General features: G+C 41.8%; 74 protein-coding genes and 2 pseudogenes. 48 read left to right on the top strand and 28 right to left on the bottom strand.

The features are described 5' to 3' along the window. Window positions 1–182: hypothetical protein (locus tag V7K44_RS24150; RefSeq protein WP_334935139.1), on the top strand; the 182-nt coding region annotated here is incomplete at its 5' end. Window positions 183–757: 575 nt separating this feature from the next. Beyond that, window positions 758–967: pseudogene (locus tag V7K44_RS24145) on the top strand (type II toxin-antitoxin system HicB family antitoxin). A 103-nt stretch (window positions 968–1,070) separates the two neighbouring features. Here V7K44_RS24145 and V7K44_RS24140 read toward each other — a convergent pair. Both V7K44_RS24140 and V7K44_RS24135 read right to left on the bottom strand, forming a co-directional pair. Then, complete coding sequence (locus tag V7K44_RS24140) at window positions 1,071–3,227, bottom strand: polyribonucleotide nucleotidyltransferase (RefSeq protein ID WP_334935137.1); 2,157 nt, start codon at window positions 3,225–3,227, stop codon at window positions 1,071–1,073. A gap of 101 nt (window positions 3,228–3,328) precedes the next feature. Then, window positions 3,329–3,874 (bottom strand): GNAT family N-acetyltransferase, encoded by a 546-nt coding sequence (locus V7K44_RS24135; RefSeq protein WP_334935135.1) that lies wholly within the window; start codon window positions 3,872–3,874, stop codon window positions 3,329–3,331. Window positions 3,875–4,017: 143 nt separating this feature from the next. Here V7K44_RS24135 and V7K44_RS24130 point away from each other — a divergent pair, with 143 nt between their 5' ends. After that, window positions 4,018–7,326 carry a DEAD/DEAH box helicase gene (locus V7K44_RS24130; RefSeq protein WP_334935133.1) on the top strand — a complete coding sequence of 1,103 codons (3,309 nt, stop codon included), beginning with the start codon at window positions 4,018–4,020 and terminating at the stop codon, window positions 7,324–7,326. Window positions 7,327–7,425: 99 nt separating this feature from the next. Further along, the gene (locus V7K44_RS24125; protein WP_334935131.1) at window positions 7,426–8,262 is read left to right on the top strand and encodes an SWIM zinc finger family protein; all 837 of its coding nucleotides are present in this window, start codon (window positions 7,426–7,428) and stop codon (window positions 8,260–8,262) included. Between the two features lie 118 nt (window positions 8,263–8,380). On the opposite strand, the gene V7K44_RS24120 is transcribed toward V7K44_RS24125, so the two are convergent. From V7K44_RS24120 to psbD, 3 genes are all read right to left on the bottom strand, one after another. Then, entirely contained in the window at window positions 8,381–8,566 is a 186-nt protein-coding gene (locus V7K44_RS24120) for a PCP reductase family protein (RefSeq protein WP_334935129.1), read from the bottom strand. Window positions 8,567–8,691: 125 nt separating this feature from the next. Next, on the bottom strand, window positions 8,692–10,083 hold the full coding sequence (psbC, locus tag V7K44_RS24115) for a photosystem II reaction center protein CP43 (RefSeq protein WP_334935126.1): 1,392 nt from the start codon (window positions 10,081–10,083) through the stop codon (window positions 8,692–8,694). Beyond that, the gene (gene psbD / locus V7K44_RS24110) at window positions 10,067–11,122 is read right to left on the bottom strand and encodes a photosystem II D2 protein (photosystem q(a) protein) (RefSeq protein ID WP_012409998.1); all 1,056 of its coding nucleotides are present in this window, start codon (window positions 11,120–11,122) and stop codon (window positions 10,067–10,069) included. The genes psbC and psbD overlap by 17 nt, the downstream gene beginning before the upstream one ends. Before the next feature lie 919 nt (window positions 11,123–12,041). On the opposite strand from psbD, the gene V7K44_RS24105 reads away from it, so the two are divergent. From V7K44_RS24105 to V7K44_RS24090, 4 genes are all read left to right on the top strand, one after another. Beyond that, window positions 12,042–12,611 (top strand): photosystem I assembly protein Ycf4, encoded by a 570-nt coding sequence (locus V7K44_RS24105; protein ID WP_334935124.1) that lies wholly within the window; start codon window positions 12,042–12,044, stop codon window positions 12,609–12,611. 129 nt (window positions 12,612–12,740) lie between these two features. After that, on the top strand, window positions 12,741–13,583 hold the full coding sequence (locus V7K44_RS24100) for a peptidylprolyl isomerase (RefSeq protein ID WP_334935122.1): 843 nt from the start codon (window positions 12,741–12,743) through the stop codon (window positions 13,581–13,583). A gap of 29 nt (window positions 13,584–13,612) precedes the next feature. Beyond that, window positions 13,613–14,758 carry a beta-ketoacyl-ACP synthase gene (locus V7K44_RS24095; protein WP_334935120.1) on the top strand — a complete coding sequence of 382 codons (1,146 nt, stop codon included), beginning with the start codon at window positions 13,613–13,615 and terminating at the stop codon, window positions 14,756–14,758. Window positions 14,759–14,987: 229 nt separating this feature from the next. After that, entirely contained in the window at window positions 14,988–16,277 is a 1,290-nt protein-coding gene (locus tag V7K44_RS24090; RefSeq protein WP_334935118.1) for a Glu/Leu/Phe/Val family dehydrogenase, read from the top strand. Window positions 16,278–16,589: 312 nt separating this feature from the next. Here V7K44_RS24090 and V7K44_RS24085 read toward each other — a convergent pair whose 3' ends face one another. Beyond that, complete coding sequence (locus tag V7K44_RS24085; RefSeq protein ID WP_334935116.1) at window positions 16,590–17,711, bottom strand: Gfo/Idh/MocA family oxidoreductase; 1,122 nt, start codon at window positions 17,709–17,711, stop codon at window positions 16,590–16,592. Window positions 17,712–17,819: 108 nt separating this feature from the next. Continuing rightward, window positions 17,820–18,296 carry a hemerythrin domain-containing protein gene (locus V7K44_RS24080; RefSeq protein WP_334935113.1) on the bottom strand — a complete coding sequence of 159 codons (477 nt, stop codon included), beginning with the start codon at window positions 18,294–18,296 and terminating at the stop codon, window positions 17,820–17,822. Between the two features lie 148 nt (window positions 18,297–18,444). Between V7K44_RS24080 and V7K44_RS24075 the strand changes: the two genes are divergently transcribed. The 8 genes from V7K44_RS24075 to minE all read left to right on the top strand — a co-directional run bounded on the left by V7K44_RS24075 (window position 18,445) and on the right by minE (window position 24,655). Continuing rightward, window positions 18,445–18,582 (top strand): hypothetical protein, encoded by a 138-nt coding sequence (locus tag V7K44_RS24075; RefSeq protein ID WP_334935111.1) that lies wholly within the window; start codon window positions 18,445–18,447, stop codon window positions 18,580–18,582. A gap of 266 nt (window positions 18,583–18,848) precedes the next feature. Next, window positions 18,849–18,998, top strand: coding sequence for a hypothetical protein (locus V7K44_RS24070; protein WP_334935109.1), 150 nt, complete (start codon window positions 18,849–18,851; stop codon window positions 18,996–18,998). Window positions 18,999–19,360: 362 nt separating this feature from the next. Further along, complete coding sequence (locus tag V7K44_RS24065) at window positions 19,361–19,858, top strand: DUF29 domain-containing protein (protein WP_334935107.1); 498 nt, start codon at window positions 19,361–19,363, stop codon at window positions 19,856–19,858. A gap of 40 nt (window positions 19,859–19,898) precedes the next feature. After that, window positions 19,899–20,561, top strand: a complete 663-nt coding sequence (locus V7K44_RS24060) for a hypothetical protein (RefSeq protein WP_334935105.1) — start codon at window positions 19,899–19,901, stop codon at window positions 20,559–20,561. Window positions 20,562–20,719: 158 nt separating this feature from the next. Then, window positions 20,720–22,042, top strand: a complete 1,323-nt coding sequence (locus tag V7K44_RS24055) for a four-carbon acid sugar kinase family protein (RefSeq protein ID WP_334935103.1) — start codon at window positions 20,720–20,722, stop codon at window positions 22,040–22,042. Between the two features lie 260 nt (window positions 22,043–22,302). Continuing rightward, entirely contained in the window at window positions 22,303–23,343 is a 1,041-nt protein-coding gene (gene minC, locus V7K44_RS24050) for a septum site-determining protein MinC (RefSeq protein WP_334935101.1), read from the top strand. Window positions 23,344–23,515: 172 nt separating this feature from the next. After that, window positions 23,516–24,322, top strand: a complete 807-nt coding sequence (gene minD, locus V7K44_RS24045; RefSeq protein WP_012410009.1) for a septum site-determining protein MinD — start codon at window positions 23,516–23,518, stop codon at window positions 24,320–24,322. A 36-nt stretch (window positions 24,323–24,358) separates the two neighbouring features. Further along, a complete protein-coding gene (gene minE / locus V7K44_RS24040; protein ID WP_094350996.1) occupies window positions 24,359–24,655 on the top strand; it encodes a cell division topological specificity factor MinE in 297 nt (98 codons plus the stop codon). A 270-nt stretch (window positions 24,656–24,925) separates the two neighbouring features. On the opposite strand, the gene V7K44_RS24035 is transcribed toward minE, so the two are convergent. After that, window positions 24,926–26,260 carry a hypothetical protein gene (locus V7K44_RS24035; protein WP_334935100.1) on the bottom strand — a complete coding sequence of 445 codons (1,335 nt, stop codon included), beginning with the start codon at window positions 26,258–26,260 and terminating at the stop codon, window positions 24,926–24,928. A 974-nt stretch (window positions 26,261–27,234) separates the two neighbouring features. On the opposite strand from V7K44_RS24035, the gene fmt reads away from it, so the two are divergent. The 4 genes from fmt to V7K44_RS24015 all read left to right on the top strand — a co-directional run bounded on the left by fmt (window position 27,235) and on the right by V7K44_RS24015 (window position 30,564). Then, window positions 27,235–28,236 carry a methionyl-tRNA formyltransferase gene (gene fmt / locus V7K44_RS24030; RefSeq protein WP_334935098.1) on the top strand — a complete coding sequence of 334 codons (1,002 nt, stop codon included), beginning with the start codon at window positions 27,235–27,237 and terminating at the stop codon, window positions 28,234–28,236. A gap of 229 nt (window positions 28,237–28,465) precedes the next feature. Then, window positions 28,466–28,771, top strand: a complete 306-nt coding sequence (locus V7K44_RS24025; protein ID WP_334935096.1) for a hypothetical protein — start codon at window positions 28,466–28,468, stop codon at window positions 28,769–28,771. Between the two features lie 10 nt (window positions 28,772–28,781). Then, window positions 28,782–29,534 (top strand): DMT family transporter, encoded by a 753-nt coding sequence (locus tag V7K44_RS24020; RefSeq protein ID WP_334935094.1) that lies wholly within the window; start codon window positions 28,782–28,784, stop codon window positions 29,532–29,534. Between the two features lie 187 nt (window positions 29,535–29,721). After that, entirely contained in the window at window positions 29,722–30,564 is an 843-nt protein-coding gene (locus V7K44_RS24015) for a fatty acid desaturase family protein (RefSeq protein ID WP_334935092.1), read from the top strand. Window positions 30,565–30,672: 108 nt separating this feature from the next. On the opposite strand, the gene V7K44_RS24010 is transcribed toward V7K44_RS24015, so the two are convergent. Next, window positions 30,673–31,038 carry a DUF6464 family protein gene (locus tag V7K44_RS24010; RefSeq protein WP_334935090.1) on the bottom strand — a complete coding sequence of 122 codons (366 nt, stop codon included), beginning with the start codon at window positions 31,036–31,038 and terminating at the stop codon, window positions 30,673–30,675. Window positions 31,039–31,144: 106 nt separating this feature from the next. Beyond that, window positions 31,145–32,653 (bottom strand): hydroxysqualene dehydroxylase, encoded by a 1,509-nt coding sequence (locus V7K44_RS24005; RefSeq protein WP_334935143.1) that lies wholly within the window; start codon window positions 32,651–32,653, stop codon window positions 31,145–31,147. Window positions 32,654–32,904: 251 nt separating this feature from the next. On the opposite strand from V7K44_RS24005, the gene V7K44_RS24000 reads away from it, so the two are divergent. Further along, complete coding sequence (locus V7K44_RS24000) at window positions 32,905–33,807, top strand: class I SAM-dependent methyltransferase (RefSeq protein WP_334935088.1); 903 nt, start codon at window positions 32,905–32,907, stop codon at window positions 33,805–33,807. A 338-nt stretch (window positions 33,808–34,145) separates the two neighbouring features. Here V7K44_RS24000 and V7K44_RS23995 read toward each other — a convergent pair whose 3' ends face one another. Further along, window positions 34,146–34,916, bottom strand: a complete 771-nt coding sequence (locus tag V7K44_RS23995) for a potassium channel family protein (protein ID WP_334935085.1) — start codon at window positions 34,914–34,916, stop codon at window positions 34,146–34,148. Between the two features lie 418 nt (window positions 34,917–35,334). Here V7K44_RS23995 and modB point away from each other — a divergent pair, with 418 nt between their 5' ends. Beyond that, window positions 35,335–37,131: a molybdate ABC transporter permease subunit gene (gene modB / locus V7K44_RS23990; RefSeq protein WP_334935083.1), complete on the top strand. Its 1,797-nt coding sequence runs from the start codon at window positions 35,335–35,337 to the stop codon at window positions 37,129–37,131. A gap of 120 nt (window positions 37,132–37,251) precedes the next feature. Here modB and V7K44_RS23985 read toward each other — a convergent pair whose 3' ends face one another. Together V7K44_RS23985 and V7K44_RS23980 are read right to left on the bottom strand one after the other, a co-directional pair. After that, window positions 37,252–37,623, bottom strand: a complete 372-nt coding sequence (locus tag V7K44_RS23985; protein ID WP_334935141.1) for a four-helix bundle copper-binding protein — start codon at window positions 37,621–37,623, stop codon at window positions 37,252–37,254. Between the two features lie 516 nt (window positions 37,624–38,139). Beyond that, window positions 38,140–39,309 carry a pyridoxal phosphate-dependent aminotransferase gene (locus V7K44_RS23980; protein ID WP_334935082.1) on the bottom strand — a complete coding sequence of 390 codons (1,170 nt, stop codon included), beginning with the start codon at window positions 39,307–39,309 and terminating at the stop codon, window positions 38,140–38,142. A 180-nt stretch (window positions 39,310–39,489) separates the two neighbouring features. On the opposite strand from V7K44_RS23980, the gene V7K44_RS23975 reads away from it, so the two are divergent. Further along, window positions 39,490–40,089: an MBL fold metallo-hydrolase gene (locus V7K44_RS23975; RefSeq protein WP_334935080.1), complete on the top strand. Its 600-nt coding sequence runs from the start codon at window positions 39,490–39,492 to the stop codon at window positions 40,087–40,089. Between the two features lie 498 nt (window positions 40,090–40,587). Here V7K44_RS23975 and msrB read toward each other — a convergent pair whose 3' ends face one another. The 3 genes from msrB to V7K44_RS23960 all read right to left on the bottom strand — a co-directional run bounded on the left by msrB (window position 40,588) and on the right by V7K44_RS23960 (window position 43,335). Continuing rightward, on the bottom strand, window positions 40,588–41,082 hold the full coding sequence (msrB, locus tag V7K44_RS23970) for a peptide-methionine (R)-S-oxide reductase MsrB (protein ID WP_334935078.1): 495 nt from the start codon (window positions 41,080–41,082) through the stop codon (window positions 40,588–40,590). Between the two features lie 121 nt (window positions 41,083–41,203). Beyond that, the gene (locus V7K44_RS23965; protein ID WP_334935076.1) at window positions 41,204–42,457 is read right to left on the bottom strand and encodes an RNA-guided endonuclease InsQ/TnpB family protein; all 1,254 of its coding nucleotides are present in this window, start codon (window positions 42,455–42,457) and stop codon (window positions 41,204–41,206) included. 347 nt (window positions 42,458–42,804) lie between these two features. Then, complete coding sequence (locus V7K44_RS23960; RefSeq protein WP_334935074.1) at window positions 42,805–43,335, bottom strand: MgtC/SapB family protein; 531 nt, start codon at window positions 43,333–43,335, stop codon at window positions 42,805–42,807. Window positions 43,336–43,735: 400 nt separating this feature from the next. Between V7K44_RS23960 and ssuD the strand changes: the two genes are divergently transcribed. The 5 genes from ssuD to V7K44_RS23935 all read left to right on the top strand — a co-directional run bounded on the left by ssuD (window position 43,736) and on the right by V7K44_RS23935 (window position 49,548). After that, window positions 43,736–44,896, top strand: a complete 1,161-nt coding sequence (gene ssuD, locus V7K44_RS23955) for an FMNH2-dependent alkanesulfonate monooxygenase (RefSeq protein WP_334935072.1) — start codon at window positions 43,736–43,738, stop codon at window positions 44,894–44,896. A 27-nt stretch (window positions 44,897–44,923) separates the two neighbouring features. Next, entirely contained in the window at window positions 44,924–45,562 is a 639-nt protein-coding gene (locus tag V7K44_RS23950) for a beta-class carbonic anhydrase (protein WP_334935070.1), read from the top strand. Then, window positions 45,559–46,125, top strand: a complete 567-nt coding sequence (ssuE, locus tag V7K44_RS23945; protein WP_334935068.1) for an NADPH-dependent FMN reductase — start codon at window positions 45,559–45,561, stop codon at window positions 46,123–46,125. Before V7K44_RS23950 ends, ssuE begins: the two co-directional genes overlap by 4 nt. A gap of 665 nt (window positions 46,126–46,790) precedes the next feature. After that, the gene (locus V7K44_RS23940; protein ID WP_334935066.1) at window positions 46,791–48,104 is read left to right on the top strand and encodes an FAD-binding oxidoreductase; all 1,314 of its coding nucleotides are present in this window, start codon (window positions 46,791–46,793) and stop codon (window positions 48,102–48,104) included. An 88-nt stretch (window positions 48,105–48,192) separates the two neighbouring features. Then, a complete protein-coding gene (locus V7K44_RS23935; protein ID WP_334935063.1) occupies window positions 48,193–49,548 on the top strand; it encodes a (Fe-S)-binding protein in 1,356 nt (451 codons plus the stop codon). Between the two features lie 448 nt (window positions 49,549–49,996). Here the strand turns inward: V7K44_RS23935 and bchM are convergent, their stop codons facing one another. Then, the gene (bchM, locus tag V7K44_RS23930; RefSeq protein WP_334935061.1) at window positions 49,997–50,683 is read right to left on the bottom strand and encodes a magnesium protoporphyrin IX methyltransferase; all 687 of its coding nucleotides are present in this window, start codon (window positions 50,681–50,683) and stop codon (window positions 49,997–49,999) included. Window positions 50,684–50,957: 274 nt separating this feature from the next. On the opposite strand from bchM, the gene V7K44_RS23925 reads away from it, so the two are divergent. Genes V7K44_RS23925 through V7K44_RS23915 form a run of 3 tightly spaced genes read left to right on the top strand, consistent with a single transcriptional unit; the run spans window position 50,958 to window position 51,568 of the window. Then, window positions 50,958–51,080 carry a hypothetical protein gene (locus V7K44_RS23925; protein ID WP_334935059.1) on the top strand — a complete coding sequence of 41 codons (123 nt, stop codon included), beginning with the start codon at window positions 50,958–50,960 and terminating at the stop codon, window positions 51,078–51,080. 21 nt (window positions 51,081–51,101) lie between these two features. Next, entirely contained in the window at window positions 51,102–51,341 is a 240-nt protein-coding gene (locus V7K44_RS23920) for a hypothetical protein (RefSeq protein ID WP_334935057.1), read from the top strand. Then, complete coding sequence (locus tag V7K44_RS23915; RefSeq protein ID WP_334935055.1) at window positions 51,338–51,568, top strand: type II toxin-antitoxin system HicB family antitoxin; 231 nt, start codon at window positions 51,338–51,340, stop codon at window positions 51,566–51,568. The genes V7K44_RS23920 and V7K44_RS23915 overlap by 4 nt, the downstream gene beginning before the upstream one ends. 102 nt (window positions 51,569–51,670) lie before the next feature. Here V7K44_RS23915 and V7K44_RS23910 read toward each other — a convergent pair whose 3' ends face one another. The 3 genes from V7K44_RS23910 to nagA all read right to left on the bottom strand — a co-directional run bounded on the left by V7K44_RS23910 (window position 51,671) and on the right by nagA (window position 56,178). Then, complete coding sequence (locus V7K44_RS23910; protein ID WP_334935053.1) at window positions 51,671–54,076, bottom strand: tetratricopeptide repeat protein; 2,406 nt, start codon at window positions 54,074–54,076, stop codon at window positions 51,671–51,673. A gap of 411 nt (window positions 54,077–54,487) precedes the next feature. Continuing rightward, complete coding sequence (locus V7K44_RS23905) at window positions 54,488–54,895, bottom strand: hypothetical protein (protein ID WP_334935051.1); 408 nt, start codon at window positions 54,893–54,895, stop codon at window positions 54,488–54,490. Between the two features lie 95 nt (window positions 54,896–54,990). Further along, a complete protein-coding gene (gene nagA, locus V7K44_RS23900) occupies window positions 54,991–56,178 on the bottom strand; it encodes an N-acetylglucosamine-6-phosphate deacetylase (protein WP_334935049.1) in 1,188 nt (395 codons plus the stop codon). A gap of 118 nt (window positions 56,179–56,296) precedes the next feature. On the opposite strand from nagA, the gene purE reads away from it, so the two are divergent. Beyond that, complete coding sequence (gene purE / locus V7K44_RS23895; protein ID WP_334935047.1) at window positions 56,297–56,815, top strand: 5-(carboxyamino)imidazole ribonucleotide mutase; 519 nt, start codon at window positions 56,297–56,299, stop codon at window positions 56,813–56,815. A 149-nt stretch (window positions 56,816–56,964) separates the two neighbouring features. Then, window positions 56,965–57,744: a class II glutamine amidotransferase gene (locus V7K44_RS23890; RefSeq protein WP_334935044.1), complete on the top strand. Its 780-nt coding sequence runs from the start codon at window positions 56,965–56,967 to the stop codon at window positions 57,742–57,744. A gap of 193 nt (window positions 57,745–57,937) precedes the next feature. Here the strand turns inward: V7K44_RS23890 and V7K44_RS23885 are convergent, their stop codons facing one another. Next, window positions 57,938–58,474, bottom strand: coding sequence for a hypothetical protein (locus tag V7K44_RS23885; protein WP_334935042.1), 537 nt, complete (start codon window positions 58,472–58,474; stop codon window positions 57,938–57,940). A gap of 153 nt (window positions 58,475–58,627) precedes the next feature. Continuing rightward, window positions 58,628–58,846, bottom strand: a complete 219-nt coding sequence (locus V7K44_RS23880; protein ID WP_334935040.1) for a hypothetical protein — start codon at window positions 58,844–58,846, stop codon at window positions 58,628–58,630. A 401-nt stretch (window positions 58,847–59,247) separates the two neighbouring features. Between V7K44_RS23880 and V7K44_RS23875 the strand changes: the two genes are divergently transcribed. From V7K44_RS23875 to V7K44_RS23860, 4 genes are all read left to right on the top strand, one after another. Then, on the top strand, window positions 59,248–60,444 hold the full coding sequence (locus V7K44_RS23875) for a sulfate ABC transporter substrate-binding protein (RefSeq protein WP_334935038.1): 1,197 nt from the start codon (window positions 59,248–59,250) through the stop codon (window positions 60,442–60,444). A 271-nt stretch (window positions 60,445–60,715) separates the two neighbouring features. Next, entirely contained in the window at window positions 60,716–61,576 is an 861-nt protein-coding gene (gene cysT, locus V7K44_RS23870) for a sulfate ABC transporter permease subunit CysT (RefSeq protein ID WP_334935036.1), read from the top strand. Then, window positions 61,563–62,438, top strand: coding sequence for a sulfate ABC transporter permease subunit CysW (gene cysW, locus V7K44_RS23865; RefSeq protein ID WP_334935033.1), 876 nt, complete (start codon window positions 61,563–61,565; stop codon window positions 62,436–62,438). The genes cysT and cysW overlap by 14 nt, the downstream gene beginning before the upstream one ends. A gap of 150 nt (window positions 62,439–62,588) precedes the next feature. Further along, complete coding sequence (locus V7K44_RS23860; RefSeq protein ID WP_334935031.1) at window positions 62,589–62,855, top strand: NIL domain-containing protein; 267 nt, start codon at window positions 62,589–62,591, stop codon at window positions 62,853–62,855. Between the two features lie 130 nt (window positions 62,856–62,985). Here V7K44_RS23860 and V7K44_RS23855 read toward each other — a convergent pair whose 3' ends face one another. Both V7K44_RS23855 and V7K44_RS23850 read right to left on the bottom strand, forming a co-directional pair. Beyond that, on the bottom strand, window positions 62,986–64,497 hold the full coding sequence (locus tag V7K44_RS23855) for a hypothetical protein (protein WP_334935029.1): 1,512 nt from the start codon (window positions 64,495–64,497) through the stop codon (window positions 62,986–62,988). Between the two features lie 643 nt (window positions 64,498–65,140). Continuing rightward, complete coding sequence (locus V7K44_RS23850; protein WP_334935027.1) at window positions 65,141–65,716, bottom strand: hypothetical protein; 576 nt, start codon at window positions 65,714–65,716, stop codon at window positions 65,141–65,143. A gap of 528 nt (window positions 65,717–66,244) precedes the next feature. On the opposite strand from V7K44_RS23850, the gene V7K44_RS23845 reads away from it, so the two are divergent. Together V7K44_RS23845 and V7K44_RS23840 are read left to right on the top strand one after the other, a co-directional pair. Beyond that, a complete protein-coding gene (locus V7K44_RS23845; protein WP_334935025.1) occupies window positions 66,245–66,898 on the top strand; it encodes an NIL domain-containing protein in 654 nt (217 codons plus the stop codon). Between the two features lie 18 nt (window positions 66,899–66,916). After that, window positions 66,917–67,255 (top strand): NIL domain-containing protein, encoded by a 339-nt coding sequence (locus tag V7K44_RS23840; RefSeq protein ID WP_334935023.1) that lies wholly within the window; start codon window positions 66,917–66,919, stop codon window positions 67,253–67,255. A gap of 6 nt (window positions 67,256–67,261) precedes the next feature. Here the strand turns inward: V7K44_RS23840 and V7K44_RS23835 are convergent, their stop codons facing one another. Next, on the bottom strand, window positions 67,262–67,852 hold the full coding sequence (locus V7K44_RS23835; RefSeq protein ID WP_334935021.1) for a Crp/Fnr family transcriptional regulator: 591 nt from the start codon (window positions 67,850–67,852) through the stop codon (window positions 67,262–67,264). Window positions 67,853–68,200: 348 nt separating this feature from the next. Next, a complete protein-coding gene (gene cysE / locus V7K44_RS23830) occupies window positions 68,201–68,929 on the bottom strand; it encodes a serine O-acetyltransferase (RefSeq protein ID WP_334935018.1) in 729 nt (242 codons plus the stop codon). A gap of 225 nt (window positions 68,930–69,154) precedes the next feature. On the opposite strand from cysE, the gene V7K44_RS23825 reads away from it, so the two are divergent. Together V7K44_RS23825 and cysK are read left to right on the top strand one after the other, a co-directional pair. Beyond that, complete coding sequence (locus V7K44_RS23825; RefSeq protein ID WP_292728799.1) at window positions 69,155–69,625, top strand: RrF2 family transcriptional regulator; 471 nt, start codon at window positions 69,155–69,157, stop codon at window positions 69,623–69,625. 18 nt (window positions 69,626–69,643) lie between these two features. Beyond that, window positions 69,644–70,606 (top strand): cysteine synthase A, encoded by a 963-nt coding sequence (cysK, locus tag V7K44_RS23820; RefSeq protein ID WP_334935016.1) that lies wholly within the window; start codon window positions 69,644–69,646, stop codon window positions 70,604–70,606. An 804-nt stretch (window positions 70,607–71,410) separates the two neighbouring features. Here cysK and V7K44_RS23815 read toward each other — a convergent pair. Continuing rightward, the gene (locus tag V7K44_RS23815) at window positions 71,411–72,121 is read right to left on the bottom strand and encodes a cadmium resistance transporter (protein ID WP_334935014.1); all 711 of its coding nucleotides are present in this window, start codon (window positions 72,119–72,121) and stop codon (window positions 71,411–71,413) included. A 212-nt stretch (window positions 72,122–72,333) separates the two neighbouring features. On the opposite strand from V7K44_RS23815, the gene V7K44_RS23810 reads away from it, so the two are divergent. Next, complete coding sequence (locus tag V7K44_RS23810; protein WP_334935012.1) at window positions 72,334–72,996, top strand: cadmium resistance transporter; 663 nt, start codon at window positions 72,334–72,336, stop codon at window positions 72,994–72,996. A 50-nt stretch (window positions 72,997–73,046) separates the two neighbouring features. On the opposite strand, the gene V7K44_RS23805 is transcribed toward V7K44_RS23810, so the two are convergent. Next, complete coding sequence (locus V7K44_RS23805) at window positions 73,047–73,844, bottom strand: sulfite exporter TauE/SafE family protein (protein WP_334935010.1); 798 nt, start codon at window positions 73,842–73,844, stop codon at window positions 73,047–73,049. A 650-nt stretch (window positions 73,845–74,494) separates the two neighbouring features. Here V7K44_RS23805 and V7K44_RS23800 point away from each other — a divergent pair. The 6 genes and pseudogenes from V7K44_RS23800 to V7K44_RS23775 all read left to right on the top strand — a co-directional run. Beyond that, window positions 74,495–74,637 (top strand): annotated as a pseudogene (locus V7K44_RS23800) (NADH-dependent alcohol dehydrogenase); the annotation flags it as partial. A 181-nt stretch (window positions 74,638–74,818) separates the two neighbouring features. After that, a complete protein-coding gene (locus tag V7K44_RS23795; protein ID WP_334935008.1) occupies window positions 74,819–75,406 on the top strand; it encodes a TetR/AcrR family transcriptional regulator in 588 nt (195 codons plus the stop codon). A 41-nt stretch (window positions 75,407–75,447) separates the two neighbouring features. Beyond that, the gene (locus V7K44_RS23790) at window positions 75,448–75,891 is read left to right on the top strand and encodes an acyl-CoA thioesterase (protein ID WP_334838173.1); all 444 of its coding nucleotides are present in this window, start codon (window positions 75,448–75,450) and stop codon (window positions 75,889–75,891) included. A 1,089-nt stretch (window positions 75,892–76,980) separates the two neighbouring features. Then, window positions 76,981–77,811 (top strand): phytoene/squalene synthase family protein, encoded by an 831-nt coding sequence (locus V7K44_RS23785; RefSeq protein ID WP_334935006.1) that lies wholly within the window; start codon window positions 76,981–76,983, stop codon window positions 77,809–77,811. A gap of 722 nt (window positions 77,812–78,533) precedes the next feature. Next, window positions 78,534–80,129 carry a serine/threonine-protein kinase gene (locus V7K44_RS23780; RefSeq protein WP_334935004.1) on the top strand — a complete coding sequence of 532 codons (1,596 nt, stop codon included), beginning with the start codon at window positions 78,534–78,536 and terminating at the stop codon, window positions 80,127–80,129. Between the two features lie 697 nt (window positions 80,130–80,826). Then, window positions 80,827–81,582: an FHA domain-containing protein gene (locus V7K44_RS23775; protein ID WP_334935002.1), complete on the top strand. Its 756-nt coding sequence runs from the start codon at window positions 80,827–80,829 to the stop codon at window positions 81,580–81,582. Window positions 81,583–82,193: the final 611 nt, after the last annotated feature.

The raw sequence follows: 82,193 nt of genomic DNA, 5'->3' as shown, positions 1-82,193 counted from the left end.
TAAGTCGAGTCAAGCCAATAAAATGCATTTTCACCAACTTAATACATGCGTACTATTCATTAGCGATCGCATTGTGCCAGTTGCGTAAGTCCTGTGATTTAGATAAGGAAATGCGAGATTTTGCTCAACAGAAGTTGGCAGAATTACAAAAGTATGGAACAAAATCCTCGTTTTCACCCTAATAAGCTGCCCTTGCTTTAATTTGCACAAATAGGCGGGCAAGATGCCATTGGTGTCAAGTTAAGGCAGAAGCCCAAATGTCAAAGGTATGTTCATTGAATTCGGGGTGTCGTTTATTGAATTCGGGCAGTCGTTTATTGAATTCGGGCAGTCGTTTATTGAATTCGGGTAGCCGTTTATTATTTTTGTTCAATTTTAATTTGAGGAGGATAAAATCTAAACACAAAAAGACTTTTCATCCAGTCCCCAGCGATGCACTGCGCCGCCCTGAGCGTAGTCGAAGGGAGCTTGCCGTTTGCGCAGCGTCTCGTAGAGAAGTGTCCCTAGCTATACTAGTTCACCCCAGTGATTTCATCTTAACTTGACACCTATGACAAGATGCCCACCCCACAAGAGATTTATTTTTTGAAGGATGCAAATTAAAATATTTTTAGCTTATTAAACCTCTCAAAGGTAATTTTGCAGGCTACTATCGCTATTGCATTGGTGAGTATCACGTTATTTACCGAATTGATGATGAAACCAATTAGCTTATTGTCACCACTATTGCTCATCGCCGAGACGTGTATGAATAAATATGAAATATACAATCGTTATTCAGTGGTCTGATGAAGATGAGTGTTTTGTTGTGAGTCTTCCTGAATGGGGATTTTGTCATAATCACGGAGATACTTAGAAAGAAGCTTTCAAAAATGCTCAAGAAGTTTTAGAAATGCTGATTGAATCATCTTTGGCAGACGGTCAACCTCTACCAGAGCAAAAAACACTAGAAAAGTCTTTAAAATAATTTCGTAATTCGTAATTTGTCAAATTAGAGAAGCATACGGCGATGCCTTCACAGTAGGCATCGCGGATTTTAGATTTAATCTAATCTAAAATCCCAAATCGAGTTACCGATTCACCGCCGCAGCTTCTCGTGCTGCTGTTGCTTGATCTGGGTGGATACCCAAGCGGGTGAGATTAATCCGACCTTTGTTATCAATTTCGCGCACTTTGATAATCACTTCATCGCCCACCGCTACTTCATCCTCAACTTTGCCAACGCGGTAGTCAGCTAGTTGAGATATGTGAATCATGCCTTCTTTTCCAGGCAAGAATTCCACAAATGCACCTATCGGTATAATCCGAGTAATGCGTCCGGCATAGACATCCCCTTCGTGCAACTTGCGGGTCATGCCTTGGATGATATTTCTGGCTCTTTTGGCCTTGTTCTCATCCACAGCGGAAATTGTCACGGTGCCATCATCTTCGATGTCAATTTTTGCACCAGTTTCCTCTGTGATTCCCTTAATAGTCTTGCCTCCAGGCCCGATAACCAAACCAATCATGTCTGAATCAATCTTGATTGTTAACAGACGTGGAGCATAAGGTGAGGTTTCTGTCCGTGGTGTGTCAATGCAGGCAAGCATTTTCTCCAGAATGTGCAACCGGGCTGCTTTGGCTTGGTGGACGGCTTGGGCTATAACCTCCAAAGACAAACCGGAGATTTTCATATCCATCTGCAAGGCGGTAATCCCGGTATCCGTCCCGGCAACTTTGAAGTCCATGTCGCCTAAAAAGTCTTCAATGCCTTGGATGTCAGTTAGAACTCGTACTTCGTCCCCTTCCTTAATCAGACCCATTGCCGCGCCACTGACGGGTTTGAGAATTGGTACACCAGCATCCATGAGGGCGAGGGTGGAACCGCAGACTGAACCCATTGAGGTGGAACCGTTGGAGGAAAGTACTTCCGATACGATGCGAATCACGTAGGGAAATTGTTCTTTGGACGGTAACACAGGTATTATCGCTCGCTCTGCTAATGCCCCGTGACCAATTTCACGCCTTCCTGGGGCCCGCATTGGCTTGGTTTCACCGACTGAGAAGGGCGGGAAGTTGTAATGATGCAGATAACGCTTGTGCTGATCTAGCTGCATATCATCGTTGAGGTTTTGAGCATCCCCAGGTGTACCCAGAGTACAAGTGGATAATACCTGAGTTAGTTCCCGGTTAAATAAACCGCTGCCGTGGACTCGCTTTGGTAAGACATCAACTAAACAAGAAACCGGACGCACTTGATCGAGTTTACGACCATCAACGCGGACGTTATCTTCGATGATTTGTCGCCGCATGAAGTGTTTGGTAATATCTTTAAAAGTGTTACCAAGTGCCTTCTTATTTGCAGTTGCGGCAACTCGAATTGGGTCTTCTTCTGACAGTTCGGTAATCGTCGCGGCAATTTCATCCTTGACGACATCTAAAGCTGCATCGCGTTCGGGTTTGGTCAAACTAAATTGAGACAGGATTTTCTTAATCTGACCGTTGGCGCGATCGCGGATATAATTTTCTAGCGTTTGGTCTACTTCTGGTGGTGCTTCTTGCACTATTACTAGACCCAATTCTGCAATTAAATCTTGCTGCGCTTTGATTAAGTCCCGCACTGCTTCATAACCAAAGTCAATCGCCTCGAGAATATCTCGCTCTGGCAACTGATTGGCTCCCGCTTCCACCATGATTACGCCATGTGGTGAACCTGCTACTATCAGATCCAAATCTCCCGCTTCGGTTTCTGCATAAGTGGGGTTAATAATGAAATCATCTCCCACTAAACCAACCCGCACTGCTGCCATTGGCCCATTAAAAGGAATCTGGGCAATCAGCGTAGCGATGGAAGCGCCTGTAACTGCTAACACATCGGGTGGAACTAACTCGTCCATCGACAGCGTTAAGGCAATAATTTGCAAGTCATCCCGCAACCATGAGGGGAACAAAGGACGCATGGGACGGTCTATAAGACGGCTGGTGAGAATTGTTTTTTCTGGTGGACGACCTTCGCGCCGCATGATCCCGCCGGGAATCCTACCAGCGGCATATAGCCTTTCTTCGTAATCTACTGTAAGGGGAAGAAAATCAATGCCTTCTCTGGCTTGCGATCGCGTAGCCGTCACTAAAACGGATGTATCCCCTGATTCTATCAAAACCGACCCACCTGCCTGGGGAGCTAGTAGGCCTACTTTCAGTCGAATATCCCTTCCATCGAAGGATATTGACTTATCAACTTCTGCCATTCAGTTTTTTTTCCTTCTCTTTCGCTATTCTCTTTCTGTGGCAATCCTAACATTTATGCCCTATGGCTGACTTCTAGTACATACAAAGATAGACAAGTAGTTTAACGCAAAGTGTGATACAAGATTAGCGCGTCTACCACCTGTCCATTCTCTAGCTTTGCCGCGCCTGGAATTCGCCCAATAATCTCAAATCCTAACGACTGCCAAAGTGTAATTGAAGGTATATTAGTCTCAAAGACCAAATTAAACATTACTGCTTCGTAGCCCAGATTTGCTGCTATCGAAAGCATAGCCTCTCCCATCAACCGTCCTATACCCTGACCGCGAAAGCCTAGTTGTACAATAAAACCAGCGTTGCAAATATGGCTACACCGACCGGGAAAGTTTGGCTTTAAATAAAACGCCCCTAATATTTCTTTTGGCTTGTGTGTAGGATCTACAACAGATGTCCTGACAACAAAGGCATCTTTGCTTAACCAGTAAGCTGAAAATTCTGTAGGAGATAGAGGTTGCTTTTGGGGATAGGTTTCACCTTCAATAATTACAACATTGAGTAACGATCTGACAACCTCCTGTTCTTGAGGATGCATATAATCCAGTTCCACTAACATCCCATTTTTTAAGACTTTAATTAGGGGAAAATTCATTATTAACAATGTTTATGTGGAATATGTACTTAAACATTTATTGTATGAAAAAGTTTGCGAATAAATCTTACTGAGAAAATGCGAAAAGTAGAATATTTGTGGTTTCAATTCTAGAGTTTTGGGAAAATCTGAGTAGTTAGCAAATGGCGATTTTACACTGTAATTGGTTACTAAAAAATCAAAATGGTTGTTTATTTATTTGGGGGGAAACTTGGCGATCGCCACGAGTTAATTTCGAGTCTAATGGATCTGGAAATATCCCAGTACATCCATTGGCAATGACATCAGTTGAGTTGAGTGAGTGGTTGCGTTCCCAGAATATGGCGATTACCAACTTTATCCAGAAACCTCAAGTTGCGTTCGCCCCTGGCGTTGGCGGAGCCATCGCAACTACTGGGCGAACGCGCAAAGCCGCCAGTGCCACTGAAATCAGTTTGCCAACGCACTCTCAAATCATTGCCCTACCAACTTATATTCCAGAAAGCAGTGATGAAGGAACAACAGCGATTTTCCCTGTACATTCTGCCAGCTTGGGCGAAAATACAAACTCCCCGCAATATTTACAACCGTGGCGAGTTGAGGGTTTTTGTCTCAACCCCAGTGAAGCAGTAAAATTTCTCGCTGCTGTTCCCTTAAATGCTGCTAAAGGGGAAGATGCCTTTTTAGGTGGAGATTTACGCTTTTGGTCGCAAGTTGCCCGTTGGAGTTTAGATTTAATCTCACGATGTAAGTTTTTACCAACAATTGACCGAGAATTAGATGGTGCATTTGCTGCCAAATGGCAAGTACTCGTAGATAGTGCAATAGATGGAACCCGCCTAGAAAAATTTTCTGCAACCATGCCGTTGGTTTGTCGCACTTATCAAGAGGGACTGGGGACTGGGGACTGGAGACTGGGGACTGGAGAAGAGTTTTCCCAATCCCTATTTTATGTAGACTTTCCCACAGAAGCTCAAGAATTACTTTTGGGATTTCTCAACAGTACGATAGATGCCCAAGTGCGAGAAATGATGGGTTCTCAACCTCCAATGGAAGCTAAAGCGATGTCTACGACGGGCAACGCCTACCCATCTTTACCAATTGCGGTACGACAATGGTTGCAAGGCTTAACTAGTACATCTGATTCAGTTAATGCAGATGCCATTGAAGTCGAACGATTAGAAGCGGCACTAAAGGCTTGGACTATGCCGCTACAATACCAATTAACTCTTAAAAGTCTATTTCGTACCTGTTTTCAACTGCGTTCTCCAGAGTCTGGCGAAACAGATTGGACATTGGCATATTTTCTACAAGCAGCTGACGATCCTGAGTTTTTGGTGGATGCGGCAACTATTTGGAACAATCCAGTTGAACGATTAGTTTATGAAAATCGGACAATTGATCAACCACAAGAAACATTTTTGCGAGGTTTGGGGGTAGCTTCCCGCTTATATCCAACAATAGTAGCCAGTTTTGAAAGCGAATATCCCCAATCTTCTCGCCTTACCCCCATCCAAGCTTATGAGTTTATCAAAGCTGTAGCTTGGAGGTTGGAAGACAGTGGCTTGGGAGTAATTTTGCCTCCTAGTTTAGCGAACCGCGAAGGATGGGCGAACCGTTTGGGTTTGAAAATTACAGCCGAAACCCCGAAGAAAAAGCAGGGACGTTTAGGATTGCAAAGTCTGCTGAATTTCCAATGGCAATTGGCAATTGGCGGACAGACTATTTCCAAAGCCGAGTTTGATAAACTTGTGGCTTTAAATAGTCCGCTAGTAGAAATTAACGGTGAGTGGGTAGAATTGCGGCCCCAAGATATCAAGACAGCCCAAACATTTTTTACCACTCGCAAAGACCAAATGGCCCTATCCTTGGAAGATGCCTTGCGTTTCAGTACAGGCGATACCCAGGTAATTGAAAAGTTACCAGTGGTTAGCTTTGATGCATCTGGCGCATTGCAAGAGTTGATTGGGGCATTAAATAATAATCAGGCGATCGCACCTTTACCAACACCAACAGGCTTTAAAGGGCAGCTGCGACCTTATCAAGAACGTGGTGCTGCTTGGCTGTCCTTCTTGGAACGTTGGGGCTTGGGTGCGTGTCTCGCAGACGACATGGGACTCGGTAAAACTATTCAGTTCATTGCTTTTTTACTACACTTAAAAGAACAGGATGTACTAGAAAATCCAACACTGCTAGTTTGTCCAACTTCGGTTTTAGGCAACTGGGAAAGGGAAGTCAATAAATTTGCGCCAAGCCTGAAAATTTTGCAATATCACGGTGACAAACGCCCAAAAGGGAAAGCGTTTTTAGAAGCCGTAAAAAAACACGATTTAATCGTTACCAGCTACTCACTGCTTCATCGAGATATCAAGTCATTGCAAAGTGTCTCTTGGCAGATAATTGTTTTAGATGAAGCCCAGAATGTGAAAAATCCAGAGGCGAAGCAGTCAAAAGCTGTGCGGCAATTAGAAGCGACATTTCGCATTGCATTAACGGGGACACCAGTAGAAAATAGATTACAAGAATTATGGTCTATTTTGGATTTTCTCAATCCTGGGTATTTAGGCAATAAGCAATTTTTCCAGCGTCGGTTTGCCATGCCAATTGAAAAGTATGGGGATACCGCTTCTTTGACTCAATTACGTTCATTAGTGCAACCATTTATACTGCGGCGATTGAAAAGCGATCGCGACATCATTCAAGATTTACCAGATAAGCAAGAAATGACCGTATTTTGCGGTTTAACTGGTGAACAAGCTGCACTTTATCAACAAGTTGTAGAACAATCTTTAGTAGAGATAGAATCTGCTGAAGGTTTGCAACGTCGGGGGATGATTTTGGCTTTACTAATCAAACTCAAACAAATCTGCAATCACCCAGCCCAATATTTGAAAGAAGCGACATTAGAGCAACATAATTCAGCTAAACTTCTGCGGTTAGAAGAAATGTTAGAAGAAGTTTTAGCAGAAAGTGATAGAGCTTTAATCTTCACACAATTTGCTGAGTGGGGTAAGTTACTTAAACCCTATTTAGAAAAAAAGCTAGGGCGAGAAATATTCTTTTTATATGGCAGCACCAGTAAAAAACACAGGGAGGAAATGATCGACCGTTTCCAACACGATCCTCAAGGGCCACCGATTATGATTCTTTCTCTAAAAGCAGGTGGAGTAGGACTAAATTTAACACGAGCGAATCATGTATTCCACTTTGATAGATGGTGGAATCCAGCCGTAGAAAATCAAGCCACAGATAGAGTATTTCGGATTGGTCAAACCCGGAATGTGCAAGTACATAAATTTGTCTGCACAGGCACTTTAGAAGAAAAAATTCATGACATGATTGAAAGTAAGAAACAACTAGCTGAACAAGTTGTAGGTGCTGGTGAAGAATGGTTAACTGAAATGGATACAGACCAACTTCGCAACTTATTACTACTCGATCGCAGTGCAGTAATTGACGATGATGCAGAATAAATTCGTAGTCAGGACTTTAGTCCTTAATTTTAGCGCTAAAGCGCTCACTACGAACCTCATAAAAATAATGAGACATACTACTAAGTTTTTAAATTGATTATGACTAATTACACATTACAAGCAAGTCGAGAATGGTGGTCACAACAATGGCTAGATTTGCTAGATTCCTATCGCTTTAAAAAGCGTTTAGAACGTGCGAGAAATTATGCTCGTCAAGGAAACGTTTTGAGTATCGAATTTAAAGGTGCAAAAGTATTGGCTAGGGTGCAAGGTAGTGAAGTAGAACCTTATAAAGTTTCCCTTTCCCTTGAACCTTTTACCGATGAACAGTGGGGTTATGTAATTGAAACCATGTCCCAAAGAGCAATTTTTGCTGCCAAGCTACTAGCAGGAGAAATGCCACAAAATATAGAAGAAGTCTTCACAGCTAATGGTCTTTCAATATTTCCATTTACCCTTGCTGATGTCCAGAGTAAATGCTCTTGTCCTGATAAAGCAAATCCCTGTAAACACATTGGTGCGATATACTATCAGTTAGGCGATCGCTTCAGTGAAGACCCCTTTGTACTATTTCAATTACGCGGACGTTCCAAAGAGCAAATTATCAGCGATTTGCGTAAATTACGTAGTACCAATAAGGAACCCAATACTACAGAAACGCCTGATGTTCAACAGTCAATTCCTAATAATAAATACTCTGTAAAAATTGACTCTTTCTGGCAATACAATGAGCCACTAGAGTCATCCTTGGTAGTGATTGTGCCCTCCAACAGCGAGACGATATTAGATGTATTGGGAGCGGTTCCTCTAGCAAAAGAAGAGGAAAATTCAGTAAATTCAACTTCGAGTGATGTGATAATGAAGTATTTGAATACCGTTTACAGAGATGTGAGCCAGAAGGCTGTTTTAGCAGCGATGAATGTAGGAGAAAGTTGATAATAATTCGTAATTCGTAATGATGAATGAAATTGACTAGAATATTCTCGCCTGAAAACTCTATCCCTTTATGGGTAGAGTATTTACCAATTCTGAATTCTGAATTCTGCCTCCTGATTTATTGTCCAAACTCAAGCCTAGCCTCTTCTACCAAATCAGCAGTCACAACATCTTGTCCTGCTTCACGAGCTAGCTGTTCAATTCTGGCTTTAGCTTGAGAGCGGACAAAAAAGGGAATATTTTGTAACTTTTCCTTAGCTTCGGATGTCCATCGCAAAGCATCAATAAAATTGGTATCATTCATAGATTAGTTACCTTGGCAAATCGCTCACTTTTATTAATAGATTACTAATTTTCCTATAAAAAAAGCCCTTGCTTTTATGCAAGAGCCTTTAAATTAATAGTCCGTGATGAAATAAACTTTACAACCTAATCTAGGTCGTCCATAAACATCACTGGCTCAGTATCGCGGTTAATTCCTTTCTCAAAACCACCAGCAGCAGCCCGTGCGCGACCAGCGTGCCACAAGTGACCAACTAGGAAGAAGAATCCTAGTACGAAGTGAGAAGTCGACAACCAAGCGCGAGGAGATACGTAGTTGAAAGAGTTAATTTCAGTAGCCACACCACCCACGGAGTTCAAAGAACCCAGAGGAGCGTGTGTCATGTATTCAGCAGCGCGACGAGCTTGCCAAGGCTGAATATCATTCTTGATTTTTTCCAAGTCAAGACCATTGGGACCACGTAGAGGCTCCAACCAAGGGCCACGGAAATCCCAGAAACGCATGGTTTCACCACCAAAGATGATTTCACCAGTTGGAGAGCGCATCAGGTATTTACCTAGACCTGTGGGGCCTTGGGCAGAACCGACGTTAGCACCCAAGCGTTGGTCACGAATCAAGAAGGTCAAAGCCTGAGCTTGAGAAGCTTCTGGCCCGGTAGGACCGTAAAATTCGCTGGGGTAAACGGTGTTGTTAAACCAAACATAGATGGAAGCAATGAAGCCCATCAACGACAGAGCGCCCAAGCTGTAGGAGAGGTAAGCCTCACCAGACCAGATGGATGCACGACGTGACCAAGCAAAAGGCTTGGTAAGAATGTGGAAAATACCGCCAGAAATTAAGATAAAGGCAATCCAGATGTGACCACCTACCACATCTTCTAAATTATCGACGCTAACAATCCAGCCTTCGCCACCAAAGGGAGACTTGATTACATAACCGAAGATAACGGCTGGGTTCAATGTCGGATTGGTAATAATCCGAACATCACCACCGCCTGGTGCCCAGGTGTCATACAACCCACCAAAGAACATTGCCTTTGCTACCAACAGCAATGCACCGAATCCCAAAATAATCAGGTGGAACCCGATGATGTTGGTCATCTTGTTCTTGTCTTTCCAATCGTAACCAAAGAAAGAAGAGTATTCTTCTAAGGTTTCTGGCCCACGGACGGCATGATAGATACCGCCAAAGCCAAGGACGGCTGAAGAAATTAGGTGGAGTACACCGACCACAAAGTAGGGGAAGGTATCGATGACTTCACCACCAGCACCAACACCCCAACCCTGACTGGCGAGGTGAGGTAACAGGATCAAGCCCTGTTCATACATGGGCTTTTCAGGAATGAAGTGAGCGACTTCAAACAAAGTCATCGCTCCAGCCCAGAATACAATCAAACCAGCGTGCGCAACGTGAGCGCCCAGCAGTTTACCAGATAGGTTAATTAAACGTGCGTTACCAGACCACCAAGCAAATCCAGTGGATTCTTGGTCGCGTCCAGCACCGCCTAAGATATTTGGTCTATTAGAGAGCGTTACCACGTGGTAATACCTCCTCAGGGAATACAAATTGTTCGTGGGGTTGATCTTGAGGAGCCATCCAAGCGCGGATACCCTCGTTCAGCAAAATGTTTTTGGTATAGAAGGTTTCAAACTCTGGGTCTTCCGCCGCCCGCAATTCTTGGGAGACGAAATCATAAGCCCGCAGGTTGAGTGCTAAACCGACGATGCCGACGGCGCTCATCCACAAGCCTGTGACTGGCACGAACAACATAAAGAAGTGCAACCAGCGCTTGTTAGAGAAAGCAATCCCGAAAATCTGTGACCAGAAACGGTTTGCCGTCACCATTGAGTAGGTTTCTTCCGACTGGGTAGGATTGAAGGCGCGGAAGGTGTTAGCACCATCACCATCTTCAAACAAGGTATTCTCAACTGTGGCACCATGAATGGCGCACAATAAAGCACCACCCAATACACCCGCAACACCCATCATGTGGAAGGGGTTGAGTGTCCAGTTATGGAACCCTTGCAGGAATAGTAGGAATCGGAAAATTGCCGCCACCCCAAAGCTGGGTGCAAAGAACCAGCTAGATTGTCCCAAGGGGTACATCAGAAATACGCTGACGAATACCGCAATGGGAGCTGAGAAGGCGAGGGCGTTATAAGGACGGATTCCTACTAGACGCGCAATTTCAAATTGCCGCAACATGAAGCCAATCAAACCGAAGGCTCCGTGTAGGGCCACAAATGGCCACAAGCCACCCAGTTGGAACCAACGGGTGAGGTCGCCTTGGGCTTCTGGACCCCACAACAGCAATAGGGAATGTCCCATGCTGTCGGCGGGGGTGGATACTGCTACTGTCAGGAAGTTAGCACCTTCTAAGTAGGAGGAGGCTAATCCGTGGGTGTACCAAGAGGTGACGAAGGTGGTGCCGGTCAGCCAACCGCCTAGTGCTAGGAAGGCGCAGGGAAATAATAGTATCCCTGACCAACCTACGAATACGAAGCGATCGCGCTTAAGCCAGTCGTCTAGAACGTCAAACCACCCTCTACTGGGGGCGCGTCCAACTGCGATGGTCATCGGACTAAAATCCTCTTTTTTTACTAAAATTGCAACGTTTCTAAGGCATTACGGAAAGCCAATGTCACCGACTGCCATGAGGAATTAACGTTTTTTTTGACAATCTCAACTGCTTTTAAGTAACTGAGATTCTGAGAGCTTACTGACTAGTTAAGTCATTATTTCTCAGGGTTATGACATTACACGTACCATCGGCTAGTAATCTAGCTTGTGGTAACTTAATGATTCTTAACTTATCACACTACTCAGGGTTTTTGCCTGATACACAGAAGCAAATTAGGCATGAAACACGAACCTTATAAATAATATGAATATCAGAAATTTTACAATTTGACACAACTTTTCTCAGAAATCTGAAAAAATTTAATGTAGATAGACGTAGGTAGGTAACTCATTTCAAGAGGTCAAAAAGAGGCAGGGAGAGGATAGTAGGGACTAAGAGGGTCAGAAGGGCAGGGAGAAAGAATTTTGACCGGCCATTGAGTGAAAAAATAGTACAACATTCCCTAAAAAATTATATCGGTAGCAGGAACATGGAAGGGCGCAGTTGAGTTTTTGTCAACGATGTTTGGTAAAATGCGGATAGTGACTTCGCCAGCACGGTCGTTGATACACCTCTGGAAAACCTATGTGAAACGTTAGACAAGGAGAAAGGAAGTTGGCACATCTTGACTAAATACAAATAGCCTAAGTGGTTTGTCCCGTAGTACAAGGAAGCCAGCATTATGCGGGACAGTAAAATTTGTAGGGTGCAAAGTGAAAAATTTATAGTCTGCGGAAGGGTTCCCGTGGACTTAAAACATAGCTCTGGGTGCCTCCTAAGCAATAGCCGGATTGGCACAAGAACCCACCACTCAATGCTTTTGCATTCAGTGTGCGAGTATGTGACAGCGAGTATCTCACGGGCAATGGTAGTTCAATGACGACATCAACAACGATTAACAAAGGCGATCGCCTCCTGCACCAAAATGTTCTCGGTTCTCGTCGGTTCAGTAACTACTGGTGGGCAACTATCGTTACCTTGGGAGCAAGCGGCTTTTTATTGGCTGGTATATCTAGTTATTTAAAAGTTAATTTACTCATAGTTTCCGATCCAACCCAACTGGTATTCGTTCCTCAAGGATTGGTAATGGGGTTATATGGTACTGCTGGCTTGCTATTAGCCACATACCTGTGGCTAGTGATTTTATTGGATGTTGGAGGCGGTTACAACGAATTTAATCAGGAAACTGGCACAATCAAAATCTTCCGCTGGGGGTTTCCTGGTAAAAACCGCCGAATTCAGATTGATAGCCGCATAGAAGATGTCCAATCTGTACTAATAGACGTAAAAGAAGGTCTTAACCCCCGTCGCGCCCTCTATCTACGCATTAAGGGACGGCGAGATATACCCTTAACACGGGTTGGACAACCCTTATCTTTAACAGAGTTGGAAACAGAAGGCGCAAAGTTAGCCCGCTTTTTGGGAGTGTCGCTAGAAGGACTTTAAGGGAATGGGGTAGAGGTTACAGGGTACAAAGTACAGATTAATTCCCTATCACCTTTTAGCTGTCACCTCTCCCCTAATCTCAATGCACCTCAAAACGATAAGATACTCTGGTTAAATCGGTAACAGGCAATGCGGTTAAAAATTTCACAATTTTTGCTTTCTCTTGTGATTATCAGTGCCTTGATGTTGGCAGGATGTTCAACACAGCAAGTCGCTTCTAATACGTCTTCTCCAAACTCGACTGCTACCTCGACCACAAACGAGGCAAGCACCAAGACAACTAGTGAAGCAACTTCTGTATCTCAAACTAGTAGTGAGAGTGTTCCTGGACTGGCAGATTTACCGCGCCTCGAAGGCAAGGCTACTGTGGTAATGACGGTTAAAGGTTCGCCGATTACTATTGAAGTAGACGGTACTGATGCCCCAATTACAGCTGGCAACTTCGTAGATTTAGTGCAAAAGGGTGTTTACGATGGTTTAGCTTTCCATCGAGTTGTACGCGAACCCCAACCGTTTGTAGTTCAAGGGGGCGATCCCAAAAGCAAAGACCCGAAAGTTCCAGCAGATCAACTAGGAACTGGTAGCTATATTGACCCAAAAACGGGAAATGCTCGCTATATACCTTTAGAAGTTAAGCCAAAAGGTTCGGATACTCCGATTTACAATAAACCATTTGATGCTACTGCTCAAGCTGTCGTATTGCCCCATAAACAGGGTGCAGTAGCGATGGCGCGATCGCAATCACCAGACTCTGCTTCTGCCCAGTTTTACTTTGCTTTGGCGGATCTAGCATTTTTGGATGGTAACTACGCCGTATTTGGCAATGTCACTCAAGGCTTTGATGTCGTAAACAAAATTCAGCAAGGCGATCGCATTGACTCCGCTAAAGTTACTCAAGGTGCTGAAAACCTGAAAACACCAGGAAGGAAAGTAGAGGAAGAGGGCAGGGAGCAGGGAGCAGGGGGAGAATAACTACTAATTTCTAACTCCTAACTTCTAAATTGGTAAAGGTTGTTGTTACTGGTATTGGTTTAGTTTCCGCTTTGGGTGGAAGCTTGGAGGATAGCTGGAGAAATTTAATCGCAGGTAAATCTGGAATTCGGTTACATCAACCATTTCCAGAACTTACACCACTTCCTCTAGGTTTGATTGCTCAACAACCATCTGAGTTGACAATGTTAACTCGGATGGTTGTTGCTTCTGCTTTACAAGATTCTGGGTTAGTTGCACCTTTAGCTGATTGTGCTGTAGTTATTGGATCGAGTCGCTCTTATCAAGCGTCTTGGGAGAAGTTGACACGGCAAATTTATAGTGACGCGAAAAATTTTCCCGTGTCCTCTTTGGGAAATTGGCTAGATACATTACCTCATATAAATGCGATCGCAGCTGCAAGGCAAATAGGTGCATCAGGAATGGTTTTGGCACCGATGGCAGCTTGTGCGACTGGAATTTGGTCTATTGCCCAAGCAGCTATGCTTATCCAAACTGGGCAATGTCAACAGGCGATCGCTGGTGCAGTAGAAGCACCAATTACACCCTTAACTTTAGCTGGCTTTCAGCAGATGGGTGCTTTGGCGAAAACTGGGGCTTATCCCTTTGATTTGCACCGGGAAGGCTTAGTGTTGGGCGAAGGCGCAGCTGTGTTTGTCTTGGAATCAGCAGAGTTGGCAAAACAGCGTCAAGCAAAAGTGTATGGTGAAATTCTTGGTTTTGGTTTAACTAACGACGCATATCATGGTAATTCGCCAGAACCTGAAGGCAAAAGTGCGATCGCTGCCATCAAACAATGTTTAGAACGTAGTTGTCTCTTACCAACCGATATCGATTACATTCATGCTCATGGCACAGCTACCCAGCTAAATGACCAGATGGAGAGCATGGTAATCCAGCGTTTGTTTCCCCAAGGCTTGGCAGTTAGTTCCACCAAGGGAAGCACAGGTCATACATTAGGAGCATCTGGAGCTTTAGGTGTAGCTTTTTCTCTGATGGCATTAAGGCATCAAATATTACCGCCTTGTGTGGGATTGCAGCAACCAGAGTTTGATTTGGATTTAGTTACGGCAGCACGTCTCAGTAGAATTCGCCAGGTATTATGTTTAAGTTTTGGCTTTGGTGGGCAGAATGCTGCGATCGCTTTAGCAAGGTAAAAATTTGTGGGTTTAACTATCTGACCAACATAATATATTAATTTTTATTAAGGCACACACAGCTGCGCGTCTTTAGGAAAGGTGATTTTTGAATAATTTTCACATATCAGAATATAAAATATAAAACTGTAACAAAAACTACAAAAAACTTGTTTTTCTAAAAAAAAAGGATAAGCTTAAGTACAGATGAGATCCGGTTCGCAAAGATACCGTGATTAGGAGAAAATTTATGATTTCAAAATCCTCGTTGCTGTCAGAACCTGCTTCTCCAGCGCATATATGCCCCTTTGACCAAGCCTGTAGTTACTTAGAAGCGGCAGCTAAAGAATTAAATTTAAATCAGGGTTTGCTAGAAATTCTCAGCCATCCGCGTAAGGTTGTCACGGTTTCCATTCCTGTGAAACTAGATGATGGGGAAATACAAGTTCTCGCTGGACACCGGGTGCAGCACTCTGATGTCTTAGGACCATACAAGGGTGGAATTCGTTTCCATCCGGCTGTGACATTGCGCGAAGTATCCGCTCTAGCAATGTTGATGACCTGGAAATGCGCCTTGTTAGGTATTCCTTACGGTGGTGGAAAGGGTGGCATTGCTATAGATCCCAAACGCTACAGTGTTGGCGAATTAGAGCGAATCAGCCGCCGTTATATCAGCGAGTTGATTAAAGATATTGGGCCTTCCGTAGATATTCCTGCGCCAGATATGGGTACTTCTGCCCGTGAAATGGCTTGGATGATGGACACTTACTCTGTGAATGTCGGTCATGCTGTACCAGGAGTTGTAACTGGGAAACCCCTTTCTATTGGTGGTTCTCTGGGACGAGAAATGGCAACCGGACGTGGCACGATGATTATTGTCCGTGAGGCGTTAGCAGATCGAGGTAAATCCTTGGCTGGAGTGCAAGTAGCTATTCAGGGTTTCGGTAATGTTGGCTGTGCCGCAGCGGAATTACTATATGAAGCAGGCGCGAAAATTATTGCTGTTTCAACTGGTGCTGGGGGAATATTCTCCGAAGTTGGTCTTGATATTCCCAAGTTAAAAGTCTACGCCGCTGAAAATCGCAAGAGTATTGTGGGTTTCCCGCAATCTGTACCAATTAGCAATGCAGATTTATTAACTCTACCCTGCGATGTCTTAATACCAGCGGCTTTGGAGAACCAAATCACTGAAGAAAATGTGAATCAGGTACAGGCGCAGATTGTTGCAGAGGCAGCTAACGGCCCGGTTACTCTTGAGGCTAACTTGGCGTTAGAGGCGCGGGGTGTGACAGTGCTACCGGACATCTTGGCAAATGCTGGCGGTGTAGTAGTCAGTTATTTAGAGTGGGTGCAGGGTCTTTCTTACGTATTTTGGGATGAGGAGCGCGTCAACCGCGAAATGGAGCATTTGATGGTGCAAGCGTACCGTAAGGTGATTCATCAATCGGAGGTGCGCCAAATTTCTTTAAGGTTAGCAGCTTACACGCTGGGGGTAGGTAGAGTGGCTCAGGCACTGACTGACAGGGGTCTTTATCCTTAATATTTGGGCATAGACAGCAATTTTTAATTGAATAGATAAGATATAAGGGCACAATATTGTTTTGTGCCCTTATATTTTATAAATAGCCAGTGTTTCTGTTAAGCGATCGCTACAACATAACTCAATACGGTTCAGTTAAAGCTAAAACTCTTTGTCAAAGTCAACTTTTTTAACGTAGACGCTTCTCTACGAGACGCTACGCGAACGGCTTCCCGCAGGAGTACCGCAGAGGCGCAGAGGAAACAGAGAGAAGAGAAAAATGCTTAACCCAAGCGTATTGCAACATAACTAGTGGTCTGTCTCATTAAATCCTTACGACTGCCCAGAAGGTGCGGCAGCATGAATCAAGTCTGGCTTCTCGTCACTAGGAGGACGCTCAATAGTTTGATCCGATGTGGGACGTTGATGGCGATCGCGAGTTTCTATCTGCACAGGTTGACCAGTTTCAATTGACTGATAAAGTGCTTGAATGATACTAACATCAATCAATCCTTCCGTTCCAGATGGCTCTGGGTCTTTATCTTGCAGAATACAATCAGAGAAGTAGGTAAATTCAGCCGCTAGTTGATCGCGATCCTTAAAAGTCCGCTCTTGGGTTTCACCATTAATTGTTAAGTAATGCTTGATTTCTCCCTGCCAAGAATATGCAGGTTCTACTCGCAAATCGCCTTGAGTACCTACAACCTGATAGGTTGAAACACCTGCCCCTCCAAAGCTACAGGTAAATGTTGCTAATCGCTCATTGGGGAAACGTAAGATAATACTAGTCATTTCTTCCACTTCGCTGAAGCGTTGTTCTCCCTTATTGGCAGCTACAGCAAATACTTCAATTGGTTCATCTTGAAATAGATAACGTGCAGCATTAAGGCAGTAGATGCCAATATCATAGAGCGTGCCGCCACCTGTAACATCTCGTAAACGAATATTGCCTTCTTCTACTTGCTGAGTAAAAACCGAGTTGAAAATTCGTGGTTCACCAATTTGCTTTGAACGCAAAATTTCAACTGCTTGTAAATTAGCTTCTTCTAAATGTAAGCGGTAGGCAATCATCAGCTTCACATTATTGTCATTGGCAGCTTTAATCATTGCCTCACACTCTTCTTCTGTTACTGCCATTGGCTTTTCACATAACACATGAATTGCCTGATTAGCAGCCCGCACAGTGAAGTCACAATGCAAGTGATTGGGCAACGCAATATAAACTGCGTCAACCTCGCCGCTTGCCAGACAGTCCTCATACTCCTCGTAAGAGTAAGTATGATTAATACCGTACTTTTTGCTCAGTTCTTCGCTTTTTTTGGGGTCATCTGAAACCAGTGCGACTAATTCCGAGTTTTCAGCGTGGACAAAGGAAGGTAAGGCAGCTTGTTGGGCAAACCAACCTAAACCAACAACGGCGTAACGAATTTTGTTCTTACCATTTGTAGTAGTCATTTTTCTACTCTTTGGGAATATTTTGCTAATTTTAATGCCCTAATTACGTGTAAAATATGGGGAACTATTTATGCTTATGCAAACAAACATTTAGAACCAAGTACATTACTACATTGCTAATGCAGCTTCTACATTTGACACCAACTTAGCTTTAGTTTCTTGAAACTCCTGTCCCAATCCAGTTAGTTCCCGATCGCTCATACATTCGCGCACAGCATTAAAAATTTCGCTTTCTTCTTCTACATGATTCTCAAGTATTTCCTTCAATTCGCTCATTTTTTCTTGAAACTCAGCTTGAGTAGGCTTAAGAGCTTTAATTTCTTCTAAAATAACTGAAACTTCTTCATGTTCTTCTTCAGCTTTTTCAACATATTGTTCAGTTTCTTCGTATTCTCGCAAAGCTGGGTACAAGACTAATTCTTCAGTTCTTGCGTGTAAGATCAATTCTATATAGATTTGATTGAATTGCTCAACCAACTTTGCACCTTTAGCTTTTTCTGCTTCTGCAAAAAGTTTTTCAACTTGGTGATGCTCTGCTGCAATTAATGAAAGAATATCTGTTGATTTGGCTTTAGTTTTAGCCATTTTTACCTCAGTAATAATCGATTTATCGGACTGATATTTGGAGGTTAATGAATGGGAACTCGTATATTCTCAATGACTTGGGAAATGAAAACCTCATTCTTTGAGTAAGCTTTAATTTAGACTTAAGGAATATTTTCGGTATTGCACCTTGACTGAAATTCATAACCTCAGCATGATGGATGCTGAGTATGTGGCGTTAGCAGGTCAAAGCTACAACCCAAACCTCGAACATCGGCTAAAGATTCCCACACAGTACACTGCTAAATTGCTTTTGCACCTTAGCTAGAGTTGATATATTTTTGCTGAAACACCAAAGCTGACGCTGATAAGTGATTCGTAAAGAAAATCTTAAGGATACTCAACTCGTTACAAGTCTGAGTTTCAGCGAATAAGTGCTTTATTAACTTAAATTCCTAAAACCCTTACAAGACAAGTACTTTACTTAAATTACAAATTAGCTCTGAAACCTTTAGTGGTATGGGTATTGAACACAACTAAGTTCTGCTTGTATTTGATGTTACAACAGAAATGACAATTAGTTACTTAGTATTTATGACAACTAACCTTCAGGAACAGGGATTATTGTTTCTGCGTCAAGCGCTTGATAACTCCACAGCCGATTTTCGCCCTGGACAGTGGGAAGCTATTGAAGAGTTACTCAAAGTGCGATCGCGCTTACTCGTTGTTCAACGCACTGGTTAGGGTAATAAGTCTATTTATAACCAACAACTCAACTTTCCTTATTATGATGGTGTAACAGGAGGGTAGTTTTATTTTGGTAAAGGTAAAAATATTGAGCTAGAGTCAACCGATTTTGGATTTTGGATTTTGGATTTTGGATTTGTTTCACCCACAAGGGATGAAGCATGAATCAAAAAAATCTAAAAGACGCTCTCTAGGAAACGCTGCGCGTAGCTTGCAACTCTTACAGAGTACGCGGACTCGCTAACGCTCCGCTATCGGCAATCTAAAATCTAAAATTGGCACAGTCAAAGATTACAACCAATTTGGGGTAGAAGCTTAATTGAGATAAATTAAAAAAATACTAGGAATTCGGCTAGTGTATGGTGGAACCAATAATCCAATCAGTAACTCAAACCTTATACGACCAAGATTATTACCTGTGGCTGAGGACAACCATCAATCAACTTCGCACTGGACAGTTTTCTGCTGTTGATTTGGAGAATTTGTTAGAAGAGTTAGAAACTATGGGTAGAAGGGAGAAGCGAACAATTGAAAGTTTATTAATTAAGCTTCTTCAACATCAACTAAAACTCAAGTGTTGGGATAAAGAACGAGAACGTAATCAAGGACATTGGAAAGGAGAAATCAGAACTTTTCGCAGAGAGATTAAAAAAGCTCTTAAAGATAGTCCTAGCTTAAAACCTTACATTTTAGAAATATTTGATGAATGTTATCAAGACGCAAGGAAAGAAGCAAGCGATCGCTCTCAACTTGCCATTGACATATTTCCTCTTATACCCATTGGCTCTTTAGAACAAATCTTAGATGAAAACTGGTTTCCTGAATATAACCACAATCATCATGGTAAACCCGATTAAAATGAATACGCAACTTGGGTTTCCATAGGAGTATGCAGACGTGCAGCCGGACTTAATAGGCTTGGAAATTAGTAAGGGTGAACTAAGACGTTTGACTGGGTTCGATCCAGAAGACGTTTTTCGACCCTCGGTTTTGCGAGATGGCAAAAAGCGATTAGGGTTTTTTCTCAGTGAAATGCTGGTAACGCTGGCGCTAACGCCAATAATTGTGGGCTTTGTTTACGCGTTTATTATTCTGCCAACAATTGGTTCTTCAGTTCGACTAGGAATTCTTTTACTAATTTTAGTGCCAATGCCGATATTAGTGGGGCGATGGCTGTGGCGACAATTAACCTGTCCTGAAGGACTGACAATACTTTTAGATGAAGTTGATAAATATCATGACCTAGTTGCTGCTATAGATATTAATGACCAATTAGCAGCATCAGGAAACTTAGAAAGCAGTATCCATGACCGAGATAAAGTAACCTCTGCCTTGCAACTGATTCGAGAAGATTTAGTCCGCGCTTTGAAAACGGAACGAATTTTGCGAGATAATAAAAAATTGCTTGCTAATAACCAAGAGTTATTTGTGAATAATTTAGCCAGTCTGCGAGCTTTAGAAGTTAGTAGTCAAGCAGGCGAATATGCTCAACTGCTAAATCAATCATTGCAAATTGCGATCGATGTGCAAGCAGAAATTAGAAAATTGCAGAAAGGCTAAGAGAATGTTTGTAAAAGTGGCTACACGAGACTTTACCTGCCTCCACAGGTTAGGAAATCCTTGATTTTGATAGTCCACCTCCGTGAATTAAGCTTTGTGTAATAGTGACTTCTACTCGCCCAATACCTTCCCAGAAAACAATCGCCCCGTTGACTTAAATGAGCAACAAACCCAAAATAATTGTCCTGGATGATGACCCTACAGGTTCTCAAACAGTCCACAGCTGCTTGCTGCTAATGCACTGGGATGTGGAGACTTTACGCCGTGGGTTGCAGGATGATTCGCCGATTTTCTTTGTGCTGACTAATACTAGATCGCTAACGCCAGAGTCAGCTGCATCTGTCATTAAAGAAGTTTGCCAGAACCTGAAAATCGCTTTGAAGGCTGAAGGAATTGATGATTTTCTAATTGTCAGCCGTTCTGATTCTACTTTGCGGGGACATTATCCGATTGAAACAGATGCGATCGCACAAGAACTTGGCCCCTTTGATGCTCATTTTCTCGTACCAGCATTTTTTGAAGGCGGACGCATCACCCGCGACAGCGTGCATTACTTGATGATTGATGGTGTAACCACCCCAGTCCATGAAACCGAATTTGCCCGTGATTCCGTCTTCAGCTACCATCACAGTTACTTACCCAAGTACGTCGAAGAAAAGACTCAAGGACGAATTAGTGCCGAAGTTGTAGAAAGGTTTCTCCTCGCCGATATTCGCACTGGTAGCTTGGAACAATTGTTACAACTTCATGGTAATCAGTGCGCTGTCGTCGATGCTGAAACTCAAGCCGATCTCAACCGCTTTGCAGTAGATATATTAGCAGCCGCCAGTCAAGGGAAACGCTTTCTCTTTCGCAGTGCAGCAAGTATTTTAACGGCTTTAGCTGCTTTACCACCCCAACCCATTGCCGCCGAAAACATGGGGCAGTATGTGCGCCAAGGCAAACCAGGTGCAGTGATTGTTGGTTCCCATGTGAAAAAGACTACCCAGCAATTAGAGGCGCTGTTGCAACTAGAAGGAACTGTGGGCATCGAAGTGAATGTGGCACGATTACTTGATGATGCAAATCAATCTGCGACATTACTAACTGAAATTCAAGAAAGTACACGGGCGGCACACGAAGCTGGCAAAACACCAGTGGTTTATACTAGCCGTCAGGAACTAAATTTTAAAGATGTCAAGACACGATTGGAGTTTGGGGAAAAAGTTTCAAGTTTATTAATGGATATTGTGCGCGGTTTACCATCTGATATAGGATTCTTAATCAGCAAGGGTGGCATTACTTCAAACGATGTCTTGAGTACTGGACTAGCTTTAACTTCAGCCCGTTTACTCGGTCAAATTTTAGCTGGTTGTTCAATGGTGTTAACGTCATCCGATCATCCCCAGTTTCCTGATTTGCCTGTGGTGCTGTTTCCAGGTAATGTCGGCGATGCTGATGCCTTGGGGACAGTTTATCAGAGGTTGACCGTGCCAATTTGAGATTTTAGACTTCGGCTCCTTTCGACTTCGCTACCTCGGCTTCGCTCGGCACAAGTCAAGGCAAGTCGCTCAGTCGAACGATTTTAGATTAAAGAGTCTTTTGGTTAATGTCGGACTAATATCCCGCTAGGCCAACACCCCTTGTGGTCACTGAGCCGGTCGTTGTGTGAGTGACACAAATCCAAAATCCAAGTTGCGCTGTCAGCGCACCAAAGGTGCGACCCAAAATTGAAAATCTGTTGTCTTTTGGCTAGTACTGCATGACTTCTGATTCTGCGATTCCCAATCTAAAGTCAAATTCTGCACTTCCTAATGCAGAATCAAACTCTATCCTTTCTGAGGTAGAGGCAAATCCTACTGTTTCTGATGTAGAGTCAGATTCTATCCTCCCGGATGCTGAGTTAAAATCTGTCCTCCTTTATTTAAAATCAAATACTGTTCTTGGGGATGCAGAGTCAAATCCTGCTGACCCAGATGTAGAGTCAAATACTGATGCCGGATCTGATTTTATCCTGACTGACTTAAATCCCGATGAGTTAGCATTACCAGGGCATCGTGTAAATGACAATAGTCAAGTCCAGTTAAAAAGTAAGGAGGGACGACTGTTATTAATTTTGCCCTCAGAATCTCAAGTATCTGCCTCAGAACTTACTTGGTCTGATATTTGGCAACAAATCAGGCAACGTCTGAGTGCAGGCGATCGCTTTCGGGTATCTAATACACCTGTGCATTTAATGGCACAAGACCGTTTGGTAGATACCAGACAACTCCAAGAACTCGCCGAAGCTTTGAGTGAAGTCCAACTCCGACTGATATCTGTCTCGACGAGTCGGCGGCAAACTGCGATCGCTGCTGTAACTTCAGGGTATTCAGTAGAACAATTACAGCCCGTAACTTCCCTGAGTACCGAGCCAACTGCTACAGCCCTACCCCAAGAAGATGCCCTCTATTTAGAAATGACAGTCCGCTCTGGAGTAGAAATTCGTCATCCTGGGACAGTAATTCTCTTGGGAGATTTAAATCCAGGTGGTATTGTAATTGCAGATGGAGATATTATTATCTGGGGTCGTTTGCGTGGAATTGCTCATGCTGGGGCTGGAGGCAATAGTGAGTGTCTGATTATGGCCTTGCAAATGGAACCAACTCAACTGCGGATTGCAGATGCTGTAGCTAGAGCACCAGAAAAACCGCCAATGCAGTTTTCTCCAGAGGTGGCACATATTACGCCCCAAGGAATTCGTATCGCTAGGGCGACTGATTTTTCCAGAAACCAATTCACCAAGAGCAATCAAGAACCATAAATATTTACTTAAAGAATGAAGTATATAAGTAAAGATGAAATAAAACAAATATTCATGCCTCACCCTCATCAGGGAGAACAGATATTTCTTCATACTTGATACGATACTTCATACTTTATACTGCAATTTACTGTTTTATATTTCCTGAACCCTCATTGACCGCATTTCTATCATGACTCGCATTATTGTGATTACCTCCGGTAAAGGAGGAGTGGGTAAAACCACAGTTTCAGCAAATTTGGGTATGGCTTTAGCCAAAATGGGGCGTCAAGTTGCTTTGGTTGATGCGGATTTTGGTCTGAGAAATTTGGATTTGCTCTTAGGGCTGGAAAACCGCATTGTTTATACTGCGGTAGAAGTTCTAGCCAGAGAGTGCCGGTTAGAACAAGCCTTGGTGAAAGATAAGCGCCAACCCAATCTCGTACTCCTGCCGGCAGCCCAAAATCGCTCCAAAGATGCAGTCACACCCGAACAGATGAAGTTATTGGTGAATGCACTAGCACAAAAATATCAGTATGTGATTATTGATAGTCCTGCCGGTATTGAAAATGGATTTAAAAATGCGATCGGCCCGGCCAAAGAAGCGCTAGTTGTCAGTACACCAGAAATTTCTTCAGTTCGCGATGCCGATCGGGTAGTAGGGTTACTAGAAGCACAAGGTATCAAGCGTGTTCATTTAATAATTAACCGCATCAGACCCGCAATGGTGCAGGCAAATGATATGATGTCAGTGCAAGATGTTCAGGAACTTCTCGCCATTCCCCTGATCGGGGTAATCCCTGACGACGAGCGTGTTATTGTATCTACCAATCGTGGCGAACCCTTAGTGTTAGCAGAAAATCCTTCTTTAGCTGCCACAGCCTTTGAGAACATTGCTCGTAGATTAGAGGGGGAAAGTGTCGAATTTCTGGAGATCGACTCGTCCCAAGACAGCATCTTCGCCCGCCTACGAAGGTTGTTGTGGACAAAGATTGTTTAACTTACCTTTCCAGTCTCCGCGCCAGACCTATTCGTAATGATTGAACTTCTAGAAAAACTTTTTTTTCGCGGCCCTGATAGCAGTCGAACTCAAGTTAAACGTCGCCTGCAATTGGTGATTGCTCACGATCGCGCTGACTTAGATCCTCAAACGTTGGAAAAAATGCGGAAGGAAATCCTAGATGTAGTCTGTCGCTATGTAGAAATTGAGACAGAGGGCTTGGAGTTCTCCTTAGAAAGCAACCAACGAACCACAGCTTTAATCGCCAACTTGCCCATCCGCCGGGTGAAGGGTGCCATACCTGAGTGGGAAAGAGGTGATAAGCCTCTGTAGCTTTAATTTTAAGTATTTATATTTATGATGTAGTCAAATTATTCGTTCGTAGTCTGGACTTTAGTCCTGGCTTTAAGGACTAAAGTCCTCACTACAAACTACTTTTTATAGATGGTTTGGCAGATATTATATTGCTGATTTAAAATATGAATTTGTCTCACCAAAACAGGAAAAATTGAAGATATCCAACCTCTGCCATTCTCCGAAAACAGGGATAAAAAAATCCCGTTGTCAGTAGTGACAACGGGAGTATATAGGGTTTTTTATAATCTATCGGTAGGCAACTTGTGGCCCTGCCCAAATTTCAGTCACCTTTTTACCAAAAGTAATCGGCCGATCGTTGTCTGTTGTAGTGATAGTCTTGCCATCATTAGCAACTTGCATTAATGGCCAGTTTTCCTCGCCCAATTCCCCCGCACGGAATAACACACGATCTGGTTGGCTTTTACTCCAGCCTAACAATACGGCAATTTTTTCATGTTCTTCCTCACTCACAGGAGCGACTGTGTTAGCGTGATTTTTTTGCCGATCCCAAATCACTGCACTATCTGTAGAATCACCTGTGTTAAATATACCTTCAAACTTGCGTGCTAAGAAGCGATCGCCTTTTTCTGACCAGCTAACTGGAACTAATACCCCAATCTTTCCACTCGGATCAGTTTCTTCTTCTGAAGACTCCCCCTTTACAGCCTTTACCTTTAATAAAGGATCGCTAACTGGAGTCGTTGAAGCCATCACCCACAATTTCTTAGTGTGCATATCTTGGACAAACATGACGCTGGTGACACGGCTGTTGTACATTTGGGGTTTTACTTCCAGTTGCACCCGGCTATAAACAGCATATTTACCATCTGGAGAAATCACGGGTACGCTGCGATAGTGACGCACTCCAGAACCACCATTAGCAGCAACCGCTTCTTGAGTTGCTGTAATCCATTTCCAAGGAATCGGATGAGGACTACCGATGGGATCTATTTGTTCAGCTTGGGACTCATTAGCTGTTTCCACAACAGGTATTTCCGTCGTTGTGGTTGATTGAGATTCTTTAATAGCTGGTGCTACCTGAGTTGCTGTCAATGATTCTGTAAAAGACTTTTCTCTAGAGAGATAATTTTCTTGTCCCCTCAAAGACTTGACATTAGCAGCTTTAAGTTTGCGTACTAAATTAAGTTGACTAACAGGAACATCTGTTGATGGTGCTAGTTCAACTGCTGCCAAAGAATCGGGAACAGTTACATCACTTAAATCTAAATCGCTGCTTGAGAGATAATTATCTACTTCAGTTGAAGACTCAATTTTATTTTCTGGTAATACTTGCGGTTCCTGAGTAGTACTTTGTGTTGGCACAGAGTCAAATTCTTCTGTTATCGATTCGATTTGATCTGTTTTTAATGTTTCAGCTATCTCAGGTTCCCCAACTAAAGCTATTTCCTTTGATACAGAGTCAGATTCTCCAGGCATCGAAGTTAGTTTATGTACTTCGGATCTTACTGGGATTGAGTGAGCCGATGCTCCTAATAAAGGTGCAATTAGGATCGCAACGACAACATAATTGAGAAATGGTTGGGTGCGGAACCATCCTGACAGCAAAAGGGGTTTAAGCATTTGTAGACTCTCTAGAGGGGGCAATTGCTATGTAAGAAGCAATACATCAACAGCAATGGGGCAGGTGGTAGTTATATGTATAACAAGAAACTAAAACTAATGACGAAATAATATCTTCAAAGTTTGCAGAGGGTTACAAAAATTAAGTATCATTGTCTACACCTTTTCTTAATTAGGTACGGAATATTTTTTTGCAAAAATATGCGAGTATAGTAAATATGCTGAGAAGTCAGTAATTACTACACGATATATAATGTTCCTATACCCAAACACACCAAAAATAAGTCTTGGTTAAGGAATATTTAGGATATAGTTTGGGGAATGACGCTGGCGAACAAGAGTTAATAACTCAGCTATCGGGGATCGTACTAGCAATCGCTAGTACACAGCAAATAAGCTACGTTACACACTAAATATAACAGCGCAAACCCTCATGATAGTAAACGTGAGGCGTTAATTAAAAACCTGGGAAAGCGGACGCATAATACATCATACTCAGAAGATATTGCTATCAGCAACCCAAAGTTATAAATTGCTATCTAAACTACAGAAGTAGTTAGAAGACGCAATAGTTTTTCGGAAATTTAACTACATTTAAAGTTAATTTCGGGAAGACAATCGGGAACACAACAAAATTCACTCGGTAGATGCTCTAGCGACTCGCAAAGAAAAACCACTAAGTGATTAGTTTCACTAGAGGCAAATGCGGCTAATACTAGCTTTTACCCTTGTCAACTTAACTATTAAGTTAATCAAGCAGCCTTTGGTTTCATGAATACGAAAACATTGTACCACCAAACAGCCAATATTATTTACAGCTAACAACTGTATTTTGCAACTGCGTCCCGAATACAAGAACCTGCTAGATGCTGGTTTAGTGAATTCTGTTTCAACATACAACTTAAATGTTGTCAGTTATGAAGGGCGCACTTACGATTAACTAATGACTCACGACTAAAAACTACTAATTATTAATGAAAATTGTATTTTTTGGTACACCTCAATTTGCTGTACCCACCTTGGAAAAATTATTGAATCATTCAGAATTTGAGGTGCTAGCGGTTGTTACCCAACCAGATAAACGCCGAGAACGCGGAAATAAACTTACGCCTTCACCCATAAAAGCGATCGCTACTGCTCACAACTTACCAGTATGGCAACCCGAACGGGTGAAAAAAGACACTGAAACTTTAACCAAACTCAAACAATTAGATGCAGATGTGTTTGTTGTTGTCGCTTATGGACAGATTTTATCGGCAAAAATCTTAAAGATGCCGAAGTTAGCTTGCATTAATGTGCATGGCTCGATTTTACCCAAATATCGCGGTGCAGCGCCGATTCAGTGGTGTTTGTATAACGGAGAGAAGGAAACGGGGATCACCACCATGTTGATGGATGTGGGGATGGATACCGGCGCAATGCTCCAAATAGCCACTACACCGATTGGATTACTGGATAATGCCCAAGATTTAGCTGAGAGACTAGCAGAGATCGGTGGGGATTTGTTGGTGGAAACTCTGTTGAAGTTGGAACGTAAAGAAATTCAACCAATACCCCAAGATAATTTAGCAGCTACTTATGCGCCTCTAATTCAAAAACCAGATTATGGTTTGGATTGGTCAAAAAGTGCGATCCAGTTACACAATCAAATTAGAGGCTTTTACCCGAACTGCACGGCTACCTTTCGTGACAACTTGTTTAAAATCACCGCTTCTATTCCTCTTGGTTCTGTAAGCGATCGCAATCTACCACCAGAATTACAAGAATTAATCCAGAAATTGCCTGATTTGTCAAATGCTTCAGATAAACCGGGAGTTGTAGTGGGCATTGCCAAAGGAATTGGTGCGATCGTCCAAACTGGGGAAGGTTTGTTGCTGTTGCGAGAGATTCAGCTAGCTGGTAAACGTCCCCAGTCGGGATGGGATTTTGTGAATGGTAGCCGCTTAACAGTGGGAGAAGTTTTTGGTGCGGGTTAGGAAACGTTATATGTAGGGTGTGTTAGGCGTAAGCCGTAACGCACCTGACTCCAAAACTTTTGGTGCGTTCCGCTGAGGCTAACACACCCTTGTATTTCAAAAATCAAATATGATTCCTATATATTACCTTCATCTGAAAGGATGGGGGTATTTTTTGATGTAGAATCCAACATTAATAATACCAAATATTGAGTTCTCAATACATAAGTTCTATTAGTAAAAGTAGTTGATGAAAAAAATCACAGAAATTAACAGACAAACTGTGGGTGTTATATTAGTCATTTTTACAACACTAATTTTCGGAAGTATTCCTGCGGTAGTCAAAGAGGCAATCACTATCTTTTCGCCAGCCACGCAATTTGCAATTCGTTTTGCGATCGCGGCAATAATTCTTACTCCGTTTATTCGTAATTTGAATGTAAGGCATCATGTAAAAATAAGTTGTGCAAATTTAATTTTAAATAAGCTGTTAGTCTTGATTCTCAATCAAAAGTGTTCAACTTATTTTTGCGTGAGTCCTAAGCTTAGTACGTGACGGAGCAATCATGGGACTGTTACTTTTCGGTATCTTTGCTCCTGCAACGATTGGATTAGAGACTATCTCAGCAAACCAAGCTTCATTTATCTTCAGTCTCAATATGGTCTTTGTAAACCTGTTTGAGATCCTGTTTCGCAAGCGCTTATCTATCAGAACTGCACTAGCAGCAATGCTTGCTTTCGTCGGAATTGGGGTTATGTCTTGGGAGAGTGGGACACCGATGATTGGCGACCTTTGGGTGTTGAGTTCTGCCCTCAGCGATGCCGCTTACATAATTGTGCTTGAGGTGTTTTCGCCACAGTACTCACCTATGCCATTCGTTACAATCCAGCTTTGGGTTGTAGCAGCACTAGGCATATTGTGGGCTATTCCCGAACTAACTGAGCAACTTGAAGCAATCAAAACAAGTTTTCCTGTACTGATTTATCTTGGTGTAGTTGGCACTGCCATAGTTATTTTGTTACAGACAGTAGCACAACGCTGGATATCAGCCCAGAAAGCTGCACTATTGTTTGCCTTAGAGCCTGTATTTGGAGCAATTTTTGCATTTTTGCTACTTGGCGAAACTTTTTCACCTCGCAGTTTCATTGGCGCAACAATGGTGTTAGTCGGAATATTTCTGAGTTTGATCCGTCCCAAAATTGACGAAAGTGATTCAGAATTCTCACCAACAAGCACGGCTTCGGATAGTACAGCAAAAAGTGGCGAGGTTTTGGAAGCAGTGCTGAGTCCTAATAAAGAAGTGGAATCACTTGGTTGAGTAATGTTGAACCGAATAGGACTAATTTAAGGTGAAATCGTTGATTTAAACCAGTAGTAATTTTGATTACTATCCTTATTTTTACAGCAGTTTACTTGGGCTTACACAAAGTAGTATAATCGTTTCTTAATCGCCCTTGTCTTAGCCCCCAGCAGGTTAGTAGTTTGATTTGTTAAAGAACGCACAGATGTATCAAAGTAAACCAATTGACTTTATTGAACGAAACGATAGCAAAGCTTTTCTAGCTTTACTGAGAGACTGGATTGCAATTTTTGCGCTCGTTGCTTTTAGCATTTGGATGAATAACATATTTGTGTATTTAATTTCAGTATGGGCGATCGGCATTTTCCAATTTGCTATCGGAGAGGGATTAGTACATGAAGCAACACACAATAATTTATTTGAGAGAAAAATCTGGAATGAAAAGTTAGAGTTTCTCTATGCTTTTCCTGTATTTAGAACAGTATCTGCTTATCGTAAGCACCACTTTCCCCATCATAATTATTTTGGGAGCAATAAAGATTATATACCTGAATATTATGAAATGTTGGGCTTATACAAACCCAATAAAAATGTGTTATTTATCTTATTTATCAAACCTCTAATGGGATTTGCTGGCTATCTTTTCTTGGAAGACGCCTACCTTCACATGAAAGAGTTGGACTGGCGTCCGTTCAAAAGCGGCTTTAAGATATTTCTGTTTTGGTTCGTTGTCGTTCTCGGCTTCTTTTTATCAGGACATCTCAACATCTTACTGCTGTACTGGTTTGTCCCCCTAGTATGGTGTTATTCATGTTATTCATGTTGGTCTGAGGTACATGAACACTTTAATACAGTATCCGGTACGAGATCAAACGTTAACTTGATAATTAATCTTTTAACTCATAATACTGGGTATCACTATCTTCACCATCTTTACCCTACTATTCCCTGGTACAAACTACCAGAGTCACATAAGGTTTTGTGTGCCGAAAGTTCAGACATTTCATACGGCTTATTAGATATTTACAGGCAATTATCACGTAGTTAAGTGGATGCCTAAGTCAGAAAGTCAGCCTCCTGACTCGGCTATAAAACCGTGCTTGAATCTTTTTTTTCACACGGCTCTTTAATAACGTGAAAAACTACCTTTTAACTCCTAACTTGTAACTTCTAACTTTTCATAAAAGCGGCAAGATTCGCAAGGTCCCTCTGGGTTGACTGCACAGCGAATGAGTTCTGAATGAGCATTGTAGCAGCAGGTGGCATCACCGATTACCCAACGTCCACCTACCAAACTTTTCTCAGATGGTCGTTTGGCAGACTGGACGTAAATAGCAATGTTGTGTAAATGGTAGCGCCCTGCTCTGAGTTGGTATCTATGGCGGCGTTCTAAAACCGCGTAGGTTTTACCCTCAAAATCGAGATAATTTCCGGGTTGAGGTGTCCAATCAAGTTGCACTTTACCGAGTGATTCACGCGGATGTGTCAGAATCACCTCAGTTTGTAAAGAGTCTAGCTCCATAAGCTTATGTGATTTGATTTACATTAGAAGGATCGTATAGCATAGCTTTCTTTAGCTTACCGAATTTAGATTACAATTATTGATTCACTCTTCGCCTCCCTACGGATTAAGGCAACCAAAAGTTAGGTAAGATAGATTTGCCCAAGTCACGTAGAGTTTGGTTGAGCGATCGCGCCACTTGGATATGCAGTTCATCCTCTTCTACTGCTAAAATCTCAGATGGCTGACCTTCTCCCAAATAAGACACCACCAAATTCGCCGCCTCTAAACCAGTAACATAAGCCTTTTCCTGCGACCAGGAACCATGAGGGTTCACAATCCAATCCCCACTCATAAACACATTATCAAAACTTGTCTTAGCGGGTAACATATAACGATAGCTACCTGGTGCAAAGTGAGTTACCGCTTGAGGTAGCCGAATTACACTACTATCAATAATCTTTGCTTCCCGAAAGGCTGGTACACAAGTTGCTAAATAACCCTGAACTATTGCTAAAATCTCCTCATCACTCAAACCTAGAAACTGATTAGCGTGATAGAAATCAGCTTCAATTACTGTTCCCGGTTCATCCCGATATTCATCATGTAAAGCATTCAAATCAAAAAACGTCCAACCTGTACTTGCGTCGAATCCAAAACAAGCATTAGAAGGACGAGGAATATCAATTTTACGGTCAAACCATAGTCGCGTGGCTAAAACATCAATTGCTCCTAGATTGCTCAAATTACGGAATTCTTCACGGCTTTGTAAACTAGGGCTAGTTGAGACAATTTTCTTCATCCCCGTGACTCCAACCGCAAAAATCACGGCATCTGCTTCAATTACTTCATCACCACAAACCACACCCTTGACTTGATTACTATCAACAATTAAGTCTGTAACCCGACGCTTCGGCAACACTCGCGCACCAGCTTTTTCAATACGTTCCACCCAAGGACGAAATATCTTTTCTCCGACAGTTCCCCGACACCAAACCACATCAAAATCGGGTTGATGAGCCAGAATAAAAAAGTAAAGCATCCCTAAAGTTGCGGCGGCTGAACATTGTTCGCCAGGGGCAAATAAGCCCACTAATAACATCGGTTCAAAAGCTTCGCGGTAAAGTCGCGCAGAAACGTTAAAGTCTTTGAACAATTCACGGGCAGTTACAAAATCATAGCGCCGCCAAGCTGCATCAGAATTGTCAAAATCAACAACCGCATAAAGTAAAGGCAGGGCGCTAAGACGGTCAATTAGTGGCAGTCGCTTAAACTGAGTGTAGAGAAAAGTTCCTAGTGGCGAGGGGAGTCGCGGTAAATCTTGAAAAATTGGTGATTCAACTTCCAAACCTGCTGGCGAATATTGCGAAGAACGAGTCCAAGTAGTAAAAGGATTAATTTCTAATTCATTGATTAGGGAAAAAATATTTTTGTAAGGATACCAGAACCCATGAATGCCAGCTTCAACAGATTTTCCGGCAGATGTTTGCCAACCTGCCACCAATCCCCCAGGATAGGGGCCTGCTTCGAGAAGTGTCACATCATAACCTTGTTTTGCCAAATGATAGGTTGCTCCTAAACCAGCCCAACCAGCACCTACAACTACCACACGTTTTTGTTGTAACCCTCCTACCATCGCAGCCTCCAATTGTTGCAGTCCATCAACTAATGTATACGAACTTGTGTTTTGATCGAGCAAAGGTTGTCATTATAGCGGTTTTCACTTGGATGCAATAGGCGCTTTGCTCGCACATTCCATCGAATTTAAAATAGTTATAGACTTTAAAAAAGGCTTAGGGAAAGCGGTTCAGTAAAAATCACTTGCGGTTAATGCTGAGTTAAGAGTATAACAGAAAACAGACTTCACTATTGATGAGGATAATCATAATGTCTCAATTAGCAAATGTAAAATCCAGTCTAAATGACTTTGAATTACGAGATGGAATTTATTTTCCTAGCGACTATGAACAATTAACTAATACTCAACATAAAAAAACATGGGACGCAATTGGTAAAACATACTATGGTTCCCAAAAAATTGAAAAAATTGCAGCGACATCACCCATTAAACAAGATTACACTCTGCTAACTGGTACGCCTGGAGGTACTTGGAACAAATTTCCGTTGAATAAATCTGTCGGTTCTATTCTAGAAATTGGTTCTGGTTATGGCCGCGCACCTTTACATCTCTCGAAAGCGAAAAATCTGAAATGCGAGAAATATTATGGCATTGATATTTCTGAACCTTTGTTGCGGCGGCTAATCAAAGTTAAACAAGAATACAATTTTTTCCCAGAAGCGGAATTTAACTTGATTTGCACTTCTGCTGAAACATTGCCTTTAGAAGATAACTCTATAGATTTGGTAATTTCTAACTGCGTTTTTATGCATATCCCAGATGCCCAATTAAGAAATTTATTGGCTGATATCTCTCGTGTGTTAAAACCTGGTGGAATTTTTGTTTTTAATCATTCCTTTCACAATAAGTCTTGTCCTTCTCATATCATCCATAATTTTATCAGAAGGCTGAACCCATTTGTAAGAAATCCAGTTTATCTCAAGCAATATTCTTCTGCTGAAATAAATGAAATGTTAGCGACTGCTGGCATCCAAACTAAGTGCCCACAATATATTGTGGAACCAACAGCAGAATATGCAATTTTGCCGGAAACTATCAAAGGGATTCCCGTACCGTTTGCTAATGCTATCAACAGAAGTCTCAAGCCATCAGATAATTTAAAAGAAACTTTGGCTTACGGTTTTAGTGCCTACAGTACTCAACTGGACTGATTAAGAAACTAACTGCTTCTCACAATGAACTGAATACAAATAATCTACAAAAGCACAACAATCTTGTGCTTTTACTTTTACAATAAATGCCTATGAACTCCAATCATATTATGTCCGCTTGATTGCTTATTAAATCCGAAGAACCCCACCCCGCCAAAGCTATGCTTTGTCTCCCCTCTCCGCTTGCGGGGAGGGTTTGGGGGTGGGGTGTAATGACTGTGGTTAGCATAACTAATTATACGGATATAATATCATTATCAGTAAATGGTATGACTTATAGTTACGGAAGATTCAAGGTTGCCCAACGTAGATAACATTTGCCAAAACTTGTATTTTTGTTAACTCGCGCACAAGACGTTGAGCTTGATGTTTATAAAGTGGTATTGGGTATGAGATTGTCGATGTTGCTCAGATAAAGCCAGTTCGTATGCCACATCAATGTAAACTAGCGTGTCTCCTAGCTGCACTTCTGCCTCTGGATTCCAGCCAAACAATTCTTTAAGTGGGTTAGATGAAACAGGTGTATGACTCAAAATGCGGCGAGTTGTAAGATTGAGTCTATGTACTGGCTTGCCATTACACCAACTATCCTTCGCTTGTACCTTGTGCTTTATCACTTGCAACAGTTGCCCTTCTAAGGTGAAATATCCAATAGCTTCAGAGCCAAGGGCTGTTAGAGCGAAGGCATGGGCTGAAAGATGAGTGGGTTCAAAGGCAACAAAATTGCCGAGATTTTCCCACAAGAGTTTATTGAAATTTTGTTTGTCTGAACGTACAATCAAGCGAACGTGCGGATTAAGACGCCGTGCTGCAAAGGCAGCTTCTATATTTATCCGCTCATTTCTGGTTACTAAAAGTATTGAACGACACTGACATATACCTGCCCGCTCTAAAACACTTGGCTGGCGGCAGTCTCCGACGATCAACTTTTCTAGTAAGTTAGGTACTTCTGGGACTTCCCAATGTTCGGGTGGCACATCCTCAATGGCGCTAACTTTAACATCGTATTCCTTGAGGATTGCAACGCAATGTTGCCCTAAAGTTTTGAGTCCGCATACTAAGAAAAGGTCTTGGGGTTTTTTTTGATTGCTGGTAGGAGGGGGATGCACTTTCTGTTGACGCTAGCATTAGATACTGCTAACAGGATGTGTTTGCGAGGATTTTTACATTTTGGTAAGAGAACTCTAAGAAATAAATTATCCAATCTTGTGGGGTGGGCATCTTGCCCGCCATATAAACTGGGCGGGCAAGATGCCCACCCCACAAGAGTTAATTGGATATTTTTTATTTGGAAGTGCCTAATTTCAAATAATTTTAACAGTTGGTTTCAAGATAAGTATCAAATGATAACAAACCGTATCGAATTCTCATACTTGATACTCAACTGAACGCGATTTTTGTTGAAAGCTTGACTAGTTTTTAGGATTTCCTAATTGATTGTGATGTAATTTACCAACTTTTACCGACATATTCAAGCTAAAGTTGGTAAATTAGGGGTTAGTTGAGCTAATTCTTCCCTATGCAACTATGCCATTGGATTTATCGCCTCTTTGGATATCACTTAAAACTTCATTGCTTGCCACATTTATTACCTTCTTTTTGGGTATAGCTGCTGCCTACTGGATGCTGGGATATCGTGGCAAAGCTAAGTCGTTGATTGAGGGTATCTTTATTGCGCCTCTAATTTTACCGCCTACAGTTGTCGGTTTCTTGTTACTGCTATTTTTTGGCAAAAATGGCCCTGTAGGGAAAATTATGGAGTCTTTTGACTTCACCATCGTCTTTACTTGGTATGGTGCTGCGATCGCAGCCACAGTAGTTTCTTTCCCTTTAATGTATAAAACTGCATTGGGAGCCTTTGAACAAATAGATGGCAACTTGCTGCGAGTCGCTAGAACCCTTGGTGCAACCGAAGCTACAATCTTTTGGCGCATCAGTTTACCCTTAGCACTACCCGGCATTGTCGCCGCCACAATGCTCGCTTTTGCCCGTGCTTTGGGAGAATTCGGGGCAACGTTAATGCTGGCTGGTAATATTCCTGGACAAACGCAGACAATCCCAATGGCGATTTATTTTGCGGTGGAAGCGGGAGCAATGAATGAGGCTTGGTTTTGGGCGATCGCAATTATGGCAATTTCTCTATCTGGAATAATTGGGGTTAACTTCTGGCAAGAATTGAGGGAAAGAAAAAGAGCAGGGGGAGCAGGGGAGGCAGGGGGAGAAAATCTTTATACTCCGCAATTTAGCTTTGAATCTGGTGGATTGTTTGTCAATTTTGAAAAAATCCTTCCTAGCTTTGATTTAAAAGTTGCTTTCACTACTGATGAACAACCTTTAGGATTGTTGGGGGGTTCTGGGGCAGGTAAGAGCATGATTTTGCGCTGCCTTGCGGGGATAGAAACGCCAACAAGAGGACGTATAGTTTTAAATGGCAGAGTTCTGTTTGACTCAGAACAAGGAATTAATTTACCCAGCCGCGATCGCCGCATTGGTTTTTTAGTGCAAAATTACGCCCTTTTTCCGCATTTGAGTGTGGCGCAAAATATAGCTTTCGGTTTGCCCAAAAAGCTATCTGCTGGAAGTATTCGGGTACAGGTAGAGGAGCAACTTATAGCGATGCAGTTGCAGGGATTAGGCGATCGCTATCCGCACCAACTTTCTGGGGGACAACAACAACGGGTAGCCTTAGCAAGAGCATTGGCAAGTCAACCGGAAGCATTACTTTTAGATGAGCCGTTTTCCGCACTTGATACACATCTGCGTAGCCAATTAGAGCAGCAAATGACAGAAACTCTTGCTGAGTACCAAGGTGTGACTCTATTTGTCACCCATAATATGGAAGAAGCTTATCGGATTTGTCCAAATCTATTGGTGTTGGAGCATGGTAGAGCCGTTCATTATGGTAGCAAATACGAGATTTTCCAGCATCCTGCTACCGTTAGTGTCGCCCAACTTACTGGATGTAAAAACTTCTCCCGTGCTGTTCTCCAGTCATCACAACAGGTAGAGGCGACTGATTGGGGTTGTACTCTGCAAGTAATTGAGCCAGTCAAGAGCGAATTATCTCACGTTGGCATTCGTGCCCATCAGTTCATTTTTACCAACGACTCATCACAGGAAAACACTTTTCCCTGCTGGGTAGTACGAACAAGTGAAACACCTCATCGGATGACGTTGTTTCTCAAACTACATTCGGCTGGCAAGAACTCTCAAGATTACCATCTGCAAGCTGAAGTCTTCAAAGAAAAATGGGCGACGATGAAAGACAAACCTTTTCCTTGGTATGTGCGTTTAGATCCTCTGCGGTTGATTCTGATGGAGTGAGCGCAGGATGTATGGGACGTGGGAAATTCTTCAAAAGAATATTACTTCAAGCGCCCAGACCCCAAAGAGTCTGAGCGCTTGAATATTAGGTTGCAGAGAAACTTCTGCTAGTTAGGGAAATTAAGCAGGCATCATGTGCATACTTCTGCAAGACTCTGCACAGTTGCGGCAAGCGGCAGCACATTCCATCATTTTCGCGTCATCGCTCATCATCTCACACGCCATTGCAGTGCGATCGCACATTTCGGCGCAAAGCATACAAGTGCGTTCCATGAACTCAGAACCGCTCATCATTATATTCATGCACATCATGCACATTTCGGAGCAATCGCGCATCATGCTCATCATGCTCATCATGTTCTTATCCATGTGCTGACCACTTTTGCTCATGCAATGAGTCATGGTTTCCATGCACATTTTATGACAGTCCATACAAACATCCATGCAAGTCTGCATTTCTGGAGTCATGGTTTCAGTCATCATCATCATCATCATCGGAAGTATCTCCTGATTTTTTGATGCATAAATAGTGTCCTTTTAAGGACTACTCATCACATTAGCCCTATCTTTTTAAAGAGTCAATGGGGTTTTTAATCTAGAATTTTTAAGCCTACTATCCCGATATAATTACCGGGAATTTGAACGAATCCTACACTATTTCTGTGTTGTTTTTTTGTGAAATACTATACATTAAGGCTTCTAAACCCTCACTTCGGAGTGGGGTTTTATTTGACAAGTCAACTTTACATCGGGGATCAAAAGTTAGAGTTAAATTTAACTCGAAAATAATGTTATATTTTTTAACAAATGAATGCTTAAATCAAGCATTTGTAAAATTATATTAATCTAGGTTTCATTAATTTATATTAATTTGAAGATATATGGTCTGATAAATTCGTAATTCATCATGAAATTTAAACCGCACCTCAAACAAAAATACCTCACAAAAAAGTAGTTTTAACAACTTACATAAGAGAGGAAAATAAATTATGATGTCGGTTATAGATTTTATTCTAATTTGAGTAAGCGATCGCTCGCTGCTTGTAATGTCTCAGGTCTTTTGCTAAAGCAAAATCTGATCAATGAATGTCCTTTTTCTGGTTGGCTGAAAAAGCTGGAACCGGGAACTACAGCGACACCAATATTTTTAATTAGATGGTAAGTAAATTCAACATCTGTTTTATAGCCAAATTTGGAAATATCTGCAAGCACATAATACGCTCCTTTGGGAACAAAATAGGGAATTCCAACTTGGTCTAGAATTTGTAAAATGCTGTTTCGCTTCTGGTGATAAAGTTTGGCTAGTTCTTCATAATAGGATGGTGGTAGTTGCATGGCGGCAACTCCGGCTCGTTGCAATGGTGCAGGTGCGCCAACAGTGAGAAAATCATGGACTTTGCGAATCGCCCCTGTCAATTCGGGGTTTGCTAAAATGTAGCCGACTCGCCATCCGGTAACGCTATAAGTTTTGGATAAACCGTTAATAGTAACGGTGCGTTCTTCCATTCCGGGAAGGGTAGCTAGGGCAATATGTTGAGTGCCGTCATAGAGAATATGTTCATAGATTTCATCAGTGAACGCTAACACATCCCATTTTTGACAAAGTTCAGCAATTAGGGTGAGTTCTTCACGGGTGAAGACTTTACCTGTGGGATTGTGGGGTGTGTTGATAATAATCGCTTTGGTATTGGTATTGAAAGCTTGACGCAACTGTGATTCATCAAATGTCCAATGAGGAGGATGCAGTGTCACATAACGGGGTATAGCACCAGCTAAAATCGCATCGGGGCCGTAATTTTCGTAATATGGCTCAAATACAATTACTTCGTCACCCGGATTGACTGACGCCAGCATCACAGATGCCATTGCTTCTGTGGAACCACAGGTAACGGTGATTTGGGTTTCGGGATTGATATCTAAGCCGAGATACCAACGGACTTTGTTAGCGATCGCATGACGAAATAAGCGATCGCCCCAAGTAATGGCATACTGATTAACATCTGTTTCTATTGCCTGATATGCTGCCTGTTTCAACTCCAAGGGACAAGGAAAATCAGGGAAACCCTGCGCCAAATTCACCGCATCGTGTTGCAGTGCTACCCGCGTCATTTCTCGAATCACCGACTCTGTAAACTGTTCTGCCTTTGCTGATATTTTTTGCCGCTTAATCTCACTCACCCCTATACCTCCGTATTGCCGTTAACCGAGAATTTCTGCAAACCCGATAAAATGCATAATGCTGATAGATTTATCGTAGTATACTCAAATTTCCGATCCAGAGGGAATGCAACCTCATAATCTATATACTTAATTATTGAGATTAATAGTCAATTATTGAAGTAGTGATCCAGAATCATCATGAAATCTTTGCACCGTCCCGATCTTTATAGCTGGTCTAATTTCAATCCGGCAAGAAATATTGATTTCAATGGGATTGCCTGGATTCGCCCAGATGGCAACATCTTGATTGACCCAGTAGCCCTATCAAACCATGATTGGAATCATCTGAAATCCCTCGGTGGTGTGGTTTGGATTGTGCTGACGAATTCTGAGCATATCAGGGCAAGTAAAGAAATTGCCGATCAAACTTATGCTAAGATAGCTGGCCCCATAGCAGAAAAAGGCACTTTTCCTATACCTTGCGATCGCTGGCTATCTGATGGTGAAGAATTTGTCCCAGGACTGGAGGTGATTGAACTCAATGGTTCTAAAACTCCCGGTGAGTTGGCTTTGTTACTGGAAGAGACAACTTTAATTACAGGGGATTTAGTCCGGGCACGTAAAGCAGGTAGCTTGACAATTTTACCAGATGACAAACTGCTGAATCGAGAGGAGGCTGTTGCTTCTGTTCGCAGGTTGGCTCAACTGAGTCGGGTAGAAGCAGTGCTGGTGGGGGATGGTTGGCCAGTCTTTCGGGATGGACGCGATCGCTTAAAGGATCTGGTAGCGACGCTGTAAATAATTAGGGTAGCACAGCTAGCTATGCTACCCTACAGGCGATTGTAGTTTAAATAGATATAAAAGGCTGTCAGAAGAAAATCAAACAACACCGTATCATGGTAGTTAGTAGCATTTATGTCTGAATAGTTTTGCCATAAAAGAATATCAGGTAAGTAATATCCTGATTTCCTGACGGCAGAATGCGAAGGCTTTTAACGATCAACCTAGTTGGAGAACGCTGATGTCTAAGGAAAGAAAAAGTAATAAAGAAGCTAAAAAACCTAAAAAAGATCCTAAAGACAAAAAGGAGAAAAAAGAGCCAAACAAATAGGGTAATTTAGGTTATCTTTAGCGAAGACCAAGAGTTGCACTTTCCTAAATTGACAATATTTCGTCCAGTAGGATTGAGTAGGACAAGTTATTGTCAAAACTTTGTTCACCCTTGGTCAAGCTCCAAAATCTGATGATTTAAGTTGTGTATGCGATGTCACGAGGGTCTACGCCTACCCAACTTAATTAAGCAGGAGTAAACTTCAGCGAAACACCGTTCATGCAGTAGCGCTTGCCAGTAGGTGCAGGGCCGTCATCAAAAACATGACCCAGATGACCACCACAGCGACTACAATGCACTTCAGTTCTGGTCATAAACAACGACTTATCTACAGTAAAGGCGATCGCACCTTCAATTGGATTAAAGAAGCTAGGCCAACCAGTACCACTATTAAATTTGGTATTAGATGTAAACAGTGGTAGTTCACAGGCGGCACAATAATAAGTACCTTTGTCGTATTCCTTATCCAGTGGGCTGGTGTAAGGGCGTTCAGTCCCATGTTTACGCAATACATTAAACTGTTCTGGCGTTAAAATCGTGCGCCATTCTGACTCTGGTTTGGTAACTTCAAATCCACTTTGAGAAGTTGTCATTGCTTGTGACCCCCAATTGATATACCTTGATAACAATGCTGTGCCGACTATGACTGCACCAGCCTGTAAAAAATAGCGTTTGTCCATATATCTATTATTTTCTATTTTCCGGTTCCCTGGCCAATCAACTCCAGTACGGGATTCCCTACCCTACATGAATGACTATAATCAGCGATCGCTCTGAATTAGCCCTGATAAACTGAGTGAACTACCCCAACTTACCGAGTACGGTTGAAGTTGGGGCTTCTGTAATCAAGGGGGAGTGCCTAAACTTAGACTTTCGCCCAAGAATAGGATTTACCTCCCCTCCTACAGCAGAGACGGCTGAACCTTCCGCCTTTATCATTCTGATGCCTTCGGCTCTAATATTTGCTGCTGCGTTTCCATCGCGGTCATGATGAGTTTTGCAATGAGGACAAGTCCATTCACGGACATCCAACGGCATCTCACCGATTTGATAGAAACAATTAGAGCAGAGTTTTGAACTGGGGAACCATCTATCAATTTCAACTAACTTTGCACCCTTGCGTTCTAGCTTGTAGGCTAAAAAGTTAGTGAATGTTCCCCAACCAGCATCAGATATTGCCTTCGCCAATTTATGATTACGAATCATGCCTCTGACATGAAGATTTTCTATTATGACAGCTTGGCTATCGCTGACCAACTTGTAACTAAGTTTATGTAGAAAATCTTGCCTTGAATTACTAACTCGCTCGTATACTTTGGCGACAACTTTTCTATAACTATTTCTTGATTTGCTCCCTTTAACTTTACGTGCTAATTTTTTCTGTTTACGTTTTAGATTTTTCTCGTGTTTGGCAAGATGCTTAGGATTATCGTACTTGGAAACCTTTTCACCATCGGTAACAACTGCGAAGTGTTTTAGCCCCAAATCAATACCATATATTTTACCTTCTGAAATAACCGGATTTTCTCCAACTCCAGTCGGAGACGCTACGCGAACAATTTCGGTCAGGATGGACGCAAGATATTTCCCCGAAGGCGTTTTACTCACAGTAACAGTCTTGATTTTCCCCTCAATCGCTCTATGTATTTTGGCTTTGATTACCCCAATATTACCGGGGAGTTTGACATTGCCATCTACAACTTTGACATTTTGAGGATACTGAATTGACTGTTTACCATGTTTGGATTTGAACTTAGGAAATCCAGCACGTTTCTCAAAAAAGTTTTTGTAGGCTGTAGTTAAATTCAGTGTCGTAGCCTGTAAAACTTGGCTATAACAATTAGCTAACCACACAGTCTCTTCTGCCTTTTTGAGTATAGGAAGAAATGCGTTGAGTGCAACACGGCTAAGTCCCTTGCCCGAAGATTTATAAGTTTCAATCGACTTATTTAGAGCGTAATTCCACCACCATCTAGCACACCCAAAAGTTTGCGCTAGTTGTATTTCTTGCTCAAGTGACGGATATAAACGGACTTGTACAACCTTATGTAACACTCAACATTACCTCCTTGATGTATTTACTTTATCATGAATATATATTGTGGTAAAGTAACTAAATAAAATAATTGGTGACTCCGACGCTCGCGGACTCGCTAACGCTCCGCTATCAAACACCCCACTTTCTTATCAACCTGTGGTTGATATTAGTCGGAGGTATTTTCGTCGTCACCCGGCTATCCATCCCCACCATGTAGACGGATGGGGAATTCCGCCGAATTAGTTAAAATTAGCTAAGAAACAACAAATTATTTTTTAGCCAAATACTAGGTGGGAATCCGATCTATTTCACCTGATTTTTGGACAATAGCAAGTATATTTTTCAATTGGAGCCTCAACTACGGTCAATCATCATCTTCATCAGAGGTGGTTAAATCCCGAGTAGTCCCGTGTTTACCCTGACTTGTCATAAATACAAATGCGCGATTGAGCCGCTTTACCCCACTGAGGGTAATCAGAGTTAGTAAGCCTCCCAATAATCCCATTTGCCACAAACCACAACCAATCGCAGCCCCCAAACCGGCCGCAGTCCAGACACAGGCAGCTGTAGTTAAACCTTTTACTTTTGGTGTTCCAGATTTTCGAGGAGATTCTTGTAAAATCAATCCAGCTCCGAGAAATCCAACCCCGGTGGCTACACCTTGAATTGTGCGACTCAGTGCATTGGTAGCAGCATAGGGACTCTCGCCCTCAGCCTGCAAAGGAATCATCACGAATAGTGCTGCCCCCATACTCACGAGCATGAATGTTCTCATCCCTGCTGGCCTTCCTCCTTGTTGACGGTTAAATCCAATCAAGCAACCAACCAGGAGCGCCAAAGATAATCTAAACGCTATATGTGGCCAATCGTTGGCAGCAATAAACATCGGCCCCATTGCCTTATTTCTCCTAGAGATAGAACAGAATTTTGCACCTATTGGCAGTGAGATGGATGACTACCCACTTTTGTAGCTGAAAACTTAAGCACAGCAAATCAATAGGTTTTTAGTACATTAAGGTTAATTTAACAAAGGGTTATAAATAAGTAAATAAGTATACACAAAGCCACCATTACTGGATTCTTCCTAGAGACAGAGAGGGGGTAGGGGGAGAATAACTATGCTAATGCCCAATCCCCAACTGATTGACACGGCTTAATATACATGGGTTTGATAGAGATACCGGAGTTTTTTGGAAAACTTCTTGCTCGGTTCAGTAGAATATGTGATACTCTAAAAACTACAAATAAAGCACGGTATTTCTATCGAATTGCCGGAGTTTAAAAGAACAGGATTCATGCAGCTACTATGGTTCATCCCAACTCATGGCGACGGACGTTACCTTGCAACTGCTACAGGCGGACGGGCAGTAAGCTTTCCTTATCTGCGGCAGATTGCCCAAGCGGTGGATGACCTTGGTTATACAGGGGCATTGCTGCCTACAGGCCGCTCTTGCGAAGATGCTTGGATTGTAGCGTCAACGTTGGTATCACTGACGCGACAGATGCGTTTTTTGGTGGCAATTCGTCCCGGCTTGGTATCACCTGGGGTAGCAGCGCGGATGGCGGCGACTTTTGATCGCCTCTCTGGAGGACGTTTGCTGATAAATGTCGTGACCGGTGGCGATCCCGTGGAGTTAGCCGGAGATGGCTTGCATTTGGATCACGATCGGCGCTATGAATTAACAGATGAATTTTTGACAGTATGGCGAGCGATCGCTAGTGGTGAACAAGCTAATTTCCAAGGCGATTACTTTAACATTCAGGATGGGAAACTATTGTTTCCAGCTGTTCAGAAGCCGTATCCGCCCTTGTGGTTTGGCGGTTCCTCTCCTGTTGCTCAAAAAATTGCTGCTAAACATGTAGATGTTTATCTAACTTGGGGCGAACCACCGGCGCAAGTAGCCGAGAAGATTGCAGCAGTTCGGAGACTTGCTTTATCAGAAGGCCGGACTTTGCGGTTTGGGATTCGCCTACATGTGATTGTGCGCGAAACCGAGAGTGAAGCGTGGGATGCAGCGAATCAATTGATTAAGTATGTAGATGATGAGGCGATCGCTAAAGCTCAAAAAGCTTATGCGCGGATGGATTCAGTTGGACAACAGCGAATGACTCAACTCCACCACGGTAATCGTGAGGCATTAGAAATCAGCCCGAACCTGTGGGCAGGAGTCGGTTTGGTGCGGGGTGGTGCGGGAACAGCCTTAGTCGGCGATCCCCAAACTGTAGCTGCCAGGATATTAGAATATGCAGATTTAGGTATTGAGTCCTTTATCCTCTCTGGCTATCCCCACCTAGAGGAAGCTTATCGAGTTGCAGAACTTTTATTTCCCCATTTGCCCTTAGATAATTTACCCACAGTGGAGAAGCAACACGTCTTAAGTCCATTTGGCGAAATTGTGGCAAATGAAGATTTCCCTAAGCAAAAGCCTCAAGAAAGAGCAACGTCCATATCCTAGTAAATAAGAACTAGGAGATTAACAGCTATGCTGCACCAACAAATCGACCAAAAAATCTCAGAAAAAGAAGCGTGGGTATTGCGTCGTCAGTTGGGAATACCTAACAATAAACGCTTGTGGGTGCTAGCTTGCATGGATGAACGTTTACCAGTGGAGAAAGCATTAGGAATTGGTGAAGGAGATGCTCATATTTTCCGTAATGCTGGGGGGTTAGTTACAGATGATGCAATTCGGTCAGCGATGTTAACTACACAGTTTTTTGGCACAAAAGAAATCATCGTTATTAATCATACCGAATGTGGCATGATGACAGCATCAGGAGACTTTCTCAGTGAGGTATTACGAAATCAAGGTATTGATGTGGATCGAGTTAGTGTCGATCCTGCTTTGCCGGAGTTGAAGCTACCAAAAGGCGTTTTTTCCAAATGGATCAAAACCTTTACCGATGTGGATGAAATCTGCACAGAGCAGGTGCAATTACTGCGTAGTTCTCCTTTAATTCCCCAAGATGTAGTTATTCATGGCTACATCTGGGAAGTAGAGAGTATGAGTTTGCGCCGTCCCTACAAACGTCTGAGTGAGAAAGTCAACACAGCATCAGCCATGAATACCAAAACCACAAAACATACTGAACCCGTGTTAGAAATTGGGAGTTTAATTGAATGACAAATATTTTAGCGATCGCAGGTAGTCCAACCCATCCATCTAGAACCTATGGTGTTGTCGAATATACAGCCAAGCTTTTACAACAAGAAGGCTTGCATGTAGACATTATTTCAGTTCGGGATTTACCTGCTGAAGATTTAGTTTTTGGACGTTACGACAGCCCTGCTTTAGAACAGCCAAAAGCTTTATTAGCAAAGGCAGATGGTGTGATTATTGCCACCCCAATTTACAAAGCTGCTTATACAGGAGTGCTAAAAACATTTCTAGATTTGCTGCCACAAAAATCATTAACAGGTAAACCCGTGTTACCAATTGCTTTGGGTGGAACAATCGCTCATTTATTGGCAATTGAATATGCTCTGAAACCTGTCTTATCTGAATTAGGAGCGCGGCATATCCTAGCTACTATTTATGCGGTAGACAAACAAATTCAACGCCAAGCTGATAACAGTGTCTTGTTAGATGAGGAAATTGAGCAAAGACTCAAAGACGTTCTCAAGGAATTTGTTAAAGCTGTAGAATATGATGCCGCAGCGCCTCAAGAATTGGTTCATGCCAATTAAATAATCAAGTTTATACCTCCGTTTGCTTGTAGCAGAGGGGTAATTTTTATCCCTCTGTTACTTTTTTTTAAACTTAATCAGAGCTACATAACTTTACTTTTATAAATTGCACTTTTATTGCAATATTAAAATTATTTATAGACTACGCTCATACTTATCTCCCAACTTCTATAGTCTATTCAACTAACACCGCTATGATTTATTATTTTTTCTATAAAATATCTTGTATATATGCAAATTTTCTCCTAACTCTACCTGTAGTAGATGAGTGAAATTTACTCATCTACTACTTTCTCCACTTAAATTTCAAAGTTTATCAATAAATTCACAAAATTATAGGTTGGATAAGGCTAATACCTTAACCAACCAAAGCGCGATCGCTCTTAATACAAGAGCATCATAACTTTATTGAGCTTTAGCAAAGCTCAACTTTTTACGCAATAGATTATTAGTCATAAACGTTAAAGTTGCAGACTGCGGTAAAAAGTTTATTGTAAATGAGTAGCGATCGCTTGAAAAACAAACTTTCTTTTATTTGGCGCTAATTACAAGCTGTCGTTGGTGCAACCACCCGTAGGAATCAAAAGCCCCCGAATTAATGGCAATGCGCTTTTTTGGTCAGGTTAGCCAGTAAATTAGAAGTAGGGCGTAAAAAAATAAACTCAATGAAAGCGATGTCTAACGACAAGCCGCAAGGCGTCTGCGCTTCTGAACTTGCATCTATCGTCGGTGAAGAAAATGCTATTTGCCTTTGGGAAAATATCGAACTCAGCCAGCAAAAACGTATCCAACAGGCTATAGCTTCTGGAAATTCACCCAGTTGTATTGTCTATCCCCGCAGCCAAGAACAGCTAGCCGCAGTCATTACCACGGCTCACGCAAATAACTGGCGCGTCCTTCCCTGTGGTAGTGGTAGTAAACTTAGCTGGGGTGGTTTAGCAAAAAGCATTGATGTTGTAGTTAGTACAGAACGCATCAACCAACTAATTGAACACGCTGTTGGCGATTTGACTGTCACAGTAGAAGCTGGGATGAAGTTCTCCGATTTACAAGCACTTTTGGCAAAATCGCGGCAATTTCTCGCCCTTGACCCCACAGCACCAGAGTCAGCAACCATTGGCGGTATTGTTGCCACAGGTGATACAGGTTCTCTGCGGCAACGCTATGGTAGCGTGCGCGACCAGTTACTAGGTATTACCTTTGTCCGTGCTGATGGACAAATCGCCAAAGCTGGGGGAAGAGTAGTTAAAAATGTCGCCGGATATGACTTGATGAAGTTGCTTACGGGGTCTTGTGGCACATTAGGCTTTATTAGTCAACTAACTTTTCGCCTGTATCCGCTAGCCGAGGCATCGGGGACGGTGGTACTAACTGGTAAAGCTGAGGCTGTATCTCAAGCGGCTGATATCCTTCGAGGTTCGGCGTTAACACCAGTTCAGGCTGATTTGCTATCAACTAAATTAGTGTCTAGTTTAGGTTTAGGTGAAGGGCTGGGATTAATTGCTCGCTTTCAAAGTATTAGTGAAAGTGTTAAGGAACAGTCAAACCGAGTTTTGGAAGTAGGGCAAAAGCTAGGCTTAAATGGGGCAATTTTTGCCGATGGTGATGAGGCTAGTCTATGGCAGAGATTGCAAGAACGAATACATACTACTGCTACAGAATCGGTAATTAGCTGCAAAATAGGAGTGTTACCTACTGCTGCTGTGGAGATTTTGACTCAAGTGGAGTTGGGTTTAATTCATATTAGTAGTGGTTTAGGTTTGTTACAATTAGAGAGTAAAAATCAAGTTTTGAAGGTGCGCGATTCCACTCAAGCGAATAAAGGTTTTTTAACAATTCTGTCAGCACCAGTTGCGGTTAAAAAACAAATAGATGTTTGGGGTTATACGGGGAATGCTTTGCCGTTGATGCGCCGTATTAAGGAACAGTTTGATAGTAAAAATATTTTAAGTCCTGGTCGGTTTGTGGGTGGGATTTAGTTTTAAGAAAACGTAGACTCGCAGAGGCTTGCCGCAGGCTACCGCAAAGGACGCAAAGGACGCAAAGGAAGAGGGGAAAGATAGTAATATGCAAGTTTCAGAAAATTCTGTTAATAATACGGCTAGTTTAAAGAATTTGAAGGGTTTTGATGAGAGTCATCCGCCTGATCCGAAGTTAATTGATAGTTGTGTCCATTGTGGATTTTGTCTCTCGACTTGTCCCAGTTATCGGGTGCTGGGTAAGGAGATGGATTCTCCTAGAGGACGCATCTATTTAATGGATGCAATTAATGAGGGTGAAATTGCCCTCAATACGGCAACAGTAGAACATTTTGATTCTTGTTTGGGATGTCTTGCTTGTGTGAGTACTTGTCCTTCGGGGGTGCAGTATGACAAGTTAATTTCTGCAACTCGTCATCAAGTTGAACGAAATTATCCCCGCAGTTTAGCAGATCAATTTTTTCGTCAATTGATATTTTCTCTGTTTCCTTATCCCAATCTTTTACGGGTTTTATTAGTTCCGTTGTTAGTTTATCAAAAATTAGGATTTGCTAAGTTATTTCGGGCTACAGGTTTACTGAATAAAATATCGCCCCGTTTGGCAGCAATGGAATCAATTCTGCCAGAAATTACTCTTAAATCTTTTCAAGATAATTTGCCTAGTGTGATTCCTGCTAAAGGTGAAAAGCGATATCGAGTCGGGGTAATTTTGGGTTGCGTCCAACGGCTGTTTTTCTCACCTGTAAATGAAGCAACAGTGCGCGTTTTAACGGCGAATGGTTGTGAAGTTGTGATTCCCAAATCTCAAGGTTGTTGTGCAGCGCTTCCCGAACACCAAGGACAAACAGAACAGGCGAAAGCTTTAGCAAGACAGATGATTGATAGTTTTGCCAAGACAGATGTCGATTTCGTGATTATCAATGCTGCTGGTTGCGGTCATACTTTGAAAGAGTACGGTCACATTTTAGAAAGTGACCCAGAATATCGGGAAAAGACCAAGGATTTTGCGGCTAAGGTTAAAGATGCTCAAGAATTTTTGGCAACTGTTGGGTTAACAGCGAAACTTTCACCGTTGACTGATAAACCATTGAATTTAGTTTATCAAGATGCTTGTCATTTATTGCATGGGCAAAAGATTAGCGTCCAACCGCGTCAGGTGTTGCGACAAATTCCAGGGGTGAAGTTGAGAGAACCAATAGATGCAGCTTTGTGTTGTGGCAGTGCCGGGGTTTATAATATGCTGCAACCAGAAGTATCTGAAGAATTGGGTCGGCAAAAAGTAGAGAATTTGTTGAATACTGGTGCTGAGTTAATTGCTTCTGCTAATCCTGGGTGTACTTTGCAAATTACTAAACATTTACAGTTGCAAGGTAAGAAGATTTCAGTTATTCACCCGATGGAGTTGTTAGATTATTCGATTCGTGGTGAGAAATTGAAATTGTAGACGTTTGCTAGCTGCGTTGTGCATTTACAATACTCAGCACTCTTAATTTAATCGGATGAGAATAATTTTGCTGGCTTAAGTGTGCAGAAAAAGAGGTAGAAATTGGTATGGAATTTAAAGGAATTTGAAAGTAAAGCACTCAAATTTTCAATGGGATTGGGCGACCATCTTAGAGGTTGTTTGAAAAGTGTTTAACTGTGACTTTAGGCACTTTTAGATCCCCCCTAACCCCCCTTAAAAAGGGGGGAACCGGAATCAAAGTCTCCCAATTTATCGGGAGATTTAGAAGGATCTAAAACTTTTGATACCGACAAGAGGACTTTTCAAACATCCTCTTAGAGAAAAATAAAGCTTGATGCCAACGGCAATATTTACCATATCTCAGGTTTGAGATTGTCAAATCGCAGCAAGAGGTTTATGATATGATACCTTTGCTGCGATTTTAACCTTAATTGCGTGTAGCTTCCAGTAGGCGAGAAAAATAGAAGCGAGTCTTCGTCATTGCCCGTCGTTGCAATGAAAAGCCATTACTTTCCAAGATTTTCACCACATCAACCTCACGATGCAAGTATGCACGAGTGGCTTTACTTGGCCCAGGAAAGAAACTGCCAATTTTCTTGAGTATACTCAGGGCGCAGGTCTTCGGCGCAAAACTGAGAATTATCCGCGACTGTGCCAAAGAACAGAGGTGAGATATCATCTCATCAGCTTTTTCTTGAGGGTAATGGATGAGAACATCTAGGCAAATAACGGTATGGTAACTACCATTCAATGATTCCAAATCCTGCACAGCAAAAGTAGGATTTTCGGTATTTCCCAAAGTTTGCTTGGCTCTATCTCTGCCTTCTTCTACCATTTTTTCGGAAATATCGGTGGCATAGACTTTGGCACCATCTACCGCCAAGGGAATGCTGAGACTACCGACACCACACCCAGCATCACAGATTGATAGCTCTGGTAAATTGTTATTAGCCTTCAGCCAACCGAGAACTGTATCCACAGTTTGCTGGTGTCCATTGCGGATGTCTAATTGGACTTTGTTGACTTCGCCATCGCCGTAGATTCGCTTCCAACGGTCAAACCCTGTGGAATTGAAATACTCGCGAACAATCGTTTTGTCGTCGGCTGCGTTCATAAACTTCGATTTTTAGGGGTTCCCAATGCTTAAAATTATCATTGATAGGAACCCATAAGAGCGGTCTTCCAGATTTTTCCAGATGATAGTTCGCTGATAAGCAAAGATACTTACGTATACAGAGGAACTCAGAGTGCCGAATTCCAATCCCAACGCGCAACATTGAAGCTATGCTGGCTTAACAAGCAAAATGAGGATTAGCCGTCAGCGAAGTGATAACGCAGATGATTCAAGAATTCAAGTGTTCAATTGTGTTGTTGGGAGAGCCTCATTCGTGATACTGGAGTCAACGCCAGTAAAAATAATTGCGATCGCTTTTGGTTCAGGTGATGAGTATATCATTGATGGGAATCGACAAGAGCGATCGCACTATATTCCAATGATTATAATAAATTAAGAAGTTGGTAACTAAGGAGCAATGCCAAAGAAAGTAAGAGAATTGAAAGCAATGGTAGCAAAAGTTGGGTATATCTTCAGCCAGGACGAGGCAAAGGAAGCCATACATTTTGGAAATATCCAATGCTACCGGAAGAACCCCTTACTATTCCTGGGTATTGATGGTGATGATGCTCCGCTATATTTAGAAAGAGGCATTCAACGGGTGCTGAAAAAGCTGGAAGAACTCGAAAAACTTGTAAACGAGGAAGGTGAAGAATGATCTATCACTACAGTATGGTGATTCAATGGTCACAAGAGGATCAACTTTTCTTAGTTCACTTGCCTGAGTTCCCTTGGCAACAATTTCATACGCATGGTAGAACTTACGAGGAAGCTGCCAAAAATGGTCAGGAAGTAATCGAGGCTTTTGTGGAAATGCTTTCTGAAGAGAATAAGCCATTACCAGAACCCAGAATGCTACCTACAAAGCCTCTGCAAATAGCTTAGTTGTGGGTTGGTAGAGATTTAGGTGTGGTTGGTGCGTTACATTTCATTAACATATCCTACAATATCGCACTCTATAAAGCCTCTTCTGTGCGTAAGACAAAATTACCGCCGAAACCAAGCGCGTAGCCAATGCCATAACCGACGCAACCACGCCCAAAACCCACGGCGAGAAAGTACTGGCGCTTTAGGTTGAGAAAGACGCTCAATTGCGTTGTTGCAATTTTGCACATTAGCATCAAGTCCCATTTGCTGATATAGTTCGCTGGCATTGCGATAAGCACCCAGCGCGTCTGATTCTCGATTAACGTTTTCTAATGCCTCACCTAAGTTAAACCATGCGATCGCTTCCCCTCGAATATCGCCTATTTCTCTAGATATATCTAAAGACCTCTGGTAGAACTCTATCGCCTGTTGGTACTGCCCCAGAGATAAGTAAGCATTACCCAAATTCATTAAGGACAAGCCTTCTGTTTTGCGATCGCCAATTTCCCTAGCGATCTCCAAAGACTGCTGGAAGAAATCTATCGCCTGTTGGTACTGCCCCTGATAATTGTAAGCATTACCCAAATTCATTAAGGATAAGCCTTCAGTATTGCGATCGCCGATTTCCCTAGCGATCTCCAAAGACTGCTGGGAGAAATCTATCGCCTGTTGGTACTGCCCCTGATAATTGTAAATATTACCCAAATTCATTAAGAATAAGCCTTCAGTATTGCGATCGCCTATTTCCCTAGCGATCTCCAAAGACTGCTGTAAAAAATCTATCGCCCGTTCGTACTGCCCCTGGTATGAGTAAGCAAGACCCAAATTCATTAAGGATTTGCCTTCAGTATTGCGATCGCCTATATCCCTAGCGATGTCCAAAGACTGCTGGAAGAAATCTATCGCCCGTTCGTACTGTCCCTGGTATAAGTAAGCAAGACCCAAATTCATTAAGAATAAGCCTTCAGTATTGCGATCGCCTATTTCCCTAGCTATATTCAAAGATTGCTGGAAGAACTCAATCGCTTGTTGGTACTGCGCCAGAGATAAGTAACCAAGACCCAAGTTATTGAGAGCAGCCCGATAATTCCAGTTTTCCCTCTCGTCAGTTTTTTGCCAAGCTTTTATCAACTGCCCGTATAAATCAATTTGATCGGTGTAATAGCCCCGCAAGGTCAAAAAATCATTGCAGAACTGAATGCTATTAAAAGCCCAATCATATTTTTCTAGTTGATACCAGTGATAAAAAATTTCTAAATATTCCTTGATATCTACTTTAGTGTGCCAAGGTGGTTGTTTAACATTTAAAAGATAGTAATTGATTGCTTGTTGATGCGCCTCTATCTGATCGCCAGCCTGATACCGCACATACTCCAAAATCACGGGCTGAAAATCAAATCGCCGCTTACCATTGAGTTTATCTACCAACAAAGAACGCTTAACCAGATTCCTTAATTCTTCCTCAATCTCGGCTGCTGAACTTCCCGGCAACATAGCCACTGCTGCTGCACTATCAATCGCACCACGATAAACACTAATATTCAGCAATAACGCCTTTTGTAACTCATTCAACCGATTAAAACTGGCATCCAACACCAACACCATCCCCACATTTTCCCGGCGATGGATACCTACCACTTGGGAATCTGTCAACAACTGCCGCAAATTCCCTAATCCTAAATCTGCTAACCTGCTTAAATCCGGGTCTTGTGAATATTCTTCATTTAATAAGTCTGCTACCAATCTCAACAGTAGAGGATGCCCATCTACTAATTCCACAAACTGCGTTAAATCTCCGCGAATGCTTAATACAGTTAACAGTGCTACCCCTTCATCTACTTGCAAACCTTTCAGGGGTAGCCACTCAAAGCCTTTTAATTCTGGTCTTTCCCTGGTGGTGACTAGCACCTTACTATTACCGCCATGTTCCACCCATGCTTGGAAAAAGTCGCCGTAAAATAGACTTCCCCACTGTCTATCAGGTTGTAATAAACTCTCCAGGTTGTCAATAATCAGTAAAAATTGCCCAGAACGTAAACACCTAACTAGCGCCTCTACTAACTGCGCTTCTTGTTCTGGAACGGGAAAGCCAAACTCTGTGAGGACTTGGCGGGCTAAATCGCTAAAACTTGCCCCGTTACTGACATCAGCCCAAAATCGCTTGGAGAAACCGACAATTTCATCATAAATTTTAGTAGCCAGCATCGATTTACCTGTGCCACCAATGCCTTCTATACCAATTAAAAAGGTATTTTCATCAGTTAACCATTGCTGTATTTGGGCGATTTCTGCTGTTCTTCCTTGCCAGTAAGCCAAACTTTTACCGGGATTCCCTGCTTTGAGAACCCCCGGCGATTCTGGTGGAGAGATTTGTTGAAATCGCTCTAGTATTGGTTCTATTCGCTCAACAATAATCTTGACTTCTGCTGCATTTATCTGTCCTACTTGAGTTACCTTACTGTCACCGTAGGCAGTGAGATTCATTTCAATGTTGTTCGAGTTACTGGGGCTGAGTTCCTCTGCCATTGCTTACAGTAGGTAGAAATTTTGCTTGATATTGTGCCTGTGAACTCGGCAGTTGGTGTTCAGAACTCGGAAGTTCGTGTTCAGAACTCGGAAGTTCGTGTTCAGAACTCGGAAGTTCGTGTTCGGAACTCGGCCGTTCGTGTTCGGAACTCGGCCGTTCGTGTTCAGAACTCGGCCGTTCGTGTTCGGAACTCGGCAGTTCGTGTTCAGAACTCGGCCGTTCGTGTTCAGAACTCGGCCGTTCGTGTTCGGAACTCGGCAGTTCGTGTTCGGAACTCGGCCGTTCGTGTTCGGAACTCGGCAGTTCGTGTTCGGAACTCGGCCGTTCGTGTTCGGAACTCGGAAGTTCGTGTTCGGAACTCGAAACATCAAAATTTTTAGGGTAGACAGTACTCTATCCACCCTATTCAATTAAAAACTTACTTGGTTTGCGTCAATCTTCCCAACTTGCTTCACCGTACTTTGGTCGTAAGCATTAGCACTGACTTGAATATTGTCTCCGGGTTTGTCAGTCGATGCTTGCAAAATCTTGGCTATTTCCTCCCCAAGTGCTGTATCCGCTTCTAAAATCTTCTTGAGTTGCACCCGCAAGCTTGCTTGTAAATCTTCATCTTCTGGCTTTTGCGCCACATCCGTTGCTGCTTCCTTCGCTGCTTCCTTAGCCTCTACTTTGGGATGTAACTTAGCCCAAATAGCTTTGGCTTTATTCCAAACATCTTCACCTACTTTCTGAGATGCCCCTTCTACGGCTTTATTACCCACATTCAACAGAAATGGCAGACAGGGAGCGAGAAATTTAACGAGTATAGCTATATCCATTGGTTTATAATACCTATCTCAAAAATCTACATTTTTACTGAGTATCTTAACGCTTCTTCCCCTATCACCTTGATTCTTTTACATTGATACGAAATTTAGCCTAATAATCGCTGCCAAGTTAATTCTTTTCTCACTTCATCCCAATGCCAACGTAATAAATTAGCGGGTTGACTCTTAGCAATTCCAGGAAAACCAATTGCTTGTCTAGGTGCATCCGTAGCTAGTAAAATCGCAGTCTCCACATCACAAATCCCCCACTTCACTAAATTCTGCACTCCCACTAATAAAGGTAAAGTCGTCCCCGATAAAGTGCCATCAGCCAGTCGTGCCGTACCGTTTTTAACTTCAATTTCCCGACTGTCCCAAGGATACACGCCATCGGGTAATCCCAAAGGTGAAAGAGCATCACTCACAAGAAACAGCCCTTTTTCTTGATAGCTAGCGCGGAGTAAAATTTGCAGCATCGTGGGCGAAACGTGTTCACCATCAGCAATAAAACCACACATCACATTAGGATGAGTAATTGCTGCTCCTAATAATCCTGGTTCGCGGTGATGTAATGGTGGCATGGCATTGAAAGCATGAGTTACCATCGTTGCACCGAGTTCAAAAGCAAGTTGCGCTTGGGCTGATGTTGCCTGAGAATGTCCTAAACTAACGGTAATCCCCAAAGAATGCAAATATGGAATTACTTCACTTGTGGGATCTAACTCCGGCGCTAAGGTGATGACTTTTACAATGTGGGCATAATCACCCAAAACCCGTTTTACCTCGTCAATTGTTAAGGGTAACAAGTACTCTGCCGGGTGTGCGCCGCGCTTTTGGTAATTCAAAAATGGGCCTTCTAAATGAACTCCGAGAATCTTGGCAGATGACCTCACCCCCAACCCCTCTCCGTCAACGGAGAGGGGAGTAAAATTAGCAAAGACTGCAAGCGATCGCTGAATCTTTTCTACTGAAGTTGTCACAAGTGTCGGTAAAAATCCATCTACCCCGACATCCCACAAAAATTTCGTTATTTTTTGAAGTACATAAGCATTTTCAGCCGCTAAATCAGGAAATGCCAATCCCAAAGCACCGTTAATTTGCAAATCAACGCCACCCAATGAAATCCAGTCGCCAGCTACATCGATAACGGATGCACGACTGTCTGCTTTTATTGCACCCATTGGCAAGATTTGCTCAATTATGCCCTCTGGATTAACTAAGAGCATCTGCAAATCTTTGTAACCAGTCACTCTAGCATTGATAATATCTACAGGATTTTGTGTTGCTTGGGTCATCACACTGGCTAGGGAATAATTAAACCTGACCCGATTTTAGATGGAACAATCGGCAATTAATCCAAAATCCAAAATCGTTCGACAGAACGCTCACGACAAATCCAAAATCCAAAATTTTATGACTCCCCTAGTTGGTATTATCATGGGCAGCGATTCCGATTTGCCCACTATGAAAGATGCGATCGCAGTTTGTGAAGAATTTGGCGTTGAGAGCGAAGTAGCGATCGTTTCTGCTCACCGTACCCCAGAACGGATGGTGCAATATGCTCAACTTGCACACCAACGAGGTATCAAGGTAATTATCGCTGGTGCCGGTGGTGCTGCCCATCTCCCTGGAATGGTAGCGTCTTTAACTCCTCTTCCTGTCATCGGTGTTCCTGTACCCACTCGGAACTTACAAGGTGTAGATTCTTTGTATTCTATTTTACAGATGCCTGCGGGTATTCCTGTGGCAACAGTAGCGATCGGTAATGCCAAAAATGCCGGTCTTTTAGCAGTACAAATCCTCGCAACTCATCAACCAGAATTGTTAGAAAAAGTGCAACAATATCGCCAAACTCTATGTGAATCAGTAATTGCCAAGCAAGCAAAACTAGAAGAATTAGGCTATGAGCAATATTTACAGCAAATGTTTTAATAAATTTTAACACCAGAGCAGCAAGTCTTTCCCAATGACCAATCTCAGCCTTAAATTCTCAGATTGAAGCGATCGCTCCAGAATCAAGGCAGCATTCTGAAGTATCTTGATTCTGAGAACTTAGTCAAAAATTGAGAGCTAGAACATCCATGTGTCAATTGCTCGGAATGAATTGCAATGTCCCAACGGATATTTGTTTTTCTTTTGAAGGGTTTTCTGCACGGGGAGGAAAAACGGATGACCATAGCGATGGTTGGGGCATTGCTTTCTTTGAAGGAAAGGGATGTCGAATGTTTTTAGATGCTCAACCTTCTGTTGCTTCTCCGGTAGCTGAGTTTGTGCGGAGTTATCCCATCCACTCAACCCATGTCATAGCCCATATCCGCAAAGCTACTCAGGGTGAAATTGCCCTACACAATTGCCATCCTTTCCGCAGAGAATTGTGGGGTCAGTATTGGGTATTTGCCCACAATGGTAATTTGCCAGATTTTGATCCAGAAAATTTGGGCTTTTATCAAGCGGTAGGTGATACCGATAGTGAAAAAGCATTCTGTATGATGCTAGAAACATTGCGATCGCGTTTTCCTGAGGGTAAGCCTGACATAAAGGAACTATACCCTGTACTGCGAGAAATTACTGGTAAAATTTCAAAAGTGGGTATATTTAATTACTTATTATCAGATGGAGAACACTTTTTTGCTTATTGCTCAACTAAACTCAGCTACATTGTTCGCCAAGCGCCCTTTGCCGCTGCCCATTTAATTGACCACGACATGACTGTAGATTTTCGGGAAGTGACTACAGAACGCGATCGCGTTGCTGTCATTGCTACCACACCCCTGACTGACAACGAAGTATGGACGAAAATCCAACCGGGTGAATTACTAGTTTTTCAGGACGGTTTGCCCATAAAATATGCATTCACTTAATCCCACATTCCGCACTTCATTTTGTAGTACAAATATTAGTACTAAGAAACACAAGTTCAATTAAATATAAATACATATAGAGGATCGGGAGGGATCGCATACCAAGAAGATCCATTTCCCGACATCTCCCCTAACAAGCGACAGTATCAACAATACTGTCGCCCTTATCCTCTATTGAATTAATGAAATCGAACTATTTAGCGGTGACAAGCTGACCTGTAAAGAAGAATGACCCTCCATTTTGTCCATTACCCTGTAGTGGATTACTTTTTAGATCAAACAGGCGAAGCTCAATTGTCCCTTCTACTGTTTGAGTTATCGGATTAAAAGTAGCTCTATAATCATTTCTTGCAATACCGCTACCACCCTTGTTTGAGAGGCTAAAGTTGAGTGCCCTACCTGTAATCGCCTTCTTTCCATTACACGCCCAAGTACCCTGAGAAGTGGTAAAAGGATCAAACTGACCTGAAACACCACCTTGGTTTGAGTCACTACTAATCAAGTTGCCTTCTTCAGTAAGAGTGATCAGCGCACGTGAAGCAAACTTTCCTGCTTCATCTTTAATTGTCGTCAGGTATGTACCAGCGACAAACTTTCTGCAAACAGCCTGTTTAGAATTAGTATCAATTACAGATTCAGCCTTTGCTTTATGAATGTTGCAGATATCCAAAATGCTCACTGTGGAAAGTACACCAATTGTCAATCCAATCAAAGTTTTACGAATTTTCATGATAAACAATAGTAAAGAGATTTATGAAACGTAAAAATTATACATTAAACAAAAAACAATCTTGATAAATTTTGGTTAATTTTTGATTAAAAAAGACGTAACCACTGCCCAACACTCTAACGAGAACTATTAACATCAATTTCTACCTTTTCATCAATTGCTATTACTAGATAGAGGCATCAGCGCTCGTATTAAAGTATTAACATCAATTTCTACCTTTTCATCAATTGCTATGTCTACACCACTTCTAGCCACGATAACATAGCCAAACTCGCTGCCGCTCCCAATACCTGCTCGGTAACTTCCAGATATCTCTGCAACTGTTCTAAATTCCGAAGTTATTTCAACTGTCTTACTGCGTTGACTAATCAATTAAGGCTTCTGGTTAACAGAAATAGTTTGATCAGCAACAATTCAAAATTCAAAATTGAAGAGAGTTACATAAGGGGATTTAAACCCCGGCTGAAACTGAACTACGTGTTGATGTTGCGGGTCTTAAACCTTTTAATTTACGATAAATTATTAACTAGCAAGTTGCTTGATGTCTTAGGTATCGAATTGCGATGCCTAAGACGGGCTGCGCCTACCGGGACTTGATAGTTGAAAGTAAAAGTATTTGTAATTGCTCACATAACTGGTAAAATCACCATATTCTTGATAAAGAATGTGAGGTTTTTGGTGTTTGCAACTAGATACACGGAATCATCGAGTATGATAAACACTATATAACTGTATTCCCATCAATTATTTGTAGATTTAGTGGAGGAAATAGAATGAGTTTGTGGCAACGCCCACTGAAAAGGTTACAAGCGATGTCTTACGACAAGCTGCAACTCTTGGAGACGCTACGCGAACGCATCTACGCGTTCAATAGAACGTATCGGTTCAGACTAAATTCGCTCAAAGGCTTTGTATCACTCTTTTTGGTAGGTACTGTATTGAGTGTAGCTCTTGCCGCCTGCTCTGGTGGTGGAACTGGGAATAATTCTGCTTCTGAAACCCCTGGTGCTAGTGCTACCCCTGTGGCTGCCAGTAAAGATAATGTTGAATTAACTCTAGTTTCCTTTGCTGTCACCAAAGCAGCTCATGAAGCAATTATTCCTAAGTTTGTAGAACAGTGGAAGAAAGATCATAATCAAACTGTCGTCTTCAAGCAAAGCTATGGCGGATCTGGTTCCCAAACTCGCGCCGTTATTGATGGTTTGGAAGCAGATGTTGTTCACTTGGCACTAGCTGGAGACACCTCAAAAATTGAGAAAGCTGGATTGATTCAGCCAGGATGGGAAAAAGAAGTTCCCAACAATGGTATTGTCTCCAAATCAGTTGCAGCATTAGTTACTCGTCAAGGCAATCCTAAAGGCATCAAGAACTGGTTAGATTTAGCCAAAGACGATGTGAAATTGATTACTGCTAACCCCAAAACTTCCGGCGGTGCTAAGTGGAATTTCTTAGCACTATGGGATTCTGTAATTAAAACAGGTGGCGATGAGGCTAAAGCTACTGAATTTGTAACTAAAGTTTACAAAAATGTGCCAATCTTGCCTAAAGATGCACGGGAAGCTACTGATACATTTGCCAAGCAAGGGCAGGGAGATGTCTTAATCAACTACGAAAACGAAGTTATTTTGGCACAGCAAAAGGGCGAAAAGGTTGAGTATGTCGTTCCCGATGTGAATATATCCATCGACAATCCGATCGCTGTGGTAGATAAAAACGTCGATAAGCATGGAACCCGCGAAGTTGCTGAAGGTTTTGTGAAATACCTCTATAGCCCAGAAGCACAGCAAGAGTTTGTCAAATTGGGATTCCGTCCTGTGGATGAGACTTTAGCTCAAACCAAGGAAGTCACAGACAAATTTCCCAAGCTGAAAACTTTAGGTACAGTTGCAGACTTAGGCGGTTGGGAAGCAATTGATAAGAAGTTCTTCGCAGATGGGGGCGTGTTTGACAAGATTCAAGCCAAAAAATAATTCGTAATTCGTACCTCGGCTTCTCTACGAGACGCTACGCGTAGCTTGCTTCCCCGAAGGAGTAAGCTCGGCAGCCTAATTCGTAATTCGTAATTATGACCCCACAACTTTCTTTTCTCCAGAATTAAAAGTAGTTGGTCTGTGCTTGAATTACGTTAGCGTAGCGGTAGCGAGTCCGCGTTCGCTTTTAGCGTCTCGTAGAGAGCGTCATTAGCAATTACGAACACTGGCAAAAAGCTCCTTGTGAATTTTAAATTTTGAATTTTTCACTATGACATCTGTATCTCCTTCTGTGGAAGTTGAACGCAAAACGCCATTCTGGAAGAGATTGGGGCGAGTTCCTTGGACTTGGCGAATTACCATTGCATATCTGACGGTGATGTTGTTTGTCCCCATAACTGCTATGTTTCTGAAAGCAGCTACAGAACCTCCATCTAGGTTTTGGGCGATCGCAACCAGTGATATCGCACTAGCAACATACAACGTAACTTTTGTGACGGCAATATTTGCTGCCTTACTGAATGGCGTATTTGGAACTCTAATTGCTTGGGTTTTAGTTCGCTACGACTTTCCCTTCAAGCGCTTGATTGACGCCACAGTAGATTTACCCTTTGCACTACCAACTTCTGTAGCAGGGCTAACCCTGGCAACAGTTTACAGCGATAACGGCTGGCTAGGTTCGCTACTAGCACCACTGGGAATTAAGGTATCTTTTACCCGCACGGGAGTAGCGGTAGCAATGATATTTATCTCACTACCTTTTATTGTGAGAACTGTGCAACCCGTACTTCAAGAAATGGAACATGAAATTGAAGAAGCTGCCTGGTGTCTGGGTGCTTCTCAATGGCAGACCTTCTGGAAAGTGATTTTGCCACCTTTATTTCCCACGATTTTAACTGGTGTTGCCTTGGGTTTTTCCCGTGCAGTTGGGGAATATGGGTCAACTGTGATTATCTCTTCCAATACGCCCTATCAAGATTTGATCGCACCTGTGCTGATTTTCCAACGGCTAGAGCAGTATGACTATTCTGGTGCAACAGTAATTGGCATAGTTTTACTATCAATTTCGTTGGTACTGCTATTGGCAATTAATTTCTTACAAGCATGGGCAAGGCGATATGACAGTAGATAAGCCAAGTTTTCACTCATCTGCATCTGTATCAGATACAGCCAAGCCGAAAGAGCAGAAGAGTTGGGTGCCAATAGTTTTAATTGGCATAGCGATCGCCTATTTAGCCCTAGTTCAATACATCCCAGCTATTAACGTTTTTGTCCAAGCCTTCAGCAAGGGAACTGGGCCGTTTCTGTCCAATCTGACGCGACCAGCTTTTCTCCATGCAGCTTGGCTGACACTGTTGCTGGCTGTGATTTCTCTACCTTTAAATACGGTATTTGGTTTATGTGCAGCTTGGGCGATCGCTCGTCATAAATTTCCTGGACGCGCCGTAGTTTTGAGCATTATTGACCTGCCTTTTTCGATTTCGCCCGTAGTTGCAGGATTAATGATTGTGCTACTTTACGGACGGAATGGGTGGTTTGGCCCTTGGCTCCAAGCCCATGATATCAAGATTATCTTTGCCTTTCCAGGTATGGTATTGGCTACAGCTTTCGTGAGTATGCCCTTTGTGGCGCGGGAAGTGATTCCGGTTTTAGAAGAGTTTGGTAAGGATCAAGAAGAAGCTGCTAGAACTCTAGGTGCGAAAGATTGGCAGATATTTTTGCGTATCACCCTACCTAGTATCCGTTGGGGCTTACTCTATGGTTTAATTTTGACCAATGCCAGAGCAATGGGTGAATTCGGAGCGGTTTCAGTGGTATCTGGCAACATTGCTGACCAAACACAGAGCCTACCACTGTTTGTAGAAGACGCTTACAAACAATACGAAACTGAAGCGGCTTTCTCTGCGGCTGTACTGTTAGCGTTGCTAGCAGTAGTAACCTTGGTGCTGAAGGAGATTCTAGAACGGAAAACCCGCATTAAAGATGTTGAATAGAAAAATCAAGCAATTGTAGTTATCTTTTGAAATAGGATACAAGCAAATCATGGGACATGGTACGATCTACTTAGTACCTATTAGGAAATTACCGTTAGGGTTAAGAGTAGTTCTGTACCAATCCCAATTATGGATTGAAATAATTCAGATATGGCTACTGACAATACACTTACCAATAAACGGATTCGACTCAGAATTCCTAAAGATTATCACCAGGAACCTGTTATTTCTCGCCTGGTGTCTAACTACGGACTGATTGTGAATATCACGGCAGCGATTTTAGGAGCCAATGCTGTCGGAGATGGTTGGTTTGACCTTGAAATACAAGGAACAGATGCACAAATCCAAAGCGGTTTAACTTATCTCCGCGACTTGGAATTGGAAGTCTGGGATGATACTAAAGCAAGCGATTGGTAAGGGTTATAGCAACACAAACAGTTTATTTATCTGGTTTTAAGAGAATTGTAACCCGCAGATCCCCGACTTCGTAAAAGTTGTCGGGGATTTTGTTTATCATGAATGATTCAGAATTGCTGTAGTGGTTTGTCTACAAAAGGGTATACCAAATACCGTCATTATTTTGACGTAAAATACGGTATCTTCCCTCAATAAATTCTAGCATTCTTGGAAAATTTTTGTTGATAGTAGGCTGCTGAATATAATCAATAAAGATATAAGGAGGCTTAGATGAATCTAACTCTTCTAGAAGTTTTGTCCATTGCTCAGGCAGAAAATATTCAAGTGCCCAACCACGTAGTGATGTTGCCTGAGTCCGATTGGAGAAGTAATAAATAGATGGATCGCCAGCTACATAAATCTTGCCAGGAAGACTTCCTGGTTGGGAGATAAATTCAGCCTCTGAACGAAGAGATGGATATTTTTCTCTAAAAACAGTCTGATATTTGAATCGTGTCTCTTCAGTTAAAGCAAAGTTATTATTAGCCAGAACAACGCTCTTTTTTATCAGAGTGTGCGATAAAGGGAAGAAAAACAAAAATATAAGCAGAATTGTAGTAAATGGGGAACTCAATTTTTTTAAAGAGTCCCATAAAACATCTAATCCTTTAGTTGCTAAAATACCTAAAGGTACAAACAATAGTAAATAATGGTATTCCCAAAATGCCCCACGTTGTAGAACAATCACACCCCAAGCAAAAATACACCAAATAACAAGTAGCAAAGTCAATATATTCTTAGACTTACGCAATGATACATCTACTGCAACAGTAGCGGCTAAAAGTAGAGGGTAAAAATTATTTAAGAACCATTTTATTCCTGCAAAAAGCCCACTTGGGTCAAATTGTGAATTAGCAACAATCCGAGGTGGATATAAAAAGAATGTCTCATACAAAATTGGTAAACTATTAAACCAAGCAAAATAGCTAACAATAAATAAAATAGGAAATATAATGCCCATAAAAATGGGAATAAAGATTTCTACAAATACTTTTGGAATTGGCTGCCGTTTGATAAGCAAAGAATATATCAAAATAGTTAGCCAAAAGGAAAGTAATATTAACAAAAGTATTAATTTAAATGTGATGACAATTCCCCCAACGAAGCCTGATAGTAAAAGTAGAAAAAATCTTTTTCTACCTTCATATTGAAAAGATTGAGAAGTCAACCAAACACAAGTAAATAAAGGCAAACTAACCAGTGCTTCTACTTGAGTAAGATGCCAAGGCTGTGAAACAGTATAATAAACGCCAACCGTTAACAAAGGTACTAAACTTGCGATTATCGGATGCTGAAAATAGCTTTTTAAACTCAGCAACAATACTATAGACAGAAATACCATATAAATAAGTTCAAAGAGATGGATGCCAATCTCATTAAAACCAAACAAAGTTCCCGCTAAAAAGTAAAAGCAAAAAATTCCCGGTTGCTTCACATCCCAAAAATCACGATAGAGTAACTTTCCTTGTTGCATCTCCAAAGCACCAAGCCTAAAAAATGCTTGATCTCCGTCAAATGGAAAAGGTAAATGTATAAGACCAATAATCACAATCCCAATCAAAACGAGAAAGTCAATTTTATTGAATTTAGTAATATTAATCATCAAACTTTATAATCAAAAATTAATCGACTATCTTATGCTGATTAATATCCTAACAGGGTAAAGAACAAGGTAATTTTAGGATATGAACTTAAAGTTTAAAGTTTTCGCGATCGCGCCAGCACTGACCTGTTAGTTTATTAATAATTAGCTTAAGTCCCACATCGTTGGGTGTGGATCGCTCATGTCGTTCGAGAGGTTTGCTCTCGCCCTTATTGATGTCTTTAATTTAACTAAGTATTAAGCGTTTTTAATCTTTGTGAAGGTAGTGGTATCCGTTCGTGAAGCTGCGGTAATTGGCAATGAAGAGCTATTTCTCTCCTTGCCCCCTTGTACGCAATATGCATTTATTTTGTTCCTCCCGCTCTTTGCTACCGTGTATACACAAGTTGGATATAAAGTAGGTGCATAGGATTTCCAAGAGGTAAAAACTTTGGATAATCTCATCTTAATTCACGCTAAGAAGATACCAGGAAAGGCATTTGGAGATATTCGGTTGATAACAAGGGGGCGGTATTATATGAGGCGATTCACCAACATCAATCGGTAAATATCTGGCAAATAAGTCGAATAAATTGCTTAATGAAGGTGGTCTTATTAAATGGGAGCGAAAAATTAAAAATGAAAGTGATGCAGTTTCTTAAATTTAGCAAGGTGACAGATTGCCAGAAAATATTACTATTTTGGAGATGTCTATAGAGCTTCCTGGTGATGATTGTGCAATTATATTAATACCTAATAATCCTTGCCCACCACCACTACATAAACCTGAAGCAGGTAAAACAGTAATTTCATCTTGCTCCACAAATGCCTTATCAGATATAAATTTGGTAGTTTTAGGGGGAGCTATGACTTGACCAAGAGCACCACCACTAAAGCTATAAGTTCTGCTTAAGCTAGCACCTTTACTCATTGAACTAACTTTAGCACTTGCTTCGTAGAGTATCTGTATATCTTTGACGAAGAAACCACTAGGAATAAAAGTCTCAGCACGTAAAATACACCTTTGACGCTGACCCTCGCTTGCACTGATGTTATCCAAGGTGATTGGTAAGGTTGTACGGACAGATCCAGTAGGCTGATTTGCAACACTACATCCAACCGTTGTTATTGCTCCAAAAGAAATACTAGGCAAATCTTGAGCCAAAGTCTTGGGAACAATAACGTTCATTCCAAAAATTATAGATATAGACAGTAATACACCAAATTGTTTAAAGTTCATATAGATTGTACTCACTTTATTAAAGTTGTTTAAGGCGGTGAATTCTCAAGATAATTAATGCAATACTTGAGCGCCTCAATCTTGATGCTTGATATTAGAAAAAGAATGTAAGGAACTCGTGAATAAATACAGTACTTATTAAAACTTAAATCTTGTAAACGACATTCCACAGTTGGAGGGTCAGGTAATATTTAGGTTTATTCGTGTAAGTCCCTAAAAGCTATGTGTAACTTATTCTCTCACAGGATCATCGAACGGGAGCAACGCGCTTTGGTGAGGTTGGGTAAAAAGGATGCGTTCAGTTTTTATTCCAAGATAATGACGATATCAGCGAAGGGATAGATGGAATAAATTCTCAATTCGTTTAGCGTCAAGTACTCTACATAAATTGCTCCTAATTTACGTTAATTTGCTAATTGCTTTTTTGTAGACTTCATGATATGTTCCTTTACATAACAAATAGCTCGTTAAGTCGATAAAGTTACCGTATTTTATAGACAGTAGGCATTGCTATTGGGAATTAATCTGATGTCTGAGAGTAAATCTGTAGAACCTGCTTCAGTCCACAGTCGAATTCTTGTGCCTCAACGGTATAACAGGCAACCTGTAATTTCTCGGCTGGTGTCTCGTTATGGTTTAACTGTCAATATCAAAGCTGCATCCCTGACATCCGACAATGACAGCGATGGCTGGTTTGATTTGGAGCTTTCAGGAAATCCTCAAAAACTGACAAATAGCCTATCTTACTTGCAAGGATTGGGAGTGAATTTACTGCAATTAGCGATCGCTAACCAAATTCAATCCAACCAGCACACTCTACCTTTCCCAAATCCAGCTAGCAAACTGAGTCCCAAAGACTCTGCATGGCTGACAAATAAATGGCAAGAACAATTCCAGCAATGGATTTCTTTCGGTCAAACCAATCGATTGCGCTTGCAACTGTGCGTCTTAAAATCCTATTACGAAGAACCAGTGATTTCCGAATTAGTCTCTCGTTATGGACTAACAGTCAATATTACCAGTGCTATACTTCAACCCGATACGCAAGATGACGGCTGGTTTGACTTGGATTTGTGGGGGAGAACAAAGCAACTCTACTCTAGCTTGAGTTATTTAGAAAAACTGGGACTACCGATTTGGCTGGATTTGTCTAGCGTCTATAGCGATCGCTTCGCTAATTAATAAAATCATCACTATCCAATGTCAGCACTAAATCACCAAAAAACCAATTCCCAAAACAGATTATCACTGGTTTCTTCAGTTTCTGAAAAAAGCCAAGTCACTCAGATTCGTCTGCGGATACATATTCCCAAATGCTATCTGCAAGCGCCCGTGATTTCGCAGTTAATTTCTACTTACGGCTTGGTAGTTAATATTACCAAGGCTATGCTACAACCAAATACAGATCGAGAAGGATGCTTTGACATTGAACTGCGGGGAACAGTGCCACAAATTTCTCGCGGTTTAGCTTACCTAGAATCCCTGAATCTTAGAATTGTGGGTAAGCCGAATGCTGACGGCGATAGCTGGTTTTACTGAAATAATCTAAATTTCGTAGTACCAAATTTCTTCTTCTTTTAGGACAATTCGATGTAAGGAGAGACGATCGATCAAGCCCTCTTGTTCAAACTGCCCAAGAACACGAGTGATGGTAACACGAGTTGAACCAAGCATTTCCGCCAAATCTTCATGAGTCAGACGCATATCTATTAAACGTCCCTTCTCAACTTCCGAACCAAACTTTTTGGATAACCATGCCAACAGCTTGATGAGCATAGTATCCACTTTTTTATGGCTACGAATGATCATCAATTCTTGAGCCTGTTGGATATGGGCAAGTAGAGTTTCTGTTAGTTCAGTCCACTCCTCTAGAGGTAAAACTGTTGCCTCCACTTTAGTTAGGCATTCCATCTGATAAGGTTCTAATTTTGACAACCTCTTACCAACGACATCTCCAGGGCCCCACAATCCTAGAGCGACAGTTGTACCATCTTCCAGATAGCTAAAAGTTCTCACAAAACCCGTTTCAATCTTCCAAAGGTCGTTATGATGCTCTGGCAGAAATGACCTACGCGCAAAAAGTTGCTTAGTATTGTTACTGCTTGAACTAGATAAGCTTGTGTACAAAAACACCATATTATATAAAACTATTCTCCGATAAATTAACCGTAGTATTACATTTATATCAGGTTATAAGAACCTATGGGTATTTTTAAGAGGAGAGTGGGGAGTGAAGAAGGGAATAGGGTACAGGTTACAGGGTACAGATAATTCCCTATCACCAAAGAATTGGGTGTGAAGCCCCGTGCTTCACGCAATGCTTTAAAGTAATGAGTAAGGAGAAGGAGTAATGAGTTTCATAGTGGATGAAAAATGGGTATTTACTCATTACTTATTACTTATTACTCGATTACTCCTTCTTAAGAGCGCCTTTAGGTCGGTGAGGATGTCAACTGTCACCTGTCACCTCTCCCCTTTCATTCCCTAAATTCCCGCACCATCAAGAAAATCTTCAATCATCCCATCAGAATTTTTGCTCTTAAGGTTGTTGGTTTGTTCCTCTCCAAGTTCAATTGGAGAGGTATTTGATTCCTCTTCCAGCTGCTCGAACTGTTTCTCTAGAGACTTGACGCGTTCAAATAAAGCGCGGATTACCTCAGCTTCTACGTCGCGTACTTTATCATGATCCAGAACGTTGCTAGACGAGTTATTCTGACGAGTTACGCGCCCTGGAATCCCAACTACAGTAGTGTTACTGGGGACATCTCGTAGCACCACAGAACCGGCTCCAATGCGGACGCGATCGCCAATTTGAATATTTCCCAATACTTTCGCACCCGCTCCCACAACCACATGAGAGCCTAAAGTTGGATGGCGCTTGCCGCTTTCTTTCCCAGTCCCGCCAAGGGTGACACCTTGATAAATCAGGGCATAGTCGCCGACGATCGCAGTTTCGCCAATCACTACTCCCATCCCGTGGTCAATAAACACTCCCTGGCCAATTAATGCCCCAGGATGAATTTCAATTCCAGTTAAAAACCTACTAAGATGAGAGATGAATCTTGGTATAAAAGGAATTCCAATTTTATACAGCCAGTGCGCTAATCGATGAAACACTAGAGCTTGGAGTCCAGGGTAACAGAACAATACTTCTAGCCAGTTACGGGCTGCTGGGTCACGCTCAAAAATGGTTCGCAAATCAGTTAGTAGCATACTCTGTTGAGATTTTTGTTGGTAGGTGAGGCTCTGAAAACAGAAACTCAGGATAATTCCCACAAAAAGATCGAGTCCTTTATGAGAATTGTGTAAAAGTAAAATCTACGGTAAATCGATAGGGTATAGTGTTTTTGTGGGTAATAAGTGGGATGCTATCACATTCCACAGTTGAAAAAAATTAATTTCGCATAAACTGCGATATGTCCCTCAATTCACCGTAGTATGTTGAGTACAGTGTTGAATAGCCAAAACTACGCTCTCTTGGATCTGTCTTCCAAAGTGGAATACGCATTGCTGGCATTATTAGAACTGGCAAGCCACCACGGAAAAAAACTTCCTTTAACCATGAGCGAGATTACTGCCAAGCAACCCATACCTGAGCGCTATCTGGAACAAATTTTGACCAACCTCCGGCGTGCTGGTGTGGTGCAGAGTCAACGCGGATCTAAAGGAGGTTTCGTTTTAGTTCGGGAACCTTGGCAGATTACAATACTTGAAATTGTCACTTTGGTTGAAGGTGAGCGGAAAGAGAAAGATACCTCTAACTCTCCGACTCTGGAAAAGACTCTGGTTTATGAAGTTTGGGAGCAAGCTAACGCTGCCTCAATTGAAGTTTTGGGTCGTTATACACTCCAAAACTTGTGCGACGAAAGAGAAACTCGTGCCCAGCAGAGTCCAATGTATTATATTTAGACACGACGGAGTACCCACATGCGGATAGCGAAAGATATCACAGAGTTAATCGGCCGAACTCCTTTAGTTCAATTAAACAAGATTCCCCAAGCGTCAGGAGCGGTTGCTCGGATTGTGGTGAAGCTAGAAAGCATGAATCCAGCATCTTCTGTGAAAGACCGGATTGGCGCGAGTATGGTGGAAGCGGCGGAAGAAGCAGGCTTGATTCACCCCGGAAAAACTGTTTTAGTAGAACCGACTTCTGGAAATACAGGAATTGCGCTAGCGATGGTGGCAGCCGCCAAGGGCTACCATCTCATTCTAACGATGCCTGACACAATGAGCCACGAAAGACGATCCATGCTCAAAGCTTATGGCGCTCAATTAGAGTTAACGCCAGGGGTAGAAGGGATGCGAGGAGCGATCGCTCATGCAGAGGAGCTTGTAGCTAAAACGCCCAATGCTTATATGTTGCAGCAGTTTCGTAACCCTGCTAACACGAAAGTTCACGCCGAAACCACAGCCGAAGAAATTTGGAATGATACCGATGGAGAGGTAGATATTCTCGTGGCGGGAGTGGGTACTGGTGGGACGATTACAGGAGTTTCAGAAGTTATAAAAAAACGGAAGCCGAGTTTCCAAGCGATCGCAGTTGAACCAAGCAACAGTCCGGTATTAGCAGGTGGTAAATCAGGACCTCACAAAATTCAGGGTATTGGCGCGGGATTTGTCCCAGCAATTTATCGTTCAGAAGTGGTAGATGAAGTAATTCAGGTAGCGGATGAGCAAGCGATCGCTTACAGTCGTCGCCTCGCAAAAGAAGAAGGATTACTATCGGGGATTTCTACTGGCGCTGCTTTATACGCAGCTATTCAAGTGGCACAACGGCCAGAAAACGCAGGTCGCCTAATTGTGATGATCCAGCCTAGCTTCGGCGAACGCTACCTCAGCACCTCACTATTCAAAGACCCAGAGGAGAATGAGTGGTTGAGTAAAGTTTGATTTCTCATAGTAAGCATTCTCAGGATAAGACTCTTAATGAGGCGACTTAAGAATCGTGAATTAAACTAAGTTCCAGGATTAAGTAGGGGCGGGTTTCCTTGATATGATTGTGAACTGTTAATTAGATCGTCAAAGCCGTCCTTCCTTACAGTTTGGGGAGTTATTTAATCCTGATTCCTTAGTATAAGAAGACAAATATACTGGACTGGAGGCACAGAGAAGTTCGAGCCGTTCAAAATCAATAACAGTATGATGCTGAATTAAGGGATGATCCTTGTGGGGTGGGCATCCTGCCCGCCCGGAAATACAGGGGACGCTCATGTTGCCCATCCCACAAAAATAGTAAAATCATCCCGCAAATATACAACCCCAGAATTAATACTTTTATTGCACGCATCAACCCATCTGGCGGATTCAAAAACGTTGAAAAATCCAAAAAGCGCAATCTGATTACAAGTTTTTGGCGGAATGTCAATGAGTGTATTGATTACCAGAATGCGAGAGTTTTTCAATATAATCCAGCCTTTGACATTGATGACGAACTCTGGGATTTTATTATCTGGGGATTTACGTTTTTGATAGTTAATCAAGAACAAAGACAATGTTTATTAATACACGCTGGAGCATCTGATTAACAATAGCGATCGCCTAATCTTTTATTCTTTTGGAATATTGCGATTGTTTCGGCACACTCTCCTGCTGTTATACTGTGTATGCACAGCCTTTAGCTGATACAGAAATAGAAATTTTTTCAAACATCAATGCTTTCGGAAATTTCCGCCACGTCCGTCGTACTAGTTACATTCATTTACTAGAATTCTCGCCAATTTCATCGGTACTTTCATTGTTTTTCACCAAAACAATCAAACAGACACCACTAGCAGCGAGCTTTATTGGACTTAAAGCCTCACTTTTTAATACAATAAAAATGCCTAATCCGATCAGAACAAAAGGCACAAGATAATTAACGTAGTGAGTCAATACATCAGCTATGACTCTATTGTTAATTAATTTGTATGCAACGTAGCACCAAACTCCTAACAAGAGAAAAAATAATCCGATAATTACCAAAAAGCTCTCTAAGTTGCAGCTAGCAAATAAAGGCACGTAGACACTAATATTATCGCTGCCATTGGCAATTGTAACGGCTGCCACACTATAAGCTTGGGGAGAAAAAAAGCTAGTAATTGTTGATGCTTCAGCTTCTTCTGTGGCAGCTACAATTTCTTTTGATGAATCTTCTGCCCGATTCACTAAGCTACTGATACCTATGGAAATTGGTAGTAAACCAAGTAATCCAATCCAGCTTTTTGATAAAAGTAACCCACCAAATAAACCCGGAAGACTAAGGATTAACAGAACTGTAAAACCGAGAAACTGACCAGCAACTATATGCCGAGGGCGAAAGTTAGCACTTATTTGAGAAAAAAACAATAATAAAATGACAATATCATCAATGTTAGTGGCAATGAACGCAATTAACCCTGTAGTAATTGCAGTAACTAACTCGTTCATATTTTAAGATAAAGAAGAAGTCAGTAATAATTACTGTGTCATTTTAAATCTAAGTTGTGCCAGAAGGTTAAAATAATTCGTGATTGATAATGACGCGTAAGTATTTCGCCAATAATTACGAATTACGTTAGCGTAGCGGTAGCGAGAAATGAGCGTCATTACGAATTAGTGAATTTGGTATGGTGGTAAATCGTAGATTCTAAAAATCCAGCATGAGTCAGCTAGGGACAGCCTTCAGTGAAGGGATAATTGCCTTCATCGCCACTAACATAGATGACATTATTATCTTGTTAATATTTTTTTCACAGGTAGATGGTAATTTTCGGCGGCGGCATATCTTACTCGGTCAATATCTGGGTTTTTCAGCCATTATCATCGCTAGCTTACCAGGATTTTTTGGTGGATTGGTCATACAGCGAGAATGGATAGGATTGCTAGGATTGCTACCAATTGGTATTGGTATTCACCACTTAGTATATAAAGAAGAAAATACTCTCACAGTTCAGACAGTCAGTAGTGATTTCAACCAGCCAACATCTACTAACCCGGTATTGTCGTTTATTTTGAGTATTTTGCATCCCCAAACCTATAAAGTGGCAGCAGTAACGATCGCAAATGGTGGTGACAATATCAGTATATATATCCCTTTGTTCGCTGGTCATAACCTTGCCAGTTTGGGAGTAATTTTAAGTATATTTTTTATCATGGTAGGGGTTTGGTGTGCGATCGCTTATTTTTTAAGCCGTCAACCTACCATTGCTAATATTTTAAGTCGCTACGGTAACGCTGTTGTACCTTTTGTGTTAATTGCCTTGGGTCTATTCATTATGTATGAACGAGGTACATTCACTCTACTACCTTGGGTGAGAAGTTAATCAATATTGGATTTTGAATGCTGGATTTGGAATTGAAAATTTCAAATTGGTTACACCTGATGAACTAATTTCCAACTTACCATCATCAAAATGGCATAAATGATAAAACGTAGTGGGCGTTGCGGAGCTACCTGACAGATTTTAGCACCTAGTAACACCCCTGGCACAGAGCCTAGCCATATAGGCAGTACCAAACTCCAATCAACTGTTCCCAAGCTGAGATGACCAAGGGCCGTAAACAGCAGTAAAATCGCTGCGTGTGAAATATCTGTACCCACTAACTTTCGTGCATCAAGGCGGAAAAACCCAATCAGCACTAGGGCAAACATTGAACCTGATGAGACGCTAGTTAGACCGACAAAACAGCCTAAAATTGCTCCCAAGGTGATTGTTATAAATCGACCAAAGTTAGTTTCTAAGTCTAACTTTGGCAGTTCGGGTAAATTAAATTTGGGGAAAAAAGTCAATAACAACAATTGCACTAGTGCTAACACTGTGACTAGCAAAATCATCCCGCCAAGCAAACGGAGCAAGATATTATCCAGGCTATACTCACCTGTATGTTTAATGAAGTGCAAAATTCCCACTCCGAACAATGAGCCTGGAACACTTCCAAAGGCCAGCCATTTGACAACTTCTGTGTCAAGAGTTTTCTGTTCCCAATGCTTGACACTACCAACAATTTTCATCAAAGTGGCGGCCACAACATCAGAACTCACAGCGATAGAAGGCGGAACCTGAAAAATAAAAATTAACATTGGGGTGATGAGAGACGCTCCACCAATTCCCGTCAAACCAACGATGATACCAACAAAAAAGCTTAATAACGGTAGTAATAGATAGTGCATACTCTTCGGCGATTTCAACAATTAGTTATCAGTTATCAAAGTCCTGTTGAGTCTCCCACTTCTATAAGTGAGCAGCGTCGGTAAGGGTTGATTAATTCCCCAAACGAAGCCTTGATAACTGTTCACTGACTTAACTACGAGCAGTTAGAGAGCAGCAACTCAGCCAAACTATAGCCCAGTGGTAGACAGGGCTAGTTATGACAAGTTATTGCGTTTCTCAAGGATTCCTGGACAACTTAAAACCTGTCTGGAAGTTTTTGTAAGCATCACAACTGGCATTTAGCTCAAATAGACTTTGATAACTGCTTATTGGTCAGTCGCTCTGCTAAACTCAACTTCTAACTAGGTTTTTCTACAGTTTTACATATAAAAGCACGTAAGGCGATGCACTTACCGTATTTTACTCGTAAGTATGATTAAACGTCTAGCGTATTCGCGTTGTATATTGTTCAATTATCTGGATAATACACCGCAGTCAGTCAAACTCCCTACGGACTGGTTGCTCAAAAATTTACCTACAAGTTAGTAAGCATAGGAATAATACCAAACTTTGTAGAGACGCGATATATCGTATTATGCTGCAATTAGGCAACATCCTGAAAGTGATTACAATACTCAAAGTCAATTCCGATTCCCTAGTTTAATGACTCATGGAAAACTTTGTTTTTTGCAATCCAGTCAAAATCCTGTTTGGCAAAGGTAAAATCGCCAACATTGCTGCTGAAACTCCTGATAATGCCAAAATCCTGATTAATTATGGTGGGGTAGCATCAAAACTAACGGCGTCTATAACTAGGTGAAGTCTGCATTGGCAAACTTTGGCTATAGCCAATGCCTAGTTCTTTACTCAGTGTGGAAAAAATCTTGACTTACAAGCAACTATCATGATACTTTAAATAAAACCATTCGGTCGGTAATATTTTATTTACAGCAATTTTCAATTCAATAAACTCCCTACTATCAAAATCGCTGTAATGTCCAAAGGTGAAGAAACAAAAACCAGAATTCTTGAGCAAGCAGCCGAACTGTTTAATCAACAGGGGTATGCAGGTTCATCGATGTCAGACATTATGCGTGTAACTGGATTGCAGAAAGGAGGAATTTACAATCACTTCCAAAGCAAAGATGATCTCGCACTACAGGCTTTTGATTTTGCGATCGCTCGCATTAAGCAGCATACTAGATTTGCATTACGAAGCAAACACCACGCAGTAGAACGTCTGCAAGCAATCATTGGGGTGTTTAGTAGCTTCGCAGAAAATCCACCGATTAAGGGAGGGTGTCCACTGCTGAATACTGCTGTAGAAAGTGATGATGCTCATCCGGCGTTGCGAGAACGTGCTCAACAAGCGATGAACTCTTGGCTACATCTAATCTGTCGAATTATTGAAAAAGGAATTGAAAAGGGTGAAATTCGCCCGGAAGTGAGTGCTGATGAAATCGCTACCATCATAATTGCAACACTAGAAGGAGGCATAATGATGAGCAAGCTTTATGGAGATTCAATTCATATCCATAGGGTAATTAATCACCTGAATCGATACTTGAAAACTTCTCTTTAATTAAACAGACCGAGCAATTTTAAAAAATATCAAAAGAAATAATGCTAGTAAATAACAACTTACACAGACCATTAGAAGTAGTATTAGCAATTCCTGTCAAAACATACGACATTGATTTTATGGGAATTGTCAGCAATATCGTATATATCAGATGGTTAGAGGATTTACGTCTAAAGTTTTTAGATGAACATTGGCAACTCAATCAACAAATTGAGCAAGGATATACACCGATTCTAGCTGGGACTGAAATTGAATATAAACGTCCAATAAAGATTATCGATCGAGTGATTGGACGTTTATGGCTGAGTGGTTTAGGACGCTTAAAGTGGACTGTGCAAGCTGAAATTTTATCTAACAATGAGTTAGCAGCAGTGGCTAGCCAGAAGGGTGGTTTTGTCAGTCTGCAAAATAATCGTCTTATTCCCATTCCAGAGGAATTACAGAAAAAATATTTACAGTATCAACAAGGGATTCAGAAAATTTAATAATTAGGAATACTTCGATATTTTTTTAATTTTTACAGACTGTTCGGTTTGTTTTTGCGTAAACATAATCTGGACTATAATATCTATTCTTCACGAATACGCATAGAAAGAACCCCACTGCCTGCGGCACCTCCCCTTGGTAAGAGTAGATTGAGAGGGCTAAAAAATTATTAATTTCTTGATGCTTACCCTTAATCCCCTCTCCGCATCGGGGCTAGTGTGTACACAAGTTGAAAAAGCTCGATTTCCTATTGTCCTCTCATTCCATACTCTGCATGGGAATGAGAAAAACCTCATCAAGCTTAGGTTTTTAGGGCTTGTGTGCACTGTAGACAAGCGGGGAGTGGAGACGAAGTGTAGCTTAAGCTCTTTGGGGTTATTGGGGTTTAATAAGCAATCAAGCGGACATGATATGAGAGGTCAAATATTCACAAATATTGTGTTGAGTGGGTAAACAGCCAACTTTTTTGTTGTCAATCTCGTAAATATACGGGAACTTCTTGTTCTAAGTTTTGGTCACTTTATGTCACTTTGAACAGCAAAGCGGTTCTGACTCCAATCAATTAGGTATAGTCCAACTCACGCATTGCAGCCTTATATGTCGTCTAATTTAACTGACCCTAACTCTTCGGTAAACCACTCTACCCATCCAAAGGTATGTACAAATGCTGTTATCCGTTGTCAGCTTTTCCTGAATTGTCTTTATATATACAATAATTACACTTTGTTAGTCAGATTAACGCAGACTTAAAGCACTTTCAAATCGCTAAAATGGATGTTTGCTTATGGAAAAATTTCATAATATCTAACCAAATATTACCATAATTCTTTATATCTGTACTAAAAGTTTATGAAAGCTATATCAAACGACACTTCAAACACTTTTGCACCCAAAAACCTCTATACTAGACTAGACTTTGATCAATTTGAGAGTTTTGTTAATTGCAATACCAAAAACTATCAATTTTTAGATGAAATACTAGCGTATCTTATAGTCTATAGTTTTTAAGGTTTAGTCAAAACTATATCCAGTATCATCAAAAAACTGCAAACTTCATGTGGTGCAAAAATAAAGTGGGGAGTGAAAACATGAATTTACGTAGAGATGCATTGCAAATCCTCAAAGAAACTAGCCGAACTTTTTATATCCCAATTAGTGTTTTACCGCCAGGATTGCAAGAAGCAGTAGCATCGGCATATTTGTGTATGCGTGCCATTGATGAAATTGAAGATCATCCCGAACTAGACAACGCTACTAAAGCAAAGCTGTTAAGAACCATTAGCCTGACATTACAAGCAGGAGTTGATGGCTTCGCGGTAGATGCTTTCTTTGCAGGATTTAGTGGGTATGAGAATTCATTAGAAGAAGTCACTTTGAGGATTAGAGAATGGTTACTGCTAGCACCAGACACTATTGCACCTCGAATTTGGGATGCCACTGCTGCAATGGCAGACCGGATGGCTTATTGGGCAGAAAAAAACTGGAAAATTTATACAGAATCTGATTTAGATCGTTATACCTTTGGAGTTGCAGGTGCAGTGGGGCTGTTACTTTCTGATTTATGGACTTGGTATGATGGAACACAAACGAACCGTACCCAGGCGATTGGTTTTGGTCGGGGTTTACAAGCAGTCAATATCCTGCGTAACCACACTGAAGATTTGGGGCGTGGAGTAGAATTCTTCCCAGAAGGTTGGAGTGCAGAAAATATGCAAGAGTATGCCCGACGCAATATCGGGCTGGCCGAAGCTTATATCAAAGACCTTCCTACCGGGCCAGCCTTAGATTTTTGTCAAATCCCCTTCACCTTAGCAAACGGCACTCTTGACGCCCTTGCTAATGGTAAAGAGAAACTCAGCCGCAGTGATGTTTTTGCACTTATCGAACACCTGACTAGTGTGAACATGAAAGCTAGCTAATAATCTCTTAACGACTAATGGAGATGATTCTAAATTACCTCCAAATTTGGGCATCCAAAATCCTACAGCGACTTTCTGTAGGGTAGCCAGTGCGGTCTTTTCTCTTCTCTACGAGACGCTCCGCGTTCGCGTAGCGTTCCGAAGGAAAGGCGTTAGCCTCTCCCTTGGGGAGAAGGGGAGACGCTAAAAGCGATAGTGTCAGCGTAAAGCCTTCTCTTCTCCCAAAGGGAGACGCTACGCGTAGCTTGCTTGTACAAAGTGGTACGAGAGGCTTGTCTGCGACACGCACTCGCGAACGCCAACGGCATGGCTTCTCTACAAGAGGCTGCGCCAATGCTTAGAGCGAGTCCGCGAGCGTTTGGGGTTTCCCCAAATTAGTAACTGGCGTTGGGCACTGCCCTCCAATACCTTTTAATACCAATTCTCCCATGTAAAAACCAGATTAAAGCTGATTTTCTGAATGGTATAATAGCGCGATGAACGCCACAAGCCTTGAGAGAGCGTGATTAGGAATTGGTAGAAAGCAGCATAAACAGTATTTGCCAATGTAAGTATAATAAATAATCTTGTTTAGCGATCGCTTTAGGTAATCTCAGTTAAACTTTAGGAACTCTTCAAAGGATTTCCAGCAGAAATTACCTTGCAAGAGTTGATTAATGTCTAAATAATTGAAAGGGAGTATAACACTCCCCGTGATTATTCGTGCAGCGAGTTGAGAGTGCATGAGCTACTGCTTAAATCCTACCTGTTCCAATCCAGAAAATTTGGTATATAGCCAAAGGTGTCAGTCTTGTGGCTCGCAACTACTGTTGCGCGATCGCTATCACGCGATCAAACCATTAGGTCAGGGCGGCTTTGGAGCGACCTTCCTAGCCAACGATCAAGGCTTACCAGGAGAACCGAGTTGCGTAATCAAACAATTACGTCCATCAGGAAGCGCCCCACACGTTTTACAGATGGCTAGAGAACTCTTTGAGCGAGAAGCCAAAACTCTAGGTAAGATTGGCAATCATCCCCAAGTACCAAGATTGTTAGACTATTTTGAAGATCACGAGCAATTCTACTTAGTTCAAGAATATATCAGTGGTGACACCTTGCAAGAGGAGGTCAAACTTAACGGCATCTTGAGCGAAACCGGAGTCAAGCAATTTTTGAGCGAGACTTTGCCACTGTTGCAATACATCCACGATCAAAAGGTGATTCACCGTGATATCAAGCCAGCCAACTTAATCCGCCGCACTCAAGATGCCAGAATGGTACTGATCGACTTTGGTGCCGTCAAAAACCAAATCAGCCAAGGTGCGACAGGCCCATCAGGACAAACAGCATTAACTGCCTATGCAATTGGTACTCCTGGTTTTGCACCTCCAGAGCAAATGGCTATGCGTCCAGTCTACGCCAGTGATATTTATGCATTGGGGGTAACATGCATTTATTTACTGACTACCAAAACTCCTAAAGATTTAGATTACAATCCCAACACTGGTGAGATGATGTGGGAGCAGCTTGTGCAAGTGAGCGATCACTTGGGCAATGTGTTACGAAAAATGTTAGAGGTGTCTGTACGTAATCGCTATCAGTCAGCGGCAGAAGTTCTCAGAGCATTGGAAATAGAACCATACTTAGATAGTTTAGCAAAGGGTTTGCTGATTAAATCCGATCATGGATCTAAAGAGCGAACACATAACCACCTGGAAAATTCTGCTGTTTTATGTAACAACCCGGCTGCAACCAGTACTGGAGTGGCACAGGTAGCGGCAGCGATTCGTGCTAGACGAGCCAAGGCAGCAGAAGCCGCGGGATCGCACCAGGGTTCTGGGATGGGCAAATCAACGAGTTTCAGTAGCAACAGCAATGGTTCACAAGTTCAAAATTCTAAAGTTGGGCGAAAGTTAGATACCCAAGGTTTATTAACAGCTTATCTGAAGGGAAGACGAGATTTTGCCTTACACAATTTAAATTTGCTCAATCTGCAAGGTGCTGATTTATCTCAAACAAATTTCCATTCTGCTCAATTGCAAAAAACCAATCTTCAGGGAGCTAATCTTCACAATAGTGACTTTGGCAGAGCCAGTCTTACTCGAGCAAATCTTAAGGATTCTAATTTGAGCAAAGCATACTTTAACCATGCTGATTTAGAAGGAGCAGACCTGCGAGGCGCAGACCTTAGCAATGCTTATCTCAGCAATGCTAACCTCCGAGGAGCTAATCTGTGTGGTGCTAATCTGTGTGGTGCCAAAATTTCAGATGAGCAGTTAGCACTAGCAAAAACAAATTGGATGACCGTGCGCCCCAATGGGAAACGAGGCTTGTTGTAATTTTAAAGTGTGAACTACCGCAATCTAGAGACGGATGGAGTTTTCTAATTCATCGGGAATAGCCTCTTTTGTACCTATAATTCTATGCAAATATTCTCCTATATTAGGTTCTAGATTATCCTGATGGATGAATCATTTTTATTGAAGTCGATTATTTTAGATTAGCAGAATAATAGCCTCAACCTCCCTGCTTTTAAGTTCTCCATTTTTATTAATAATTTTAAAACACTCATTTTATCATAATCACAAGGTTGAACTTTTCTTATATCTAGGAAAATTAGCCCTGATTGTTCTCAATAAAAACTTAGATTTATTCAGAATTGACCAAATATGTATAATGTTTAAGTTGAGCCATAGCCATCACTCTCATGAATATTAATAAATATCCAAATATCTAGCAAAAATACGTAGATGTTTGTTAATTTTTCATGAAATCTTTATGATGTTTATCTGTTACAAATAACAAATGATTATTTACAATAAACAATAAAGCATCATAATAATTTTCTAAAGGTATTTACATACTTTTTATGGCTATAAAAAACAGGGAATCTCACACCTAAAATTTGTAAAATAGAACGATCCTAAACCACTAAATTTTTTAGATGGCAGCAAAAAGCAAAAAATTAATTATTCCTGATTGTCGGCTGGAGATGTATATTACAACCGAAATCAGGTAGTATAAGGTTTACGTATAATGACTGACTTTGCACAAACGGAAATAGAACGGCGATTAACTTTATATCAAGTATTTCTCAAATTGTATGAACACCACAGCAGCCTTCTAGATGAAATTCTTCAGCTAGAAAACCTATCTCAACCGTCGTCGAGGAGAGTCAAGACGACGGGTTACGTACATGGTGTAGTGGATAGTGCTTCTGTTTATTTGATGACTAATTTGGGCGACAATCAGACTCAGAGGTTACGACAGCCACAACAAATCTGGACGATAGGTCGTAATCGCACTAGTGGTATTTGCATTGCTGACAATCATCTGTCTCGTCGCCACGCTGCTATTCAGCATATTGATGAGCAAGGCTTTTACTTAATTGATTTCAACAGTACCAATGGCTCGTTTGTCAATGGTAATCGCACTGTTAGGCCGATTAAGCTCAAAGATGGCGATCGCATCCGTCTAGGAAATATGACTTTTGATTTTTTTGTGACTTCTACCTACCGCGTTCTGCCAACTGTTGCAATGGATTTATTGATGCAGCTTGTGCATCGGAATAATCATACAGTAGACATACTTACTTATTCCCAGAATAGACAAAAATCTCTAATTGAAAAACCAGATTCTAATTTAGAGGCGTTCAGCAATTTCGGCATAGTTGACAAGCTTGAAAATTTTTATGACAACTTCAGTTCAGAACAGAAATCAGAAATTTTAGACCGCCTACTTACCACACAAATACCGTCTAATCCCAACCAGCTAAAAAATGGGAACTTTTAGCAGTTTTCAATTGCTTCAGGAGTGCTGTACATGGATAGCGTGACACTTAGTCTGTTAGTCTGTGCTGAGTAAGAAGGTAAGGTTTGCTGAGGCAGACAAATAGTGAAAGTTAAAAGGGAACTCGTCAAAATATATAAAAAAAATTAAGAATATGATTAAATATCATAGCAATCATTTTGGAGTGGCATCTCTAGGTAACAATAAAAAGAAAGCGATTCAGAGATTGAGTAAGTAAGTTATGCTCTATCCTGGCAACAGGAGGATACTCAAGGTCTACCAGCAGTAGCAACAGTGATAGAGAACTCCGGTTATGTGGCTCACCACTACGCGTCTACGGCAAAAAAAACCCCCAGTGGGTGTTAGCCTACTAGGGGAGTTAGTTATCAGGGTGCATCTACCAATTAAGTGTTCTCAGGTTGAAGACCATACTCCGGATAAATTTGTCCAAAGGTCAGTTATTTTTTCAATAAAAAAACCCCCAGTGGGTGTTAGCCTATCAGGGGAGTGAGTTATCAGGGTCAGTTATTTTTTCAATAAAAAAACCCCCAGTGGGTGTTAGCCTACTAGGGGAGTGAGTTATCAGGGTGCATCTACCAATAATCTTTTCTAGG

It is taken from the genome of Nostoc sp. (assembly GCF_036917235.1).
Taxonomy (GTDB): domain Bacteria; phylum Cyanobacteriota; class Cyanobacteriia; order Cyanobacteriales; family Nostocaceae; genus Nostoc.
This window is presented reverse-complemented; position numbering and strand designations above follow the sequence as displayed.

Bases quoted from the DNA above. Each gene is read 5' to 3' on its own strand.
- V7K44_RS24140 (WP_334935137.1), bottom strand. From the start codon at position 3,227: ATGGCAGAAGTTGATAAGTCAATATCCTTCGATGGAAGGGATATTCGA.
- V7K44_RS24135 (WP_334935135.1), bottom strand. From the start codon at position 3,874: ATGAATTTTCCCCTAATTAAAGTCTTAAAAAATGGGATGTTAGTGGAA.
- V7K44_RS24130 (WP_334935133.1), top strand. From the start codon at position 4,018: ATGGCGATTTTACACTGTAATTGGTTACTAAAAAATCAAAATGGTTGT.
- V7K44_RS24125 (WP_334935131.1), top strand. From the start codon at position 7,426: ATGACTAATTACACATTACAAGCAAGTCGAGAATGGTGGTCACAACAA.
- V7K44_RS24120 (WP_334935129.1), bottom strand. From the start codon at position 8,566: ATGAATGATACCAATTTTATTGATGCTTTGCGATGGACATCCGAAGCT.
- psbD (WP_012409998.1), bottom strand. From the start codon at position 11,122: ATGACCATCGCAGTTGGACGCGCCCCCAGTAGAGGGTGGTTTGACGTT.
- V7K44_RS24105 (WP_334935124.1), top strand. From the start codon at position 12,042: ATGACGACATCAACAACGATTAACAAAGGCGATCGCCTCCTGCACCAA.
- V7K44_RS24100 (WP_334935122.1), top strand. From the start codon at position 12,741: ATGCGGTTAAAAATTTCACAATTTTTGCTTTCTCTTGTGATTATCAGT.
- V7K44_RS24090 (WP_334935118.1), top strand. From the start codon at position 14,988: ATGATTTCAAAATCCTCGTTGCTGTCAGAACCTGCTTCTCCAGCGCAT.
- V7K44_RS24085 (WP_334935116.1), bottom strand. From the start codon at position 17,711: ATGACTACTACAAATGGTAAGAACAAAATTCGTTACGCCGTTGTTGGT.
- V7K44_RS24080 (WP_334935113.1), bottom strand. From the start codon at position 18,296: ATGGCTAAAACTAAAGCCAAATCAACAGATATTCTTTCATTAATTGCA.
- V7K44_RS24070 (WP_334935109.1), top strand. From the start codon at position 18,849: ATGACAACTAACCTTCAGGAACAGGGATTATTGTTTCTGCGTCAAGCG.
- V7K44_RS24065 (WP_334935107.1), top strand. From the start codon at position 19,361: ATGGTGGAACCAATAATCCAATCAGTAACTCAAACCTTATACGACCAA.
- V7K44_RS24055 (WP_334935103.1), top strand. From the start codon at position 20,720: ATGAGCAACAAACCCAAAATAATTGTCCTGGATGATGACCCTACAGGT.
- minC (WP_334935101.1), top strand. From the start codon at position 22,303: ATGACTTCTGATTCTGCGATTCCCAATCTAAAGTCAAATTCTGCACTT.
- minD (WP_012410009.1), top strand. From the start codon at position 23,516: ATGACTCGCATTATTGTGATTACCTCCGGTAAAGGAGGAGTGGGTAAA.
- minE (WP_094350996.1), top strand. From the start codon at position 24,359: ATGATTGAACTTCTAGAAAAACTTTTTTTTCGCGGCCCTGATAGCAGT.
- V7K44_RS24035 (WP_334935100.1), bottom strand. From the start codon at position 26,260: ATGCTTAAACCCCTTTTGCTGTCAGGATGGTTCCGCACCCAACCATTT.
- fmt (WP_334935098.1), top strand. From the start codon at position 27,235: ATGAAAATTGTATTTTTTGGTACACCTCAATTTGCTGTACCCACCTTG.
- V7K44_RS24025 (WP_334935096.1), top strand. From the start codon at position 28,466: ATGAAAAAAATCACAGAAATTAACAGACAAACTGTGGGTGTTATATTA.
- V7K44_RS24020 (WP_334935094.1), top strand. From the start codon at position 28,782: ATGGGACTGTTACTTTTCGGTATCTTTGCTCCTGCAACGATTGGATTA.
- V7K44_RS24015 (WP_334935092.1), top strand. From the start codon at position 29,722: ATGTATCAAAGTAAACCAATTGACTTTATTGAACGAAACGATAGCAAA.
- V7K44_RS24010 (WP_334935090.1), bottom strand. From the start codon at position 31,038: ATGGAGCTAGACTCTTTACAAACTGAGGTGATTCTGACACATCCGCGT.
- V7K44_RS24005 (WP_334935143.1), bottom strand. From the start codon at position 32,653: ATGGTAGGAGGGTTACAACAAAAACGTGTGGTAGTTGTAGGTGCTGGT.
- V7K44_RS24000 (WP_334935088.1), top strand. From the start codon at position 32,905: ATGTCTCAATTAGCAAATGTAAAATCCAGTCTAAATGACTTTGAATTA.
- modB (WP_334935083.1), top strand. From the start codon at position 35,335: ATGCCATTGGATTTATCGCCTCTTTGGATATCACTTAAAACTTCATTG.
- V7K44_RS23985 (WP_334935141.1), bottom strand. From the start codon at position 37,623: ATGATGATGATGATGACTGAAACCATGACTCCAGAAATGCAGACTTGC.
- V7K44_RS23975 (WP_334935080.1), top strand. From the start codon at position 39,490: ATGAAATCTTTGCACCGTCCCGATCTTTATAGCTGGTCTAATTTCAAT.
- msrB (WP_334935078.1), bottom strand. From the start codon at position 41,082: ATGGACAAACGCTATTTTTTACAGGCTGGTGCAGTCATAGTCGGCACA.
- V7K44_RS23960 (WP_334935074.1), bottom strand. From the start codon at position 43,335: ATGGGGCCGATGTTTATTGCTGCCAACGATTGGCCACATATAGCGTTT.
- ssuD (WP_334935072.1), top strand. From the start codon at position 43,736: ATGCAGCTACTATGGTTCATCCCAACTCATGGCGACGGACGTTACCTT.
- V7K44_RS23950 (WP_334935070.1), top strand. From the start codon at position 44,924: ATGCTGCACCAACAAATCGACCAAAAAATCTCAGAAAAAGAAGCGTGG.
- ssuE (WP_334935068.1), top strand. From the start codon at position 45,559: ATGACAAATATTTTAGCGATCGCAGGTAGTCCAACCCATCCATCTAGA.
- V7K44_RS23940 (WP_334935066.1), top strand. From the start codon at position 46,791: ATGAAAGCGATGTCTAACGACAAGCCGCAAGGCGTCTGCGCTTCTGAA.
- V7K44_RS23935 (WP_334935063.1), top strand. From the start codon at position 48,193: ATGCAAGTTTCAGAAAATTCTGTTAATAATACGGCTAGTTTAAAGAAT.
- bchM (WP_334935061.1), bottom strand. From the start codon at position 50,683: ATGAACGCAGCCGACGACAAAACGATTGTTCGCGAGTATTTCAATTCC.
- V7K44_RS23920 (WP_334935057.1), top strand. From the start codon at position 51,102: ATGCCAAAGAAAGTAAGAGAATTGAAAGCAATGGTAGCAAAAGTTGGG.
- V7K44_RS23915 (WP_334935055.1), top strand. From the start codon at position 51,338: ATGATCTATCACTACAGTATGGTGATTCAATGGTCACAAGAGGATCAA.
- V7K44_RS23910 (WP_334935053.1), bottom strand. From the start codon at position 54,076: ATGGCAGAGGAACTCAGCCCCAGTAACTCGAACAACATTGAAATGAAT.
- V7K44_RS23905 (WP_334935051.1), bottom strand. From the start codon at position 54,895: ATGGATATAGCTATACTCGTTAAATTTCTCGCTCCCTGTCTGCCATTT.
- nagA (WP_334935049.1), bottom strand. From the start codon at position 56,178: ATGACCCAAGCAACACAAAATCCTGTAGATATTATCAATGCTAGAGTG.
- purE (WP_334935047.1), top strand. From the start codon at position 56,297: ATGACTCCCCTAGTTGGTATTATCATGGGCAGCGATTCCGATTTGCCC.
- V7K44_RS23890 (WP_334935044.1), top strand. From the start codon at position 56,965: ATGTGTCAATTGCTCGGAATGAATTGCAATGTCCCAACGGATATTTGT.
- V7K44_RS23885 (WP_334935042.1), bottom strand. From the start codon at position 58,474: ATGAAAATTCGTAAAACTTTGATTGGATTGACAATTGGTGTACTTTCC.
- V7K44_RS23875 (WP_334935038.1), top strand. From the start codon at position 59,248: ATGAGTTTGTGGCAACGCCCACTGAAAAGGTTACAAGCGATGTCTTAC.
- cysT (WP_334935036.1), top strand. From the start codon at position 60,716: ATGACATCTGTATCTCCTTCTGTGGAAGTTGAACGCAAAACGCCATTC.
- cysW (WP_334935033.1), top strand. From the start codon at position 61,563: ATGACAGTAGATAAGCCAAGTTTTCACTCATCTGCATCTGTATCAGAT.
- V7K44_RS23860 (WP_334935031.1), top strand. From the start codon at position 62,589: ATGGCTACTGACAATACACTTACCAATAAACGGATTCGACTCAGAATT.
- V7K44_RS23855 (WP_334935029.1), bottom strand. From the start codon at position 64,497: ATGATTAATATTACTAAATTCAATAAAATTGACTTTCTCGTTTTGATT.
- V7K44_RS23850 (WP_334935027.1), bottom strand. From the start codon at position 65,716: ATGAACTTTAAACAATTTGGTGTATTACTGTCTATATCTATAATTTTT.
- V7K44_RS23845 (WP_334935025.1), top strand. From the start codon at position 66,245: ATGTCTGAGAGTAAATCTGTAGAACCTGCTTCAGTCCACAGTCGAATT.
- V7K44_RS23840 (WP_334935023.1), top strand. From the start codon at position 66,917: ATGTCAGCACTAAATCACCAAAAAACCAATTCCCAAAACAGATTATCA.
- V7K44_RS23835 (WP_334935021.1), bottom strand. From the start codon at position 67,852: ATGGTGTTTTTGTACACAAGCTTATCTAGTTCAAGCAGTAACAATACT.
- cysE (WP_334935018.1), bottom strand. From the start codon at position 68,929: ATGCTACTAACTGATTTGCGAACCATTTTTGAGCGTGACCCAGCAGCC.
- V7K44_RS23825 (WP_292728799.1), top strand. From the start codon at position 69,155: ATGTTGAGTACAGTGTTGAATAGCCAAAACTACGCTCTCTTGGATCTG.
- cysK (WP_334935016.1), top strand. From the start codon at position 69,644: ATGCGGATAGCGAAAGATATCACAGAGTTAATCGGCCGAACTCCTTTA.
- V7K44_RS23815 (WP_334935014.1), bottom strand. From the start codon at position 72,121: ATGAACGAGTTAGTTACTGCAATTACTACAGGGTTAATTGCGTTCATT.
- V7K44_RS23810 (WP_334935012.1), top strand. From the start codon at position 72,334: ATGAGTCAGCTAGGGACAGCCTTCAGTGAAGGGATAATTGCCTTCATC.
- V7K44_RS23805 (WP_334935010.1), bottom strand. From the start codon at position 73,844: ATGCACTATCTATTACTACCGTTATTAAGCTTTTTTGTTGGTATCATC.
- V7K44_RS23795 (WP_334935008.1), top strand. From the start codon at position 74,819: ATGTCCAAAGGTGAAGAAACAAAAACCAGAATTCTTGAGCAAGCAGCC.
- V7K44_RS23790 (WP_334838173.1), top strand. From the start codon at position 75,448: ATGCTAGTAAATAACAACTTACACAGACCATTAGAAGTAGTATTAGCA.
- V7K44_RS23785 (WP_334935006.1), top strand. From the start codon at position 76,981: ATGAATTTACGTAGAGATGCATTGCAAATCCTCAAAGAAACTAGCCGA.
- V7K44_RS23780 (WP_334935004.1), top strand. From the start codon at position 78,534: ATGAGCTACTGCTTAAATCCTACCTGTTCCAATCCAGAAAATTTGGTA.
- V7K44_RS23775 (WP_334935002.1), top strand. From the start codon at position 80,827: ATGACTGACTTTGCACAAACGGAAATAGAACGGCGATTAACTTTATAT.